This window comes from Amycolatopsis sp. NPDC021455 (genome assembly GCF_040640995.1).
Taxonomy (GTDB): Bacteria; Actinomycetota; Actinomycetes; order Mycobacteriales; family Pseudonocardiaceae; genus Amycolatopsis.
Window position 1 is genome coordinate 1 of sequence record NZ_JBFACT010000016.1, and the last position, 111,596, is coordinate 111,596.

General features: G+C 70.8%; 107 protein-coding genes and 1 pseudogene (1 of these 108 running past the window's edge). 66 read left to right on the plus strand and 42 right to left on the minus strand.

Annotated elements, in window-relative coordinates:
* Positions 1-79: 79 nt before the first annotated feature.
* The 3 genes from AB0G28_RS20365 to AB0G28_RS20375 are packed head-to-tail and all read right to left on the minus strand — an operon-like array spanning position 80 to position 2,858.
* Positions 80-844 carry an ATP-binding cassette domain-containing protein gene (locus AB0G28_RS20365; RefSeq protein WP_361090778.1) on the minus strand — a complete coding sequence of 255 codons (765 nt, stop codon included), beginning with the start codon at positions 842-844 and terminating at the stop codon, positions 80-82.
* Positions 841-1,878 carry a class I mannose-6-phosphate isomerase gene (locus AB0G28_RS20370; RefSeq protein WP_361090781.1) on the minus strand — a complete coding sequence of 346 codons (1,038 nt, stop codon included), beginning with the start codon at positions 1,876-1,878 and terminating at the stop codon, positions 841-843. Before AB0G28_RS20370 ends, AB0G28_RS20365 begins: the two co-directional genes overlap by 4 nt.
* Positions 1,875-2,858 (minus strand): LacI family DNA-binding transcriptional regulator, encoded by a 984-nt coding sequence (locus AB0G28_RS20375; RefSeq protein ID WP_361090784.1) that lies wholly within the window; start codon positions 2,856-2,858, stop codon positions 1,875-1,877. Before AB0G28_RS20375 ends, AB0G28_RS20370 begins: the two co-directional genes overlap by 4 nt.
* Positions 2,859-3,160: 302 nt before the next feature.
* On the opposite strand from AB0G28_RS20375, the gene AB0G28_RS20380 reads away from it, so the two are divergent.
* The 3 genes from AB0G28_RS20380 (at position 3,161) to AB0G28_RS20390 (ending at position 9,430) form a co-directional block, all read left to right on the plus strand.
* Positions 3,161-6,385 (plus strand): GH92 family glycosyl hydrolase, encoded by a 3,225-nt coding sequence (locus tag AB0G28_RS20380; protein WP_361091154.1) that lies wholly within the window; start codon positions 3,161-3,163, stop codon positions 6,383-6,385.
* Between the two features lie 76 nt (positions 6,386-6,461).
* Positions 6,462-8,846 carry a GH92 family glycosyl hydrolase gene (locus AB0G28_RS20385; protein ID WP_361090787.1) on the plus strand — a complete coding sequence of 795 codons (2,385 nt, stop codon included), beginning with the start codon at positions 6,462-6,464 and terminating at the stop codon, positions 8,844-8,846.
* A gap of 218 nt (positions 8,847-9,064) precedes the next feature.
* Complete coding sequence (locus tag AB0G28_RS20390) at positions 9,065-9,430, plus strand: DUF3817 domain-containing protein (protein WP_361090790.1); 366 nt, start codon at positions 9,065-9,067, stop codon at positions 9,428-9,430.
* A 60-nt stretch (positions 9,431-9,490) separates the two neighbouring features.
* Here AB0G28_RS20390 and AB0G28_RS20395 read toward each other — a convergent pair whose 3' ends face one another.
* Positions 9,491-9,991, minus strand: a complete 501-nt coding sequence (locus AB0G28_RS20395; RefSeq protein ID WP_361090793.1) for a MarR family transcriptional regulator — start codon at positions 9,989-9,991, stop codon at positions 9,491-9,493.
* Between the two features lie 78 nt (positions 9,992-10,069).
* On the opposite strand from AB0G28_RS20395, the gene AB0G28_RS20400 reads away from it, so the two are divergent.
* On the plus strand, positions 10,070-10,372 hold the full coding sequence (locus AB0G28_RS20400) for a thiamine-binding protein (protein ID WP_361090796.1): 303 nt from the start codon (positions 10,070-10,072) through the stop codon (positions 10,370-10,372).
* Between the two features lie 67 nt (positions 10,373-10,439).
* On the opposite strand, the gene AB0G28_RS20405 is transcribed toward AB0G28_RS20400, so the two are convergent.
* Positions 10,440-10,847, minus strand: coding sequence for a hypothetical protein (locus AB0G28_RS20405; protein ID WP_361090799.1), 408 nt, complete (start codon positions 10,845-10,847; stop codon positions 10,440-10,442).
* A 92-nt stretch (positions 10,848-10,939) separates the two neighbouring features.
* Between AB0G28_RS20405 and AB0G28_RS20410 the strand changes: the two genes are divergently transcribed.
* Together AB0G28_RS20410 and AB0G28_RS20415 are read left to right on the plus strand one after the other, a co-directional pair.
* On the plus strand, positions 10,940-11,911 hold the full coding sequence (locus tag AB0G28_RS20410; RefSeq protein ID WP_361090802.1) for a tetratricopeptide repeat protein: 972 nt from the start codon (positions 10,940-10,942) through the stop codon (positions 11,909-11,911).
* Positions 11,912-12,053: 142 nt separating this feature from the next.
* Positions 12,054-12,719, plus strand: coding sequence for a DUF4097 family beta strand repeat-containing protein (locus AB0G28_RS20415; RefSeq protein WP_361090805.1), 666 nt, complete (start codon positions 12,054-12,056; stop codon positions 12,717-12,719).
* 43 nt (positions 12,720-12,762) lie between these two features.
* Here AB0G28_RS20415 and AB0G28_RS20420 read toward each other — a convergent pair whose 3' ends face one another.
* Positions 12,763-14,190, minus strand: coding sequence for a neutral zinc metallopeptidase (locus AB0G28_RS20420; protein WP_361091157.1), 1,428 nt, complete (start codon positions 14,188-14,190; stop codon positions 12,763-12,765).
* A gap of 131 nt (positions 14,191-14,321) precedes the next feature.
* Here AB0G28_RS20420 and glgP point away from each other — a divergent pair, with 131 nt between their 5' ends.
* Positions 14,322-16,850, plus strand: coding sequence for an alpha-glucan family phosphorylase (gene glgP, locus AB0G28_RS20425; protein WP_361090808.1), 2,529 nt, complete (start codon positions 14,322-14,324; stop codon positions 16,848-16,850).
* 12 nt (positions 16,851-16,862) lie between these two features.
* Here glgP and AB0G28_RS20430 read toward each other — a convergent pair whose 3' ends face one another.
* A complete protein-coding gene (locus AB0G28_RS20430) occupies positions 16,863-17,030 on the minus strand; it encodes a hypothetical protein (RefSeq protein ID WP_361090811.1) in 168 nt (55 codons plus the stop codon).
* Positions 17,031-17,339: 309 nt separating this feature from the next.
* Here AB0G28_RS20430 and AB0G28_RS20435 point away from each other — a divergent pair, with 309 nt between their 5' ends.
* The 3 genes from AB0G28_RS20435 to AB0G28_RS20445 are packed head-to-tail and all read left to right on the plus strand — an operon-like array spanning position 17,340 to position 19,054.
* Entirely contained in the window at positions 17,340-18,191 is an 852-nt protein-coding gene (locus AB0G28_RS20435) for a hypothetical protein (protein WP_361090814.1), read from the plus strand.
* 19 nt (positions 18,192-18,210) lie between these two features.
* Positions 18,211-18,522, plus strand: coding sequence for a hypothetical protein (locus AB0G28_RS20440; RefSeq protein ID WP_361090817.1), 312 nt, complete (start codon positions 18,211-18,213; stop codon positions 18,520-18,522).
* A 10-nt stretch (positions 18,523-18,532) separates the two neighbouring features.
* Entirely contained in the window at positions 18,533-19,054 is a 522-nt protein-coding gene (locus tag AB0G28_RS20445; protein WP_361090820.1) for a hypothetical protein, read from the plus strand.
* 10 nt (positions 19,055-19,064) lie between these two features.
* On the opposite strand, the gene AB0G28_RS20450 is transcribed toward AB0G28_RS20445, so the two are convergent.
* Entirely contained in the window at positions 19,065-19,259 is a 195-nt protein-coding gene (locus tag AB0G28_RS20450; protein ID WP_361090823.1) for a hypothetical protein, read from the minus strand.
* Positions 19,260-19,424: 165 nt separating this feature from the next.
* Here AB0G28_RS20450 and AB0G28_RS20455 point away from each other — a divergent pair, with 165 nt between their 5' ends.
* The gene (locus AB0G28_RS20455; protein WP_361090826.1) at positions 19,425-20,411 is read left to right on the plus strand and encodes an LLM class F420-dependent oxidoreductase; all 987 of its coding nucleotides are present in this window, start codon (positions 19,425-19,427) and stop codon (positions 20,409-20,411) included.
* A gap of 579 nt (positions 20,412-20,990) precedes the next feature.
* Here the strand turns inward: AB0G28_RS20455 and AB0G28_RS20460 are convergent.
* Positions 20,991-21,386 (minus strand): rhodanese-like domain-containing protein, encoded by a 396-nt coding sequence (locus tag AB0G28_RS20460; protein ID WP_361090830.1) that lies wholly within the window; start codon positions 21,384-21,386, stop codon positions 20,991-20,993.
* Positions 21,383-21,928 (minus strand): cysteine dioxygenase family protein, encoded by a 546-nt coding sequence (locus AB0G28_RS20465; protein WP_361090833.1) that lies wholly within the window; start codon positions 21,926-21,928, stop codon positions 21,383-21,385. Before AB0G28_RS20465 ends, AB0G28_RS20460 begins: the two co-directional genes overlap by 4 nt.
* 313 nt (positions 21,929-22,241) lie before the next feature.
* Here AB0G28_RS20465 and AB0G28_RS20470 point away from each other — a divergent pair, with 313 nt between their 5' ends.
* The 7 genes from AB0G28_RS20470 to AB0G28_RS20500 all read left to right on the plus strand — a co-directional run bounded on the left by AB0G28_RS20470 (position 22,242) and on the right by AB0G28_RS20500 (position 28,169).
* On the plus strand, positions 22,242-23,063 hold the full coding sequence (locus AB0G28_RS20470) for an ABC transporter ATP-binding protein (RefSeq protein ID WP_361090836.1): 822 nt from the start codon (positions 22,242-22,244) through the stop codon (positions 23,061-23,063).
* A 55-nt stretch (positions 23,064-23,118) separates the two neighbouring features.
* Complete coding sequence (locus AB0G28_RS20475) at positions 23,119-23,898, plus strand: enoyl-CoA hydratase-related protein (protein WP_361090839.1); 780 nt, start codon at positions 23,119-23,121, stop codon at positions 23,896-23,898.
* 4 nt (positions 23,899-23,902) lie between these two features.
* Positions 23,903-24,868 (plus strand): class I SAM-dependent methyltransferase, encoded by a 966-nt coding sequence (locus AB0G28_RS20480; protein ID WP_361090842.1) that lies wholly within the window; start codon positions 23,903-23,905, stop codon positions 24,866-24,868.
* Position 24,869: 1 nt separating this feature from the next.
* Positions 24,870-26,036, plus strand: a complete 1,167-nt coding sequence (locus tag AB0G28_RS20485) for a class I SAM-dependent methyltransferase (protein ID WP_361090845.1) — start codon at positions 24,870-24,872, stop codon at positions 26,034-26,036.
* 81 nt (positions 26,037-26,117) lie between these two features.
* Entirely contained in the window at positions 26,118-26,882 is a 765-nt protein-coding gene (locus AB0G28_RS20490; protein ID WP_361090848.1) for an HAD family acid phosphatase, read from the plus strand.
* Positions 26,883-26,944: 62 nt separating this feature from the next.
* Positions 26,945-27,322 (plus strand): DUF427 domain-containing protein, encoded by a 378-nt coding sequence (locus AB0G28_RS20495; protein ID WP_361090851.1) that lies wholly within the window; start codon positions 26,945-26,947, stop codon positions 27,320-27,322.
* A gap of 16 nt (positions 27,323-27,338) precedes the next feature.
* Positions 27,339-28,169: a LysR family transcriptional regulator gene (locus AB0G28_RS20500; protein WP_361091160.1), complete on the plus strand. Its 831-nt coding sequence runs from the start codon at positions 27,339-27,341 to the stop codon at positions 28,167-28,169.
* Position 28,170: 1 nt separating this feature from the next.
* On the opposite strand, the gene AB0G28_RS20505 is transcribed toward AB0G28_RS20500, so the two are convergent.
* Both AB0G28_RS20505 and AB0G28_RS20510 read right to left on the minus strand, forming a co-directional pair.
* Entirely contained in the window at positions 28,171-29,136 is a 966-nt protein-coding gene (locus AB0G28_RS20505) for a chitinase (RefSeq protein WP_361090854.1), read from the minus strand.
* Between the two features lie 104 nt (positions 29,137-29,240).
* A complete protein-coding gene (locus AB0G28_RS20510) occupies positions 29,241-29,903 on the minus strand; it encodes a DUF2306 domain-containing protein (protein WP_361090857.1) in 663 nt (220 codons plus the stop codon).
* Between the two features lie 140 nt (positions 29,904-30,043).
* Between AB0G28_RS20510 and AB0G28_RS20515 the strand changes: the two genes are divergently transcribed.
* Both AB0G28_RS20515 and AB0G28_RS20520 read left to right on the plus strand, forming a co-directional pair.
* Positions 30,044-30,931, plus strand: coding sequence for a TetR/AcrR family transcriptional regulator C-terminal domain-containing protein (locus AB0G28_RS20515; protein ID WP_361090860.1), 888 nt, complete (start codon positions 30,044-30,046; stop codon positions 30,929-30,931).
* Positions 30,932-30,941: 10 nt separating this feature from the next.
* Positions 30,942-31,460, plus strand: a complete 519-nt coding sequence (locus AB0G28_RS20520) for a GNAT family N-acetyltransferase (RefSeq protein WP_361090863.1) — start codon at positions 30,942-30,944, stop codon at positions 31,458-31,460.
* A gap of 7 nt (positions 31,461-31,467) precedes the next feature.
* Here the strand turns inward: AB0G28_RS20520 and AB0G28_RS20525 are convergent, their stop codons facing one another.
* Genes AB0G28_RS20525 through AB0G28_RS20535 form a run of 3 tightly spaced genes read right to left on the minus strand, consistent with a single transcriptional unit; the run spans position 31,468 to position 33,943 of the window.
* A complete protein-coding gene (locus AB0G28_RS20525; protein ID WP_361090866.1) occupies positions 31,468-32,889 on the minus strand; it encodes an FAD-dependent monooxygenase in 1,422 nt (473 codons plus the stop codon).
* Positions 32,890-32,900: 11 nt separating this feature from the next.
* On the minus strand, positions 32,901-33,473 hold the full coding sequence (locus AB0G28_RS20530; protein ID WP_361090869.1) for a PadR family transcriptional regulator: 573 nt from the start codon (positions 33,471-33,473) through the stop codon (positions 32,901-32,903).
* Positions 33,474-33,514: 41 nt separating this feature from the next.
* Positions 33,515-33,943 (minus strand): MarR family transcriptional regulator, encoded by a 429-nt coding sequence (locus AB0G28_RS20535; protein WP_361090872.1) that lies wholly within the window; start codon positions 33,941-33,943, stop codon positions 33,515-33,517.
* A 117-nt stretch (positions 33,944-34,060) separates the two neighbouring features.
* On the opposite strand from AB0G28_RS20535, the gene AB0G28_RS20540 reads away from it, so the two are divergent.
* From AB0G28_RS20540 to AB0G28_RS20550, 3 genes are all read left to right on the plus strand, one after another.
* Positions 34,061-35,233 (plus strand): MFS transporter, encoded by a 1,173-nt coding sequence (locus tag AB0G28_RS20540; RefSeq protein ID WP_361090875.1) that lies wholly within the window; start codon positions 34,061-34,063, stop codon positions 35,231-35,233.
* A gap of 2 nt (positions 35,234-35,235) precedes the next feature.
* Positions 35,236-35,895: a Clp protease N-terminal domain-containing protein gene (locus tag AB0G28_RS20545; protein ID WP_361090878.1), complete on the plus strand. Its 660-nt coding sequence runs from the start codon at positions 35,236-35,238 to the stop codon at positions 35,893-35,895.
* A gap of 131 nt (positions 35,896-36,026) precedes the next feature.
* A complete protein-coding gene (locus AB0G28_RS20550; protein WP_361090881.1) occupies positions 36,027-36,926 on the plus strand; it encodes an oxidoreductase in 900 nt (299 codons plus the stop codon).
* A 7-nt stretch (positions 36,927-36,933) separates the two neighbouring features.
* On the opposite strand, the gene AB0G28_RS20555 is transcribed toward AB0G28_RS20550, so the two are convergent.
* Both AB0G28_RS20555 and AB0G28_RS20560 read right to left on the minus strand, forming a co-directional pair.
* On the minus strand, positions 36,934-38,019 hold the full coding sequence (locus AB0G28_RS20555; protein ID WP_361091163.1) for a C40 family peptidase: 1,086 nt from the start codon (positions 38,017-38,019) through the stop codon (positions 36,934-36,936).
* Between the two features lie 74 nt (positions 38,020-38,093).
* The gene (locus AB0G28_RS20560) at positions 38,094-39,056 is read right to left on the minus strand and encodes a nucleoside hydrolase (protein ID WP_361090884.1); all 963 of its coding nucleotides are present in this window, start codon (positions 39,054-39,056) and stop codon (positions 38,094-38,096) included.
* A 52-nt stretch (positions 39,057-39,108) separates the two neighbouring features.
* Between AB0G28_RS20560 and AB0G28_RS20565 the strand changes: the two genes are divergently transcribed.
* Entirely contained in the window at positions 39,109-39,864 is a 756-nt protein-coding gene (locus tag AB0G28_RS20565) for an acyltransferase (protein WP_361090887.1), read from the plus strand.
* 90 nt (positions 39,865-39,954) lie between these two features.
* Here AB0G28_RS20565 and AB0G28_RS20570 read toward each other — a convergent pair whose 3' ends face one another.
* Together AB0G28_RS20570 and ilvA are read right to left on the minus strand one after the other, a co-directional pair.
* Positions 39,955-40,524, minus strand: a complete 570-nt coding sequence (locus tag AB0G28_RS20570) for an NADAR family protein (protein WP_361090890.1) — start codon at positions 40,522-40,524, stop codon at positions 39,955-39,957.
* A 20-nt stretch (positions 40,525-40,544) separates the two neighbouring features.
* Positions 40,545-41,801, minus strand: a complete 1,257-nt coding sequence (gene ilvA, locus AB0G28_RS20575; RefSeq protein ID WP_361090893.1) for a threonine ammonia-lyase IlvA — start codon at positions 41,799-41,801, stop codon at positions 40,545-40,547.
* Positions 41,802-41,864: 63 nt separating this feature from the next.
* Between ilvA and AB0G28_RS20580 the strand changes: the two genes are divergently transcribed.
* A complete protein-coding gene (locus AB0G28_RS20580) occupies positions 41,865-42,386 on the plus strand; it encodes a SigE family RNA polymerase sigma factor (protein WP_361090896.1) in 522 nt (173 codons plus the stop codon).
* Positions 42,383-43,369 carry a hypothetical protein gene (locus tag AB0G28_RS20585; protein ID WP_361090899.1) on the plus strand — a complete coding sequence of 329 codons (987 nt, stop codon included), beginning with the start codon at positions 42,383-42,385 and terminating at the stop codon, positions 43,367-43,369. The genes AB0G28_RS20580 and AB0G28_RS20585 overlap by 4 nt, the downstream gene beginning before the upstream one ends.
* On the opposite strand, the gene AB0G28_RS20590 is transcribed toward AB0G28_RS20585, so the two are convergent.
* Complete coding sequence (locus tag AB0G28_RS20590; RefSeq protein WP_361090902.1) at positions 43,370-44,794, minus strand: short-chain fatty acyl-CoA regulator family protein; 1,425 nt, start codon at positions 44,792-44,794, stop codon at positions 43,370-43,372. It abuts the gene before it with no gap.
* Between the two features lie 228 nt (positions 44,795-45,022).
* Here AB0G28_RS20590 and aceA point away from each other — a divergent pair, with 228 nt between their 5' ends.
* Positions 45,023-46,324, plus strand: a complete 1,302-nt coding sequence (gene aceA / locus AB0G28_RS20595; protein WP_361090905.1) for an isocitrate lyase — start codon at positions 45,023-45,025, stop codon at positions 46,322-46,324.
* Positions 46,325-46,419: 95 nt separating this feature from the next.
* Positions 46,420-48,027: a malate synthase A gene (aceB, locus tag AB0G28_RS20600; RefSeq protein WP_361090907.1), complete on the plus strand. Its 1,608-nt coding sequence runs from the start codon at positions 46,420-46,422 to the stop codon at positions 48,025-48,027.
* Positions 48,028-48,140: 113 nt separating this feature from the next.
* On the opposite strand, the gene AB0G28_RS20605 is transcribed toward aceB, so the two are convergent.
* Entirely contained in the window at positions 48,141-50,804 is a 2,664-nt protein-coding gene (locus AB0G28_RS20605) for a S8 family serine peptidase (RefSeq protein WP_361090910.1), read from the minus strand.
* Between the two features lie 141 nt (positions 50,805-50,945).
* Between AB0G28_RS20605 and AB0G28_RS20610 the strand changes: the two genes are divergently transcribed.
* Both AB0G28_RS20610 and AB0G28_RS20615 read left to right on the plus strand, forming a co-directional pair.
* Complete coding sequence (locus tag AB0G28_RS20610) at positions 50,946-51,437, plus strand: SigE family RNA polymerase sigma factor (RefSeq protein ID WP_093950698.1); 492 nt, start codon at positions 50,946-50,948, stop codon at positions 51,435-51,437.
* Positions 51,438-51,447: 10 nt separating this feature from the next.
* Complete coding sequence (locus AB0G28_RS20615; RefSeq protein WP_361090914.1) at positions 51,448-52,305, plus strand: hypothetical protein; 858 nt, start codon at positions 51,448-51,450, stop codon at positions 52,303-52,305.
* On the opposite strand, the gene AB0G28_RS20620 is transcribed toward AB0G28_RS20615, so the two are convergent.
* Positions 52,296-52,829, minus strand: coding sequence for a TetR/AcrR family transcriptional regulator (locus tag AB0G28_RS20620; protein ID WP_361090917.1), 534 nt, complete (start codon positions 52,827-52,829; stop codon positions 52,296-52,298). The genes AB0G28_RS20615 and AB0G28_RS20620 overlap by 10 nt on opposite strands.
* Positions 52,830-52,920: 91 nt before the next feature.
* Between AB0G28_RS20620 and AB0G28_RS20625 the strand changes: the two genes are divergently transcribed.
* From AB0G28_RS20625 to AB0G28_RS20635, 3 genes are all read left to right on the plus strand, one after another.
* Positions 52,921-53,379 (plus strand): nuclear transport factor 2 family protein, encoded by a 459-nt coding sequence (locus AB0G28_RS20625; RefSeq protein WP_361090920.1) that lies wholly within the window; start codon positions 52,921-52,923, stop codon positions 53,377-53,379.
* Positions 53,380-53,435: 56 nt separating this feature from the next.
* On the plus strand, positions 53,436-54,215 hold the full coding sequence (locus AB0G28_RS20630; RefSeq protein ID WP_361090923.1) for a class I SAM-dependent methyltransferase: 780 nt from the start codon (positions 53,436-53,438) through the stop codon (positions 54,213-54,215).
* A 113-nt stretch (positions 54,216-54,328) separates the two neighbouring features.
* Entirely contained in the window at positions 54,329-54,457 is a 129-nt protein-coding gene (locus AB0G28_RS20635; RefSeq protein WP_361090926.1) for a hypothetical protein, read from the plus strand.
* Between the two features lie 11 nt (positions 54,458-54,468).
* Here the strand turns inward: AB0G28_RS20635 and AB0G28_RS20640 are convergent, their stop codons facing one another.
* The 4 genes from AB0G28_RS20640 to AB0G28_RS20655 form a co-directional block, all read right to left on the minus strand.
* Positions 54,469-55,746 carry a glycosyltransferase family 4 protein gene (locus AB0G28_RS20640; protein WP_361090929.1) on the minus strand — a complete coding sequence of 426 codons (1,278 nt, stop codon included), beginning with the start codon at positions 55,744-55,746 and terminating at the stop codon, positions 54,469-54,471.
* A gap of 105 nt (positions 55,747-55,851) precedes the next feature.
* A complete protein-coding gene (locus AB0G28_RS20645) occupies positions 55,852-56,340 on the minus strand; it encodes a glutathione peroxidase (RefSeq protein ID WP_361090932.1) in 489 nt (162 codons plus the stop codon).
* A gap of 16 nt (positions 56,341-56,356) precedes the next feature.
* Positions 56,357-57,868: a glycoside hydrolase family 57 protein gene (locus tag AB0G28_RS20650; protein WP_361090935.1), complete on the minus strand. Its 1,512-nt coding sequence runs from the start codon at positions 57,866-57,868 to the stop codon at positions 56,357-56,359.
* Positions 57,865-58,638 carry a class I SAM-dependent methyltransferase gene (locus AB0G28_RS20655; RefSeq protein ID WP_361090938.1) on the minus strand — a complete coding sequence of 258 codons (774 nt, stop codon included), beginning with the start codon at positions 58,636-58,638 and terminating at the stop codon, positions 57,865-57,867. Before AB0G28_RS20655 ends, AB0G28_RS20650 begins: the two co-directional genes overlap by 4 nt.
* A 53-nt stretch (positions 58,639-58,691) precedes the next feature.
* Between AB0G28_RS20655 and AB0G28_RS20660 the strand changes: the two genes are divergently transcribed.
* Positions 58,692-59,117 (plus strand): hypothetical protein, encoded by a 426-nt coding sequence (locus AB0G28_RS20660; RefSeq protein WP_361090941.1) that lies wholly within the window; start codon positions 58,692-58,694, stop codon positions 59,115-59,117.
* Here AB0G28_RS20660 and AB0G28_RS20665 read toward each other — a convergent pair.
* The gene (locus AB0G28_RS20665; protein WP_361090944.1) at positions 59,095-59,940 is read right to left on the minus strand and encodes a DegV family protein; all 846 of its coding nucleotides are present in this window, start codon (positions 59,938-59,940) and stop codon (positions 59,095-59,097) included. The genes AB0G28_RS20660 and AB0G28_RS20665 overlap by 23 nt on opposite strands.
* Before the next feature lie 244 nt (positions 59,941-60,184).
* On the opposite strand from AB0G28_RS20665, the gene AB0G28_RS20670 reads away from it, so the two are divergent.
* From AB0G28_RS20670 to AB0G28_RS20685, 4 genes are all read left to right on the plus strand, one after another.
* Positions 60,185-60,970, plus strand: coding sequence for an electron transfer flavoprotein subunit beta/FixA family protein (locus AB0G28_RS20670; RefSeq protein WP_361090946.1), 786 nt, complete (start codon positions 60,185-60,187; stop codon positions 60,968-60,970).
* 29 nt (positions 60,971-60,999) lie between these two features.
* Positions 61,000-61,959, plus strand: a complete 960-nt coding sequence (locus AB0G28_RS20675) for an electron transfer flavoprotein subunit alpha/FixB family protein (RefSeq protein WP_361090949.1) — start codon at positions 61,000-61,002, stop codon at positions 61,957-61,959.
* A 148-nt stretch (positions 61,960-62,107) separates the two neighbouring features.
* The gene (locus AB0G28_RS20680) at positions 62,108-62,890 is read left to right on the plus strand and encodes a GNAT family N-acyltransferase (RefSeq protein ID WP_361090952.1); all 783 of its coding nucleotides are present in this window, start codon (positions 62,108-62,110) and stop codon (positions 62,888-62,890) included.
* The gene (locus AB0G28_RS20685) at positions 62,887-63,771 is read left to right on the plus strand and encodes a lysophospholipid acyltransferase family protein (RefSeq protein WP_361090955.1); all 885 of its coding nucleotides are present in this window, start codon (positions 62,887-62,889) and stop codon (positions 63,769-63,771) included. The genes AB0G28_RS20680 and AB0G28_RS20685 overlap by 4 nt, the downstream gene beginning before the upstream one ends.
* A gap of 191 nt (positions 63,772-63,962) precedes the next feature.
* On the opposite strand, the gene AB0G28_RS20690 is transcribed toward AB0G28_RS20685, so the two are convergent.
* Positions 63,963-64,865, minus strand: coding sequence for an NADP-dependent oxidoreductase (locus tag AB0G28_RS20690; RefSeq protein WP_361090958.1), 903 nt, complete (start codon positions 64,863-64,865; stop codon positions 63,963-63,965).
* A 180-nt stretch (positions 64,866-65,045) separates the two neighbouring features.
* Here AB0G28_RS20690 and AB0G28_RS20695 point away from each other — a divergent pair.
* The 4 genes and pseudogenes from AB0G28_RS20695 to mnmA all read left to right on the plus strand — a co-directional run.
* A pseudogene (locus tag AB0G28_RS20695) lies at positions 65,046-65,381 on the plus strand (helix-turn-helix transcriptional regulator); the annotation flags it as partial.
* Positions 65,382-65,424: 43 nt separating this feature from the next.
* Positions 65,425-66,792 carry an MFS transporter gene (locus AB0G28_RS20700; protein ID WP_361090961.1) on the plus strand — a complete coding sequence of 456 codons (1,368 nt, stop codon included), beginning with the start codon at positions 65,425-65,427 and terminating at the stop codon, positions 66,790-66,792.
* Positions 66,793-66,856: 64 nt separating this feature from the next.
* On the plus strand, positions 66,857-68,053 hold the full coding sequence (locus AB0G28_RS20705; protein WP_361090964.1) for a cysteine desulfurase family protein: 1,197 nt from the start codon (positions 66,857-66,859) through the stop codon (positions 68,051-68,053).
* Between the two features lie 4 nt (positions 68,054-68,057).
* The gene (mnmA, locus tag AB0G28_RS20710) at positions 68,058-69,149 is read left to right on the plus strand and encodes a tRNA 2-thiouridine(34) synthase MnmA (protein WP_361090967.1); all 1,092 of its coding nucleotides are present in this window, start codon (positions 68,058-68,060) and stop codon (positions 69,147-69,149) included.
* A gap of 7 nt (positions 69,150-69,156) precedes the next feature.
* Here the strand turns inward: mnmA and AB0G28_RS20715 are convergent, their stop codons facing one another.
* The 5 genes from AB0G28_RS20715 to AB0G28_RS20735 all read right to left on the minus strand — a co-directional run bounded on the left by AB0G28_RS20715 (position 69,157) and on the right by AB0G28_RS20735 (position 73,574).
* Positions 69,157-70,356 carry a DUF222 domain-containing protein gene (locus tag AB0G28_RS20715; RefSeq protein ID WP_361090970.1) on the minus strand — a complete coding sequence of 400 codons (1,200 nt, stop codon included), beginning with the start codon at positions 70,354-70,356 and terminating at the stop codon, positions 69,157-69,159.
* Between the two features lie 303 nt (positions 70,357-70,659).
* Positions 70,660-71,112, minus strand: coding sequence for a GNAT family N-acetyltransferase (locus tag AB0G28_RS20720; RefSeq protein WP_361090973.1), 453 nt, complete (start codon positions 71,110-71,112; stop codon positions 70,660-70,662).
* 10 nt (positions 71,113-71,122) lie between these two features.
* Positions 71,123-71,524, minus strand: a complete 402-nt coding sequence (locus AB0G28_RS20725) for a GNAT family N-acetyltransferase (RefSeq protein ID WP_361090976.1) — start codon at positions 71,522-71,524, stop codon at positions 71,123-71,125.
* A 77-nt stretch (positions 71,525-71,601) separates the two neighbouring features.
* A complete protein-coding gene (locus AB0G28_RS20730; RefSeq protein ID WP_361090979.1) occupies positions 71,602-72,645 on the minus strand; it encodes an MBL fold metallo-hydrolase in 1,044 nt (347 codons plus the stop codon).
* Positions 72,646-72,749: 104 nt separating this feature from the next.
* Positions 72,750-73,574: a phospholipid scramblase-related protein gene (locus tag AB0G28_RS20735; protein WP_361090982.1), complete on the minus strand. Its 825-nt coding sequence runs from the start codon at positions 73,572-73,574 to the stop codon at positions 72,750-72,752.
* 134 nt (positions 73,575-73,708) lie between these two features.
* Here AB0G28_RS20735 and AB0G28_RS20740 point away from each other — a divergent pair, with 134 nt between their 5' ends.
* The 4 genes from AB0G28_RS20740 to AB0G28_RS20755 all read left to right on the plus strand — a co-directional run bounded on the left by AB0G28_RS20740 (position 73,709) and on the right by AB0G28_RS20755 (position 78,214).
* The gene (locus tag AB0G28_RS20740) at positions 73,709-74,746 is read left to right on the plus strand and encodes a methionine synthase (RefSeq protein ID WP_361090985.1); all 1,038 of its coding nucleotides are present in this window, start codon (positions 73,709-73,711) and stop codon (positions 74,744-74,746) included.
* A gap of 84 nt (positions 74,747-74,830) precedes the next feature.
* Positions 74,831-75,535 (plus strand): hypothetical protein, encoded by a 705-nt coding sequence (locus AB0G28_RS20745; protein WP_361090988.1) that lies wholly within the window; start codon positions 74,831-74,833, stop codon positions 75,533-75,535.
* Between the two features lie 11 nt (positions 75,536-75,546).
* Complete coding sequence (gene ligA / locus AB0G28_RS20750; protein WP_361090991.1) at positions 75,547-77,727, plus strand: NAD-dependent DNA ligase LigA; 2,181 nt, start codon at positions 75,547-75,549, stop codon at positions 77,725-77,727.
* On the plus strand, positions 77,720-78,214 hold the full coding sequence (locus tag AB0G28_RS20755; protein WP_361090994.1) for a GNAT family N-acetyltransferase: 495 nt from the start codon (positions 77,720-77,722) through the stop codon (positions 78,212-78,214). The genes ligA and AB0G28_RS20755 overlap by 8 nt, the downstream gene beginning before the upstream one ends.
* Positions 78,215-78,254: 40 nt before the next feature.
* Here AB0G28_RS20755 and AB0G28_RS20760 read toward each other — a convergent pair whose 3' ends face one another.
* On the minus strand, positions 78,255-78,908 hold the full coding sequence (locus AB0G28_RS20760) for an amino acid-binding protein (protein WP_167441593.1): 654 nt from the start codon (positions 78,906-78,908) through the stop codon (positions 78,255-78,257).
* 236 nt (positions 78,909-79,144) lie between these two features.
* On the opposite strand from AB0G28_RS20760, the gene gatC reads away from it, so the two are divergent.
* The 8 genes from gatC to AB0G28_RS20800 all read left to right on the plus strand — a co-directional run bounded on the left by gatC (position 79,145) and on the right by AB0G28_RS20800 (position 87,191).
* The gene (gatC, locus tag AB0G28_RS20765; protein ID WP_361090998.1) at positions 79,145-79,444 is read left to right on the plus strand and encodes an Asp-tRNA(Asn)/Glu-tRNA(Gln) amidotransferase subunit GatC; all 300 of its coding nucleotides are present in this window, start codon (positions 79,145-79,147) and stop codon (positions 79,442-79,444) included.
* Positions 79,441-80,958, plus strand: coding sequence for an Asp-tRNA(Asn)/Glu-tRNA(Gln) amidotransferase subunit GatA (gatA, locus tag AB0G28_RS20770; protein ID WP_361091001.1), 1,518 nt, complete (start codon positions 79,441-79,443; stop codon positions 80,956-80,958). Before gatC ends, gatA begins: the two co-directional genes overlap by 4 nt.
* Positions 80,955-82,460 (plus strand): Asp-tRNA(Asn)/Glu-tRNA(Gln) amidotransferase subunit GatB, encoded by a 1,506-nt coding sequence (gatB, locus tag AB0G28_RS20775; protein ID WP_361091003.1) that lies wholly within the window; start codon positions 80,955-80,957, stop codon positions 82,458-82,460. The genes gatA and gatB overlap by 4 nt, the downstream gene beginning before the upstream one ends.
* Before the next feature lie 3 nt (positions 82,461-82,463).
* Positions 82,464-82,994, plus strand: a complete 531-nt coding sequence (locus AB0G28_RS20780) for a hypothetical protein (RefSeq protein ID WP_361091006.1) — start codon at positions 82,464-82,466, stop codon at positions 82,992-82,994.
* Between the two features lie 315 nt (positions 82,995-83,309).
* A complete protein-coding gene (locus AB0G28_RS20785; RefSeq protein WP_361091009.1) occupies positions 83,310-84,404 on the plus strand; it encodes a Gfo/Idh/MocA family oxidoreductase in 1,095 nt (364 codons plus the stop codon).
* Positions 84,401-85,321 carry a PmoA family protein gene (locus tag AB0G28_RS20790; RefSeq protein ID WP_361091012.1) on the plus strand — a complete coding sequence of 307 codons (921 nt, stop codon included), beginning with the start codon at positions 84,401-84,403 and terminating at the stop codon, positions 85,319-85,321. The genes AB0G28_RS20785 and AB0G28_RS20790 overlap by 4 nt, the downstream gene beginning before the upstream one ends.
* Entirely contained in the window at positions 85,318-86,052 is a 735-nt protein-coding gene (locus AB0G28_RS20795) for a cupin (RefSeq protein ID WP_361091015.1), read from the plus strand. The genes AB0G28_RS20790 and AB0G28_RS20795 overlap by 4 nt, the downstream gene beginning before the upstream one ends.
* Positions 86,049-87,191, plus strand: a complete 1,143-nt coding sequence (locus tag AB0G28_RS20800; protein ID WP_361091018.1) for a Gfo/Idh/MocA family oxidoreductase — start codon at positions 86,049-86,051, stop codon at positions 87,189-87,191. The genes AB0G28_RS20795 and AB0G28_RS20800 overlap by 4 nt, the downstream gene beginning before the upstream one ends.
* Positions 87,192-87,248: 57 nt before the next feature.
* On the opposite strand, the gene AB0G28_RS20805 is transcribed toward AB0G28_RS20800, so the two are convergent.
* Positions 87,249-88,457: a PQQ-dependent sugar dehydrogenase gene (locus AB0G28_RS20805; RefSeq protein WP_361091021.1), complete on the minus strand. Its 1,209-nt coding sequence runs from the start codon at positions 88,455-88,457 to the stop codon at positions 87,249-87,251.
* Positions 88,458-88,521: 64 nt separating this feature from the next.
* Here AB0G28_RS20805 and AB0G28_RS20810 point away from each other — a divergent pair, with 64 nt between their 5' ends.
* On the plus strand, positions 88,522-89,430 hold the full coding sequence (locus AB0G28_RS20810) for an NAD(P)-dependent oxidoreductase (protein ID WP_361091024.1): 909 nt from the start codon (positions 88,522-88,524) through the stop codon (positions 89,428-89,430).
* A gap of 44 nt (positions 89,431-89,474) precedes the next feature.
* Complete coding sequence (locus AB0G28_RS20815; protein WP_361091027.1) at positions 89,475-90,050, plus strand: DoxX family protein; 576 nt, start codon at positions 89,475-89,477, stop codon at positions 90,048-90,050.
* 153 nt (positions 90,051-90,203) lie between these two features.
* On the opposite strand, the gene ilvD is transcribed toward AB0G28_RS20815, so the two are convergent.
* Both ilvD and AB0G28_RS20825 read right to left on the minus strand, forming a co-directional pair.
* Complete coding sequence (gene ilvD, locus AB0G28_RS20820) at positions 90,204-92,048, minus strand: dihydroxy-acid dehydratase (RefSeq protein ID WP_361091030.1); 1,845 nt, start codon at positions 92,046-92,048, stop codon at positions 90,204-90,206.
* 47 nt (positions 92,049-92,095) lie between these two features.
* Entirely contained in the window at positions 92,096-92,545 is a 450-nt protein-coding gene (locus AB0G28_RS20825) for a PH domain-containing protein (RefSeq protein WP_361091033.1), read from the minus strand.
* 323 nt (positions 92,546-92,868) lie between these two features.
* Between AB0G28_RS20825 and AB0G28_RS20830 the strand changes: the two genes are divergently transcribed.
* The 4 genes from AB0G28_RS20830 to AB0G28_RS20845 all read left to right on the plus strand — a co-directional run bounded on the left by AB0G28_RS20830 (position 92,869) and on the right by AB0G28_RS20845 (position 96,689).
* Positions 92,869-94,749: an acetolactate synthase large subunit gene (locus AB0G28_RS20830; RefSeq protein ID WP_361091036.1), complete on the plus strand. Its 1,881-nt coding sequence runs from the start codon at positions 92,869-92,871 to the stop codon at positions 94,747-94,749.
* A gap of 2 nt (positions 94,750-94,751) precedes the next feature.
* Entirely contained in the window at positions 94,752-95,258 is a 507-nt protein-coding gene (gene ilvN, locus AB0G28_RS20835; protein WP_003080760.1) for an acetolactate synthase small subunit, read from the plus strand.
* 31 nt (positions 95,259-95,289) lie between these two features.
* Positions 95,290-96,303: a ketol-acid reductoisomerase gene (ilvC, locus tag AB0G28_RS20840; protein ID WP_361091039.1), complete on the plus strand. Its 1,014-nt coding sequence runs from the start codon at positions 95,290-95,292 to the stop codon at positions 96,301-96,303.
* 116 nt (positions 96,304-96,419) lie between these two features.
* The gene (locus AB0G28_RS20845) at positions 96,420-96,689 is read left to right on the plus strand and encodes a DUF397 domain-containing protein (RefSeq protein ID WP_361091042.1); all 270 of its coding nucleotides are present in this window, start codon (positions 96,420-96,422) and stop codon (positions 96,687-96,689) included.
* Here AB0G28_RS20845 and AB0G28_RS20850 read toward each other — a convergent pair.
* The 4 genes from AB0G28_RS20850 to AB0G28_RS20865 form a co-directional block, all read right to left on the minus strand.
* Positions 96,686-97,567, minus strand: coding sequence for a nuclear transport factor 2 family protein (locus AB0G28_RS20850; RefSeq protein WP_361091045.1), 882 nt, complete (start codon positions 97,565-97,567; stop codon positions 96,686-96,688). The two genes, AB0G28_RS20845 and AB0G28_RS20850, sit on opposite strands and share 4 nt — an antisense overlap.
* Before the next feature lie 70 nt (positions 97,568-97,637).
* The gene (locus AB0G28_RS20855) at positions 97,638-98,960 is read right to left on the minus strand and encodes an ankyrin repeat domain-containing protein (protein ID WP_361091048.1); all 1,323 of its coding nucleotides are present in this window, start codon (positions 98,958-98,960) and stop codon (positions 97,638-97,640) included.
* Between the two features lie 301 nt (positions 98,961-99,261).
* A complete protein-coding gene (locus AB0G28_RS20860) occupies positions 99,262-100,086 on the minus strand; it encodes a TIGR03620 family F420-dependent LLM class oxidoreductase (protein WP_361091050.1) in 825 nt (274 codons plus the stop codon).
* Positions 100,083-100,982, minus strand: a complete 900-nt coding sequence (locus AB0G28_RS20865) for a TIGR03620 family F420-dependent LLM class oxidoreductase (protein ID WP_361091053.1) — start codon at positions 100,980-100,982, stop codon at positions 100,083-100,085. The genes AB0G28_RS20860 and AB0G28_RS20865 overlap by 4 nt, the downstream gene beginning before the upstream one ends.
* A gap of 89 nt (positions 100,983-101,071) precedes the next feature.
* Between AB0G28_RS20865 and AB0G28_RS20870 the strand changes: the two genes are divergently transcribed.
* The 6 genes from AB0G28_RS20870 (at position 101,072) to AB0G28_RS20895 (ending at position 111,306) form a co-directional block, all read left to right on the plus strand.
* Entirely contained in the window at positions 101,072-101,635 is a 564-nt protein-coding gene (locus AB0G28_RS20870) for a helix-turn-helix domain-containing protein (RefSeq protein ID WP_361091056.1), read from the plus strand.
* 125 nt (positions 101,636-101,760) lie between these two features.
* Entirely contained in the window at positions 101,761-103,359 is a 1,599-nt protein-coding gene (gene serA / locus AB0G28_RS20875; protein ID WP_361091059.1) for a phosphoglycerate dehydrogenase, read from the plus strand.
* A 230-nt stretch (positions 103,360-103,589) separates the two neighbouring features.
* The gene (locus AB0G28_RS20880) at positions 103,590-106,943 is read left to right on the plus strand and encodes a S8 family serine peptidase (RefSeq protein WP_361091062.1); all 3,354 of its coding nucleotides are present in this window, start codon (positions 103,590-103,592) and stop codon (positions 106,941-106,943) included.
* A gap of 228 nt (positions 106,944-107,171) precedes the next feature.
* Positions 107,172-108,212, plus strand: a complete 1,041-nt coding sequence (locus AB0G28_RS20885; RefSeq protein ID WP_361091065.1) for a 3-isopropylmalate dehydrogenase — start codon at positions 107,172-107,174, stop codon at positions 108,210-108,212.
* 687 nt (positions 108,213-108,899) lie between these two features.
* Positions 108,900-110,504 carry a citramalate synthase gene (gene cimA / locus AB0G28_RS20890; RefSeq protein WP_361091068.1) on the plus strand — a complete coding sequence of 535 codons (1,605 nt, stop codon included), beginning with the start codon at positions 108,900-108,902 and terminating at the stop codon, positions 110,502-110,504.
* Between the two features lie 31 nt (positions 110,505-110,535).
* Complete coding sequence (locus AB0G28_RS20895; protein ID WP_361091071.1) at positions 110,536-111,306, plus strand: fumarylacetoacetate hydrolase family protein; 771 nt, start codon at positions 110,536-110,538, stop codon at positions 111,304-111,306.
* On the opposite strand, the gene AB0G28_RS20900 is transcribed toward AB0G28_RS20895, so the two are convergent.
* Positions 111,303-111,596 carry the 3' end of an FAD-dependent oxidoreductase gene (locus AB0G28_RS20900; RefSeq protein WP_361091074.1) on the minus strand. Its footprint extends 957 nt past the window's final position, so the window shows 294 of its 1,251 coding nt (coding positions 958-1,251); the start codon falls outside the window, past its right edge; the stop codon is at positions 111,303-111,305. The two genes, AB0G28_RS20895 and AB0G28_RS20900, sit on opposite strands and share 4 nt — an antisense overlap.

Consider the following 111,596-nt stretch of genomic DNA (forward strand, 5'->3'; position numbering starts at 1 on the left):
ACGTCCTGTTCGCGCTCCTGCGGACCCGCCGGCCCTACCAAGCCGACCATGCACAAGTCACAGCTGCTTGACAAAAACATTAGGCAGCCTCCTCCTGCACGAGAGCGCCGGTCATCGCGGCGACGAGGTCTTCGAGCTTCGTGTCCGGGCCGGTGAACCGGGCGACGCGCTTGCCCAGCCGCAGCACCTCGACGCGGTCGGCGACCGACAGCACCTCGGGCATGTTGTGGCTGATCAGCACGACGGCGATGCCCTTGTCGCGCACCTTCTTGACGACGTCGAGCACGCGCTCCCGCTGGACGACGCCCAGGGCCGCCGTCGGCTCGTCCATGAACACGACCTTCGACGCCCACACGACCGAACGCGCGACCGCGACGCTCTGCCGCTGGCCGCCGGACAGCGCGCCGATCGGGACGTCGGTGCTCTGCAGCGTCACGCCGAGCCGCTGGAACTCTTCGATCGCCTGGCGCCGCATCTCGTTCTTGTCGAGCATGCCGAGCTTGCCGAGGATGCCCTTGCGATGGATCTCGCGGCCGAGGAACAGGTTCGCGGCCGGGTCGAGCTCGGGCGCGACGGCGAGGTCCTGGTACACGGTCTCGATGCCCAGGCGCCGCGCGGTGGTCGGCGAGTCGAAGTGCACCTCGGTGCCGTCGAGGAGGATCTTCCCGGACGTCGGCTGCTCCGCGCCGGAGAGGCACTTGACCAAAGTGGACTTCCCGGCGCCGTTGTCGCCGATCAACGCCGTCACTTCGCCGGCGCGGGCCTGGAACGACGCGCCACGCAGGGCTTCCACGGATCCGTAGTGCTTGGTCAGGTCGACCGCGTCGAGGAGGATTTCGCTCATCGGTGCCTCTCTTCCGGCGCCGGCGGTCGGCAGCGGATCACCGTCGCGGTGCCGGACAGCTCGGTCTGGCCGGCGTCGAACGGGACGACGTAGGTGTCGCCCTTCGCCAGCGCGTGTTCGCCGCCGTGCTCGGTGCGCAGGGTGCTTTCGCCGTCGAGAACGACCAGCACCGCGAACGACGGATCCAATGACAACGTTGTCGTCTTGTCCGTACGCAGCTGCTCGGCTCGGAAGAAGCGCTCCGATCCGCCGGCCAGGAGGTCCACCGTGGCGGACGCGTCGCCCGCGGTGCGCTTGATGATGGTCTCGAGCCGTTCGGTGTCCCAGCCGGACGTGTCGAGGGCCTCGATCGCGGTGTCGAAGCCGATCCCGAGGTGGCCCTTCTCCGGCGACGCGAGGAAGTCCCGCCACTCGATCGTGAGCGAGAAGTCCGTCGGTTGCTGCAGCTCGACGACGAACACGCCTTCGCCGATCGCGTGCGGCAGCCCGGCCGGGATGTAGACGGTGTCACCGGGGGCCACCGGGATGCTGTTCAACGCGCCGAGCATCGACGGCACGTCCTGTTCGCGTGTCCACTCGGACACCGTCGCCTTCGACAGCGTCTCCTTGAAGCCGGGGTAGACGCGTGGGTCGCCGCCGTGGGTGCCGACCACGATCCACGCCTCGGTCTTGCCGAAGTGGGAGTCGAAGTGCCGCTTCGCGAACGCGTCGTCCGGGTGGAAGTGCACCGGCAGCCGCTGGCCCGCGTCGAGCAGCTTCACCAGCAGCCCGGTCGACGTCCCGAGGGCCTCGACGTGCTTCGCGCCGAGCCAGCCGTTCGCGTTCGCCTCGACGGCGTCGCGCAGCCAGGCGCCGTCCGGCAGCCGGGTCAGGCCGTTGGTCTCCTGGCCGAACATCGTGGTCGCCGACGCGACCCAGTCCTCCGGGCCGAACTTCTTGTCCGGAGACGCGCCGCGCAGCGCCGCGATGGCGTCGCCCCCGCGATAGAACTGCGGCGGCTGGTTGGCGGGCAGCCGGATCGGTTCGAGGGTCACGGGGCGGCCTCACCGGAACCGCGGGCGACGAGATGCACGGGCAGGACTACCTTTCTGGGCGGGGACTGGTCTCCTTGGACGCGGGCGAAGAGCAGCTCGGCCGCGGCGTGGCCCAGCGCGCTCACGTCGTGCGCGACGACGGTGACCGGGGGGTTCAGCAGGTCCGCCAGCTCGAAGTCGTCGAAGCCCACCACCGCCGGGCGCCGCTCGGCGTGGGCCAGCGAGCGCAGCAGGTGCACGGCGATCCGGTTGTTGCCGGCGATCACCGCGGTGGCCGGGTCCGGGCCGTGCAGCAGCCGTTTGACGGCGTGGCCGATCGACTCCGCCGTCGGCGTCCCCATCGAGACCAGGGATTCGTCGTAGGAGATGCCGTTGCGCACGCAGCCTTCGCGGAACCCGCGCAGGCGCTCGGCCGCGGTGAAGATGTCGGGGCTGTCGCCGAGGAACGCGATCCGCCGGTGCCCGTGCGCCGCCAGGTGCGTGACGGCTTCGATGGTGCCGCCCAGGTTGTCGACCAGGACCGTGTCGGCCACGATGTCGCCGGCCGGGCGGTCGATGAACACCACCGGCGTGCCCGCGCGCATCTCCGGCACGAGGTAACCGTGCTGGAGACCGGCCGGCACGACGAGGATGCCGTCGACGCGCCGCGCGCAGAACTCCAGCACGAGCTCGCGCTCGCGGTCGGAGTTCTCCTCGGACGAGCCGGTGAGCACCTGGCGCCCGAACGACGTCGCGATGCGCTCGACCGCGCGGTTCAGCTCGGAGTAGAAGGGGTTGCCGACGTCCTCGACGATCAGCCCGATGGTGCCGGTGGTGGACCCGCGGCGGAGGTTGCGCGCGCCGAGGTTCCGCCGGAACCCCAGCTGCTCGATGGCCGCCATGACCCGCTCGGCGGTGTCGGGGTGCACGGCCGGTTCGTCGTTGACCACGCGGGACACGGTCTTGATGCTCACGCCCGCCAGCCGGGCCACGTCGCTCATCGTGGCCCGTCTGCTCGCGGTGCGCGTGCTGCCGTCCCGGTCCCGCCCGAGAGGAGACAACGTTGTCATAGTGACGGGGATTGAACGCCACGTCCCCCGTGCTTGTCAACGCCCTCGACGCGGATTGTGCCGATTCGGCTACGGACGTCGTAGCGCAGATGGCTGATCACCCTGTCCTGAAGTGGACAGGTCTTGACCTGTCCCTTGACTGTCTGGTGAGCCGCTGCCCAAGGTGGCCCGGTTCGACGACTGCGCGACAAGGTTGTCATTCGTCGCGCTGATGAGGTGGAGAGGCGATGGCCATGGCGCGAGCGCGCTTCAGAGCCGGTTTAGCTTTCCTGACCCTGGCAGTGACCGCAGCGGTGGCTCCCGCTGTTCCTGCCGCGGCGGCGACGAGCACCGACTACGCGAAGTGGGTCAACCCCTTCGTGGGCACCCGGCCCGGCGGGGCCGACCACGGCACCGGGGGCGGTGCCGGCAACACGTTCCCGGGCGCGGTCGTGCCGTTCGGCATGGTCCAGTGGAGCCCGGACACGGTGAAGTCCCAGCCCGGCGGCTACTTCTACGACGACAACGCCCTGACCGGGTTCAGCCTGACGCACCTTTCCGGCGCGGGCTGCTCGACGTACGAGGACATCCCGTTCATCCCGTACGTCGGCGAAGTGACGACTTCCCCGGCGACCGACCCGTCCCACTACACGTCGAAGTTCTCGCACGCGAACGAACACGCGACGGCGGGCGCCTACGACGTCACCCTCGACAGTGGTGCGAAGGTCGAGTTGAGCGCGACGCAGCGCACCGGCTCGGCGCGCCTGACTTACCCGGCCGGCGCTTCCTCGACGTTGCTGGTCAACACGTCCGGCTCGGTCAACGGCACCGACGACGCGTCGATCACCATCGGCAAGGACACCATCAGCGGCTGGGCCACGAGCGGCCGCTTCTGCGGGGCGCGCAACAGCTACCGCGTCTACTTCTCGGCCAAGTTCGACACGCCGTTCGCTTCGATCGGCACCTGGAAGAACGGCGCCGTGACGCCGAACAAGGCCGCCGAAACCGGTGGCGCCAAGGCGAAGGTCGCGCAGCCCAACGGCGTCGACGCGTCGATCGCGCGCCCGGCCAAGGCCGCACCGCAGAACACCACCGTCAGCGGTCCGGGCAGCGGCGGGTACGTCACCTTCGCGAACCTCAACGGCGCGCAGGTGAACGTCCAGGTCGGACTGTCCTTTGTGTCCGTCGACGGCGCCAAGGCGAACCTCAGGGCGGAGAACACCGGCAAGTCGTTCGACACCGTGGCGGCCAACGCGCGCAAGGCGTGGAACGCGCAGCTCGGCAAGATCGCCGTCACCGGGGGCTCCGACGAGCACCTGACGACGTTCTACACCTCGCTCTACCACTCGCTGATCCAGCCGAACGTCTTCTCCGACGTGGACGGTCAGTACCCCGGCTTCGACGGCCGCATCCACCAGGCCGACAAGGGCCACGCGATGTACACGAACTTCTCCGGCTGGGACATCTACCGTTCCGAGACGCCGCTGCTGGCGACGATCGCGCCGAAGGAGACCTCGGACATCGTCCGGTCGATGATGGCCTACGCCGAACAGGGCGGCTCGTGGGACCGCTGGACGGTCGCGAACGACTACACCGGCGTGATGAACGGCGACCCGTACCACATCATCGTGTCGAGCGCGTACGCGTTCGGCGCGCGGGACTTCGACGCCCAGAAGGCGTTGCTGCTCATGATCAAGGGCGCCACCCAGCCGACGCAGGGCTACACCGAGCGGCCGGGTCTCGAGGACTACCAGAACCTCGGGTACGTCCCCGGCGCCGGTGCGGACACGCTGGAGTACACCAGCGCGGACTTCGCCATCGCGCAGTTCGCCAAGCGGCTCGGCGACTCCGCGACCTACACGACGTTCATGAAGCGCGCCCAGTACTGGCAAAACCTCTACAACCCGGGCACCGGTCACCTGCAGCCGCGCAACGCCGACGGCTCCTTCGCCGGCACCTACAACCCGGCCAGCTCGGAGGGCTGGGTCGAGGGCAACGGCGCCCAGTACGACTGGATGGTGCCCTACGACCTCGGCGGGCTCGTCACGGCGTTCGGCGGCAACACCGCCGTCCAGTCGCGTTTGGACACTTTCTTCACCCAGCTCAACGCGGGCACGCAACTGCCGTACGCGTTCATGGGCAACGAGCCGAACTCGAACGCCCCGTGGGTGTACTCCTACGCGGGTGCGCCGGCCAAGACGCAGTCGATCGTCCGGCGCTCGATGAACGAGCTGTACAACCCGCGTCCCGAAGGCCTGATCGGCAACGACGACCTCGGCCAGATGTCGTCGTGGTACGTCTGGGCCGCGCTCGGCATGTACCCGGAGATCCCGGGCCGCGCCGAGTTCGTTCTCAACACGCCGCTCTTCCCGAAGGCCGTGCTGACCACCGGCTCGGGCAAGAAGGTCACGGTGACCTCCTCGGGTACCGGCGACTACATCGCGGGCCTCAAGGTCAACGGTGGCGACGCGGCCAAGGCGTGGATGCCCGAGGCTCTGGTCTCGACGGGCGGCACCCTGGACTTCGCGCTGTCGGCGACCCCGACCGCGTGGGGCAGCGCGCCGGCCGACGCCCCGCCGTCCTTCCGCGACCAGGAGAAGCCGAGCCTGTCGTTCGTCAACCCGGCGCGGGCGGTGACGCCGTCGGGGTCGACGTCCAAGGTCTCGGTGGGCGTCCAGGACCTCTCCGGCTCGGCTCGGACCTGGACGTACTCCGCGGGCAGTGCCGACGGGATCACGCTGACCCCGGCGTCCGGCGGCATCGCGGTGCCCGCCGCGGGCAAGGCCCAGGTGGAGCTGACGGTCAGCGTCCCGGCCGGGCTGGCCGACGGCCCCCGCCGCATCCCGGTGACGTTCTCCTCGCCCGGCGTGGCCGCTTCGCAGGCCGTGCTCACCGTGCTCGTGGCCCAGCCGAACAGCTGGCTGGCCACGGTGAACAACGCCGGCATCTCGCCCGACTCGAAGCCCGCCGCGGCGAACTTCGACGGCGGCGGCTGGAGCTACTCGGCCGACGCGCTGGCCGCGGCCGGGGCGACTCCGGGCGCGACGATCACCAGTGACGGTCTCAAGTTCACCTGGCCGTCGTTCCCGGCCGGCGACCCCGACAACGTGATCGCTTCGGGCCAGACGGTCAACGTCTCCGGCTCGGGACGGCTCGCGCTGCTCGGCTCGGCGTCGAACGGCAACGCGTCCGGCACGCTGACGATCACCTACACCGACGGCAGCAAGTCCACCGCCACCATCGGGTTCTCCGACTGGACCCTCGGCGGCGGCGGCGCGCAGCCGGCGTTCGGCAACCGGATCGTGCTGTCCACGCCGTACCGCAACGCCTCGGGCGGTGACCCGCAGCAGATCCGCACGATGGTGTTCGGCACCAGCCCGATCACCCTCGACGCGGGCAAGACCGTGGCGAGCGTGACCCTGCCGGGCAACGTCAACGGCGGCGCGCTGCACGTGTTCGCCATCGGCATCGGCGCGTAGTTGTTGTCCGTGAAGGCCTCCTTCCCGGCTCTTATGGCCGGGAAGGAGGCCTTCACGGCTTTCCCAGGGAGGTTCAGTGAAGAGCAAGGTTCTGGTGGGTGCGCTGGCGCTCGCCGTGGTGGCGACGGGGGTGAGTCCCGTCCTGGCGGAAGCGGCCGGCGGCGACGCCCTGGACGCCGTCAACACGTTCATCGGCACGCAGGACGAGGGCAACACCTTCCCGGGCGCCTCGGCGCCGTTCGGGATGACGCAGGTCAGCCCGATCACCTCGCACTACGCCGGCTACCGCTACACCGACACCGCGATCCGCGGCTTCGGGCACTTCTTCCTGTCCGGCGCGGGCTGCTGGGAGCAGGGCGGCCTGGTCTCGACCCTGCCGACGACCGGCGAAGTGGGCCCGGGCAAGGCGTTCGACACCACGAAAGCGTCCACTTTCGACCAGAAGCAGTACGCCTCGCCGTTCACCCACGACGGCGAAGTCGGCAAGCCGGGCTACTACAAGGTCCACCTGACGGGCTACGGCGGCGTCGACGTCGAGACGACGGCCGCCCCACGCGCGGGTGTCGAGCGGTACACCTTCACGAAAGCCGGTGACGCCAACGTCTTCGTCAACGTCGGGCAGGCGAACGACAAGGAACCGGTGACGGGCAGCAGCATCCGCGTCGTCGACGACCGGACCGTCGAAGGAACCGTGGAGTCGCAGGCGTTCTGCGGCGGCAAGCCGTACACGACGTACTTCACGACGAAGTTCGACAAGCCGTTCAAGGCGTTCGGCACGTGGTCGCCGACCGGCGGCACGCCCGGTTCCCGCGCGTCCGAAGGCGGTGCCGGCCTGCGGGGCGCGTGGCTGACCTTCGCGGGTGGCGGCCAGGTCACGGCGACGACCGCGATCTCCCAGGTGGACGCGGCCGGACCCCGCGTCAACCTGGCGGCCGAGCGCATCCGGTCGTTCGACGCGGCGAGGGAAGCCGTGCGACGCAGCTGGCGGCGCGAGCTGTCCACTGTGGACATCAAAGGTGGCACGCCGGACGACCGCACGGTGTTCTACACCTCGCTCTACCACGCGCTGCTCCAGCCACTGACCGCGAACGACGCCGACGGCCGTTACTACGGCTTCGACAGGAAGATCCACCGCGCGGTGGGCTGGACGTACTACGACTTCTTCTCGCTGTGGGACACCTACCGCACGCAGAACCAGCTCCTCGCGCTGCTGCGGCCGGATCGCGCGCGGGACATCGCGAAGAGCATCCTCGCCATCCACGACCAGGGCGGCTGGCTGCCGCGGTGGGCGTACGCGAGCCAGGAGACGAACACGATGACCGGTGACCCGGTCACGCCGTTCCTCGTCGACCTCTGGCGGTTCGGCGCGCTGCCGGGCGAGGAAACGCACGCGTACCAGGCCCTGTTGCAGAACTCGCGCGAGATCCCGCCGGCGTCGTCGCCGTTCCAGGGCCGCTCGGGCAACGCGAGCTACCAGAAGGACGGGTTCGTCCAGTACGACCCCGAGTTCCCGAAGAAGGGTCAGGACACCGATCCGAACCACGGCGCGTCGGCCACCTTGGAGTACGCGCTCGGTGACTGTTCGCTGTCGGTCATGGCGGCCGCGCTCGGCAAGAAGGACGACGCGGCGGCGCTGGCCGCGAAGGGCCGGACCTATCGGACGCTGTGGGACGAAACGCAGACCGACCGCGGCTTCACCGGGTTCTTCCGCCCGAAGGTCCTCGGTGGAGCGTGGTTCAGCCCGGCCGACAAGCCGTACAGCCCGCAGAGCCAGGACGGCTTCCACGAGGGCACGGCCTGGCAGTACCAGTGGCTGGTCCAGCAGGACGTCCCGGGCCTGGTGCGGCGCATGGGCGGCCCGGCGGCCACCGGCGAGCGCCTGGACGACTTCTTCGCCTACGGCGAACTGGTGAAGAACCCGGCGACGGCGGTGCGCGAGAACTGGGTCGTCGGCCCGTACGACTACTACGACCAGTTCCGCTACAACCCCAACAACGAGCCGGACCTGCACTCGCCGTGGATGTACGCGCTCACCGGGCAGCCGGCGAAGACGTCGACGGTCGTGCGGGCGGCGCACACGCTGTTCACCGACGCGCCCAACGGCGTCACCGGGAACGACGACCTCGGCACCATGTCGGCCTGGTACGTCTTCAGCGCGCTCGGCCTCTATCCCGCCGTCCCAGGGACTGGGAACTTCGTGCTCAACGCTCCGCGTTTCGCGAAATCCGTCCTGCACCTGGAGAACGGGCGGGACGTCACGATCCAGGCGCCGGGCGCGGACGGCTCGAAGCTGCAGTACGTGTCGTCCCTTCGAACGGACGGCAAGGCCAGTGACCGCGTGTATGTCAATGTGGACCAGCTGAACCGCGGTACGACGTTGGACTTCGGCCTCACTGCCGACGTGACGGCGAAGTGGGGGACGTCACCCACGCCCGCTCCGCCGTCACCGTGCGCGGGGTAGCTCGAAGCACGCTCACGGCCGTGGTTCAGACCACAGTGGACCACGGCCGTGAGCATCGTCACGGGCCCCGGTGTTCCGGTGAGCGCCGTCACGCCTCACACTGGTATCAGCACGTCCGACAGCGCCGTTGACGTTCGAGGCTTGTCCGCCTTGGACGGTGTATGTCGGGCGTTTTCTTGTGCCAGTACCAACGTGGTGAGACCCCACAGGAGGAAGAAGTGTCCAGCAAGGCCGCTCTAGTGTTCCGCGTGGCCGCGGTAGCCGAAGCCCTCTCCTGGGCCGGGCTGCTGGTCGGGATGTTCCTCAAGTACGTCGTCCACTCCTCTCACGAGGGCGGCGTTCCCGTCCTCGGCATGGTGCACGGCGTGATCTTCGTCCTCTACGTGGTCGTCTCCCTGTCCGTGGCGAAGCCGCTCGGCTGGCGCCCGAAGACGCTGGTCCTCGCGCTGCTGGCCAGCATTCCGCCGCTGTTCACCTGGCTGTTCGAGAAGTGGGCGCTGCGCAACGGCAAGCTCGACGGCCCGCAGCGGCTGTCCCACGGCGGTGTCGGCCTGTTCCAGGCCAAGGAACCCGTCGCCGCCTGATGTCCAGGACGTGAGAAAGGCCCGCACTCCGGTGCGGGCCTTTTCGTTGTACGCGAGCGCTTACTCCGTGAAGTCGCCCGCGGCGCGGCGCACCTTCGTCAGCAGGTCGGTGAGCTGTTCGGTCTGCCGCTCGGTGAGGCCGTTCAGGCCGAAGTCGATCTCCGTCACGGCGGCGGTGGCGGACTCGCGGCGCTTGCGGCCTTCGTCGGTGATCTCGACGAGCGTCGTCCGGCGGTCCGTCGGGTGGGGTACGCGCTTGACGAGCCCGTCGCGCTCCAGCCGGTCGACTATGTTGGTGACACTGGTGGGGTGCAGCTGGAGCCGCTCGCCCATCACCCGCATCGGCAGGCTGGCGCTGCGGGCGAAGGTGAGCAGCACCAGTGCTTCGTACCGGGCGAAGGTCAGGCCGTGCGGCTTGAGCGCGCCGTCCACCGCGGACTGGATGATCTGCTGGACCCGCATCACGCCGGTCACCGCGGCCATGGTCCCGGAGGGCCCGATGCGGTCCTCCCACAGCCGGGCCGCGCGGGCGATCGGGTCGAACGGCAGCGGACGGTTCATGACACGCGAAGTTACCAGCGGGTACCGGCGTGTGTCGCACGACCGGCGGAAAGAACACCGAAGAAGGGACTTCCGAGCATGATCGTCGCGTTCAGCGTCAGCCCGTCCGGCGGGGATCCCGACGGCGGCGTGAGCGAAGCCGTCGCCCGCGCGGTGAAGGTCGTCCGCGAGTCCGGGCTGCCCAACTCGACCAACGCGATGTTCACGAACATCGAAGGCGAGTGGGACGAGGTCATGGACGTCGTCAAGCGCGCGGTCGAGGCGGCGGGCGAAGGCTCGGCCCGCGTCGGCCTGGTCCTGAAGGCGGACATCCGCCCGGGCTTCGAGGGCCAGCTCGAGGCGAAGGTCGAACGGGTCGAGGCCCACCTCCGCGACGCCTGAGTCTCAAACGCCCCAATGTGGCGTTGGGTGCATCCAACGCACCCAACGCCACATTGGGGCGCTCGGGTCAGGGGAGGGGTGGGGTGAGGGCGATCGTCCAGCGGCCGTCTTGGCTCGTCACCGCCAGGGGGTAGCTGAACGGCTTGCCGTCGGCGAGGGTGCCCGTGACCGTCGCGCGGGTCGGGGCGGCCGCGTCCGGGCCCAGCTCGACGTGCACGCCGCGGACGCCGTGATCGGCCAGCACGCCGGCGTAGTCCTTCGCGAAGTCGTCGGCGCCGGAGCCGGGGTAGTCGAGCAGGCCGGCGAGCGCGTCGGAGTCGTGGGCGCCGAGCGCCGCGGTGAGCCGGTCGCTCAGCTCGCCGGGGGAGGCCGCGCCCGGGTCCGGTTCGTGCACGATGAGCAGCGTCACCGCCCCGACCCAGACGGCGGCGGCCGCGATGGACAGGCCGACCTTCACGTCACGCCGGATGTGCACCCGGCCGAGCCTGCCTCAGCGGCGCCGTCCTGCCAAGCGGAAGGCACCGGGCACCCGGTGAAACGCTCCGGCGCGCGTGCCAGGATGGAACCGTGACCCAACCACGCGGATCTGCAGCGAAGTCAGCGGCCCTGTCCGCCGCCCTGTCCGGCGCGGTCGACTTGTCCGCGCTCAAGGCCCGCGCCGAAGCGGCGCGCAAGCAGCCGGCCCCGCCCGCGGGCGCCCCCGCCCCCTCGGGCGACGGACCGCCGCCGTCCGCCGAGGCCGTGATCGACGTCACCGAGGCGACCTTCCAGTCCGAGGTCGTGGAGCGGTCCCTGCACCAGCTGGTGGTCGTCGACCTGTGGGCCGAGTGGTGCGGCCCGTGCAAGCAGCTGTCCCCGGTGCTGGAGCGGATGGCCGGCGAGTCCGGCGGCGCCTGGGTCGTCGCGAAGGTCGACGTCGACGCCAACCCGCGGATCGCGCAGCTGTTCGGCGCCCAGTCCATCCCGACGATCGTCGCGATCGCCGGCGGCCAGCCGGTCGACGCCTTCTCCGGCGCGCTGCCCGAGCCCGAAATCCGCAAGTGGATCAACGCGCTCCTGGACGCCCTGCGCGACAAGCTGCCGGGCATCCGCGACGCGGGGGCGGCCGGTGGCCCGGCGGAGGAGCCGGAGGACCCGCGCTTCACCGAAGCGGAAGAGGCCTTCGAGCGGGGCGACTTCGCCGCCGCGCAGGCCGCGTACGAGCGCATCCTCGACGTCGAACCGGCCAACGAGCTGGCGAAGAACGCGCTGGCCCAGGTGAAGTTCACCGCCCGCGCGGAGAAGGCGGACCCCGAAGCCCGGGCGAAGGCCGACGCCGACCCGTCCGACCTGACGGCCCAGCTCGACGCGGCCGACCTCGAGATCGCGGAGAACCAGGTGGAAGCCGGGTTCAAGCGCCTGATCGACGTGGTCCGCCGCACGGCGGGCGAGGAGCGCAACAAGGTCCGCGAGCACCTGGTGGCGTTGTTCGACCTCTTCGACCCGGCCGACGACCGCGTGATGAAGGCCCGCCGCGACCTGGCCAGCGCCCTCTTCTAGGCGTCGAAGCCGACGGCCCCCGCCCTCGGGCGGGGGCCGTTTCGCGTGTCAGGGGCCGCGTCAGCACGGTGACCGGGCGGTGTCAGCCGGGCGGGCGAAGGTGGTTTCAACAGACCGGCAACCCACTCAGGAGACACCAGCCATGACCACCTTCACCACTCCCGCCCCGATCTCCGCCGTCTTCGCCGTCCCCGCGGGACACATCCACCTCGTCGCCGCCGACCGCGCCGACACGACCGTCGAGGTCGCCCCCGCGGACGCCTCGAAGAGCCGCGACGTGAAGGCCGCGGAGCAGACGACGGCCGAGTACCGCGACGGCGTCCTGCGGATCGAGGCCCCGGCGAAGAACCAGTACTTCGGCCCGTCCGGGACCGTCGACGTGACGGTCCACCTGCCCGCCGGTTCCCGCGTCGAGGTGAAGGCGGCCAGCGCCGAGCTGCGGACCACCGGACGCCTCGGCGACGTCGTCGTCGAGAGCGACCACGGGACGATCACCCTCGACGAGACCGCGGACGCCCGCCTCACCACGTCCGCCGGCGACGTCTCGATCGCCCGCCTGACCGGTCCCGCGGAGATCCGCACCCGCAAGGGCGACATCCGCGTCGCCGAGGCGGTCCGCGGCACGGTCGTGCTGCGCACCGACGCCGGCGAGGTCGAGATCGGTGCCGCCGCGGGAGTCTCGGCGTCGCTGGACGCGGGCACCTCCCACGGCCGGATCCGCAACTCGCTCCGGAACGACGGCGGCACCGCCGAGCTCGCCGTCCACGCGAGCACCAGCGTCGGCGACATCACCGCCCGCAGTCTCTGAACGCGCGAAGGCCCCCACCACCGGTGGGGGCCTTCGCTTCGGTTCAGGCGTACTGCTTGGAACAGACCGACGAGCCTTCGAGGTAACCGCGGCGCAGCGACTCGACCCGGTCGAAACCGCTGTCCGGGCGCTTCCCGTTGACGTCCGCCGACACGAGGCTCTCCGGCTGCAGGAGGTCCGCGATGGCCTCGTCGAGGTCGCCCGCCGACAGGCGCAGGTCGCCGGGGCGGTTGGTGAACGCCGCCCACGCACCCACCAGGCAGGCCGTGCGCAGGCCCGCGTTGGCGTTGTCGATCGACGCGCCGACGCCCTTCTGGATGCCCAGCGCGTACCGCGAAGCGACTTCCGCGAACGCCGCGAAGTCACCCATGCCGCCCGGGTCCTCGCCCTTCATCTCGGCCGCGCGGTCGATCGGCTGGGCGAGCTGGGCCAGCTTGGCCATGTCGATGCTCACGGAGTTGTCGTTCGGGCAGTACGACGCCGGCGGCGTGGTCCGGCAGCTGCCGCCGTCGGTGATCTCCGGCCCGGCCACCCCGGCCCGCTGGAACGCCTCGTCGAGGCTCTTCTTCAGCAGGTCGACGGCCTTGCCGTCGAACTTCGCGTCGCCCTTGCCCTTGTCACCCTTGTCGAACGGGCGCTCGGTGAGCCGCGACTGGACGTTCTGGGTGTTCATGCCCGCGCACTCCTTCGGGCCCTTCTCGAACCCGGCCTGGAACGCGTAGGTGCGGTCGAACGCCGTGCCGTGCGCGCCGCGGTCGGCGCCGCTGGTGCCCGCCTGGTCGCGGATCAGGAACATCGCCGCCATCACCTGGTTCAGGCCCTCGGACGTCGACACCCGGTAGTACTTGCTCTTGTCCTCGGCGACCCAGCGGAAGTAGCCGCCGGCGAAGCAGTCGGCCTGCTGCTCCTTGACGACGGTCGGGGTGCTCTTGGTCAGCCCGGCCTTGTCGCCGAGCCGGTACTGGACGGCGTGGCCGAACTCGTGCGCCAGCACGACGACCACGGACATCGGGCCGAACCGCTGGCGCAGCATCGGCAGCAGCACGCCGCGGTCCCAGGCCACCGAGTCGTCGGCGGCGCAGTAGAACGCGTTGACGAGCTTCTTCACGCTGCCGCAGCCGGTTTCCTCGGTGTCGCTCTGCGAGTCGTAGGACAGCAGCGACTTCACCCGCTCGAACTGCTGCCCGAAGTCGGCGGGCAGCCGCTCGTCCCAATACGTCTGGACGTCGTCGATCGCGGCGGTGGCGAGCTTGTCGTCCTCGGTGCCCGCGGAGTTGCGGACGTCGATCTTCGGCGCCGGCGCGTCCGGCTTGAGGCCGCTCTCGAAGTGCGTCACCGGCAACCCGGCGACGGACCCGGCGCCGGTGTCCTTGACCGGCCCGGAACCACCCTTCCCGCTGCACCCGCTCACGGCCGCAACTGCAACAGCTAGCAACGCGACCAGCGCGCGCCGTCCTCCCCCTGGGATCATCTCGTTCACTCGCTCTCGTACCCACCCGTACCCGACGGCAGGACCCTACCCAGGGCATTCGCGCGGTGTGCGCGTTATCCCCGAACTACTCCCTGCGCAAGCAGCCCGGCGGCCCGATATCGTCGGTTCCCATGCGTGCAGTCCGACGGTTCACCGTCCGCGCCAGCCTCCCGGAGTCGCTGTCCGGCCTGGGCGCGCTGGCCACCAACCTGCGCTGGACGTGGCACCCGCCGACGCGCGACCTGTTCGCGTCGATGGACGCCGAGCTGTTCAACGCCGTGCGCGACCCGCTGCGGATGCTCACCGCGCTGCCGCCCGCCCGGCTGGACGAGCTCGCCGTCGACGACGACTTCCTCGCGCGTGCCCGTGCCGCGGCCGAAGACCTGGACAAGTACCTGTCCGAGCCGCGCTGGTACCAGCAGCGCGACGACGCCGACCTGCCGCCCGCGGTCGCCTACTTCTCGATGGAGTTCGGCGTCACCGAAGCCCTGCCGAACTACTCCGGCGGCCTCGGCGTGCTGGCCGGCGACCACCTCAAGGCCGCGTCCGACCTGGGCGTGCCGATGGTCGGCGTCGGGCTGCTCTACCGCAACGGCTACTTCCGGCAGTCGCTGTCGCTCGACGGCTGGCAGGTCGAGCACTACCCGGTGATCGACCCGAACGCGTTCCCCCTCGAACTGCTGACCGCGGGCGGGCGGCCGGTGCTGATCGGCGTCGCGATGCCGGGCGGGCGCGAGCTGTGCGCCCAGATCTGGCAGGCCCGCGTCGGGCGGGTGCCGCTGCTGCTGCTCGACACCGACACCGAGGCCAACGACGAAGACCTGCGCAGTGTCACCGACCGGCTCTACGGCGGCGACGCCGACCACCGGCTGCGGCAGGAGATCCTGGCCGGCATCGGCGGCTTCCGCGCGGTCCGGAAGTACTGCGAGCTGACCGGCCACCCGCAGCCGATGGTGTTTCACACGAACGAGGGACACGCGGGGTTCCTCGGCCTCGAACGGGCCCGCGAGATCGTCCAGGCCGACGGCCTCGCGTTCGACGAAGCCATGCCCGCGGTCCGCGCCGGGACGCTGTTCACCACGCACACGCCGGTCAGCGCCGGCATCGACCGCTTCCCGGTGGACCTGGTGCAGCGCTACTTCGCCGACGGCAGGCTGGTGCCGGACATCGACCCGCGCCGCGTGCTCGCCCTCGGTGCCGAGGACAACCCCGGCCTGTTCAACATGGCGCACATGGGCCTGCGGCTGGCGCAGCGCGCGAACGGCGTCTCCCAGCTGCACGGGCGCGTCACGCGGAAGATGTTCTCCCGCTTGTGGCCCGGGTTCGACCACGACGAGGTGCCGATCTCGTCGGTGACGAACGGCGTCCACGGCCCGACGTGGGTGGCGCGCGAGCTGAGCACGCTGCTCGGCCGCGAGTGGGGCCTGGACACCGGCGAGGGGCCGCTGCGCGACGGCGTTTCCGATGCCCAGCTGTGGGAGCTGCGGCGCGAGCTGCGCGAAAAGCTGGTCCACGAGGTGCGGCGCCGGGTGCGCGCGGCCTGGCTGCAGCGCGGCGCGTCGCCGCTGGAGCTGGGCTGGGTGGACTCGGTGTTCGACCCGGACGTGCTGACCGTCGGGTTCGCCCGCCGCGTCCCGACGTACAAGCGCCTGACGCTGATGCTGCGCGACCCGGACCGGCTGCGCACGCTGCTGCTGCACGAGGACCGGCCGATCCAGGTCGTCGTCGCCGGCAAGTCCCACCCGGCCGACGAGAACGGCAAGCAGCTGATCCAGCAGATCGTCCGGTTCGTCGACGGCGCGGACGTCCGGCACCGGATCGTCTTCCTGCCGGACTACGACATGTCGATGGCGCGGTACCTCTACCGCGGCTGCGACGTCTGGCTGAACAACCCGGTGCGGCCGCTGGAGGCGTGCGGGACGTCGGGGATGAAGTCGGCGCTGAACGGCGGGCTGAACCTGTCGATCCGCGACGGCTGGTGGGACGAGTGCTACGACGGCAGCAACGGCTGGGCGATCCCGACCGCCGACGGCGTCGCCGATCCGCTGCGCCGCGACGACCTCGAGGCGGCGGCGCTGTACGAGCTGCTGGGCCAGCAGATCGCGCCGCTGTTCTACGACCGTTCGGACGGCGGCGTGCCCACGGGCTGGCTGTCGATGGTGTGGCACACGCTGGAGACGCTGGGCCCGCGCGTGCAGGCGTCCCGGATGGTCCGCGAGTACGTCGACAACGGCTACCTCCCGGCGTCCAGGATGGTCGCGGCGGCGACCGGCGACGGCTACCGCGGCGCCCTGTCGCTGGCGGACTACCGCACCAAGCTCGAGGTGTCGTGGCCGCGGCTGCGGATCTTCGACTCGGAGCTGCTGGTGGAGGCGTCCGAGCGCCTGGTCGTCGGCACCGAGGTGACGATCAGGGCGCGGATCGACCTGGCCGGGCTGGATCCGTCCGAAGTGGACATCCAGGCGGTGGTGGGCCGGGTGGGCGACGACGACGAGCTGCGCGACACGGTGACGGTCCCGATGACCGCCGACGGCATCGGCGCGTTCGCGGCCCGCCTGAAGCTCCCGCGGCCGGGGTCGATCGGCTACACGGTCCGGGTGCTCCCGAAGCACGGCCTGCTGGCGGCGCCGGCGGAGCTCGCCCGCGTCGTCCTGGCCTAGCGCCCGCCCGGCTCACCAGCGCGTCGCGGTGCGGCAGCAGGTGCCCTGATGCGCGCACGCCGGCTCGCGGCGCACCTCGTCGTGGCGGTGCCGGGCCCACCAGGTCGTGACCATCGTGGCGGTCAGGCCGCCCGCCAGGAAGGCGAGTGCGGTGACGAGGACGATCAGGGTGTTCTCCATGGTTTCTCCCGGGTTCGTGGGCCGCTTCCGCCGCGGCCGCCGAAACCCACCGTAGGCACGTTCGGCCATTCCGGGCCCCTGATCAGCGCTTTCGGTCAGGAACAAGTCAAGGAACGGACGTACGGTTTGCCGTGACCGGAAAACCGGTCATGGCGAAAGCCCGCCCGTCGATGTCCGGGAAGTGTCAGGGAATTGGCAAAACCGCAGGTGAAACCGATTTCCGGGGTTGTCCGCAACGCCGAACACGGTTTGCACGAATGGGGGATCAGTCCTTTATGATGCTCACTCCGACCGGGGCAGGGGAGGGCGATGATCGGCGCAGCGCGGCTTGGGAACGGTGGCGGGAAGCCCGCCGCCGCGGTCAGCCGTGCCGTCGACGCCGCCGCCGGCCTGCAGAAGGGTGACGGCGTCCGGCGGCTCGACCTCCACGGCGATCTCGGCCCCGACCTGCGGCGCATCTGGCACGTCGCCGACGACGACCCGCCGCGCCGGGTGGCCGCGATCGTGTTCCTGCGGCTCGAGGCGGTGCTCGACCAGCTGAACCGGCCGAAGCTGGAACCGATCGTCCGGGCCGCGTACAACACGGAGCCCCGGCCGCTGGCCGGCAACAAGGGCGACCGGCTGAAGAACCTGTCCGGCGCTCCTTCGCCGCGGACGTGCGACCGGTGGCTGGAGCCGTTCCAGAAAGCGCTGGCGAAAAGCCTCGGCGGGCCGCAACCGGTGCTCACGCCGGAAGAAGTCCGGCGGGCGGAACACCGCTTCGACCCGCGTCCGGAAGTCCGGGCCCGCGAAAGCGAGCTGGTGCCGGCCGGTGTTTCCCGAGGTGGCGTCGACCATTTCGTCCGCACGTTCGCCGCTCATTCCTGGTGCGCGCCGGCCGGCCCGGACGGCGACGCGGTGGCCGTCGCGCTCGGTTCGCGGGGCTCGTGGGTCTGCGTCTTCGACACCCCGGCCAGGCTGGCCGAATACCGCGCGGTCACCGGGGCGCCGTGGCCCAGGGAGATCGTCCGCAAGGGACGGGAGCTCGTGGGCACCGCGCTCGTCCGGCCGGAGCCCGCCGGCATCCTCGTCAACCCGAGCAGCCGGCGGGGCGTGGGGACCGCCGAGTCGTTCGCCCTGCCGCCTTCCGTGCTCACCGGGCTGATCACCACCGGCCGCTGACGACAAGGACCTGCCACGAATGAACGGCTACGAAGCCGATCCCGTCCTGCTGCGTGCCGCGGCGGGCCGGCTCGACGCGCTGGCGAAGGACTGCGCCGACCGGGCGGCACTGCGGTATTCGGCCCGGCCCGAGCTCGTCGGGGACGTGCTGGTCACGGCGGCGCTGAGCGACTTGCAGCGGGCGTCGTCCGCCGCGACCAGGATCCTGCTGGCCGACGTCGAAGGGCTCGGCGAACGGCTGGAGACGGCGGCCCGCCGTTACGAGGACCACCAGGACGAGGTCCGCGACCGGATCGAGCGGATCGCCCCGGAACCCGGCACGGCGGACTGAGCGAGGGGACATGGGACCGGACCGGACGTGGTCGCCGGGGACGATCAAGCTGCTGCAGGACGAGGTGGTCCGGCTCGCCGACATCGCGGAGATGCTGGACGAGCTGGCGGCGGACCTGCGGTCGGTGGCGCCCGAAGGCTGGGCGGGCCGGGCGGCCGATGCGTACGGCGAGCTGCGCGACGAGGTGGTGAAGCGGTGCCAGACGGGCGCGGCGGCGTACGAAGCGGCAGCGAGTGCCGCGGAGGACTACGTGCGGATCCTGGCCGAGCTGGGCCGCCGCCGTCGCTACGAAACGGCGTCCGACGCCCTCGCCCGGCTGGAACAGCAGCGCGTCGAAGCCGCCGAGCGCCTCGAAACGGCGTGGCGCGAGGCCACGGACGAGTTCGAAGCGATCCGCACGGCGTTGCCTGTCGCCGTGCCTGTCGCCGTGCCGGTGGCCGCCGCGGCTCCGGCTGAGCCCCGGTTCGGCGACCCGCGGTACGTGCAGGATCTCTCCGACGCGGTCTTGGATTTCTTCGCGCGAAGGGCCTGACCGGCGCGGGTCACGCCTGGTCGCGCAGGTGCAGCACGGTCCCCACGATGCCGACGACCACCGCCACCGGGAGCGTGATCGCGAGCAGGCCGCCGGTCAGCGCGGTCAGCGCGGCGGCCACGGCGATCGGCAGGACCCAGACGCCGAGCACCCAGGTGTGGTCGTGGCGGCGGTACTGCCTCGGAACTTCGTGTGGCTCGGTCATGGTGCCCACCTCGTCTCGTGTGGTCCTCGGGCCACGATCGCCCTCGCTTCGGCTGGCCGGCTATGGCCCAAGGTCGTGACCACGAGGGCCGGAAGCCACCTGACCTGGAGTCGCTCCAGCCGGAAATACGGCGCGCGCGGCTGTCGGCGGCGTTAGGTTGAACGCATGCGCTTCGGAATGTTCGTCCCGCAGGGCTGGCGTCTCGACCTCGCCGGCATCGATCCCGCGGACCACTGGAAGACCATGCTCGGCCTCGCGAAACACGCGGAGGCCGGGCCCTTCGAATCGATCTGGGTCTACGACCACTTCCACACGGTGCCGGTCCCGACCGAGGAGGCCACGCACGAGGCGTGGTCGCTGATCTCGGCGTTCGCCGCGGCGACGGAGACGGTGCGGCTCGGCCAGATGTGCACCTGCATGGGCTACCGCAACCCGGCCTACCTGGCGAAGGTGGCCGCGACGGCCGACACGATCTCGGGCGGCCGCGTCGAGATGGGCATCGGCGCGGGCTGGTACGAGCACGAGTGGCGCGCCTACGGCTACGGCTTCCCGACCGCGGGCGATCGGCTCGGGCAGCTCGCCGAAGGCGTCCGGATCATGCGCGACCTCTGGACCACCGGCACGTCCACTTTGGACGGGAAGCACTACAAGACGGACGGCGCCATCCTGCGCCCGCTGCCCCCGCAGGAAGGTGGCCTCCCGCTCTGGATCGCCGGCGGCGGCGAGAAGAAGACGCTCCGGATCGCCGCGCAGTTCGCGAAGTACACGAACTTCGCCGCCGACCCGGCGACGTTCACGCGCAAGTCGGAGATCCTCGCGGCGCACTGCAAGGACGTCGGCACCGACTTCGACGCGATCGTCCGTTCGGCCAACCACAACATGGTGCTGGGCGAGACCGAAAAGGACGTCCAGGACAAACTGGCCTGGCTGAAGTCCCACCTGGAGAAGTACGCCCCGGCGGACGCGGCCGAGCGTTGGCACGGAGTGTTCGTGAACAGCCCGGCGACCGGCACGCCGGAGCAGGTCACGGAAAAGCTCGCGGAGCTGGGCGAGCTGGGAATGTCGTACGCGATCTTCAACTTCCCGGAGGCGGCCTACGACCGCTCGGGCGTCGACCTGTTCGCATCGCAGGTCGCACCGGCGCTGGCCTGACGCTGGAGCCTGGTTGTCCACAGGCGAGCCGCATTGTGGACAACCAGGCCTTGGCCGAGGGATTTTCCCGGGTCTTGCCGGTGGCCGCTGGTAGCGTTGAAATCGGGGGTCCCCCTCACGGCGGGCGCCGGCAAGGTCGCTCTCAGCTGCCTCCCCGTCGTGAACGGCAACGCTGAGGCATGACTGGCACTCCACCCAGTGTCGCGAACCCTCGCGCGGCGGGCCGGTGATGGGCTCAGCGGTGGTCCGATGTCGTGAATGACTCGTTCAAGACGTCGGACGACAGGAAAGAGTCCTTCACGACATCGCGAACCCGTCCCCGGCGGACGACTTTGCCGGAACCCTGCCTCGCGGCGGGGCCAGGATGTCGGCAAAGCCGCAGCGCTCCTCGGAGATGCCGAGCCGGCGTGAACGGCACGCTGAAGACACAACCGGCGCCCCACCCAGACCTCCCCGCAACCCCGATACGAAGCCAGAACACGGCCGGTGGTGCCGGGTCAAGGCACGCTTTCCCGCCTTGACGCGGCACTACCGGCCGTAGTCACAATTCCGGCTTCGGGGTGGTGGGCCACCAAAGCCCTACGGAACCGCAGGACTCCCGCCATCAACAACCGGCAGCCCAGCCCCAGCCCAAGCACGAAACCCGCCCACGAGATCCGTAGCCCCAGCCAGCCCCAACCGCTGCAAGTCCGCCGCGGCCAAGCTCGACGAGTACCCCTCATTGCACAGCACGATCACCGTCGAGTCCGCAGTCACCGACGGAAGCCGCCACTCGCTGTCCGGGGCCAGCCGCCACTCGAGGTGGATCCGCTCGACGATCACCGCTCCCGGGATCTCGCCCTCGGCCTGCCGGTTCGCGAACGGCCGGATGTCGACGAGCAGCGCGCCCGCCTCCTGCAGCTCCCGCGCCCGCGCGGGCTCGACCCGGTCCAGTCCGGACCGCGCCGCGGCCAGGAAAGCATCGATCGCGCTCATCCGTGGACGATAGCGGGCAGCGGAGGGATCTCCGCCGGAACGTCGGCGAGCGAGGTGTACTCCCGAGTCGGCACCAGTGGGGGCGAGTACGCGTGGACGCTCGCCGCCGGCTGGTCGCCGATTCCGGTGACCTGGTGGGCCCGGCCCGCGCCGAAGCCGATGCCCTCGCCGGTCACGTGCGTGCGGCGGCGGATCGGGCCGCCCGGGTAGCGGTACTCCTCGCCGAGCTCGCCCTGCAGGACCGTGAACGAGCCGGACGCGCCGCCGTGGTCGTGCGGCTTCGTGTGCTGGCCCGGCAGCCACGACAGCAGCCACAGCTCGACGCCGTCCGTCAGCGCCAGGCGGGCCCACCAGCGGCGGTCCTCGTCGAACCGCAGGATGCCGCGCAGGCCCGCGGTCAGCTCGGTCGCGACGGTGGTGGTCAGGTCGGCCAGCTCACGCGGGGTCCAGAGCAGCCGCGACGGGTGCAGCAGCTCGGGCAGCAGCGGGTCGGTCAGCCGGGGGTGGATCTCGACGGACGGCCGGACGATGGATGTGGTCAACTCGGGTGCTCCTCGGACGCGAAGGTGATCGGGACACGGGGGCAGCGCGGCCCCACACCCGTGCGGGGTCAGAACCGCGCGCGCGTACACCCGGCCGAAGCGACGAGGAGCAGGTCGATCGCGCGACGGCGCCAGAACGAGCCCCGGGTCACCGGGGGCACGGGCGCGTCGGCGGACATGCGGCGATGGTGCCACACCGCGGCCTTCCGGGCGGCGGTGTTCCAGGTCGTGGAACGGTCGTGGAACGGACGCCGACCTGCGTGTTCACCGTCTCACCCGGGCGGGTGCGCACGCGCGCGCGACGGCAGACAGAATGGGCCTCGTGAGCGAGCCGATCCAGCCCAGCGAACTTGACGACCTCGTGGTCCGGATGGCCGGTGTCGGCGTCCGCCGGGGGACCAACGACCTCCTCGCCGGCCTCGACTGGACCGTCGAACTGGACGAGCGCTGGGTGGTGCTCGGCCCGAACGGCGCGGGCAAGACCACCCTGCTGCGCCTCGCCGCGGCCGAGCTGCACCCGACCACCGGCGAGGTCGACCTGCTCGGCGAGCGGATCGGCAAGGTCAACATCTTCGACCTGCGCCCGCGCATCGGCTTCACCTCGGCCGCGATCGCCCAGCGCGTCCCGGGCGACGAGCTGGTCAAGGACGTCGTGGTCAGCGCCGGCTACGCGGTGCTCGGCCGCTGGCGTGAGGAATACGACACCCTCGACATGGCCCGCGCGACCGAGCTCCTGGACGCGATGGGCATCGGGCACCTCGCCGAGCGCACCTTCGGCACCCTGTCCGAGGGCGAGCGCAAGCGCGCGCTGATCGCCCGCTCGCTGATGACCGACCCCGAGATGCTGCTGCTCGACGAGCCGGCCGCGGGCCTGGACCTGGGCGGCCGCGAGGACCTCGTCGCCCGGCTGTCGGACCTGGCGATGGACCCCGACGCGCCCGCGCTGGTCCTGGTCACCCACCACGTCGAGGAGATCCCGCCGGGCTTCACCCACGCGCTGCTGCTGCGTGACGGCCACGCCGTGGTTTCCGGGCTCGTCGACGACGTCATCACCAGCGAGAACCTGTCGAAGACGTTCGACCAGGACCTCGTGCTCGAACGCTCCGGGGATCGCTTCTTCGCCCGCCGTCGCTAAGCTGACGCTTACCGGCCGGTAGCCTGCTGGCAGTCCGTCAACGAGGAGGAGTGGCGTGGGAGAGTTCGTAACCCTCGAGGTCAAGGACGGGGTCGGTACCCTCCGGCTCGACCGGCCGCCGGTCAACGCCCTGAACGCCCAGGTCACCGCGGAGTTCGCCGAGCTGGCGAAAGAGGTGACCGAGCGCGACGACGTCCGCGCGGTGATCCTCTACGGCGGCGAGAAGACCTTCGCCGGCGGCGCGGACATCAAGGAGATGGCCGCCCGCACGTACCCGGAGATCGCGAAGTTCGGCGCCACCCTCACCGGCACGGTCGCGGCCATCGCGAACATCCCGAAGCCGGTCGTCGCGGCCATCACCGGGTACGCCCTCGGCGGCGGCCTCGAGCTGGCCCTGGCCGCCGACTGGCGGGTCGCCGGCGACAACGTCAAGGTCGGCCAGCCCGAGATCCAGCTCGGCGTCATCCCCGGCGCGGGCGGCACCCAGCGCCTGGCCCGGCTGATCGGCCCGAGCAAGACCAAGGACCTCGTCTTCACCGGCCGGTTCGTCAAGGCCGAAGAGGCGCTGCGGCTGGGCATCCTCGACGAGGTCGTCGCGCCCGACGACGTCTACGCGGCCGCGCACAAGTGGGCCGCGCAGTTCGGAGGAGGTCCGGCGATCGCGCTGCGCGCGGCGAAGGCGGCCATCGACGGCGGTCTCGACCTGGACCTGGAGAACGCGCTCAAGCTCGAGTCGCACCTGTTCGCCGCCCTGTGGGCGACCGAAGACCAGAAGAACGGCATGAAGTCGTTCATCGAAAACGGGCCCGGCAAGGCCACTTTCGAAGGGAAATGACGCCTTGACCGACGTGAACGACCCGGCGCCGAACCCGCACGCCACCGCCGAAGAGGTCCAGGCCGCCTACGCCGACCCCAAGCTGGCGAACGTGCTGTACCACGACTGGGAAGCCGGCACCTACGACGAGAAGTGGTCGATCTCGTACGACGAGCGCTGCATCTCCTACGCCACCGACGTGTTCAACGCCGTCGCGGGCGAGGACGGCCAGCCCTACCAGCACGCGATGGAGCTGGGCAGCGGCACCGGCTTCTTCCTGCTGAACCTGATGCAGGGTGGCGTGGCCAAGAAGGGCTCGGTCACCGACCTCTCGCCCGGCATGGTGCAGGTCGCGCTGCGCAACGCCGAGAAGCTCGGCCTCGACGTCGACGGCCGCGTCGCCGACGCCGAGCGCATCCCGTACGAGGACAACACGTTCGACCTGGTGGTCGGGCACGCGGTGCTGCACCACATCCCGGACGTCCAGGCGGCGTTCCGCGAGGTGCTGCGCGTGCTCAAGCCGGGCGGCCGGTTCGTCTTCGCCGGCGAGCCGACCAAGGTCGGCGACTTCTACGCCCGCAAGCTCGGCCAGTTCACCTGGTTCCTCACGACCCGCGTGACGAAGCTGCCCGCGCTGCGCGGCTGGCGGCGTCCGCAGGAGGAGCTCGACGAGTCCTCGCGCGCCGCCGCGCTCGAAGCCGTGGTCGACATCCACACCTTCGACCCGTCGGAGCTGGAGTCGTGGGCCCGCGGAGCCGGCGCCCAGGATGTCCGTGCCGTCACCGAGGAGTTCGCCGCCGCCTTGGCCGGCTGGCCGATCCGGACGTTCGAGGCCGCGGTGCCTTCGGAGAAGCTGACCGTGCGGTGGCGGATGTTCGCCTACCACCTGTGGCTGCGGCTGTCCGCCGTGGACAAGAAGGTGCTGTCGAAGATCCTGCCGCGCGAGCTGTTCTACAACGTGATGATCACCGGGACCAAGCGGCCGTCCTGAGTTGGGTTATCCGTTCAGCCTCGGCGACGTCGCCTACCTGCGTTCCGACGCGGGTGCGGCGGCGCTCGCCGAGGTCTCGGCGCTGCCGCTGACCGACCCGATCACGTCCGTGGCGGCCGTCCGCCGTCTCGTGGGTGAGGAGCACGCGGCCGCCGTCCTGGAAACCATGCTGCTGCGGCGGAAAGCCGTCGGCAGGCTGTCCGGTGCGGACTGGTTGTTCACCTCCGACGCGCTCCAGCAGGCGAGCGCGTCGATCGTGGCGCGGCACCGGGCCGCGCGCCTGACCGGGCTCGACGTCCACGACGTCACGTGCTCGGTGGGTGCGGACCTCGTCGAAATCGCGCGGGTGGCGCGGCGCACTCTCGGGTCCGATGTGGACCCGGTGCGGCTGGAAATGGCACGCCACAACGGGCTTGCCGCCGGTGTCGCGTTCGGACTCGCTCGGGCCGACGCCCTGCGGCCGGTCAGCCGCTCCGGAGTCGTCGTCGCGGACCCGGCCCGGCGGGACTCGGCCGGGCGGCGGGCGTGGAAACCCGCCGACTTCGCCCCGCCGCTCGACGGCCTGGTCGAGGTGTACCCGGGACGTCCGCTGGCGATCAAGTGCGCGCCCGGTCTGGACTTCGCGCTCACACCGTGGGCGGACGAGGTCGAGCTGGTGTCCCTGGACGGCCAAGTGCGCGAATCCTGCCTCTGGCGCGGCCTCGGCACGGGCGTCACGCGCCGGGCGACGGTCCTGCGTTCGGACGGCACACAGTGGACGGTCACCGACGCCGAGCCCGACGAGCTGCCCGCGCGCGAGCCGGGGGAGTGGATCGTCGACCCGGACGGCGCCGTCGTCCGGGCGGGCCTGGTCCGGCACTACGCGGCACGGCACGGGTTGTGGCAGCTGGACGAGCGCATCGCGTACCTGACCGGGGACACCCCGCCGCCGGGGGTGCGCGCCTTCCGCGTCCTGGAGCAGGGACCCTACAGCGAAAAGGCGCTGAAGGCCGTCCTCAAACGGCACGACGTCGGACGGCTGGAAATCCTGGTCCGCGGCCTGGACGTCGACCCCGACGCGCTGCGGCGCCGGCTGAAACCCCGCGGTGGGACGGAAGCCTCGGTCGTGCTGACGCGGATCGGACGATCACCCGTGGCGTTCCTGTGCCACGCCGAACGCGTCACATGAACAGAAACTTTCGAAGGGTGGAACTCCCGGTGAACGTCACGTAGGTTCCCCGGGTCGTCAAGTTCCACTGGAGGGTTCGCCGTGTCGAAGAAATGGTCAGGTCTCGTCAAGCTCGCCGCCGCCGCGGCCGTCGGCGCCACCGTCGCCTCGGGAGCCACCGCGCTGGCCGGCTCGGACGAATCGACCGCCGCGCGCTCGAAGGAGCCTGCCAACATCGGCCAGGTCAAGCTGGACGTCAAGGCGTACTACGGCGACTACCTCGACGCCGCGGGCAAGCACCACTACTCCGACACGAGCCAGTTCGCGAAGGACACCACCCGGATCGTCTCGGACGCGAAGCGCTTCCTGCAGCAGCAGCTCGGCCGGGTGAAGAACCCCGCGGTCGTGCTGGACGTCGACGACACCTCCGAGGTCACCTACGGCTGGGAAGCCGACAACGACTTCGGCTTCGACCCGGTCAAGCAGCAGCAGGCCATCGACAACGGCACGTTCGTGGCGAACAAGCCGGTGCTGGAGCTGGCCAACTGGGCGGCGCAGCACGGCGTCAAGGTGTACTTCCTGACCGGCCGCAACGAGTTCCAGGGCCCGCAGTCGCTGAAGAACCTGGCCAACGAGGGCTACCCGGCCCCGGCGGGCGCGTTCTTCAAGCCGAAGACGACCGCGCCCGACTACCTGCCGTGCGGGCTGACCTGCAACACCGTCCAGTACAAGTCGGGCACGCGGGCGCACATCGAGGCGACCGGCGCGAAGATCGTCCTCAACCTCGGCGACCAGTTCAGCGACCTCGAAGGCGGCTACGCACTGCGTCCCGTGAAGCTGCCGAACCCGATGTACTACCTGCCCTGACCCGGAATATCCGCCCGCTCCGGCGTGCTGCACCTGAGACACAGGACACTCAGGGAGCTGACATGGCGAAGCAGGTTCTGCAGCCGGGCCCGGACCACCCGATCACCGTCGAGCCGACGAAGGCCCGCGTGGTGGTCAAAGCCGGCGGGCGCGTCGTCGCCGACAGCCGCAACGCGCTCACCCTGCAGGAATCGACGTACCCGGCGGTCCAGTACATCCCGCTGGCCGACGTCGACTCCGCGGTGCTGGAGCGCACCGCCCACGAGACGTACTGCCCGTACAAGGGCGAGGCCGGCTACTACAGCCTGAACGTCGGTGACGTGCAGGCCGAGAACGCGGTCTGGACGTACGAAAAGCCGTACGACGCGGTGGCGCCGATCAAGGACCACGTCGCGTTCTACCCGAACGTCGTGGACTCCATCGAGCTGGTCGAGGACTGAGCTGGACCTCGACCTGCTGAGGACGTTCCTGGCCGTCCACCGGGCGGGTTCGCTGACCGGCGCGGCACCGTCGCTGGGGTTGTCCCAGCCGACGGTGACTGCGCAGGTCAGGGCCCTGGAGGACCAGCTGGGCCGGCAGCTGTTCGTCCGCCGCGCCCGGGGCGTCACGCCGACCCCGGCCGCCGACGAGCTGGCCGCCCGGATCGCTCCGCACGTCGACGCGTTGTCCGAGGTCGCGCCGGGCCCGGCCGACCCGTTCGCGGCACCGGTGCACCTGGCCGGTCCCGCGGAGCTGACGACCGTGCGGGTGCTGCCCGCGGTGGCGGGCCTGGTCGCTTCCGGCCTGAAACTACGGGTGACGTTCGGCCTGGCCGACGACCTGCTCGCGGGGCTCGCGCAGCGGCGGTTCGACCTGGTGGTCTCCACGATCCGTCCCCGCGGCCGCGGGTTCACGGCGACGCCGTTGACCGACGAGGAGTTCGTCCTGGTCGCCCGCCGAGGCTTCGACGGTGACCCCCGGACGGCGCCGCTCGTGGCCTACGCCGAGGACCTGCCGATCATCCGCCGCTACTGGCGAGCAGTGCTCGGCGGGCGTCCGCCGTCCGGCCCCGCGGTCGTCGTCCCGGACCTGCGCGCGGTGCTGACGTGTGTGCTGGCCGGGTTCGGTGTCAGCGTCCTCCCGCGGTACCTCTGCGCGGAGGAGCTGGCGTCGGGTGCGCTGGTCGCGTTGCTGGAGCCGGAGGAGCCGCCGATCAACACGCTGTTCGCGGTGACGCGGACCGAGCCGTGCCGGGCGGGTCCGGCGGCGGTGCGGGACGCACTGCTCGCGGACGCCGCCCGGTGGTGACTCACCCGGTGTAGCCGGCGAAGATCTTCGCGAACTCGTAGGGCGACTGCGGCACGTTGGTGCACTTGTAGAGCGCGCCGGTGCACGCGTTGGCGTCGCGGCCCTGCTCCCAGAACGACAGCATGCCCAGGTGCACGGTCTTGGCGAAGGCGACCAGCGCCTTCGCGTCCTTCTGGTAGAAGATCTCGTTCTGCGAGTCGTTGACGCCGATCATCGGGGTCACGCCGACCTTCTTCCACGCCGCCGAGTCGCTCAGCCCGTACAGCGACTTCAGCTGCGCCTGCGTCGCCTTGGCCGCCGCGATCGCCTTCGCGCCCTGGTCACCGGCGCCCTGGTAGTAGTCCATGGCCATGATGTTCACCAGGTCGAGGTTCACGCCGGCGTCCTTGGCCGCCTTGACGACGTTGAGCCCGTTCGCGTCGAGGCCGTTCGGCAGCACCGGCAGCGTCAGCGAGATCTTCAAGCCGGGGTTGTTGTTTTGAAGCGTCTTCAAGGCCTGGGACCGGCGGGCGATCGACGTCGGATCGGCGACGGCCGCGCCTTCGATGTCGAAGTCGGCGTACTTCAGGCCGTACGCCTTGACGACGGCGTCGTACTCGGCCGCGACCTGCGCGGACGTGCTGCACGCCTGCGCCAGCTCGATGCCGGACGCGCCGCCGAAGGAGATCTTGACGTCGCCGCCGGCGTTGCGGATCTTGGTGATCTCGTCCTTCTGCCACGCCGTGCGCGGGTCGTAGGCGCCGAACCAGCTGGCCTTGCAGCCGTAGGAGTTGACGAACGCGAGCGTGAAGCCCTTGACACCGCTCGCCTTGGACATCGCCGACAGGCTGGGCGTCGGCCAGGCGCCCATGTCGACGTAGGGCCCGACCGGGATCGGCGAGCCGGCCGCGGCGCCCGCGGGGGCGGCGAGCCCGGTGCTCAGCAGGGTGACGCCGGCCAGCGCGGCCAGCAGGGAACGGAGACGCATGGGGAAACCTCCACGACGAAGGAGTTCCGGTCATGATTGGTATAGACCATTAATATGGTCCGGACCATAGGCCGATCGGGGTACCCCGCTGACCGGGAACCCGTTCAGGTCCGGCGCCGCGTCAGCCACCACTCCGCCACCAGGAGCGGGACGACCCAGCCGGTCCACGTGGTGATCCCGGCGATCGCCTGGCCCATCGCCAGTTCGCTGCCGCCGAAGGTGGTGTCCACCTGCGGGGCGAGGACGATCGCCCACACCACGCCCCAGATCCGGTTGCTGATGATCGACAGGCACAGTGCGAAACTGCGGACCATCCAGCGGCGGTGGTCGCCGAACCGGCGTGCCCGCGCCATCCGGTAGCCCTGCACGGTGCAGCCGAACCAGAGTGTCGCGAGCAGGACGTTCGACACGGCGCCGACCGGCCCGAACGGTGCCGCGAGCGCGATGGCGAACCCCGCGACCGACGCCGGGATCGCGCCGGCGAACACGTACACGCGCCCGGTGCGGCGGTGCACCGCCGGGTGCTTCTGCCGCAGCCACGGCCAGATCTGCAGGGCGCAGGTGACCATCGCGATCGTCGCGAAGCCGATGTGCGTGACGAGCACGGGGTAGTACCAGCCGGTGGGAGCCGGGATGCGTGACCGCGCCGGGTCCAGCCCGAGGTACGGCGGGAGTGAATACACCAGGAACACCGTGACGAGCAGCCCCAGCGGGAAGACCCACGGGCGTCGCCACCACGGTTTCGTGTGCTGTTCGATCTTCGTCACGCTTGCCCCCATTTCGTACGGTGTATTCGAACCGTATGAAGAGCGCGCTCGATCGACAATTACTCTTGTGACTAATGGGTGAGTACCCTGAAACCGTTCTAGGTGTGCCCGTGGAGTGTTCTAGTACGGATGGAGTGTTCGTGGCCGAAGCGCCCTACCTGCGGATCGCGGCGGACCTGCGCCGGCGGATCACCGCGGGGGAGTTGCGGCCGGGTGACCGGGTGCCGTCGACCCGCGCGCTGGTCCGCGAGTTCGGCGTCGCGATGGCGACGGCGGCGAAAGCGCTGTCCGCGCTGGGCGAGCAGGGCTGGGTGCGCGCGGTGCCGGGCAGCGGCACCGTCGTCGCCGACCGGACGCCGGTCAAGCCGCCGCTCGGCCGCGACAGCCTGGTCCGCGCGGCCATCACGCTCGCCGACGCCGAAGGCCTCGCCGCGCTGTCGATGCGACGGCTCGCCGCCGAGCTGGGCGTCGGGCCGATGGCGCTGTACCGGCACGTCCCCGACAAGGACGAGCTGCTCCGGCTGATGGCCGACGTGGCGCTGGGCGAGGCGGAGCTGCCGGAACCGGGCCCGGCGCCGTGGCGGCCGCGGCTGGAGCTGGCCGCCCGCGCGCAATGGCGGGCCTACCGGCGTCACCCGTGGCTCGCGCCGATCCTGTTGAACTCGCTGGTCCGGCCGCCGGTGCTGGCGTCCGGGCTGCGGCTGGTCGACTGGTCGCTGCGCGCGCTGGCCGGCACCGGGCTGAAGCGGCGGGTGAAGCTGCAGGTGGTCATGACGCTCAACGGCTGGGTCGGCGGGCTGGCGGTGAGCAACGCGTTCGAGGTGCAGGCCGAACAGGACACCGGCATCACGGGCGACCAGCGGCTGGCGTCGGACATGGCCTTGCTCGCCGGTTACCTGGAATCGGGCCGGTTCCCGGTGCTCGCGGAGGTGCTGACCGGCCTCGAGGACGTCGGCCTCGACGAGGCGTTCGAGTTCGGCCTGCGCCGCCAGCTCGACGGCATCGCCGTGCTGCTGGGCGAACACTAGACTGGACGCGGTGCTGATCACCACGGAACGGCTCACGCTGCACGCGTGGTCCGAAGACTTCTTCGACGAACTGTTCGCGATGGCCCAGATCCCGGAGACGGTCCGGTACGTGGGCACGGGCGAGCCGTGGACCCGCGAGTACACGCTCGCCAAGCACAACGCGACGCTCGCGCACTGGGCTGAGCACGGCTTCGGCTGGTTCGCGGTATCCGCGGCACCGGGTTCCTTCGACGGCGTGGTGTCCTTGGTCCGCCGCAACGCGACGGAGTCGGGCCTCGGCGTCCCGGCGGTGGAGATGGGCTGGTGGATAGCGCCCTCGGGCTGGGGCCGCGGCTACGCGACGGAAGCGACGACAGCGGTGCGGGACAAGGCCTTCGAGGCCGGTTGGGCCGACCGGCTGCTGGCGGTGTACGAGCCGGTGAACAAGGCGTCGGCCCGGGTGGTGGAGAAGCTCGGCTTCACCCCGCACAGCAAGTTCACCCTGGACGGCCGGGTCGAGCAGCGGGCGGTCCTGGACCGCCCGAGCTGACACCGGTTCAGGCGGATGCCGGCACCGGAACGTCGCCGACCCACCGGTGGACCGCCTCCGCCAGTCCCGCGTCACCCGAGGTCCCGACCCAGGCCACGTGACCGTCCGGCCGCAGAAGTACCGCTTCGATGTCCGAACTGGACCAAGACGCGCTGACCACGTCGATCGCCGCCGACCACGACGCGAAGGCGCCCGTCAGGTCCAGCAGTACCGGCCGGCCGGCGTGCAGCAGCGCGGCCAGGTGCGTCCGCGTGCCGGAAACCGTCAACGGCACGTCCGGCGCCAAGCGGCCCAGCCACGGGTGGCCGCCCGGCTCGTAGCAGGCGTCCAGCCCGGTGATGATCTCGGCGAGCGCGCGGTTTCCCGCCGGGTGCGCGGCCAAGCGGCGCATCAGGTCCGCCCACGGCTCCGCGCCGGCCTCCTCGAGTGCCACCTGCGCTCGCGTGTTCGCCAGGATCCGCTCGCCCGCCGCGTGCCGCTCCTCGTGGTAGGTGTCGAGGAGGTCCGCGGGCGCCGTTCCGCGCACCGTCGCCGCGAGCTTCCAGCCGAGGTTGAACGCGTCGTCGAGGGCGACGTTCACGCCGATCGCCCCCGCGGGCGGGTGGATGTGCGCCGCGTCGCCCGCCAGCAGGACCCGTCCGGAGCGGTACCGCTCGGCCAGCCGTGCCGCGTCGCCGAACCGGCTCAGCCAGCGGGGTGCCCGCAGTTCGACGTGCCGGCCCAGCACCGCGTCCACCTGCGCCTGGAGCCGGTCCAGCGTCACCGGCGTGTCCTTGTCGGCGGGCGGGTCGTCCTCCCGGACGACGATCCGGACGTACCCGGGCCGCGGGATGACGAACAAGCTCCGGCCGTCCGGTCCGGACGAAGGGCCGTACGGCAGTTCGCATTCGACGTCGCCGAGCAGCGCGAACCAGCGCGCGTCGACTCCGGGGAAGGCGATGCCCGCCTGCTTGCGCACGGTGCTGCGCCCGCCGTCGCACCCCACGAGGTACCGGCACCGGAAGTGTCCATTGTGGAGCTCCGCGGTGACGCCGTCGTCGTCCTGGGTGAACGTCCGCAGTTCGTGCCCGCGCAGGAGTTCGGCGCCGAGCTCGATGGCTCGCGCCTCCAGGACCTCCTCGACGCGGGTCTGCGGGATGCCCAGGGAGAACGGGTGGTCCGTCGCCGCGTCCGCGAGCAGCAGCGGCCCGGGCAGGCCGGTGACCGGCGCGTGCGGCACCCGGTGCCCCTCGGCGACCAGTCCTTCGGCCAGCCCGCGGCGGGCCAGCAGGTCCAGCGAGCGCGAATTGAGGTTGAACCCGCGGCAGTACGGCGGGCGCTCGGCGTGGCGTTCGACGATCGTGGTGCGGACGCCGGCAAGGGCGAGCTCCGCGGCGAGCAGCAGGCCGGCGGGACCGGCGCCGGCGATGAGGACGTCGGTTTCGGGCATGGCTCTTCCCCTCAGAAGTGTTCGGGCCAGGGCAGGGAGCCGGACCGGATTTCGGCGGCGGTGCGGCGGGCCCAGTCCAGCTCGGCCCGCCAGGCGTGCCGGACGAACTCGACCTCGATCATGAACAGCCGCGGTGCCCCTTTGCCGACGGTCTCGGCCAGTGCCGTGTCCGCGCCGTCGATGCGTTCGGCGAGGTGGCGCGCGCGTTCCTCCAGCGCGTCGGCGGCGCGTTCCGGGCCGAGCGCGCCGAGGTAGCTCACGGCCGCGACGAACTTCGGGTACTCCGCGACCGGCTCGCGGACCAGTTCGTCGAGCCAGGCGATGAACTCCTGGCGGCCGAGTTCGGTGTGCGCGTAGACGGTCCGCTCCGGCCGGTTGCCCTCCCGGACTGTCTCGACGGGCTCGATCCAGCGGTGCTTCGCCAGTGACTCCACCGTGTCGTAGAGCGAGCCGGGGTTGATCTTGAACGTCGAGTCCTTGTACCGCTCGCGCAGCGTGGACGCCATTTCGTACGGGTGCATCGGGCGTTCCAGCAGCAGGCCGAGCAGGGCCAGGGCGAGGGTGTTGCGAATCTTGCGCGGCACTAGTCGCTCCCTATTAGTCGGAACCGACTATACGGCGTCCGTCAAGCGAGGTTGTCGACGCAAGCGCGCAGGAGGTCCGCCAGGTAACGCCGCTGGTCGGCCGAGAGGTCGCCGAGCATTTGTGCCTCGACCTGGGTGACGAGGTCCTCGGCGGTGCGCAGTTTCGCGCGGCCCGGCGGTGTCAGCGCGACCGGGCGCGCGCGGCCGGTGCTCGCCTGCTCGGCGACGGTGACCAATCCGGCCGAGCGCAGGCCACTCAGGACGTCTCGCAGCGACTGCCGCGTGACGAAGGTGATCCGCGCGAGTTCGGCCGACGACGCGCCGGGGTGGTCGTCGAGCGCGCGCAGGACGGCGTACTGCGACATCGACAACTCCAGGGGGCGCAGCCGGTCGGTGCAGGCCTGGTGCAACGCCTGCTGGGCGCGTTTGAGCAGGTAGCCGGGCCGGTCGCCGGTCGTGGCTGGACTCATGACAGGGACCTTACACACCCCTCGGCCGGTCGCGCAGTGTCCACTCGGGACAGACCGGGTCGTGGCTCAAGGACTTCGCCGAGCCGCGGACGGGCGGATCATCCGTAGGGTGGCCGGGTGACTGGGGAGTTGACGCGGGCCCGCGTGGGCGTTTCGGTCGTGTTCGCGGTGTGCGGCGCGGCGTTCGCGACCTGGCTGGCCCGGGTGCCGGCGGTGCAGGAGCAGCTCGGGCTGAGCACGGGAGAACTGGCGACCGGGCTGTTCGGTCTCGCCGCCGGATCGGTGCTGGCGCTGCTCGGCGCCGGGGCGCTGCTCGCCCGGATCGGCAGCCGCGCGGCCGTCGTGCTGGGCGCGGTCGTCCTGTGCGCCGGGCTGCCGCTGGTCGCGTTCGCGTGGGCGGCGCCGGTGTTCGTCGCCGCGCTCGTCGTGCTCGGGGTGGGCAACAGCCTGCTCGACGTCGCCATGAACGCGCACGCGGCCCGCGTCGAAGACGGCTACGGGCGCCCGATCTTCGCCGGCTTCCACGCCTTCTGGAACATCGGCGGCCTCGCGGGATCGGGCGTCGACGCGCTGATGGAGGCCACGGGAGTCCCGGTGTCGGTGCACTTCCCGGTCGCGGGCGCGGTCCTGCTCGCGCTCGCGCTGTGGGCGGCGCGGACCCGGTTCCTCACCGGCGCCGACCGCGGTCAGGGCGACGCGGCGTTCGCGTGGCCGAGCCGGGCGCTGGTGCCGCTGGGCTTGATCGCGTTCTGCGGGTTCGTCGCCGAAGGCGCGGTCAACAGCTGGAGCGCGGTGTACCTCGCCGACGTCACCGGCGCGACGCCCGCGCTCGCCTCGCTCGGCTACTTCGCCTTCTCCGGGACGATGATCGCGGTCCGCCTGGTCGCCGACCGCGTCGTGGCGCGGACGGGCGCGGTGCGGTTCGTCCGCGTGGCGACCATCGTCGCGGTGCTGGGGTTCGCCGTGGTCCTCGCCGCGCCGTGGCCGGTCGCGGGGGTGGCCGGCTTCGCGGTGGTCGGGCTCGGCGTGGCCGGGATCGTGCCGATCGCGTGGAGCGTGGCGAGCCGCAAGGAGGCGGACGCGCCGGGCCTGGCGGTCGCCGCCGTCGCGGCCTGCGGATATCTTGGCTTCCTGGTCGAACCGGTGCTGGTCGGGGCGCTGGCCACCCGCGTCGGCCTGCACTGGGCGCTGTCGTCGGCGGTCGTGGTCACTTTCGGGATTTTCTTCCTCGCGCCTTCGCTGCGCGTGCGGGAATCGGTGGTCAGCGGCCTGAACTCGGAGAAGGGGTGACCGTGCCGGAACAAGCCATCGAGATGAGCTGGGTGCTCCACCGCGCGACGTCCGCCGCGCACGACGCGGGCGGCCCGATCACCGTCGAGCACTTGGCCTTCGGCTTGCTGACCGCGGGGGAGAGCCGGGCCTTGCGGGTGCTGTCGGAGCTGGGCGTGGACCCGGCCGCGTTGGTGGAGCGGTTCCGGCCGGGCACGCGACCCGGCACGGAGTCCGCCGCCATCGAGACTTTCCTGCGTGTGCTGAAGGAGGAACGCCGCGTAGAGCTGACGCCGGAGGCCCAGGCCCTGGTCGACCAAGCCGACACGGACCGGGACTGCTCCTCGCGGCTCCTGCTGGCGCTCGCCGAGTCGGGTGCGCTGCCCGTCTCGCCGGACGACGTCCGGGAGGAACTCGCGCGGGACCCCGTCGAGGAGCCGGAGACCTTGTTCCCGCCGGCCATCCGGAAGCTGAACGCCCTGATCGCCCAGGCGCGGCAGCTGAAGGAGGCGGCCGTCGACGCGCACGACCACGAACGCGCGGCCGTCATCCGGGAGGGCGAGCGGGCGGCGATGCGGCGTCGCGCCGAACTCCTCGCCGAATGGGCGGGCCAAGCCCAGGTCGCGGCCATGGTGGAAGAGATCGAGAAGCTCCGCGCCCTCGTCCGCCACCTCCGTGGCTGATCTTGACCTCCGCCTCGGCCGGGTTTCCAGACCGACGTCATGACCATCCGGATCCGCGGAACCTGCGGGGTCGAGCACCCCGACACCGACCGGCCCGCGGTCGGCGACCGGGCCGGTGCCATCATCCGCTGGTGATCACGAACCTGCCCGGTACCTGGACGCTCGGCGACCTGACGGTCAACCGCATCGGCTTCGGCGCGATGCGGTTGCCGCAAAACGGCCAGGCGTTCGCCGCCGACGCCGTCCCGCGTGACCGGGACCAGGCGATCGCCGTGCTGCGGCGGGCCGTCGAACTCGGCGTGAACCACATCGACACGGCGGCGTTCTACTTCTCGTCGCTGCGTTCGGCCAACGAGCTGATCAACCGGGCGCTCGCGCCCTACCCGGCCGATCTGGTCATCGCGACGAAGGTGGGACCGTCGCGTGATCCCTCCGGCGAGTGGCTGCCCCTGGCCACCCCGCGGCAGCTGCGCGGGCAGGTCGAGGAGAACCTGCGTCAGCTCGGCCGCGACCACCTCGACCTGGTCAACCTCCGGGTCGGCGGGCTCGATTCGATCACCGAGCACTTCGCCGTCCTGGCCGAACTCCGCGAAGCCGGCCTGATCCGGCACCTCGGCATCTCCAACGCGCGGCCCGCGCACCTCGCGCAGGCCCAGGCGGTCGCGCCGGTGGTGTGCGTGCAGAACGCGTACGGCCTGGGCTACCGGAAGAACCAGGACGCCTTCCTCGACAGCTGCGGCGAGCAGGGGGTCGCGTTCGTGCCGTTCTTCGCGATCGCCGGCGCCGGCCGCGAGGCGGGCGCCGGCGGCGACGAGCCCGAGGAGGTCCTCGCCATCGCCCGGGCGCACGGCGCGAGCCCGGTGCGGGTCCGCCTCGCCTGGGCGCTGCAGCGCGGACCGCACGTGCTCGTCATTCCCGGCACCGGGACCCTTGGTCATCTCGAGGACAACATGGCCGCGGGGTCCCTCCGGCTCACGCCGGACGACCTGGCCCGGCTCGACGCCGTCCACCGGGCGGCACCGGAAAGGTGAGCCCGGCTCAAGCCGTCGGGCGGCCCGCTCCCGCGTAGTCGTCGCCGTCCCGGCGGTAGGAGTGGACCTGCACCGCCTGGCCGGTCTGCGGGGCGTCGATCATCTGCTGGTTGCCGATGTAGAGGCCGACGTGGTGGATCTTCGTTGCCGGTTCGCCGTAGAAGATCAGGTCGCCCAGCTGCGGGTCGGTCACGTGCGGCACGCTCCGGAACTGCGTGTCGGCCGTGCGCATCAGCTTGACGCCGGCGCTCGCGTACGCCGCCGTCGTCAAGCCCGAGCAGTCGAAGCCCGGGTCGTTGCCGCCGGTGCCGTTGCCGCCCCAGATGTAGGGGAGGCCGATCTTGTCGATGGCGAAGTTCACCGCGCTCAGCACCGCCGGGTTCGGCGGCGCCGAGCCCTGGCCGACCGTGCCGTAGACGTTCACCGTGGCCAGCGTGCGGTGCAGGAACAGCGGCGCCGGCTGCAGCGTGCTCACCGAGTTCCACCACACCTGGCCCTGCGACAGGTCGTGACCGTCGGCGCAGAGCGCGCGGCCCGTGGTCAGGGCGGCGTCGTCGATGTTCTGGACATCGGGCTTCCCGCCCGACGCGCTCGCCTGGTACTTCCCCCAGATCGCCGGGGACAGCTGCATCGGCCCGGCCGCGTTCGCCGTCGAAACGACCTTGTTGTAGAAGTCGCGCACCTCGACGGTGCCGAGCGGCTTGTCCAGCACGCCGGTGGTGCCGAGCTGCCCACCCTGCACCCGGCCGTGATCCGTGGTCACTTTTCCGACCGCGGCCAGCGTGACCCACGAAAGGTGGCAGCCGGGGACGTCCTTGCCCAGTTTCGTCGTCGCCTTCGCGTAGCCGACCATCGCGCGCAGCGGGACGTCGAGCCACTGGCTGGTCTTGGACGCCCAGGCGTCGAACTCGCTCGCTTCCGGCACCTTCGGCGGCGCCGAGGTCTGCGGGGGCGTGGTCGTTTTCGCGACAGACGGCGTCGGCGTCGGTGTCGGCGAGGCCGTCGCGGCGGCGTTCGTGGTCTCCTCCTGCTTCGGCGCCAGCAGGACGCCGGTCACCAGCGCGGCCGCGACGACGACCACCGCGGCGATCACGACGACGGGCTTGCGACGACGCGGTTCGCCGGCCGTCTCTTCCGCCTCTTCGGGGACGACCTCGGTCTCCTCGCTCACCGGGCGGCCCCGGTCAGCCGGTCGAGGACGAAGCCGCGCAGGCCGTCGAGGTCGGTGTCCATCGCGACTTCGATCGGCCGGCCCGGCACGAACTGCGGATCGTCCTCACCGAGCCGCCGCCGGTCGACCAGGGTCTGCCCGCGGGCCGGCCCCAGGCCGCAGTCGACGTCGACGCGGTAGGTCTCGGTGCGCAGGATGCCCGGCGAGATCGCCTCGGCGACCGCGACCGCGTCGTGCATGACCATCCGGTCTTCGCCGAACACGCGCGTGTAGTGCTGGCGGTAGGTCGACGTCAGGCCTTCGAGCGTGGCGCCGACCGGCCCCGACGCCGCGAGCTTCGCCAGCCACTCGCCGTCGACGGCACAGCGGTGGGTCAGGTCCAGCGGCACCAGCACGACCGGCACGTCCTCCTCGACCAGCACGCGGCGCGCCGCTTCGGGGTCGCTCCAGACGTTGAACTCGGCGGCGGTCGTGCTGTTGCCGAACGTCACCCCGCCGCCCATGATCACCAGCCGCGCGATCTTCGCCGCCGCGCCCGGGTGCGCCGCGAGCAGCGCGGCGATGTTCGTCAGCGGCCCGATCGGGGCGATGGTCACCGGCTCGTCGGACGCTTCCAGCAGGTCGAGCATCAGGCGGACGGCGTCGCGCTCGTCCTGGGGCCGCGTCGCCTCGGGCAGCGTGTAGGAGTGGCCCGACAGGCCGTCACCGCCGTGGACCTCTTTCGCGTCACGCGGCTTCGAGTACACCAGCGGCCGCGCGGCCCCGGCCGCCACGGGCACGTCGGCGCGGCCGAACAGTTCCAGCAGGCGCCGCGCGTTGGCCGTCGTGCGGTCGAGGGGGACGTTGCCGAAAACCGCCGTCACGCCCAGCAGGTCGACGTCCGGGGACAGCGCCGCCAGCGCGATCGCCAGCGCGTCGTCGACGCCCGGGTCGGTGTCGATGATCAGCTTCGTGCCCATCCAGCTCCCCTTGCCTGCGAACCCGTCCCGCACACAGGTTACGGTCACGGGCATGACGTCGATGTGGGGTGCGCCCGCGCTGTCGCGGGTGCGGGCCTGGCGCCGCGCCCGGCAGGACCCGCGGCAGGCCAAGTTCCTGACCGCCGACTCGCTGCGCTGGGTGCTGCGCAACCGCGCGTACACGCCGTGGTACCTGGTGCGGTACTACCGGCTGCTCAAGTTCCGGCTGGCCAACCCGCACATCATCCTGCGGGGGATGCTCTTCCTCGGGAAGGACGTCGAGATCCACTGCCGTCCCGGCTACGGGCGGCTGGAGATCGGCCGCTGGGTCCACATCGGCGACGGCAACGCCATCCGCTGCCACGAGGGCTCGTTGCGGATCGGCGACAAGTCCGTGTTCGGCCGCCAGAACGTGATCAACTGCTACCTCGACATCGAGCTCGGCGCGGCCACGCTGGTCGCCGACTGGGTGTACATCTGTGACTTCGATCACGTCATTGCGGACATCCACGTGCCGATCAAGGACCAGGGCATCGTGAAGTCGCCGGTGCGGATCGGGCCGGACACCTGGCTCGGCACCAAGGTCAGCGTGCTGAAGGGCACCCGCATCGGCCGTGGCAGCGTGCTGGGCGCGCACGCGGTCGTCCGTGGTGACATTCCGGACTACTCGATCGCGGTCGGCGCGCCGGCCCGGGTCGTCCGTAACCGCGAAGACGACTACGCGGCCGACGCCGCGCGTCGCGAGGCCGTCGCCGACATGGCCCGGAAGGCGAACAAGGCGCTGCAGAAGACCCTCGGCGAGCAGTAGCCGGCGTGGGGGCTGCGATGTCTTGAACGAGTCGTTCAGGACCTCCCGCGTCCTGAACGACTCGTTCAAGACATGAGCGGAACCGGCCCGCTACGACCGGTTCCGCAGTTGGTCCCGGACCTCCATCAGCGCGAAGCCGAGCAGGTTCAGCCCGCGCCAGTAGTCCGGCTTCGTCGCGTTCTTCTCCTCGCGCGCGAGCCCGGTGCCCCAGACGAGGTCCTTCTTGGACGCCTCGACGAGCACCTTGTCCTCGGTCCCGAGCAGGAACCGGCGCAGGTCGCGGTGTTGCCGGAACTTGGCCAGGTTGCCGTCGACGACGATGTCGAACCGGTGCCGCTCCCAGGTCGCGGCGTCGAACCCGGCGACTTCGCGGCCGAGCACCTTCGCCGTCTTCGGGTCGGGCGTCGACCGGATCAGCTCGGCCTTCTCGACATCGCCGAACAACAGCGCCTTGCCCGCCATCATGTAGTGCTCGGCGGTCGGGTACTCGACGCCGTCGGCCTCGAACGGGTCCAGCCACCACTGGCTCAGGCAGCTCGCCGTCACCCGGCCCGACTTCGACGGCGTGTGGCCGTAGAACAGCAGGTATTCGGGCTCCGCACCCTCGTGGACTTTTTCGCGCAACGCCTCGACACTGCGGACCCCGTCGACCTTCACCATCCGCCTAGTGGACCACGTCCTCAGAGCAGGAAGTGGAACAGGGGGCTGCCGGGCTCGATCCGCTCGACCTGCAGCGGGCTCGCGTCCATCCGGGCGAGCAGTCCCGGCAGGTCGGCCGACCGGGCGATTTCCACACCGACCAGCGCGGGGCCGGTCTCGCGGTTGTTGCGCTTGACGTACTCGAAGCGGGTGATGTCGTCTTCCGGGCCGAGCACCTGCTCGACGAACAGCCGCAGCGCGCCGGGTTCCTGCGGGAAACTGACCAGGAAGTAGTGCTTGAGCCCTTCGTGCATCAGCGAGCGTTCGAGGATCTCGCTGTAGCGGCTGACGTCGTTGTTGCCCCCGGAGATCAGGCAGACGACGGTCTGACCGGGCGCGACGTCGACGACCGTGCCGAGCGCCGCCGCCGCGAGCGCGCCCGCCGGCTCGGCGATGATCCCGTCGGACTGGTACATCGCCAGCATCTCGGTGCACACCGCGCCCTCGGCGACCGCGGTCAGCTCGGCGCCGCTTTCGCGGATCAGCGGGTAGGTCACCGCGCCGGCCTCGCGCACGGCGGCGCCGTCGACGAACGAGTCGAGCTCCGGCAGCCGCACCGGGTGCCCGGCAGCGAGGGCCGCGGCCAGGCAGGCCGCGCCCGCGGGTTCGACGCCGACGATCCGGACGCCCGGGTGCCGCTCGCGCAGCCAGCTGCCGACCCCCGCGAGCAGCCCGCCGCCGCCGACCGGGACGACCACGACGTCCGGGACGAAGCCCAGCTGCTCGACGACTTCCAGGGCGACGGTGCCCTGGCCGGCGACCGTGCGGACGTCGTCGAACGCGGGCACCAGCGTCGCGCCGGTGCGCTGGGCGTCCTCGTTGGCCGCGGCGAAGGCGTCTTCGTACGTTTCGCCGACGACGATGACCTCGATGTGCGCGCCGCCGAGCGTGGCGATGCGTTCCCGCTTCTGCCGCGGCGTGGTGCCGGGGACGTACACGCGGCCGTTCGCGCCCAGCCGCCGGCACGCGTACGCGACGCCCTGGGCGTGGTTGCCCGCGCTGGCGCAGACGACGCCGAGCTCGCGGGTCGGCTCGTCGAGCTGGACGATGAAGTTGTAGGCACCGCGGATCTTGTACGACCGGACCGTCTGGAGGTCCTCGCGCTTCACCCAGACCTGGGCGTCCACGCGGGCCGACAGCCGGGCGCTCGGCTCCAGCGGGGTCCGGGTCACCACCCCGGCCAGCCGCTCGGCGGCCTTTTCGATCGTCGCCGCGGTCACCGTGTCGATGTCGTGCACCCCGGTGAATCTACGACTCGGGCGTCGCGGGCAACCGGCCGGGCTCCCGGGGGCATCAAAGGGGTGACGACAAGATGGGGGGCGCCGATGGACGGCGGCTTCACCGAGTACGCGACCACGCGGGCGGCTTGGCTGCGCAAGGTCGCGTACTTGCTCTGCGGCGACTGGCACCGGGCCGACGACCTGGTCCAGTCCGCGATCACCCGCCTCTACACGAACTGGCACCGCGCCAGGCGGGCGGACAACCTGGACGGGTACGCCCGCCGCACGCTGGTCAACACGTTCCTGGCCGAACAGCGGACGTCGTGGTGGCGGCGCGTGGATTTGCGCCAAAACGACCAGGACCCACCGGCGCCCGGTTCGGACGTCGAACTGGCCCTGGACCTGCGGGCGGCCTTGGAACGGCTGCCGGCGCGCCAGCGCGCGACCGTCGTCCTGCGCTACTTCTGCGACCTGCCGGTCGCGGACACCGCGAGGGCGCTGGGCTGTTCCGAAGGCACCGTCAAGAGCCAGACGGCGAAGGCCGTCGACACGCTGCGCGAGCTGCTGCGCGAGCCCGTCCGCATCCCGGAGGGACGACCATGACCGACCACGAACTGACCACGATGCTGAAGGACCTGGCCGACGCGCCCGCGCCACGGCCCCGGATCGATCTCGACCGCGCCCGCCGGGTCGGTGGCCGGCGTCGTCGCGTCCGGACCGCCGCGCTGGTCGTGGGCTGTGCCGCGGTGGTGACGGCCGGAGGGCTGACGGCGGTGTCGCTGTTCCGGCCCACGCCGCCGCCCGCGCCGGCGGCGGTGCTGCCCGGACCCGCCCCCGTGCCCGTCGCGCCGGCGCCCACCGACAACCCGCTGGTGGCGAAGGCGAGCTTCGGCTGGCTGCCCGAGGAGATCAAGGGCGTCGAGTACGCCGCGGGCGAGCACGGCGACACCGTCCTGGCCATCGGCCGCGGCGATCTGGCCCCGATGATCTGGCTCTCGGTCTACGACCGCGAACCGGGCCCCCCGCGCGACCTGAGCGGCACGCCGAAGCAGGTCCCGCAGAAGGTCGGCGGCCGTGACGGCCACTGGATCACGGCCGACGCGAACGACCCCCTCAACCACGGCGACAGCTACCTGCGCTGGCCGACCCCGGACGGCCGCTGGGCCCAGCTGCACACCTACTACCTCGCTCGGCCCGACCTGCAGCAGGCGCTGGTGCGGGTGGCGGGCGAGGTGACCTTCGGGCCCCGGGCCGTGCCGTTGCCGCTGCGCATCAGCAGTCTCCCGCCGTCGTTCCGCCTGTCCGACGCCACGACGTCCCGCCGCCCGGATACCGATGGCGTCCCCTGGCAGCTGGTGCTGCAGTACTCGGCGAACGGCGCATTGGCGACGATCAACGTCTCCCCGCCCGGGAACCACCGCACGTACGGCCTCGGCGAGCCGGAGTGCGTGACGAAGAACGGGCTGAAGGCCTGCGTCGGGATCGACCAGCCGAAGGCCGCGGGCATCACGGCGAAGGAACTGCTGAGCCGGATCACGCTGCTGGGACCGGACGAGTCCCAGTGGACTCCGCACGTCATCGGGTGATCAGCTCTTCGGCACCGCCGGGTAGGGGACGAAGGTGCTGGTGTTCTCGTCGACGGTGAGCTGCTTGCCGATCGTCGGGAACGCGCGCTGGGAGCACGCCGGGCGTTCGCAGACCTTGCAGCCCATGCCGATCGGGGTCGCCGCGGCGGGCTCGTCCAGGTCGAGGCCGGTCGAGTAGACGAGCCGCCCGGCGTGCCGCAGCTCGCACCCCAGGCCCACGGTGAACGTCTTGCCCGGGCTGCCGTAGCCGCCGATGTTGCGCGACACCGTGCGCGCGACCCAGAAGTAGCTCTTGCCGTCGGGCAGCGTCGCGATCTGGGTGAGGATCTTGCCCGGCTGGGTGAACGCCTCGTAGATGTTCCACAGTGGACAAGCACCGCCGACGCGGGAGAAGTGGAACCCGGCCGCGGACTGCCGCTTCGACATGTTCCCGGCCCGGTCCACCCGCACGAAGGAGAACGGCACCCCGCGCTGCTTGGGCCGCTGCAGCGTCGACAGCCGGTGGCACACCGTCTCGAAGCCGACGCCGAAGTGGTCGCACAGCCGCTCGATGTCGTAGCGGAACCGCTCGGCCGTGGCGAGGAACGGGCCGTACGGGAGGATCAGCGCCCCGGCGAAGTAGTTCGCCAGGCCGACGCGGGCGAGTGAGCGGGCGGCCGGGCCGGAGAACGCCCACGAGTCGGCGAGCTCGGTGATCAGGTCGTCGTACTCCAGCAGCGCGATCTGGGAGGCCATCCGGAACGCCTGCTGCCCGACCCGCAGGCTCGGCGCCAGCCGCAGCACCCGGGTGACAGGTTCGTAGCGGTGCTGCTGGCCGGCGGATTCGTCGATGCCTTCGCTGGTCACCTCGACGCCGTAGCGCTGGGAAAGGCGTTCCTTCAGCGCGCCCAGCACCTGGCCGCGCTGCAGCGGGATGTCCGCGGCCATCTTCTCGGCGCGTTCGTCCAGTTCGGCGACATAGTTCTCGCGCTCGTAGAAGAAGTCGCGGACCTCCTCGTGCGGCAGCGGCGCGGCGGCGCTGCCGTGCAGGCCCAGGCCGTTTTCGGTGGTCAGCGCGGCGGTGCTCTCGACGGCGTTGCGGTAGCTGCGGTGCAGCTTGACCAGCGCCTGGGCGATGGCCGGCAGGTTGGTGGCCAGCTCGTTGAGCTCGCCGGTCGTGACGTCGATGCCGAGGACCTCGTCGAGCAGCGCTTCCTTGACGTCGGCGACCAGCCGGGACGTGTCGTTGTTGGCGAAGAACTCGGTGTCGACGCCGAACGCCTGCGTGATCCGCAGCAGCACCGGGACGGTCAGCGGGCGCGAGTTGTGCTCGATCTGGTTGAGGTAGCTCGGTGAGATCTCGAGCACACGGGCGAGGTCGGCCTGGCTCATCGACCGGCTTTCGCGGAGGTGCCGCAACCGCGCGCCGGCGAAAGTCTTCTCCATTCGAGCCCTCCTTTCCGGAAGGTTTCCGGTCCTGAACGGTTACGTGAACGGTCAAGAACGCGGATTTTCGATCACTTGCGAACCGGTCGATTCGCAACCTTTGCAAAGAGCGTACGGACCCTTCGCACAAATTGGCAAATTGGACGGCTGGACCGGGTTTTCCCTGGCGTGTCAGGGTCTGAGCAAGCAAGGCGAGCAATCGCAAACTTCGCAACACCGGGAGATCCGATGACGGAACAGGCCAAGCAGGCGGCCGCGGAGCTGGCCGCGCAGTGGGCGAACGACCCCCGCTGGGCGGGCGTGCAGCGCTCCTACTCGGCCGAAGACGTGATCAAGCTGCGCGGCAGCGTCGTCGAGGAGCACACCCTGGCCCGCCGCGGCGCGGAGAAGCTGTGGGACCTGCTGCACACCGAGGACTACGTCCACGCGCTCGGCGCGCTCACCGGCAACCAGGCCGTCCAGCAGGTCCGCGCGGGCCTGCAGGCGATCTACCTGTCCGGCTGGCAGGTCGCGGCCGACGCCAACCTGTCCGGCCAGACCTACCCGGACCAGAGCCTCTACCCGGCCAACTCCGTCCCGGCCGTGGTCCGCCGCATCAACAACGCGCTGGGCCGCGCGGACCAGATCAACTGGGCTGAAGGATTCAACAGCGCCAACACCGGCAGTGATGTTATTGACTGGTACGCCCCGATCGTCGCCGACGCCGAGGCCGGCTTCGGTGGCCCGCTCAACGCGTTCGAGCTGATGAAGGGCATGATCGCCGCCGGTGCCGCGGGCGTGCACTGGGAAGACCAGCTCGCGTCCGAGAAGAAGTGCGGTCACCTCGGCGGCAAGGTCCTGATCCCGACCAAGCAGCACGAGCGCACGCTGAACGCCGCGCGGCTGGCGTCCGACGTGCTGAACGTGCCCACCCTGGTCGTCGCCCGTACCGACGCGCAGGCCGCGACGCTGCTGACCAGCGACGTCGACGAGCGTGACCAGCAGTTCCTGACCGGCGGCCGCACCGCCGAGGGCTTCTACGAGGTCCGCAACGGCATCGAGCCGTGCATCGAGCGCGGCCTGGCCTACGCCCAGTACGCCGACCTGCTCTGGATGGAGACCTCGGAACCCGACCTCGAGGTGGCGCGCAAGTACGCCGAGGCGATCAAGGCGAAGTTCCCGGACCAGATGCTGGCCTACAACTGCTCGCCGTCGTTCAACTGGAAGAAGCACCTGGACGACGCCACGATCGCGAAGTTCCAGCGCGAGCTCGGCCACATGGGCTACAAGTTCCAGTTCATCACCCTCGCCGGCTTCCACGCGCTGAACTACTCGATGTTCGACCTGGCCCACGGCTACGCCCGCGAGGGCATGACCGCCTACGTCGACCTGCAGGAGCGCGAGTTCGCTTCGGAGAGCCGCGGCTACACCGCGACCAAGCACCAGCGCGAGGTCGGCACGGGCTACTTCGACAACGTCGCGACGGCGCTGAACCCGGAGAGCTCGACCACGGCGCTCAAGGGCTCCACCGAGGAAGCCCAGTTCCACTGATCCCGGCCGCGGCCTGACGACGGCACCCCCCACCCTCGTCAGGCCGCGACCTTCCCCTTCTTTCCTTCCCCGCCCACAGCTCGCGGAGGCACCCCATGGTTGATCGGCTGAACTACCGCATCGAGGTCACCGGCCCGGTCGAGGGCCGGTTCGCGGAGATCCTGACCCCGGCGGCACTCGACTTCCTGGCCAAGCTGGACAACACGTTCGCCGGCCGCCGGCGCGAGCTGCTCGACGCCCGCCGCACGCGGCGCGAGGAACTGCAGTCGGGCGAGAAGCCGCTCGGTTTCCTGCCCGAGACCCGCCGGATCCGCGACGACGAGTCGTGGCACGTCGCCCCGACCGCGCCCGGTCTGGAGGACCGCCGCGTCGAGATCACCGGCCCGACCGACCGCAAGATGACAGTCAACGCGCTGAACTCCGGTGCCAAGGTCTGGCTGGCGGACTTCGAGGACGCGACGTCGCCGACGTGGCACAACGTCATCGACGGCCAGCTCAACCTCTACGACGCCATCCGCCGCAACATCGACTTCACCACCGACGCGGGCAAGCGCTACACCATCGGCGACGACCCCGCGACGATCGTCGCGCGTCCCCGCGGCTGGCACCTGGTGGAGAAGCACATCCGCATCGATGGCCGTCCGGTGTCGGCGAGCCTGGTCGACTTCGGGCTGTACTTCTTCCACAACGCGCGTCAGCTGCTCGCCCGCGGCGTCGGCCCGTACTTTTACCTGCCGAAGCTGGAGAACCACCTCGAAGCGCGGCTGTGGAACGACGTCTTCCTGCTGGCGCAGCGCGAGCTGGGCATTCCGCGCGGCACGATCCGTGCCACCGTGCTGATCGAGACGATCACCGCCGCGTTCGAGATGGACGAAATCCTCTACGAGCTGCGCGAGCACGCGGCGGGCCTGAACGCGGGCCGCTGGGACTACATCTTCAGCCTCATCAAGAACTTCGCCGCGCACGGCGCCGACTTCGTCCTTCCGGACCGCGCGCAGGTCACGATGACCGTGCCGTTCATGCGGGCCTACACCGAGCTGCTCGTGCGCACCTGCCACCGGCGCGGCGCGCACGCCATCGGCGGCATGGCCGCGTTCATCCCGAGCCGCGATCCCGAGATCAACGCGACCGCGATCGAGAAGGTCCGCGCGGACAAGGAACGCGAGGCCGGCGACGGTTTCGACGGCTCGTGGGTCGCCCACCCCGGCCTGGTCCCGGTCTGCCGCGAGGTCTTCGACGGCGTGCTCGGCGGCTGGCCGAACCAGCTCGGCAGGCTGCGTGAGGACGTCGACGTCACCGCGGAGGACCTGCTCGACGTGGCCAGCGCCGGCGGCGAGGTCACCGAAGCGGGCGTCCGCGCGAACATCAACGTCGCGCTGCGGTACGTCGACGCCTGGCTGCGCGGCACCGGCGCGGCGGCGATCCACAACCTGATGGAGGACGCGGCCACCGCGGAGATCGCGCGCTGCCAGGTCTGGCAGTGGATCCGCAACGGCACGAAGCTCGAGGACGGCACGGCGCTGACCCGCGAGCTGGCGGTCGAGTTCCTGAACGACGAACTCGCGTCGGTGCGCGCCGAGCTGGGCGCGGGCAACCGCCTCGACGACGCGTACGAGATCTTCACCGAAACCGCGCTGGGCGAGAAGCTGCCGAGCTTCCTCACCACGGGTGCCTACGCGCGGTACCTCACGGACGCCCGGTAGCAGGGGCCCCGGCCGCCCCTACCTGACGAGGGGCGGCCGGATTCCACACCGGTTGGGATGGTGTGGGTCCGGACCGGTCCCGGTGGCGGCGGCTCCCCGCCACCGGGACCGGTTCATTTCCGCGTCAGGAGATCCCGTACGCCCGGATCACCGTCTGCCGCACGGTGTTCCCGTCGTTGTCCGACGCCTTCGCCCGCAGCGAGACGAAACCGCTCGCCGGATTCCGCACCACGACGGTCCAGTGGTCGCCGGTCCGCAGGGTGACCGCGGGTCAGCGCCGGCGCGCCGCCGCCGAGCACCGTGGCCGCGGCCGCGTCGCCCGCCAGGGACACCAGGCCGAGCTTCGCCCCGGCGTGCTCGACGTTGGCGAGCCGTTGGTAGGCCTCGGTGATCTGCGTGCCCAGTGGCAGCCGGATGACCACGAGCTTGCCGTGCGCGTCGATCCCGGCCAGGTCCTCCGGGGTGCCGGCCCCGCCGGACACCACCGGCAGCGTGCTGCGGCCGGCCGGCGCGGCCGAGGCCAGCCACATGCCCCGGACGGCGAACGGCTGTCCGTCGTCCGCGGTCAGTTCCAGGTCGGGTTCGGTGGCCCGGCGCTCCTGGCTGAAGGCGAAGGCGGCCGACGAGGTGCCCGGCACCGTCGCGGCGAAGGCCTCGTGGAAGCGCGGGTCGAGGTCCATGCCGCCTGAGGAGACGCAGGCGCAGGCGTCGATCCGGCTGAGCCGCTCGACACGGTATGTGCCACCGACCGCCGCGGGGTTGTCCGGCTCCAGCGACATCGGCTTGCCGTCGCGGGCGTCGAGGCTCTGCGTGACGTCGTGGTCGAGCGCCAGCTCCGGCAGGCTGATGAAGCTGTACGACGGCTCCTGACCGGGCCGTGGCGTCTCGATGACGCTGTGCACGGCGTACCGGCCGCGCGGCAGCCGGTAGGTGCCCGGCTCGCCGAGGGTCACCGAGCCGGTGCCGAGGTCGAGGATCGCCAACGGCTGGTAACCGGTCGGCGCCCACGGCTTGCCGTCGCGGTCGACCAGGCCGACGGTGAGGTCGTACATCTCGCCCTCCTGCCGGACCGACAACGCGGTCCGGGTGCTGACGCCGTCGCCACGCGCGGTGAGGACGCCGGCGTGGGTGCCCGGGGCACCGTCATGGGCCGCGAAGGTGAGCTCCACGGAGTTGCTTCCGCCCGCGGGGACCGTCAAATTCGGCGGAAAAGTGACCAGGTCGCCGAGGTCGGTGGAGAGCGCCAGGGTGACCGGCGTGGAGCCGGAGTTGTACCAGGTGACCGTGGCTTTCTTGACCGTCCCGTGGTTGGGCCACGGGAGGTACGCCGACGCTCCGCCGGTGGCGGTGACCGCTGTGGTCGTCGCGCGGGCGACGTCGACGCGGCCGGTGCCGACAGCGGCCGGTCCGGCGTCGATGGGCGTGGCGCTGCTGGTCAGGGCCGCCTTGAGCCGTTCCGCCGGCCAGTCGGCGTGCTGCTGGGCGAGGATCGCCGCCGAGCCCGCGACGTGCGGTGTCGCCATCGACGTGCCGTTCAGCGTCTGGTAGCCGTCTCCGACGGGCTCGCCCGCGGGCGGAATGCCGGCCGGGCGCGCCGCGGTGATCGACTCGCCCGGGGCCGCGATGTCCGGCTTGGCCGCGCCGTCGCCGGGCCGGGGACCACGGCTGGAGAACGGGCTCAGGACGTCCTTCTTGGACACGCTGGCCACGGCGAGCGCGGCGTCGGCCGCCGCGGGGCTCTCGACGGTTTCGTCCTGGCCGGAGTTGCCCGCGGCGACGACGAACAGGGTGCCGTGGTCGCGGCTCAGGGTGTTGACGGCTTCGGACACCGGATCGGTCCCGTCCGACGGCCCGCCGCCGAGGCTCATGTTGACGACGCGGGCGTGCGCCTCGGTCACGGCCCACTGCATGCCGGCCAGGACGGCGTCGAAGGTGCCGTGGCCGGAGCTGTCGAGGACCTTGCCGACGGCCAGGGTCGCGTCGGGCGCCACACCCCGGTACTTCCCGCCCGACGCCGCGCCGGAGCCGGCGATCGTCGAGGCCACGTGCGTGCCGTGCCCCTGGTCGTCCTCGACGCTGCCCTTGCCCGTGAAGTCCTTGCTCGGGCCGACGCGGCCGGCGAAGTCCGGGTGGGCGGCGGCGATGCCGGTGTCGAGCACCGCGACGGTCACCCCACGGCCGGTCAGGCCGGCCTGCCACGCCGCGGGCGCGCCGATCTGCGGCACGCTCTGGTCGAGGCTCGCGTTCACCTTCGCGTTGAGCCACACCTTCGCGGGGCCCGCCGCGAGCGTGGCGGGTTCCGTGGTGAGCCGGTTCCAGAACGTGGCGGCGCTGGACTTGGGCTCGTCGAGCGCGGTGTAGCCGAGCGTGGAGCTCCGCGCGGCCACGCCGGTCCTCGCGGCGACCGCCGGGCCCGCCTGCCGGACCAGCAGCGGCACGTGCGGTGTGCGGGCGTCGTCGTAGCCCTGGCGCAGCAGGCCGGTGACGTTGAACAGCTGCTCGTCCAGCCGCCCCGCCCGGACCAGCCCGGCGGCGTCGCCGGGCACGACGTAGTGGTCGCCGCGCCGGACGTACTCCTGGAACGGCACGGGCCGGTCCCGCCGGGCGGGCAGTACCCGCACGTCGGCGCCGGCGACCAGCACCTGGTCGCCGGTGACCAGCGTGATCCGGGCCGGCGTCACCGCCGGTCCGCCCGCCGGGGCGGCCGCCGCGCCGGGCGCGGTGAGCACGCCCGCGGCCAAGGTCACCGCGACGACCGCGGTGATCGGTTTTCTCATGGAATGGTTCCTCCCAGTCGGCTCCCCCGATCCGTGGAACGGGCTCGCCGCGGCGGCGGGTTGCCCGGATTTCGATCTCCGGGCAACCCCCGCGCCCGCGGGCCCCGTTCGACAGGTATCGGGGGCGACGAGGAGGAACTGGTGAAACGGTCGGAAGAGGCGGGGTACCGGGACTACGTCACGACCCGGATGGAGGTCATGCGCCGCACGGCGTACCTCCTGTGCCGGGACTGGCACCTCGCCGACGACCTGGTGTCGATCACGATCGGCAAGCTGTACCGGCACTGGCCGCGGGCCCGGCAGGTGGAGCACCTCGACGCCTACGTCCGCCGGATCCTCGTGCGGACGTGGCTGGACGAGAAGGCCAGGGCGTGGCGGCGGGAGGAGCCCGCGGAGACGCTGCCGGAGCCGGCGGTGCTGCCGGCCGACGACGTCGTCGAACGGCTCGGCCTGCTGGAGCTGCTCGACGCGCTGCCGCCGCGGCGCCGGGCCGCGGTGGTGCTGCGCTACTACTGCGACCTTTCGATCGAGGAGACCGCCGAGATCCTCGAATGTTCACCCGGAACCGTGAAGAGCCAGACCGCGCGCGGGCTCGACTCGCTGCGCGCGCTCGTCGCCGCGAGCCAGAGCTGATGGAGGGAAAATGAGCAGGGAACAGTTCGACGCGGCGATCGGCGTCGTCCCACCGTCCACCGTGGACGTCGACGCGGTGCTGGACCGCGAACGCCGCCGGGCGCGGGTGCGCCGCGTGGCGAACCCGTGGACCGCCGCGTGTGCGGGCGTCGCGGCGGTGGCCGCCGGCGCGGTGCTGGTCCTGGCCCCGGGCGATCCCGGGCCGAGCTTCGTGCAGCCGGGAGCGTCGGCGCCGCCGCCGTCGTCCGATGCGTGCAGGCTCGCCGCGCGGCCGACCACGGCACCGCTCCGCGAGAAAGCGAACGTGGTGGCGGACCGGCTGACGACGGTGCTCACCGACGCCGTCCGGCAGCGCGTCGCCGCGGGCACGACCCTGGGCGTCCACACGCTGGGGCAGTACCCGAAGGGCACCCAGCACGGGCCGCTGGTCTTCTTCCACGTCTTTTCCGCGCTGGTGCCGCAGGACGGCGGCGTGTGCAGCGGCGGCGAGGACTACTTCATGGCCGCGGCGTCGACGACGGAAAAGGCGCACAAGGGCAACGTCTGGGCCGTCGTCGGCCGGCTCGGCGGCAACGCCTCCCCGGCGACCGAGTGCGGCCCGGCGCCCGCGGACACGCAGGGCTCGTGCCACCGCCGGACCGGACCGCACGGCGAGACGATCGTCGAGGAAACGTTCACCATCGCGGACGGGCCCACGGTCAACCGGGTGAACGTCGCCAAGCCCGACGGCACCGGCGTCATCGTCGAGGCCCAGAACACCGCCCGGGACGCGAAGCTGGGGGACGCGCCGGACATGCCGTCCCCGCCGCTGAGCCTCGGCCAGCTGGCGGAGGTCGCACTCGATCCGGGGCTGACGCTTTACCCCTGAGCGGCCAGCAGGACCTTCGCCGCTTCGCAGGCCGTGTCCGCTTCGCCGGGGTCGCCGGTGATCGCGGCGAGCACGGTGGCGCCTTCCACGAGGGAGAACAGCTGGTCGGCGAGGTTCTGGTCGGAAACGAGACCACGCAGGTAGGCCCGGACCTCGTCCTTGTGCTTGCGGATCGCGGCGGCGATCCCCGGCGCGGGCTCGCCGAACTCGCCGAAGGAGTTGACGAACGCGCAGCCGCGGAAGCCCGGCTCGGCGAACCAGCTCTTCAGCCAGTCGAACACGGCGAGGGGGGCGTCGCCGCGGGCGTGGACGAATTCGCGCAACGACCCGCGCCAGCGCTCGTCCCGGCGCAGGAGGTAGGCCTCGACCAGGTCGTTCTTCGCCGGGAAGCACTGGTAGAGCCGCTTGAGCGAGACGCCCGAGCGTGCGCGGACGGCGTCCATCCCGACCGCTTGCACGCCGTGGGCGTAGAAGAGCTCTTCGGCGGCTTCCAGTAGCCGGCCGGTCGCCTCGGTGGAATCCATGTCACCTGTCCCTGGCGCTGAGAATGATCGTTCTCTATTCTAGCGGCAGCAGTGGAGAACGCACGTTCTCCGCGTTCGTAAGGAGCCTGACATGACCCCGCGTCCGCCGTTCCCGCCGTTCGACGAAGACACCGCCCGCCAGAAGGTCCAGGCCGCCGAAGACGCGTGGAACACGCGCGACCCCGAACGCGTCGCGCTCGCGTACACCGAAGACTCGGTCTGGCGCAATCGCGACCGGTACGTCGTCGGACGCGCCCAGATCGTCGAGTTCCTCACCGGGAAGTGGGCGCGCGAGCTGGACTACGCGCTGCGCAAGGAGCTGTGGGGCTTTCGCGGCAACCGCATCGGCGTCCGGTTCCAGTACGAGTCCCGGACCGCGGGCGGGCAGTGGTTCCGCAGCTACGGCAACGAACTGTGGGAGTTCAGCGACGAGGGCCTGATGCGCCGGCGCGAGGCGAGCATCAACGACGTCCCGATCGACGAAGCCGACCGCCGCATCTTCGGCCCGCGCCCGGAGTCCGAACACGGCGTCCTGCTGCCGATCTTCTGAGTCCGCTCCCAGCGGAACCGCCCCCGGCCGCGGCGTGTCGTGGGCAGGCTCGGGGCATGACGGCATCGGCGTTCGGCGGCGAAGTGAGCGAGTACTACCAGAAGTTCCGGCGCGGCTACCCGCCCGAGGTGGCGCGCGAGCTGACCACGGCGTTCGCGCTGACCCGCGACGACGTCGTCCTGGACCTCGGCTGCGGCACCGGCCAGCTCACCCGGGTCCTGGCGCCCCGCGTCCAGGCGGTGCTCGGCATGGACCCGGAACCGGCGATGCTCGCCCAGGCCCGGCTCGCGACCGAGGAGCCGAACGTCAGCTGGCTGCTCGGCGCGGATTCCGACGTCGGCGCGCTGGCGGCGGTCTTGGGGCCCGGCCGGCTGGCCGCGGTGACGGTCGCGCAGGCGTTGCACTGGATGGACCACGAGCGGCTGTTCGTGGCGGTCCGCCCGCTGCTGCGTCCCGGCGGCGGTGTCGCGGTGGTGACCAACGGCGAGCCGCTGTGGTTGCAGGGCAGCGCGTGGTCGGCCGCGCTGCGGGAGGTCCTCGTCGCTTATCTCGGCACCCCGGTGCACAGCACTTGTGGCACAGACGAGGCCAGCCAGCAGCGGTATGCGGACGCCCTGGCCGCCGCCGGGTACGCCGTGGCCGCGCGAGTCGTCGAGTACTCGGCGCCGCTGACCGTCGAGGAGATCGTCGGTGGCGTCTTTTCGGCGATGAGCCCGGACCGGCTGCCCGCGCCGGAGGCGAGGCCCGCATTCACCGAACGCGTCCGGGAGGCGGTGGCCCCGCACGGCCCGCTGCGCGAGCACGTCCGGGTCCGGCTGCTGACCGGTACCCGGTGAACCGGGGTGGCGAATACGTATCACCCCTACTGTTCCGCTTGTTGTTTCCCCGGGAGGCGGCGCGGATGCTCGCTGCAGGCGCCGATCGCGCCACCGGTCCCCGAGGAGTCCCCATGACCAGCAGGTTGAGAGCTGCCGTCGCCACCCTCTTCGTCGCGTTTTCGCTCGCGATCGCCGTGGACGGAATCGCGACCACGACCGTCCCGGCCGGTCCGGACTGCGTCCGGCCCTGCCATTTCTGAGCGGACGCCCGCTACTGTTCCGGGATCTCGGCCGGGACCGGTTCGAAGGCGTTGCCGGTGGCGATCTTGGGCCGGGGCAGTTCGACCGGCTCACCCGGCTTCGCCCGCCGGTAGACCGCGGCGGTCGCTTCGGCGATCCGGCCCCAGTCGAAGTCCGCGGCCAGCCGGGACTGCGCCGCTTTCGCGCGCTTCGCCGCGGCGTCCGCGTCGCTGAGCACCGCCGTCACCGCGTTGGCCAATTCCGCGACATCGCCGGGACTGAAGGCGAGGCCCGTCTCGCCGTGCACCACGACCTCGCCGAGCCCGCCGGCCGTCGACGCCACCAGCGGCGCTTTCGCGGCCGCGGCCTCCAGCGCGACGATCCCGAACGGCTCGTACCGGCTGGGCAGCACGACGGCGTCGGCCGCGGCGAGCGCCGCCCGCAGGTCGCGGTCGGACAGGTGCCCGACGAAGTCGACGGCGCGCCGCACCCGCAGCTTCCGCGACTGCTCGACGAGCTCGTCGAAGTGTCGTCCTTTTCCGGCGACGACCACGCGCGTGCCCGGATGACGGCGCCGGATGCGGGGGAGCGCGGCCAGCAGGTCCTGCACGCCTTTCTCCCACTCGAGTCGTCCGAAATAGAGCAACAGCGGCGCCCCGGCCGGGCTGTAGACCTCGCGGGCGTGCGCGATCTCGTCGGCCGGCACCTGCCAGCCGCGTTCCTCGATGCCGTTGTGGATCACCGTGACGTCGTCGGCGTCGACCTCGAAAAGGTGCGCGACCTCGCGGCGCATGGCCTGCGAGCAGGTGATCAGCGCGTCCGCGCGGTTCGCCAGCCACCACTCGACCGAGTGCACCTGCTGGTTCAGCGGGTGCGACAGCCACCCGGAGTGCCGCCCGGCCTCGGTCGCGTGGATGGTGCCGACCAGCGGCACCCGCGCGGCCTCGGCGATCGCGATGGCCGGGTGGGCGACGAGCCAGTCGTGCGCGTGGACGACGTCGGGCTGCCAGGTGCGCAGCAGGTCCTGCGCGGCGCGGATCATGGCGTGCCCCATGGCCAGCGTCCAGGCGACGAGGTCGCGTTCGAACGTCACGTGCATCGGGTCCTCGGCGACCCGGATGATCCGCACGCCCTCGACGACGCGGTCGGTGCGCGGGTGCGTCCCGGCGTCGGTGCCCGCGGCGTGCCGGCAGAGCACCACGACCTCGTGGCCTTGGCGGGCGAGGTGGGTGGCGAGCGCGTGCACGTGCCGGGCCAGGCCACCGATGGCCACTGGCGGGTACTCCCAGGACAGCATCAGCACACGCATGGGCAGAGGTTACTCGCGAGTCGGAAAAGGGCGACGGGCCCCGGGGGATCCTTTGTGGATGTGACGGTGATCACCGTCACATCCACACTCGGAATCGCGGTTCCGTCAGGCGGGCAGCGCGGCTTCGATGGCCTTGACGACCGCTTCGTCCTCCGGCTCGGTGCGCGGCCGGAACCGCGCCAGGACCTCGCCGTCGGCGCCGACGAGGAACTTCTCGAAGTTCCACTGGACATCGCCCGCGGCGCCCTCGGCGTCGGCGGTCTTGGTCAACTCCGCGTAGAGCGGGTGCCGGTCCTCGCCGTTGACGTCGATCTTTTCGAACAGCGGGAACGTGACGCCGTAGGTCGTCGAGCAGAACGTCTGGATCTCCTCAGCGCTGCCCGGTTCTTGCCCGGCGAACTGGTTGCACGGAAAACCGACCACGGAGAAGCCCTGGCCGCCGAAGCGTTCCTGCAGCCGCTCGAGGCCGGAATACTGCGGGGTCAGGCCGCATTTCGACGCGACATTGACCACGAGCAGCGCCTGGCCGGCCAGCGAGCCGAGCGAGCTGTCCTGCCCGTCGAGCGTCTTGACCGGGATTTCGTGGATCCCCATGAGAGCGCGTCCCCTTTCAGTCGTGCTTCAGCGCCCGGGCGTCGAGGTGCCCGAACGGTCCGTCGTCGGCGCGGTAGGCGGCGGCGAGCTCTTCGGCCCGCGCGCGGTCGCCACGGCGCAGCAGCCCGGCCAGCGCGTCGAACCGCTCGGTGTGCACCTGCGCGCGGCGCCGCGCGTAGTCCGCGGCTGAGTCCTTCGTGACCATGAACGCCCAGTCGCTCTCCAGCGCCAGCATCGCTTCGGCCACGGCCTGGTCGGCGACGGTGTCCCGCGCCGTGGTCGCCAAACCGGCAACGAGGGCGAGCAGTCGTTCCTGCAACGCCGCGTTGGCGTCGACCATGTCCTTGACCTGCTCGCCGTCCCAGACGCGCCAGTCCTTGCCCGAGCCCCACGACGACGAAGGCAGGTCGATCGGCTCGCCGACGTGGCCGGCCTCCATCGCGCCCTTCAGCGTCGTGACCCGCACCCCGGCTTCGGGCAGCGCGCGCAGCACGCCTTCCAGCCAGGCCGGTCCTTCGTGCCACCAGTGCCCGAACAGTTCCGTGTCGTAAGCGGCGACCACGAGGGCCTCGCGGCCGTGTTGCGCCTTCAGCGAACGCAACCGCGTCACGACGGTTTCGACGAAGTCCTTGACGTGCAGCCCCAGCACGTCCGCGGCGAGCGCCGGGTCGTAAGGCGCCTTGTCCCGCGGCTCGACCGTCTTGCCGGTGACCCGCGACGCCTTGAGCCCGACCTCGTGCGCCCAGGTGTGGAAGTCGCGGTACGCGGCGTGACCGGGATAGCCGGCCTTCGGCGACCACACCCGGTAGGTGACCTCGAGGTCTCGTCCGAAAGCGACCACGTCGCTGTCGCCGACCGGCCGCGCGGCCCAGGTCGCCCCGCGCAGCGACGGGCCGTCGACCAGGAACCGCCGCACGCCGGCGGCCGCGTAGCCGTTTTCCATACCAGGCGCGTAGCCGCACTCCGGCGCCCAGATCCCCTCGGGTCGCGACCCGAGCCGCAGCGCCGTGTCGGCGAGCCCCGCGTTGAGCGCGAACTCGCGCACCCGCGGGTGGAGCAGCGGCTGGAACGGGTGCGCCAGCGGACCGCCGAGCAACTCGATCGTCGATTTGTCGACCAAGGACCGCAGGATCGGAGAGAAGCCGTGCCGCCACCGGGTGCCGAGCTCCTCGGCCGCGCGGACCGCGGTCCGGTGTTCGGCCGCGGCGAGTTCGCGCAGGACCGGGTCGCCGCGCCACAGCGTCGACGCGTGCTGGGCGCGCAGCTGCCAGTGGCCGAGCCAGTCGTGGAAGGCGCGGATGCTGTACGGGTCGTCGAGCTGCGCGGCGAGCACCGGCGTCACGCCGAGCGTCAGCACGTCGCGGCGGCCTTCGGCGGCGAACCGTTCGAGGAGCTCGACCATCGGCAGGTAGGAGTGCGCCCACGCCTGGTACAGCCATTCCTCGCCGACCGGCCAGCTGCCGTGGTGCGGCAGCCACGGCAGGTGGCTGTGCAGGACGACGCAGAACGTCCCCTCGTAGTCCGTCATCGGCGCACCGCCACGGCGACCAGGTCGAGGCTCGCGTCGACGTCGTCGCCGTGGATCTCGAACCCCGTGGCCTCGATCGCGGCGACGTCGGCGAGCAGCGCCGCCGGCCAGACGGCCTGCCCGGGCAGCTCGCCCATGACGACGTCGAGCTGGGCGTCGATGATCGAACCGCCGTACCGCTCGTCGAGGGCACGGACGGCCTCGCCGTGGTGCAGCCCGTGGAGCGTCTCGACGTCGAAGCCGGCGTCGGTGAGCAGGTCCTCGAGCTCCGACGGCGCCAGCTCGCGGGTGTGGAACGGGTTCAGCGGCGTGTCGCTGTCGGGGGTGAAGGTCAGCCGGTTCGGCGTCGTGACCAAAATCCGGCCACCCGGCTTCAGCACCCGGTGGCACTCCGCCAGGAAGCCGGCCTGGTCCCACAAGTGCTCGATGACCTGGAAATTGGCCACGACGTCGACCACGCCGTCCCGCACCGGGAGGAACGCCAAGTTCGCCCGCGCGACGTCGACTTCGGGGTAGCGGCGGGCGACGTGCTCGGTGGTCGGGACGTCGTAGTCCAGCGCGAGCACCCGGCGGGCCGTGGTGGCTAGGAGCCCGGCGCCGTAGCCCTCGCCGCAGCCGGCTTCGAGCACCGTCGCGTCCGCGCAGTGGGGGAGCAGGGCGGCGTACGCGGCTTCGTGACGTCGGAACCAGTAATTTTCCTCGGCGATGCCGGGGACGGTTCGTTCGCCGGTCAGGTGCAGCGCCTCGGCCCGGGTGGCTGGGGTGGTCACCTCCGCGACCCTAGCGGGTGTCACGCCCGGCCCCGCCGTCTCGTTCCGTGGTCATGCAACGGACCATCACCCGCGTACTGCTCGTCGTCTTCGGCCTGGTCGAGGCCGTGGTCGGAACTTGGCCACTGGTCTCGCCCACCGGCTTCTACCAGGACTTTCCCGGCTTCCGCACCGGCTGGGTGGCGATGGACGGCGCGTTCAACGAGCACCTCCTGCGCGACTTCGGCGGCCTCAACCTGGCGCTCGCGGCGCTGCTGATCGGAGCCGCCGTGATCGGCACCACAGCTGTCGCGCGGCTCGCCGCCGTCTCGGCTTTGCTGTTCGGCGTGCCGCACTTCCTCTACCACCTTGGCCACGTCGCCCACTTCGCGCGGACCGACCAGGTCCTCATCGTCGCGACGACCGGGCTCGGCGTGGTGGTGCCGCTGGTGCTCCTGCTGCTCCCCGGACGGCGGGTCAGCCCACCGGCGACACCGTGATGCCGAGCGCACCGGGACCGAGGTGCGCGCCGATGACCGTGCTGGCCTCGACGACCATGCTCTCGGCCATGCCGGGCACCCGGCGTTCGATCTGCCTGCCGATCTCGAGCTCGTGGTCGCTGGCGCCGAACCGGGTCACGGCGATGTCGGCGCGGAAGCCACCGGACTTCTTCACCGCGAGGTCCACCATCTTGGCCAGTGCCCGCCGGGTGCCGGGGACGCGGGCCAGCGGCGCGACCTCGCCGTCCTTGACGGTGAGCAGCGGTTTGATCGAAAACGCACTGCCGAGCATCGCCTGCGCGGCGCCGATCCGGCCGCCGCGGCGGAGGTACTCCAGCGTGTCGACGTAGATGAACTCGGTGCTCGTGGTGCACCGCCGTTCGGCGGCTTCGATGACGCGCCCGGCGTCGGCGCCGGCCGCGGCCGCCCGTGCCGCGGACACCGCGGCGAAGCCCAGGCTCATCCCGGTGGTGCGGCTGTCCAGGATGTGCACCGGGATGCGGACCTGCTGGGCGGCCTCCCGGGCCGCGCGGACGGTGTCGGACATGCGGCCGGAGATGTGGATGCTGACGATGGCGGTCGCGCCCGCGGCCGCGGCTTCCTGGTAGGTCCAGAAGAACGCCCCCGGGTCCGGGGGCGCCGTGGTGATCACCCGCCCCGCTCTCATCGCGTCGATCACCTCGCCGCGGTCGAACCGGTTTTCGTCGTCGAAGTGGCTGCCCAGGTTCAGCTGGATCTGGACGACCCCGATCGCCCAGCGGGCGGCGACGGGGCCGGGCAGGCAGGAGCTCGAGTCGGTGATGACGGCGATGCGCGCGGGCATGGTGCCGGAGATTAACCCTTATCGACCTACCGGGAGTAGGCCGTGGTTGGTCCGATCGGACGAACGGTGTTTCGGGAGGGGTAACCGGTCGACTACTGGGACGATCGTCCCGGTAAATTGCGCATCCAGGTGAATGGCGTCACCTCGACGGGTCGCGCGCCCCGAATGGCCCTAATCTACCGGCCAGTAGAGCACTGTCCCGTGGTCGACCGCGGGCCACGAACCGGGAGGTCGAAGCAGACCCATGACCAACATCGTCGTCCTGGTCAAGCAGGTACCGGACACCTACTCGGAGCGGAAGCTCAACGGGTCCGACCACACCCTTGACCGCGAATCCGCCGACGCCGTGCTCGACGAGATCAACGAGAAGGCCGTCGAAGAGGCGCTGAAGATCAAGGAAGCCGGCGAGGGCGAGGTCACCGTGATCTCGGTGGGCCCGGACCGCGCGACCGACGCCATCCGCAAGGCCCTGTCCATGGGCGCCGACAAGGCCATCCACGTCTCCGACGAGGCCCTGCACGGCTCCGACGCGATCGCCACCGCCAAGGTGCTCGCCGCCGCCATCGGCAAGGTCGAGGGCTTCGACCTGGTCATCGCCGGCAACGAGTCGTCCGACGGCCGCGGTGGCGCCGTCCCGGCCATCCTCGCCGAGCTGCTGGGCCTGCCGCAGGTCACCTACGTGCGCGAGCTGACCGTCGAAGGCTCCACGATCAAGGCCACCCGCGAGACCGAGGACGGCCTCACCCACCTCGAGGCGAGCCTGCCCGCGATCGTGAGCGTCGGCGAGAAGATCAACGAGCCGCGCTACCCGTCGTTCAAGGGCATCATGGCCGCGAAGAAGAAGCCGGTCGAGTCGTTCACCATCGCCGACCTCGGCATCGACGCGGGCGAGGTCGGCCTCGCCAACGCGTGGTCCACCGTGACCGAATCCGCGCCGAAGCCGCCGCGCACCGCCGGCGAGAAGGCCGAGGACGAGGGCGACGGCGGCACCAAGATCGCCGAGTACCTGGTCGGCCAGAAGCTCATCTGACAACGGCTCTTCGAGGAGGAAGTAAGAACATGGCTGAAGTACTCGTCCTCGTCGACCACGTCGACGGTGAGGTCAAGAAGGTCACGCTCGAGCTGCTGACCGCCGCCCGCGCGCTCGGTGAGCCGTCGGCCGTCGTCGTCGGCCCGACCGGGACCGCCGCGAAGGCGAAGCAGGCGCTGGCGTCGCACGGCGCCGCCAAGGTGTATGCCGCGGAAGGCGACGACGCCGCCAACTACTTGGTCACGCCCAAGGTGGACGTGCTCGCCGCGCTGGCGCAGCAGGCGTCCCCGGCCGCCGTGCTCGTCACCGCCAGCGGTGAGGGCAAGGAGGTCGCCGCCCGCCTGGCCGTGCGCCTGGGCTCCGGCCTGATCTACGACGCCGTGGGCGTCAACGGCGACGGCGTCATCGACCAGTCCATCTTCGGTGGCGCGTTCTCGGTCAAGTCCAAGTCCGCGAAGGGCGCGCCGGTCGTCTCCATCCGCCCGGGCGCGGTCGAGGCCGAGCCGGCCGAGGGCGCGGCGGCCGAGGAGACCGTCGAAGTCCCCGCCGTCGACGCGGCGAAGGCCACCCGCATCACCGGCGTCGAGCCGGTGACCGGCGGTGACCGTCCCGAGCTGACCGAGGCCTCGATCGTGGTCTCCGGTGGTCGCGGCGTCGGCTCGGCGGAGAAGTTCGATGTCGTCGAGAAGCTGGCCGACTCGCTCGGCGCGGCTGTCGGCGCCTCGCGTGCCGCCGTCGACTCCGGCTACTACCCGGCGCAGTTCCAGGTGGGCCAGACCGGCAAGACCGTGTCGCCGCAGCTGTACATCGCGCTCGGCATCTCCGGCGCGATCCAGCACCGCGCCGGCATGCAGACGTCGAAGACGATCATCGCCGTCAACAAGGACCCGGAGGCGCCGATCTTCGAGATCGCCGACTTCGGCATCGTCGGCGACCTGTTCAACGTCGCGCCGCAGCTGACCGAAGCGGTCGAGAAGCGCAAGGGCTGATCCACGGCCTTCAGAAGGGCCTTCCGGGACCACCCGGAAGGCCCTTCGCGCGTTTTCGGGACACAGAACCCGCCATTAACTGAACGTGCACTAATCGGTCATCGGATGGCACTCTCCGCGGCTTCCTCCGCGCAGGTACACCTTGACCATGACGACGTCACAGCTCCTCGTCAGCACTGATCAGGCGGGTGCCGAGCTCGCCGCGGACGCTCCCCGGTACTCCCTTCTCGTCGCCCACGCGAACGAAGAAGTGGTCGCCGCGCAAAAACTGCGTCACCGGGTTTTCGCCGAGGAGATGGGCGCACGCCTGCACTCCCGCACCCCCGGTCTCGACGTCGACGAGTTCGACGAGTTCTGCGATCACCTCGTCGTCCGCGACGACAACACCGGCGACATCGTCGGCTGCTACCGGATGCTGCCACCGGAGCGGGCCGTCCGGGCCGGGAAGCTGTACGCCGACAGCGAATTCGACCTGACGGCGATCGAGGGCCTGCGCCCGTCGCTGGTCGAAACCGGCCGGTCGTGCGTGCACCCGGACCACCGCAGCGGCGCCGTCGTCAGCCTGGTCTGGGCCGGGATCGCCCGCTACATGCTGCTTTCCGGCCACCGCTACCTCGCCGGCTGCGCGTCCGTCCCGCTGGCGGACGGCGGCTCCTGCGCCGCCGGCGTGTGGGACGTCCTGCGCACCAAGCACTACTCGGACGAGGCCACGCGCGTCTCGCCCCTGATCCCGTGGGACTCGTCCGGCATCGAGCGTCCGGCACGGGCCACGTTGCCGCCGCTGATCAAGGGCTACGTCCGGCTCGGCGCCAAGGCCTACGGGCCGCCCGCGCTCGACGCCGACTTCGGCGTCGCGGACTTCTTCGTCGTGCTGGACCTGCACAACGTCGACGAGCGGTACCTCAAGTTCTTCCTCGGGGTCCAGGTATGAGCCACGCCTGGATGCCGTTCTCGCCGTGCGGCGACGGCTGCCTCACCGCCGACGACCCGGTGGTCGGCCTCCCGCGCCGGATCCTGCGTTTCACCGCGGCGATCTTCGTCGTCCTTTCGGCGCTGCTGTCGACGCCGTTGCTGCTGGTGGCGCCGGGCCGGGAACGGCTGCTCCGCCTGATCTTCCGCGGCATGCTGCGCGCGTTCGGCGTCCGGCTGGACATCCGGGGCGGCGCCGATTTCCTGACGGCCCCGGCCGGCCGTGGTGCCCTGGTGGTCAACAACCACATCTCGTGGCTGGACATCGTGGCGATCAACGCGCTCCGCCCGATGCGCGCGCTGGCGAAGAAGGAGATCGCGGGCTGGCCGGTGCTGGGCGGCCTGGTCCGCCGCGGCGGCAGCATCTTCCTGGACCGGGAGCGCCTGACGACGCTGCCCGCCACGATGACCGAGCTGGCCGCGGCGCTGCGCACGGGTTCGCTGGTGAGCGTGACACCGGAGGGCACGACGTGGTGCGGCCTGGCATCGGGCCGCTTCACGACGGCGACGTTCCAGGCGGCCATCGACGGCGGCGTCCCCGTCCGCCCGATCGCGCTGAGGTACCGCCTCGCCGACGGCCGCGAGACGAGCCGCCCGGCGTTCATCGGCCCGGAGTCGCTGATCGCTTCGCTGCGCCGGGTCGCGGCTGTGCGCGGCCTGGTGCTGGAGGTCCACATCTGCCCGGAGATCGCCCCGGGCCGCGCGGAGACGCGCCGCGAACTGGCCGCCCTCGCCGAGTCGGCCGTCCACTCCGCGCTGGGCACGGTGCAGATCCCGGTCCAGCAACGACGCCGAGCCCCGCGTGGGCAGAAGGCACCCCTGGCTTCGCCTCCCGCGAAGTGATCCGGGCCCTGTCGCCGCGATCCGGCGACAGGCCCGGGTTGACTTCGGCTCGCTCTCGGGCGGCCGGTTCGCCATGCCATCCGATGGGCATCGGCCGGGCCGCTCGGTGCTTGTCAGCCCGCTCGACCTCAGCGCAACCCGCTGTGCTCGCCCGGCCTCAACGGCGCCACGACCCCAGACACTCGTGACGCTCAGCCGACGGCGATCGTCAGCTTCCCGCCGGGATGCCCACCCTCGCTCTCGGTCTGTGCCGCGGCCGCCTCGGCGAGCGGGTAGCTCCTGCCCTGCGCGACGCGCACCCCGCGCTCGGTGACCCAGCCGGCGATTTCGGTCAGCACTTCGCGCGTCTGCTCACCCATGCTGGTGAAGGGGATCCCCAGCTCGAACGCGGCGCCGTCGGCGATGGTGATGATCCGGTCCTTCGTGCCCCGCAGCTCGACCGACGCCGGCAGCACACCGTGACCGGCAGCGTCGAACACGGCGTCGACCGGCCCGGGCGTGACCTCGCGGACGCGGTCCAGCCAGCCGTCGCCGTAGAGGACGGGAACGACGCCCAGCGACTTCAGGTCATCGAGGCTCCGGCTCCCACCGGTGCCGATGACGGTCAGCCCCCGCGCGACGGCGACCTGAGCGGCGAATCGGCCCACCGTGCCGCTGGCGCCGTGGATCAGCAGCGTTTCGCCCTCGCGGACACCGAGCAGCCCGAGAGCGCGAAGGGCCGTCTCCCCGGCGACCGGCACCGCAGCCGCGTCCGCCCAGGAAAGGGCCGCCGGCTTCGGTGCGACCGTCTTCGCCAACGCGTACTCGGCGTAGGCACCGGTCTCGGACCAGCCGAACACTTCGTCGCCCACGGCGAAGTCCGCGCCCTCACCGACGGCGTCGACGACCCCGGCGACCTCGAGCCCGGGGATGTGCGGGAAGGGAACTTGGAAGTTCTGCCGCATGGCGCCGCTGCGGATCTTCCAGTCGATCGGGTTGACCCCGGCGACCCGGACGCTCAGCCGCACCTGCCCAGGGCCGGGCTCCGGTACCGGCACCTCGGACAGCTGCAGGACGTCCGGTCCGCCGTAGGCGGAGAAGGTGATCGCTCGCATGATTTTTCCCTGCGCTCCTTCGTGGGGGACCTTGCACGGTCGAATGTCCTCCTTTGCGAGCCAACTCGCCCGGCGGCCCCGCCGAACCGTCCGCATGAACGGCGTTCACTAGCCGAGCGAGCGACACGTGCTGGAAGCACGGACGCCGGCCAGCGCGCGAAGAGCCCGAGCCCTGGCGTCCTGACCGACCGGCTCACGACACTCGGCGGCCGCTGGGAGGTCGTCGCGGTCCCGGCTTGGGCACGACGATCACCGCGGTCCTCCCGCCCGGCGTGCCGAACCGCCGGAGCTGCGTCCGCTCGACGGCTCGACCCACGAGAACTCGAGGTCCTGTCCGGTATCACCCAAGACCTGCGCACCCGATAGATCGCCGAACATCTGCAGCTCAGCGAGCACACGGTCAAGTTCCATGTCCGCGACATCCTGGGCAAGGTGGACGTGAACTCCCGCGGCGAGGCAGCCGCCGCGCTGGTGCGAGACCTACCGCTCGAGCCGGTGGCACACTGCTCCGCCTGAGCGTCTTGACCTCCAGCGTGCTGGAGATTGCAGGCTGCTGATCATGGCCTCGACGATCGACTCGGCACCTCGTCGCCGAAGCGTGCTCTGGAGCGCGGAACACCGGCTGACCACGATCGCGCTCCTGCTCGTGGTCACGTTGGTCGCGTTCGAGAACATGGGCGTCGCGACGGCGATGCCCACCCTGGTCGCCGACCTCCACGGGCTGTCGCTCTATTCGTGGCCGTTCACGATCTTTCTGATTTCCAGCGTGGTCGCGACGGTGCTGTCCGGCCGGATCGGCGACCGCCGCGGCCCTGCACCGGCGCTGCTCGCGGGGCCCGTGCTGTTCGCCGCCGGCCTGGTGGTCGCCGGGACGGCGGGTGGAATGCCGGTCTTCCTCTTCGGCCGCGCGCTGCAGGGCTTCGGCTCCGGGCTGCTGCTGGTTTCGGTCTCGCTCCTGATCGCATTGACGTTCACCGACCACGAACGCCCGGTGATCTACGCCGCGAACGCCGCTGCCTGGGTCCTGCCCGCGGTCATCGGACCTTCGGTCGCCGGAGTCGTGACGGTCAGCGCCGGCTGGCGTTGGGTCTTCCTCGGCCTGGTCCCGCTCGTGGTTATCGGCGTCATCATGCTGACGGTGGTCGTCCGGCGTTTGCCGGTCCACATACCCGCCACGGGCGGACGCCGCGCGAGCGTCCCCCAAGCGATCATCGCCGCGCTCGGAGTCGCGGCATTGACGTGGGCGGCCCAGCACCAGTCGCTTGTCGCCCTGGTCTACGGCACGGTCGGACTCGTAGCCCTGGGGTACGCCCTCCGGACGCTGCTCCCGGCTCGGACGTTGACCTCCCGCCCCGGCCTGCCGACGGTCGTAGCCGCCCGCGCCCTGATCGCCGGGGCATACGCGGGGATGGAGGCGTACTTGCCTCTGACGATGAGCGCGGTCCACGGCTACGGCCCGGCTCTTGCCGGCCTGCCGCTCACGATCACGGCTTTGGGCTGGTCCGCGGCCTCGGCCGCGCAAGGCCGCTACCTCAGCTGGTCCAGGGAGGCAACGCTGCGCACCGGGTTCTGGCTGGTCGCGGCCGGTCTCGTCTGCTTCGGCCTGGTATCGCAACCGTGGTGCCCCGGCTGGCTGGCGTTCGTGGCCTGCGCCGTGGGCGGCGCGGGCATGGGCATCGCGATGCCTGCGATCTCCGTCCTGCTGCTCCGCTATTCGCCGGAAGGTGAGCGCGGGTTCAACACCGCAGCAGTGCAGCTCGCGGACTGGGTGGGCTCCGCGCTGCTCATCGGCTTGGGCGGGGTCCTGCTCGGTGTGGCCGGCTCGGTTCTCGACCCCTCGCCGGCGATGGCCCTGCTCACGACGGCCTTGGTCGCGCTCGCGATGCTCGGGGTCCGGCTGACCGGGCGGTGGCCGTCAAAGGTGTGAAAGCCCACTTCGACGACCAGGGTGGGCTTCGTCACGCGCCGGAGCGGACTACCCTGAGGAGGCGATGACCTATCTCGACCACGCGGCGACCACTCCGATGTTGCCGGAAGCCATAGCGGCGATGACCGAGGCGCTGTCCACCGTGGGCAACGCCTCCGCCCTGCATTCTTCGGGCCGCCGGGCCCGGCGGATGGTCGAGGAAGCCCGCGAAACCATCGCCGAAGCTCTGGGCGCTCGCCCTTCCGAAGTGATCTTCACCGGTGGTGGCACCGAGAGTGACAATCTCGCGATCAAGGGCATCTACTGGGCCCGCCAGGAGGAGCAGGAGCAGCGTCGTCGCATTCTGTGCGGCGCCGCGGAGCACCACGCTGTGCTTGACACCGTCGAGTGGCTCGAAGCTCACTTCGGCGCCGAGGTCGTTCTCCTCGACGTGGACGGTGCGGGACGGGTTTCGCCCGATGTCCTCCGTGCCGCCATCGCCGCGAATCCCGAAACCGTGGCGCTGGCGACCGTGATGTGGGCGAACAACGAGGTCGGCACGATCAATCCGATCGCTGACTTGGCTGCGGTCTGCGCGGAGTTCGATGTCCCGTTCCACACCGATGCGGTTCAGGCCGTGGGTGCCGCGCCGGTCGACTTCGCGGCCAGCGGTGCCGCGGCGCTGACCCTCACTGGGCACAAGCTCGGTGGCCCCTTCGGCGTGGGTGCACTTTTGCTGGGACGCGATGTGACCTGCGTGCCCCTTCTGCACGGTGGAGGTCAGGAACGCAACGTCCGTTCGGGCACCCTGGACGTCCCGGCGATCGTGGGTTTCGCGGCTGCCGTCCGAGCCAGCGTCGCGGCCCAAGCTGAATATGCGAAGCGCGTCGAGGATCTCCGAGACGAGCTCATCGAGGTTGTCCAGCGTGAAGTACCCGACGCCGTTCTCAACGGTGGAGATGGTGAGCGGCTGCCCAGTCACGCTCACTTCACATTTCCCGGGTGTGCCGGCGACAGCCTGCTGATGCTCCTTGACGCCAAGGGCATCGAGTGCTCGACCGGGTCCGCCTGCACGGCGGGCGTCGCCGAGCCGAGCCACGTACTGCTTGCCATGGGCGCCGACCCAGCAGCGGCCCGTGGTTCCCTCCGTTTCTCTCTCGGCCACACGTCCACCGCCGCGGACATCGCTGCAGTGGCAGCCGAGATCGGCGGCGTCGTCATGCGCGCCCGGCAGGCCGGGCTCGCCGGAATGCGCAAGCAGACCCAGAAGCAAGAGGTGTAAGGCAATGCGGGTTTTGGCCGCTATGAGCGGAGGAGTCGACTCGGCGGTCGCCGCGGCACGTGCGGTCGACGCCGGGCACGACGTCGTCGGCGTGCACCTGGCGCTGTCGGCCAAACCAGGGACCTTGCGGACCGGCTCGCGCGGATGCTGCACGATCGAAGACTCCCACGACGCCCGACGGGCCGCTGACATCCTCGGGATTCCTTTCTACATCTGGGATTTCGCCGAACGCTTCACCGAAGAGGTCGTCGAGACCTTCGTCGGCGAGTATGCCGCCGGGCGCACACCTAATCCGTGCGTCACGTGCAACGAGAAGATCAAGTTCGAAGCACTTCTCGAAAAGGCGATGGCGCTTGGGTTCGATGCCGTCGCGACAGGCCATTATGCGCGCCTCTCCGTGGTAGACGGTGTGCCTGAGTTGCGTCGCAGTGCGGACAGTGGCAAGGACCAGTCATACGTTCTCGCTTCTCTTACGGTGGAACAGCTCAGCCACGCGATGTTCCCCCTTGGCGACTCGTGGAAGACCGACGTGCGGGCCGAAGCAGAGCGACGAGGCCTTTCCGTCGCCAACAAGCCAGACAGTCACGACATCTGCTTCATCCCGGACGGCGACACCAAGAAGTTCCTGGAGAACCGGCTGGGACAGCGTCCCGGCGAGCTCGTGGACGCCGAGACTGGGGCGGTTCTCGGGCGGCACACAGGGGTGCACGGGTTCACGGTCGGTCAGCGCAAGGGACTGGGAATCGACGCTCCGGCGCCCGATGGCCGTCCCCGGTACGTCTTGTCGCTCGAACCGGTGTCGGGCTCGGTGAAGGTCGGCTCGGTGGCCGGGCTCGGCGTCAAGGTGATCGAAGCTGATCGCGCGATCTGGCCCAGCGGTCGCCCTCTGACCGAGCCGACCGAGTGCGTCGTGCAGGTCAGAGCCCACGGCGGCATCGTCGACGCGGTCGCCGACGTGGACTCCGACACCATGACAGTGCACCTGCGCGAGCCGCTGCGAGGCGTCGCCCCGGGCCAGGTCGTCGTGCTCTATCGCCCGGATCCCGAAGATGGGGATGTCGTCTTGGGCAGCGCGAAGATCTCCGGTACCCGCTGACCTGCGGTCAATTCTGTGGCTTCATGCGGATTCGGTTCGGCTGCCGGCGCCCGGGGCTCAGTGATGGTGGCATTGTCGAATGCACCTGTCCGGCAGGTGTCGTGACGTTCACGGTGCCGTTCGGGGTCGCCTCGTAGTCCCAGCCGGGCTGTCCCTTCAGCCTGCGGTGCCGTGAGCAGTAGGTGACTGCCTGATCGCCGGCTCCTTCGGCCTTGCCCTTCGTGCGAGTCGCTTCGATCCCGCAATTCTGCGCGGGCCGCGTGCAGCCGGGTTGCCGGCACTCCTGATCTCGGACCCGGATGAACTCGTCCTCCTCGAGCGGGTAGCGCGTCGGAGAAAGCTCGACCGCCTGGCCGGTCCGTGGGTCGGTGAGAACCCGTCGCAGTGTCGTGTCGGGGCCGCCGATGATGTGGCGGGCGACTGCGGCCGCGATGGGGCCGCGGCCGGCCAAGGCCGCGGGGGACTCGTTGAGGTTGAGATACGTGGCCAGATCGATGTGCAGGAACACCTCGGTGCGCTCGCTCGGTCCGCCCGTCCCGCTGAGCAGCAGATCCATGGCCACGTCCGCCCGGAGCTGATCCAGCGTGCGTGGCTCGTCCGGAGTCTTCAACGCTCGAGCGGCCCGGTCGATGCGAGCGTAGGCGGCGGTCGCCTTCTCGGTGGGCGCGTTGTTGACCGACAGATGCGTCACGCCGGTGTCCTGGTGGTGCAAGACGAATCGCCGCTCGACGAACTTTCGCTCAGTGCGGAGCGCGGCACCTTCCGGATCGACCTTCGCGGCTGCGTAAGCCGCGGCTCGGCGGACCTGGGTGGCGTTCCGGCCGGGAATCCGGTCCTCGAGTGCCTCGTCGACGACGCGGACATGATCTCCTGACAGCCACGACGTCGCATCCGTGACCTTCATGGCGCGATAGAGGTCGAGTCTGCCGTCGTCCATGAGATTGAGCATGCGCGGGAGACGAGCGATCAGCGCATTGGCCGCGGAAACAATCGCACTGGCCCGATGTTCCGTTATCGACAGGGCCAACGCGACTTCCGAGGACGCGCTGGGCGCCCGTCTCCGACGCACGCTCAGGTCGGCGATCGCTCTCAGCTGAAGGGCTTGCAGCTTGGAGATCTCGGCGTCGGTATCGCGGATGAGATCGATGACCTGCTCGTCTTTCATGCGCTGCAACGTGTCTGGCTCGGCCCGGACCGATTTCAGCATGACGGGGAGCTTGTCGTCGGTGTTCCGGGGGTTTGTGGCCGGGACAAGCTTGTGGACTGGTTGCGAAGGTGCCATGAGCTCGACCGTACGACGGCCCACGAGGAAAGTCACCGGGATTCGATGGAAAGGGTGGTAGAAGGGAGCGAACGGTCCGTTCGCGCCCATCGGGACTTGACGTACTCCGATTGTTTGGTAATTGTTCGCGTGCGTGGGCGTCCGCGTCCGTGTCCTGGAAGGAGGTTGAGACGAAGAATGTCCGAAGTGGACATATTTGATCCGGCTGCGAGTCGGCGGTGTCGGTGCTCAAAGCTTGAGCTTGAATCCCGTATGGCTTGGTATGAATCCGAGGCGCTCGTAGAATCGGTGTGCCTCGGCCCGGGAGATGTCCGACGTAAGTTGCACGAGGGAGCACCCGCGTCGCCGCGACTCGTCGATGGCCCACTCGATGATGCCGGTGCCGAGCCCGGAGCCCCGGTGATCGGCGCGGATCCGCACGGCCTCGATTTGCCCGCGAAGCGAGCCACGTCGAGCCAGGCCGGGAATGATCGTCAGCTGCAAGGTTCCGACTGGCTCGTCCTCGGAGACGGCAACCACCAGAAGCTGGTTCGGGTCCGTGTCGATCTCGTCGAACGCACGCAGATACGGATCGAGGTCGCCGGGATCGTCCCGGGTCGCGCCGAGTTGGTCGTCTGCCAGCATGTGCACGATCGCGCCGATGTCGTGACGCCGTGCCCTGCGAATGGTGTAGTCGGTCACGGCGGCAGTATCACAGGGCTCGGGTGAATCCTTGGTAGCTGTGTACGAACCCGAAGCGTGCGTAGAAGTCTCGCAGGTCGCCGCGCGCGAGGCCGGAATCCAGGTGCAGGCGGGTGCAGCCTCGCCGGCGGGCTTCGTCGATACCCCACGTCAGGAGTGCGCTCGTCACGCCGCGCCGGGCGGCGCGGATGCCCTCCAGCAGCCCACGAGTGGCGCCTTCCCATGCGAGGCTTCGCAACACGGTCAGTTGTGCGGTGCCGGCGACGCCGTTGTCGTCCTCGGCTACGACGAGCGTCACGTGAGGGGTGTTCATGAGCTCGTCGAGCGCGGCTGCCAGCGGTTCACCCGGTGCACCGAACAGGCGCACGAGCGCCTCGATGTCCGTTGTCCGGGCACGTCTGATGACATCCATTGCGCCCAGTATGCAGGAAGCGGGGCGACGATCGTAACTGCAGCGAGCTGCTGCCCGCGGTGCTCGCTGCGTGTCCTTCAGGCGATCGTGTAATGCCGGATCTTGTCGACGACCTGGGCGTTCAGTTTGCCTTGGGATACCAGGAGATCGAGGTGCGCTGCGGTTTCGAGCACCGCGAGCATCTGGTTGAACGAGTCCATTTCGGACAGCTTGCGATTGCGGCGGGTCCAGCCGATTCGGTTCGCGACTTCGTACGCGGTGCTGGCACCGGCCGCGATCTGCGAACCCGTCGTCTCGAGACGTTGCCGGTGATGTTCCAGCAACTCGTCGACGCGGGTGTGCACACTTTCGGCCACTGGTCCGTGCGCGGGAAGCAGACGGCGATCCGGCATCGCGCGCACCAAGCGCAGCGAGTCGATGAAGTCATTGAGCGGCAACTCGGCCGGCACGGGTTGGAAGCCGATCGAAGGAGTGATGTGCGGCAGCACGTGGTCACCGGAGAACAACAGGCCGGCGGTGTCGTCGACGAAGACGACATGTCCTGCGGTGTGTCCGGGCGTGGCGACGACCTCGAACTCGCGTCCGGGCAGGATCGGCCGCCGGCCCGATGTCAGCCATTCGTCAGGCGCTTCCCAGAGGTCGGCTTCCGTGTGCCGCCGGTTGGTGCCGAACTCGCGAGCCAGCGCTTCGACGACTTCGCCGGCGCCGGCCTGGAACAAAAGATCGACCTGTGCCTCCATGGGCAGGCGGTCGGGATTGCCCGAGGCTTTGAGCGACGGCTCTTCGTCCTGGCCGAGAGCGATCTTCGAGCCGAATTCGCGACGGAGGACGACAGCCTGCGAATAGTGGTCACGGTGCACGTGGGTGACCAGGAACTCGGTGACGTCGGCGAGCTCCGCGCCGATCCCTCCGAGGGCGTTCGCGAGCTGCTGCCGTGCCACGGCCAGTGCCCAGCCGGAGTCGACCAAGACCAGCTTCTCGCCGTCGGTGACTGCGTAGACGTTGACCGCCCGCAGGCCGTCGTTGGGCAACGGCAACGGAATCCGGTAGACACCGGCGGAGACCTCGTAGATCCCGGGCTCGGTCCAGTTCCTGTCGCTGCTTTCCGGCAACGGTTCCACGGTGACCTCCGTCCCGGCGAGACTGCGGCGTCCCGGCCTTTCTTCACCCTGAGCCGTGCCGGGCCCGCTGTCCACCTGGAGAAGATGAGACGCCGGTCACTCGATCAGTCGGTGTCCTGCTTCAGGGCGGTGTCGATCGTGAGGGCTGAGGCGACCACCATGCTGGCGAGCGGATCCGGAAGCGGGTTGGGGATCTCCACGACGTAGTTGTCGGCCGTGGTGAAGGCGGCCTTGAGGAACCCACCCCACGTCTTGGTCACCCGGGCGACCTCGGTGCCGGCGTGGTCGCGAATGGAGAAGTTCCAGGCACGCCAGTTCTCGGCGAAGATCCCGCCGACCGACCGGCCGTCGACGACGAAGCCGAAGCGGATCTTGCCGAAGACGTTCTCCTGGACGATTTCGCCGATCGGGGTCTCGTCGGCCCTCGTGACGAGGAACCGCGACTTGAACACCTTCGCGGGCCGGGTGACCTTGAGCACCGTGCTGTGGTTGGCGTCGCGGACCTCGAACTTGTGGGTCAGGAACTGGTCGTAGTTGGTGAGAAGCCGGATCGCCTTCTTCAATGTGCTCTGGCCGACCTCGACGACCCCGCCCAGCCGGTTGCCGTGCTGGTCGAAGACGCCGAACTCGTTGGCCATCTCGATCAGCTTGGCGCGCTGGTTGACCACCAGGACCGGCTCGGTGAACAGAGTTCCGCCGCCGTTGCGAGCACCGCCGCGGCCGCGCGTCGCGCGGGTGACCTGGTCCTGGATCCGGGCCGGGTCGTGGGGACGCTCGATGTCCAGCTCGATCGGCTCGGAGTCGCTCGGCGGCGGGGACTGGTAGGTCGGCCGGGTGTTGGCGGTCCAGGCCTGGCCGTCCCACCAGCGGTGCAGACGGGGATCCCGTGCGTCGGGATACCAGCCCGGTTGCGGTGGCGAACTCGTCATGGCCGATCAGCCTATCCGCGGAGACCTCTTCGTGGTGCCACTGAACGGAAATGCGGTGAATGTCCGCATCGCGGCGGCCTGGTGCGGCAGCCCGGTCACCGTCGTCGGTGGCCGGTCGACCAGAATCGGGGGTCGTGAGTGAGCGACTTTGGCCCAGCGGTGCCGCGACGGCGATCGGCTCGATGCCGGGTACCGATCCCGCGGAGGCGGCGGCGATCGTGTTCGGTGAGCTGCCCGACTTTCCCCATCTGCCCGAGCTGCCGGCTCGCGGCGTCGGAGCGGACATGCTCGGCCGGACCGCCGCGCTGCTGGTCGACCTGGCCGTCGACGTCGTACCCAGCGGTTATCGCGTCGCGGACAGGCCCGGCCACGAGCACCGCCGGGCCGTCGACCTGCTTCGCTGGGATCTCGACGCGGTGCAGGAGGCGCGGGAAAAGGCCGGCGTCGCCCCTCCGGTCTTCAAGGTTCAACTGGCGGGGCCGTGGACGCTGGGAGCCGGCATCGAGCTGCCCCGCGGCCATCGGGTGCTGACCGATCGCGGGGCGTTGCGAGACTTCACGTCGTCTCTGTTGGACGGCCTCGTCGGGCACGTCGCTGAAGTGCAGGCGCGGACCGGAGCGCCGGTGGTCATCCAGTTCGACGAGCCGTCGTTGCCCGCGGTGCTGGCCGGCGGGCTGCCGACGCCGTCCGGTTATGGGAACGTCCCGGCGGTTCCGGCGCCTGAGGCCCGGCACCTGCTCACCACGATGATCGAGGGTGCCCGGCGGATCACCGGCCGGCCGGTGATCCTGCACTGTTGCGCCGCGAAACCGCCGCTCGGTCTGCTGCGCGAGGCCGGTGCGGATGCCCTGGCGTTCGATCTCGCCGCGCTCGGTGGTGCGTCCGCCGCATTCCTCGACGAGATCGGCGAAGTCTGGGACGGCGGGGCGACGCTGTTCCTCGGCGCGGTGCCGGCAACGGCTCCCGGGTCTCCGCCGAGCTTGCAGGACGTGGGCGAGCCGGCGTTCCGGCTGGCCGACCGGCTCGGCTTCAACCGCAGCGTCCTCGCCGAACGGGCGGTGCCCACCCCCGCCTGCGGCCTCGCCGGCGCGACGCCGGAATGGATGCGCCGTGCGCTCGCGCTGACCCGCGATCTCGGCAAAGCCTTCGTGGAGCCGCCGGAAGGCTGGTGACCGAAATCCGGCAACGGGCCGACGTCCGTCCCGGCCGGCCAGTAGCGTGTCGGATAGCCGACCGAATGAGGACCTTTCCTGACCATGCGCCTGTTCCGACGCAAGAACACCGTCGCCGATCCGCCCGACCCGCGGACCGCGTGGCCCGAGCAGCACGTGCCGGAGGACCCGGCGGCCGCCGCGGAAGCGTTCTGGCATGGCTGGTTCGACCTGCTGCCGATGGTCAGTGCGGCGCTGGGCGAGGGCGAGCCGCATCGTGTCGAGCATGAGCTCTGCCAGCTCGTCGAGGCGCTGCACCCGCGGCTGCACTTCTCGCTCGAGCGTGGCCGCCAGGCGATCTACGCCCTCGTCGTGACCGGTCAGGAGGATCCGGCCCTGCGGCCGTTCACCGACGCGTGGCGGGCTGCCGCTCCGCCGGACGACGCCATTTGGGAGTACCACGACTCGGTTCCGGCCGTGCCCGATCCGACCGGGGTCACGGTGAACCTCGGCGAGCACCGGATCGCGCTGGCCGATGTCCGGGTCGCCGTCCAGGTGGACGACGACGAGCACGTGGTCGACGTCGCCGTCTTCCACCCCGGATTCGGCGACCTCGACGAAGCCACCCGGCAGACCATGACGTTCTTGCCTCTCGATGCGACATTGGGTGAACGGCTCGCCGCCGAACGGTTACGGCGTGTGGAGACCGCGGAGGCCGAGCCCGCCGGTGCGATCACCCTTCTGGAGTTCCGTGAACTGGTCCGCGGGCTGGCCGGTGGACCGGACGAAAATGTCGGTACCTCCGGCTAGGGTTACCACCCGTGAGCAGCACCGAACTTCCCCAGGACCAGGTTGCGGCGGTCGACGCCCCGGTGGCCGCGGAGGACGTCACCGACGTCCCGGCCGACGTTCGCGAGCGGCACAATGCCCTCGCCGAGGAAGTGCGCGATCACCAGTACCGCTACTACGTCCTGGACTCGCCGATCATCTCCGACGGGCAGTTCGACGAGCTCCTGGGCGAACTGCAGCGGCTCGAGGACGAGCACCCCGCACTGGTGACGCCCGAGTCGCCGACTCAGCAGGTCGGCGGCACGTTCTCGACCGACTTCACCCCGCACGACCACCTCGAGCGCATGCTCAGCCTGGACAACGTGTTCGACCAGGACGAATTCCTGGCCTGGCTGGATCGCGTCGAGAAGGAGGTCGGGCGCACCGAGTTCCTCGCCGAGCTGAAGATCGACGGCCTGGCGATCAACCTCCTGTACGAAAACGGCCACCTGACGCGGGGGCTCACGCGCGGCGACGGCCGGACCGGTGACGACGTCACGCTCAACGTCCGCGCCCTCGACCAGGTGCCGCAGACGCTGACCGGCACCGACCAGTTCCCGGTGCCCGCCCTGGTCGAGGTGCGTGGCGAGGTCTACTTCCGCGTCGAGGACTTCCTCGAGCTGAACGCGAAGATGGTCGAAGCCGGCAAGCCGCCGTATGCGAACCCGCGCAACACCGCGGCCGGGTCCCTGCGGCAGAAGGATCCCAAGATCACTCGCGAGCGTCGTCTGCGGCTGATCTGCCACGGCCTCGGCAAACGCGAAGGCTTCGAGCCCCAGCGTCAGTCGGAGGCCTATGACGCGCTGGCCGCGTGGGGGCTTCCGGTGTCGCCGTACAGCAAGGTCCTCACTTCGGCCGAGGAGCTCACCGCGCACATCGCCTACTGGGGCGAGCACCGGCACGACGCCGAGCACGAAATCGACGGCGTGGTCATCAAGGTCGACCAGGTGGCGCTGCAGCGGCGGCTGGGCACGACGTCGCGCGCGCCGCGGTGGGCGATCGCGTACAAGTACCCGCCGGAAGAGGCGATCACCACGCTGCTGGACATCCAGGTCGGCGTCGGGCGCACCGGGCGGGTGACCCCCTTCGCGGTCACCGAGCCGGTCACGGTCGCGGGATCGACCGTGGCCAGGGCCACCCTCCACAACCAGGAGGAGGTCAAGCGCAAGGGCGTGCTCATCGGCGACCGGATCGTCATCCGGAAGGCCGGCGACGTCATCCCCGAGGTCCTCGGACCGGTGGTCGACGCGCGCACCGGCGACGAACGCGAGTTCGTCATGCCCACCCACTGCCCGGAATGCGGCACCGAGCTCGCCTATCAGAAAGAAGGCGACAAGGACATCCGCTGTCCGAACACCCGGTTCTGCCCCGCGCAGCTGCGGGAGCGGCTCTTCCACCTGGCCGGGCGTGGCGCCTTCGACATCGAGGTCCTCGGGTACGAGGCGGCCGTCGCACTGCTCGACGCGCGAGTGGTCGCCGACGAGGGCGACGTCTTCGACCTGAACGAGGACAGCCTCGCCGAGGTCGAGCTGTTCCGCACCAAGGCGGGCGAGCTGTCGGCGAACGCGCGGAAGCTGCTCGCCAACCTCGACACGGCCAAGGATCGGCCGTTGTGGAAGGTGCTGGTCGCCCTGTCGATCCGGCACGTCGGGCCGACCGCGGCGCAGGCGCTGGCCAGGGAGTTCGGCTCGATCGAGCGGATCGAGCAGGCCACCGAGGAGGAGCTGGCCGACGTCGACGGCGTCGGCCCGACCATCGCCCGCGCGACGCGCGAGTGGTTCGAGGTGGGCTGGCACCGCGAGATCGTCGAAAAGTGGCGACGCGCCGGCGTGCGGATGGAAGAGGAGCGCGACGACTCGATCCCGCGCAACCTCGAAGGCCTGTCGATCGTGGTGACGGGCTCGCTCGACGGGTTCTCCCGCGACGAAGCCAAGGAGGTCATCATGGCCCGCGGCGGTAAGGCCGCGGGGTCGGTCTCGAAGAAGACCGCGTTCGTCGTCGTCGGCGATTCGCCTGGTTCGAAATACGACAAGGCGGTGCAGCTCAAGGTGCCGGTGCTCGACGAAGGCGGTTTTCGCGTCCTGCTGGAGCAGGGTCCCGAGGCGGCGCGGGAGGTGGCGCTGCCGACCGGCGACGAGACTGCCGAAGAGGAGTCCGGGGGAACGGATGAGTGACGTCGAGATCCGGCCGCCCCGGCCGGAGGAGTACGCCGCGGCGGGCGAGGTCACGGTGCGGGCCTACGCCGTCGACGGTCACTTGGTCGCCGGCATCGGATACGACGTGGAGCTGCGCGATGTCGCGCGGCGGGTCCGGCAGGCCGAGGTGCTCGTCGCCGTCGACGAGACGGGGGAAGTGCTGGGCACCGTGACCGTCGTGCGTCCGGAATCCGACTACGCCGAGGTATCACGGCCCGGCGAGCTGGAGTTCCGGATGCTCGCGGTGGCGCCGTCGGCGCGTGGCCGTGGCATCGGTGAGGCCTTGACCAGGGCCGTGCTCGATCGCGCACGGGCGCTCGGCGCGCACAGGGTCGTACTGAGCAGCCAGGAAGGGATGCGCAGCGCGCACCGGCTCTACGAGCGGCTCGGCTTCACGCGCCTGGCCGAGCGGGACTGGCAGGTGCTTCCGCACGTCACCCTGATCGCCTATCAAATCGACGTCTGACCTGGGATCGGTCGGCGCTTGTCCCGTTTCCGACCACGCGTCAGCCGTCGAGGACGACCGCGACGATCCCGGCCAGGTGGGCGAGCCGGGCGACCTCGGCCGCGCGGAAGGCCGGGCCGCCGGGGCGCGCCACCAGGAGCGCTTTGCCCGGTTTGCCGAGCGGGGTCGCGGCCAGCTCCGTGCCGAGCTCTTTCCACGTTTCCGGGATCCAGGCTTCCTCGCCGTCGAGGACCGTCGCGCGTTCGAGCGGCAGCCAGGGCAGGTCGGTGATCGGCGTCTCAGGCGCCGCGCTGGACGAGGCCAGCCGGACCGCGCCGGTTTCGGAGTGTTCGACGATCATCGCCCAACCGGCCCGGACGATCCGCGGGACGCCCTCCGCCAGGATGTCGAGGCCGCTTTTGGGCTGCGCGGCGATCTCCTCGACGAGCTCGAGTTCACGGTGCGTGTCGAGCACGCCCGCGTAGGGACGGACCGCGTCCACTTCGACGCCTTCGACGCTCTCCGCCGCCGTGATGAGCGCGTCGGGCAGGCGGCCCGACGGCAGCTCGACCACCAGGTCGTCGACGGCGACGCCCGTGCCGCGCTCGACGACGTCCACGCTGAGGATGTCGGCGCCTACCGTGCCGAGGGCCGTGGCGACCGCGCCGAGGGTCCCCGGGCTGTCCGGAAGGATGACCCGGATCAGGAACGACACCACGCGCCCCTCTCACCTCTGGCGTCCCAGCCTTGCCGTGGGACGCTCGATGCCGGTCGCCGATTGTGACAGACCCACCCGGCTCGCGGGACCCGCTGTCCGCCGGGCGGGATGTGAGCGTCGCCGGACGGCAGCCGGCCTGCGCCGGGCGTAACCCAGTCGAGTCCGCCCGCGTCGCCACCATAGACTTGCAGCTTCCGAGACAACCCGCACAGCACAACCCGGGAGTCACCCGCGTGCCCAACATTTCCCGAGACGAGGTCGCGCACCTCGCGAAGCTGGCCAGGCTGGCCGTGACCGACGACGAGCTCGACGTCTTCGCCGGCCAGCTCGACCAGATCCTGGACTCGGTGGCCAAGGTGAGCGAGGTCGCCGCCGAAGACGTGCCGCCGACGTCGCACGCCGTGCCGCTGACGAACGTCTTCCGACAGGACGTCGTCGTCCCCGGGCTCTCGCAGCAGCAGGCGCTGGCCGGGGCGCCGGCCGCCGAAGACGGCCGGTTCCGGGTGCCGCGGATTCTGGGGGAAGAGCAGTGACCGAGCTCATCAAGCTGACCGCCGCGGAGCTGGCGGGGAAGATCCACGCGCGCGAGGTGTCCGCGGTCGAGGTCGCGCAGGCCCACCTGGACCGGATCGCCGAGGTCGACGACCACATCCACGCGTTCCTGCACGTCGACACCGAGGGCGCGCTGGCCGCGGCCAAGAAGGTCGACGAGGGGATCGCGGAGGGCAAGGCGCCCGCGTCGCCGCTGGCCGGCGTGCCGCTCGCGCTCAAGGACGTCCTGACCACCGAGGGCGTGCCGACGACCTGTGGTTCGAAAACGCTCGAAGGCTGGATCCCGCCGTACGACGCGACGGTGACGCGCAAGCTGCGCGAGGCCGGTGTCGTCATCCTCGGCAAGACGAACATGGACGAGTTCGCCATGGGCTCGTCGACCGAGAACTCGGCGTACGGCCCGACGCACAACCCGTGGGACCACGCCCGCATCCCGGGCGGGTCGGGCGGTGGCTCGTCGGCGTCGATCGCGGCGTTCGAAGCCGCCATCGCCATCGGCACCGACACCGGCGGGTCGATCCGGCAGCCGGGTGCCGTCACCGGCACCGTCGGCGTCAAGCCGACCTACGGCGGTGTGTCGCGCTACGGCCTTGTCGCTTTTTCGTCCTCGCTCGACCAGGCCGGGCCCTGTGCGCGGACGGTGTTCGACGCCGCCCTGCTGCACGAGGTCATCGCCGGGTACGACCCGCGCGACTCGACCTCCATCGACGCGCCGGTGCCGCCGGTCGTCGCCGCTGCCCGGCAGGGCATGACGGGTGACCTGAAGGGCGTCAAGGTCGGCGTCGTGAAGGAGTTCGGCGGCGAGGGCTACCAGCCGGGTGTCGAGCGGTCGTTCCAGGCAGCGGTCGAGCAGCTGCGGGCACTGGGCGCCGAGGTCGTCGAGGTCTCTTGTCCGCATTTCGTCTACGCGCTGCCCGCGTACTACCTGATCGCGCCGAGCGAGTGCTCGTCGAACCTCGCCCGGTTCGACGCCATGCGCTACGGCCTGCGCGTCGCCGACGACGGTACGCACAGCGCCGAAGAGGTCATGTCGCTGACGCGTGAGAAGGGCTTCGGCGCCGAGGTCAAGCGGCGGATCATGCTCGGCACCTACGCGTTGTCGTCCGGCTACTACGACGCCTACTACGGCTCGGCGCAGAAGGTTCGCACGCTAATCACGCGTGACTTCGACGCCGCCTTCGAGAAGGTCGATGTCCTCGTTTCGCCCACGACGCCGACCACGGCGTTCAAGATCGGCGAGCGCGTCGACGACCCGATGGCGATGTACCTCGCCGACCTGTGCACGATCCCGTCGAACCTCGCCGGCAACGCCGCGATGAGCGTGCCGAGCGGGCTGTCCGACGAGGATGGGCTGCCGGTCGGCCTGCAGATCATGGCCCCGGCGCTCGCCGACGACCGGCTCTACCGGGTCGGCGCCGCCTACGAGGCCGCCCGCGACGCCGCCGCCGGCGGGGCGCTCATCCACAAGGTCCCGGAGCTGGGAGGAACGAAGTGACTGCCGTGGCCGAGTTGATGGACTACGCCGACGTCGTCGAGCGGTTCGACCCGGTGCTCGGGCTCGAGGTGCACGTCGAGCTGAACACGAACACGAAGATGTTCTGCGGCTGCCCGAACGAGTTCGGTGGCGAGCCGAACACGAAGGTCTGCCCGACCTGCCTGGGGCTGCCCGGCGCGCTGCCGGCGGTCAACGGCAAAGCCGTCGAGGGGGCCATCCGGATCGGTCTCGCGCTGAACTGCGAGATCGCCGAGTGGTGCCGGTTCGCCCGGAAGAACTACTTCTACCCGGACATGCCGAAGAACTTCCAGACTTCGCAGTACGACGAGCCGATCGCCTTCAACGGCTACCTCGACGTCACGCTCGACGACGGCGAGGTCGTGCGCGTGGAGATCGAGCGCGCGCACATGGAGGAGGACACCGGCAAGTCGCTGCACGTCGGCGGCGCCACCGGCCGGATCCACGGCGCCGAGCACTCGCTGCTCGACTACAACCGGGCCGGCGTGCCGTTGATCGAAATCGTGACGAAGCCGATCACCGGGACCGGCAAGCGGGCGCCCGAGGTCGCGCGGGCTTACGTGAGCGCGTTGCGGGACCTGCTGCGAGCGCTCGACGTGTCCGACGTCCGGATGGACCAGGGCTCGCTGCGGTGCGACGCGAACGTCTCGCTGATGGCGAAGGACGCGACCGAGTTCGGCACCCGAACCGAGACGAAGAACGTCAACTCGCTGCGCAGCGTCGAGCGCGCGGTCCGTTACGAGATGACGCGGCAGGCGGCGATCCTCGCCGAGGGCGGCTCGATCAAGCAGGAGACGCGGCACTTCCAGGAGGCCGACGGCACCACGTCGTCCGGCCGGACGAAAGAGACCGCCGAGGACTACCGGTACTTCCCGGAACCCGACCTGGTCCCGATCGCGCCGTCGCGCGAATGGGTCGAGGAGCTGCGCGGCACGCTGCCCGAGATGCCGTCGGAGCGGCGGAAGCGGATTCAGAAGGAGTGGTCGCTTTCCGACGAAGCCCTGCGTGACCTGCTGAACGTCGGCGCTGTCGACCTCGTCGCGGCCACGGTCGACGCCGGCGCGTCGCCGGACGAGGCCCGCGGCTGGTGGGTCAACACCCTCGCCCAGGAGGCCAACGCCCGCGAGGTCGAGCTGGCCGAGCTGACGATCACCCCGGCCCAGGTGGCCGAGGTGATCGGGCTGGTCACCTCCGGCGAGCTGACGAACAAGCTGGCGAAGGAAGTCGTCCAGGGTGTGCTCGCCGGCGAGGGCGAGCCGCGCGAGGTCGTCGAGAAGCGGGGGCTGAAGGTCGTCTCGGACGACTCGGCGCTGCTCGCGGCGATCGACGAGGCCCTGGCGGCGCAGCCGGACGTCGCGGACAAGATCCGCGGCGGCAAGGTCGCCGCGGCCGGCGCCATCGTGGGCGCGGTCATGAAGGCGACCAAGGGGCAGGCCGATGCCAAGCGGGTCCGCGAGCTGATCATCGAGCGCGTCGGTTCCTGACCGTTGTCTTTCTCTGTCAAAAGCGTCACCTGGCGCGAGTGGCTCGGGCTGGCGGCCGGGCTGCTCGCGCTGGGTTCGACGTTCCTCCCGTGGACCACGCTCAGCACCAACAAACCGGACATCGAGGTCGTCCTCTCGCAGCTGCCGCACAGTGACGTCGTCCGCGACGCGTGGCACTCGAGCTTCTTCGCGTGGTGCCCGCCGCTGCCGTTGTTGCTGGCCGGGCTGGTCGTGGTCGTCTTCGGGCGAATCCGGAACCTGCGGGTCAGCGGCCTGCCGCACCTGTGGCTGGTGGTCGCCGCGGCGGCGCTGCTGCTGATGGTGCTGGGCTGGGTCACCCTCGACTGGGAGTTCGACGCCGACCAGCGGGGCATCTTCGACGCCGCCGGGATCGCCATCGAGCCCGGGTTCGGCCGGTTCCTCGGATTGCTCGCCGCCCTCGCGTCGGGCGTTGTCGCTTTCTTGGACGTGCGGGCGATGCGCGCCGAGAGCCGGCAGCCGCGGAAACGGGCACCGCGCAGCAAGAGCCGCTGACCGCCCGCGCTCGTCGCTTGGAGCGCTTGGCGGGTTCGTCAAGGGGCTTGCCGTTCGTGAATTCATGGCGCCGGTACGGGCCGCGTCGCGCAGGGATGGTGACTCCCCGTTGTGTCCGTCACCGGGACGGCTGGGTCGTCCGTCCGGTTGATCGGCGCTGCTGACAACGTTGACATCGCGGTCGGCCGTTGCGTGAGAAAGCGCTTTCTGGAACGGTCGGAGGGGCGCAGCTCGTCGCGCGGATCGCCGTCGTGCGAGGTGGAAGAGGTGTCGGTCGCCGCTGCGGGGGCGCTGTCGCGAGGAAGGAGAGCCGGGTTGGCTCAGGGAAAGCGCTTACGGGTTGCCGTCGTCGGAACCGGGGCTATCGCGGACAGTCACCGGGCCGCCTACCAGGCCCACCACGAGGATGTCGACATCGTGGCCGCCGTGGATGTCGACGAGAGCCGCGTGCGGGCGTTCTGTGCCGAGACCGGGCAGGCCAAGCCGTACCTCGACCTCGACGCACTGCTCGCCGAGCAGGAGCCGGACCTCGTCTCGATCTGCACGCCGCCGGGCCTGCACGTCGAGCAGACCAAGAAGGCGCTCGAGAGCGGGGCCTGGGTCTGGTGCGAGAAGCCGCCGTGCCGGTCGCTCGCCGAATACGACGAGATGGCCGCCGCCGAACGGGAGGGCGGGCCGTATGTGTCCTTCGTGTTCCAGCAGCGGTTCGGGTCCGCCGCCACGCACTTCCGGACGCTGCTCGCGGATGGGGAACTCGGCCGTCCGCTCGTCGCCCACTGTCAGACCACCTGGTACCGCGATGCCGCCTACTACGCGGTCCCGTGGCGGGGGCGGTGGGAAACCGAGGGCGGCGGGCCGGCCATGGGCCACGGCATCCACCAGATGGATCTGCTGCTCCACCTGATCGGCGACTGGGCCGAGGTGCGCGCGATGACCGCGCGGCTGGTGCACGACGTCGAGACCGAGGACGTCTCCACCGCGGTCGTCCGGTTCGAGTCGGGCGCGCTCGCGACCGTCGTCAACAGTGTCCTGTCGCCGGACGAGGTGAGCCGGATCCGGATCGACTGCGAACACGCCACCGCCGAGCTGACCCACCTCTACGGGTACGGCGTCAAAGACTGGCGGTACACCCCCGCGCCGCACGTCGCCGAAGAGGCGGCGGCGCGCTGGCACACCCCGTCGGACGACGTCCCCAGCTCGCACGCTGCCGCGTTCACACCGGTCCTCGCCGCCTACCGGGCCGGGCGGCGGCCGCCGTGCAGCGGGGACGACGGGCGGCGCGTGCTCGAGTTCGTCGCCGCGCTCTACAAGTCCGCGTTCACCGGGGCCGGCGTGCGCCGCGGGGAGATCGGCCCCGGCGATGCCTTCTACCGGTCCATGGCCGGTGCCGAGACGGGAGCAGGAGCGTGAGCGCGGAGATCACGGTGACCCACCGGCACGGCGAGCACGTGGCCGTCGAGGCGGACGGCGTCCGGCTGATGTCCTATGTGTACAAGCCCGATCCGGTGGCCTACGAGTCCCGCAAGCCCTACGTCCACCCGATCCGGACCCTCGGCGGCCGGAACGTCAGCGGCTACCGCCCGTCCGACCACCGGTGGCACAAGGGCCTGCAGATGACGGCGAGCCACCTGTCGGGCCAGAACTTCTGGGGCGGCCACACCTACGTCCCCGGCGACTGGTACCGGGAGCTGCCCGACCGCATCGGCTCGATGCGGCACGACGAGTTCGCCGACTTCACCGTCGGCCGCGACCGGCTGGCCTTCACCGAACAGCTGACCTGGGTCGCCAACGGCGGCGACGAGTGGGCGCGGGAGCGGCGTGACATCGCCGTCCACTCGGTCGAGCCGGACAACGGGGCGTGGACGCTCGACTGGGGGATCGAGCTGACCAACATCCGCGACACCCCGCTCGAGTTCGGCAGCCCGACCACCGCCGGCCGCGAGCTGGCCGGGTACACCGGCCTGCACTGGCGTGGGCCCCGGGACTTCGGCGGCGGCCGGGTGCTCGGGCCCGGCGATCTCGAGGGCGAGGAGATGATGGGCGCGCAGGCGCCGTGGCTGGCCTTCGTCGGCGAGCACGACGACGTCGACGCGCATTCGACGCTCGTCTTCGCCCACGCGCCCGAGAACGACAAGGCGATCCACGAGTCGCACTGGTTCGTCCGGTCCGGGGATCAGCCCATGGTCGCTTTCTCGTGGGCGTTTTTCGAGGAATTCGAACTGCCGCCGGGGGAGAGCTTCACCTACCGCTACCGGATCGTCGTCGCCGACGGCGCCTGGGACCGCGACCGGGTGACCCGCTACCTCGATGGGCACGGATGGTCATGAACGAGTTCCCGCTTCCGGGTGGCATCGGCGTCTCGCACCTGCGCGCCTACGATTGGGCGGCGGAGGACGGCGTCTGCGGCGGCAGCCCGCACGTCCACCTCGCCTGCACCGAGGCCTACGTCGTGACCGGCGGCCGGGGTGCCGTCCAGACGCTGAGCGCCGGCGGCTACGCGGAGACGCCCCTGGAAGCCGGGGTGATCGCGTGGTTCGCGCCCGGCACCGTGCACCGGATGGTGCAGGACGACGGCCTGCGCGTCACCGTCCTCATGCAGAACAGCGGGCTGCCGGAGGCCGGGGACGCCGTCTTCACGTTCCCGCCCGACGTCCTCGCCGACCCGGCCGCCTACGCCGAGGCCGCGGCGTTGCCGAAAACCGACGACGCCGCGCGGCAGCGCCGTGACCTGGCCGTTCGTGGTTACCTGCCGTTGCGCGACGCCCTGCGTGACGGCGATCCCGAACCGTTGCGGGCCTTCCACCGTGCGGCCGTCGCGCTGGTCGCGCCGAAGGTCGCAGAGTGGGTACCGCGCTGGCAGGCCGGGGCGCTGAAGGCCGCGGAGCTCACCGGCGCGCACCTCAAGGCACTCGCCGACGGCGACGGCAGCCATCTCGAGCAGTCCGGCCTCCGGGTCGCGACGCCGTCGAACCCGGACGGCTACGGCATGTGCGGACGCCGCGCCGAATACGACATCCCGTGGGACGGATCCCCAAACCAGGAAGGCTTGCAGAGATGAACCAGTCCAGCATCGGAGTGTTGCTCAACGGGGTGACGGGCCGGATGGGCTACCGGCAGCACCTGCTCCGGTCGGTCCTGGCGATCCGCGAGGAGGGCGGCGTCCTCCTCCCGGACGGCAGCCGCGTGCAGCTCGAACCGGTCCTCGCCGGCCGCAACGCCGCGAAGCTCAAGGACCTCGCCGACCGGCACGGCCTGACGGCGTGGACGACCGACGCCGACTCCGCGCTCTCCGACGTCCAGATCTACTTCGACGCGCAGCTGACGTCGGCGCGCGAGCCGTCGGTGCGGGCGGCCATCGCCGCGGGCAAGCACGTCTACGCCGAAAAGCCGCTCGCCGAGACGTTGCCGGCGGCGCTGGAGCTGGCCGGGCTCGCGCGCGACGCCGGGATCTGCCACGGCGTCGTGCACGACAAGCTGTTCCTGCCCGGGCTGCGGAAGCTGCGGCGCCTGGTCGACGGCGGGTTCTTCGGCAGGATCCTGTCGGTGCGCGGCGAGTTCGGCTACTGGGTGTTCGAGGGCGACTGGCAGGAGGCGCAGCGCCCGAGCTGGAACTACCGCGCCGAGGACGGCGGCGGGATCGTGCTCGACATGTTCTGCCACTGGAACTACGTGCTCGAGAACCTCTTCGGCCGCGTTTCGGCGGTGACGGCGAAGGCGGTGACGCACATCCCGCGCCGCTGGGACGAACAGGGCGAGGCGTACGCGGCGACGGCGGACGACGCCGCGTACGGCATCTTCGAACTGGAGTCGGGGGTGATCGCGCAGATCAACTCGTCGTGGTCGACGCGCGTCTTCCGCGACGAGCTGGTCGAGTTCCAGGTCGACGGCACCGAGGGCAGCGCGGTCGCCGGCCTGCGGCGCTGCCGGGTCCAGCACCGCTCCGCGACGCCGAAGCCGGTGTGGAACCCGGACCTGCCGGCGACCGAGCCGTTCCGCGACCAGTGGCAGGAAGTCCCGGACAACACCGAGTTCGACAACGGCTTCAAGGCGCAGTGGGAGGAGTTCGTGCGGGACGTGGTCGCCGGACGGCAACACCGCTACGACTTCTACTCGGCCGCTCGGGGTCTGCAGCTCGCGGAGGCCGGGCTGACGTCGTCGGCGGAAGGGCGTCGGGTGGAGCTGAAGCCGCTGAGCTGACCGGCTGGGCTGACCTGGGGATGGTCGATTCCGGACCATCCCCAGGTCAGGCCCGGGTCAGTCCTTGCCGTTGCCGCCGCCGGACGTGGCCGGGGTGATCAGCACCACCCGGTCGTCGCTCGAGATCGGGTGGCCGCCGTCCTTGTTGACCGTGCCGGCCACCGCGACCTGCGGGTTGATCATGCTCATCCCGGCGAGCCGCCCGAACGTCGCCGGGGGCTTGCCGGTCTTGCCGTCGAGGCTGACCGTCGGCTTGCCGCTGATCGCGCCCTCCGCCGTCACCGGCAGGTTCTGCAGGTTCCCGGCCAGCGACGTGCCGATCGAGAGGGAGCCGTTCGCGTCGACGAAGTCGGCGCAGCCCGCGACGCCCGGTTTGTCCGGCCACGTCCACGCGGGCGTCGTCAGCGGCCGGCCCGCCTGCACCCGGTAGAGGGCGTCCTTGTCGGCGAGCCGGTCGGTGACCCAGACGCGGCCGCCGTCGGCCGACGCGCACAGCCCGCCCGGGGCGTGCAGCCCGGCCGCCACCGCCAGCGCGCCGTTCGGGTTGCCCGCCGCGGCCTTGCCGGACGTGTCGATCCGCAGCACCTTCCCGGCGAGCGAGTTGGGGTCGGCGGCGGCGTTCGGGTTGCCCGCGTCGCCGGTCGCGACGAGCAGCGCGCCGCGGTTGTCGGTGCTGATCACGCCGCGGTTGCCGGTCGCGCCCTTCGGGATGCCGGTGAGCACCGGCTTCGCGGGCTGGCCCTTGGCGAACCGCACGACCCGGTTGTCCGTCGCCGTCGTCACGTAGGCGAACACCAGCTGGTCCTCGACGTACGACGGCGAAAGCGCGAGTCCGGTCAGGCCGCCGTCGCCGGCCGCCTGGACGTCGAGCTTCGCGAAGTCCGTCGCGTCCTTGCCCGCGGTCGCGAGCAGGACCCGGCCGCTCTTGCGCTCGCCGGCCAACGCGCTCGGCGCCGAGCCGTCGCCCGGCAGGCCGGCCACCGCCGCGACGGTGTCCAGGCAGGTCGCGATCACCGACTGGTTGAAGTCCTTGCAGCCCTGGGGCGGCGGTATCGGCGCGCCCTGGGTCCCGGGCTGCATCTGCCTGCCGTCGCCGCCGGAGTCCTCGCCGGGACCGCGGACCTCGGGTGGCGACTCGGGGCTCGGCACGGGGGCGGGGCTGAACGTCTGGCCCGCCGCGGTGTCGTCGAACCGCGCGCACCCCGCGGGCAGCAGGACGCCGCAGGCCAAGATCGCCAGCAGGGTCGAGCGGTACCGGGTGCGCATGATCCCCCAGCCTAGGGGCCGGTGCGTGAACCATGGGTGAGTACTCCTCGATTACGTTGGGATCATGACGCTGACCGTGCTGGTGCCCGACGACGAGGGCCTGACCGTGCTCGCCGAGGTCCCGCGGGTCCTGCCGGTGCGCTACCAGTGGGGCGAGCCGGTGCCGGGGGAGGCTTCGAAGGCCGAGGTGCTCATCCCGGGCAAGCACCCGCCGGGCGAAGAGCTGTGGCGCACGCTGCCGAACCTCAAGCTGATCCAGCTGCTGTCCGCCGGCGCCGACGACTGGGTCGGCAAGGTGCCCGACGGCGTCCTGCTGTCCACCTGCCGGGGCGCGCAGGGCGGCAGCACCGCCGAGTGGGTCGTCGCGGTGCTGCTGGCGATGTACCGGAAGCTGGACGTCTTCGCCGCGGCGCAGCGCGAAGGCCGGTGGGAGCGGCAGACGGCGGACACGCTGCAGGGCAAACGGGTGCTCGTCATCGGCGCCGGCGACCTCGGGCAGCACCTGCGGCGCCGGCTGGAACCGTTCGAGGCGCGGTGCACGATGGTGGCCATGAACGCGCGGGAAGGCGTGCACGGCGTGCGCGAGCTGCCCGGGCTGCTCGGCCTGCACGACGTCGTGGTGCTGATGGTGCCGCTGACCTCGCGCACCCGCGGGATGGTCGACGCGGCGTTCCTGGCCGAGATGCGCGACGGCGCTGTCCTGGTCAACGCTTCGCGTGGCGCCGTCGTGGTCACGGACGCTTTGGTCGCCGAACTGACCACGGGCCGGCTGCGCGCCGCCCTCGACGTCACCGATCCTGAACCACCGCCGCCCGGGCACCCGCTGTGGACGGTGCCAGGTCTGGCCATGACGCCGCACGTCGGCGGGGCGGTGCGTGGGTCGCGAAGCCGTTCGTACGCGGTCGCGGCGGCGGAAATCGCCCGGTACGCCGGCGGCGAGCTGCCGGACAACCTGGTGCACGGGGAGTACTAGCGCGGCGGCTCGCCAGGTCAGCCCGCATCCCCTAACCTTCGCCCGTGAGCAGTGCAGACGACGTTTCGCAGCAGCCCACCAGCCTCCTGTCGGGTGTCGAGGACGATCGGCCGGACGACTCCCCGCGCCAGGGCGGGCTCGGCCTGGGCCTGCTGATCCTGCGACTGGCGCTCGGCGCGACCATGGGCGCACACGGTCTCCAGCACCTGTTCGGCCTGTTCGGCGGGCCGGGCATCGGCGGGTTCGCGCGGATGCTGGAGACGTTCGGCTACCACAAACAGACGACGCTGCTGTCGTGGATCACGGGCATCACGGAGCTTGGCGGCGGGGTCTTGGTGATCGTCGGGCTGTTCACGCCGCTGGCAGCGGCGGGCCTGCTCGGGGTCGCCGCCAACGCCGTGTACGCGAAGTTCCACGGCGGGTTCTTCGAGGGACAGGGCCAGGGTTTCGAGTTCGAGCTGCTGCTCGCGGCTTCGGCGCTGAGCCTGCTGTTCACCGGCGCCGGGCCGATCTCGCTGGAGCGGAACACGCCGTGGCGGAAGCGGCCGCTGCCGCTCGGGCTGGTCTCACTGCTGCTGGCCGCCGCGGCCGCTGTGGTGGTCATCGTCCTGACGCGGTAGGCCTTCGGCGGCCTGTGGACAACTCGGCTTCGCGGCGCCGGAATTGTCGGTGGCTGCCGGTAACGTTGAAATCGGGGGTCCCCCTCACGGCCGGGGCCCGAAAGCCTCGAAGGCCGCCCCGATCACCGAGGCGGCCTTCGGACGTTTCCTGGCTTACTTGTTCACGTCGCGGACCGCGCCAGTGTCCGCCGAGGTCGCCATCCGGGCGTACGCCCGCAGCGCCGCCGTCACCGGGCGCTGGCGGTCCTTCGGCTGCCATGGCCGCTCGGACGCCTCCATCTTCGCGCGGCGCTCGGCCAACACTGACTCGTCGACCAGCAGCTCCAACCGGCGCTCGTGGACGTCCAGCAGGATGCGGTCGCCGTTCTCCACCAGGCCGATCAGGCCGCCCGCTGCCGCCTCGGGGGAGATGTGACCCACCGAAATGCCCGATGATCCGCCCGAAAAGCGGCCGTCCGTGATCAACGCGCACTTCTTGCCCAGGCCCGAGCCCTTCAAGAACGCCGTCGGGTGCAGCATCTCCTGCATGCCCGGGCCGCCCGCCGGGCCCTCGTAGCGGATCACCAGCACCTCGCCCGGCTGGATCTCCTTCTTGAGGATCGCCGACACCGCCTCCTCCTGGCTCTCCAGCACCCGCGCCGGGCCCTCGAAGTGCCACAGGTCCTCGTCGATGCCCGCCGCCTTGATCACCGCGCCGTTCTCCGCGAGGTTGCCGCGCAGGATCGCCAGGCCGCCGTCCTTCGTGTACGCGTGCTCGACGTCGCGGATGCAGCCTCCCGCCGCGTCCGTGTCCAAAGAGGACCAGCGGTTCGACGTCGAGAACGCCTCCGTCGTGCGGACGCCGCCCGGCGCCGCGTGGAACAGCTCGACAGCCGCCGCGGAAGGCGACGAAGCCCGGATGTCCCACGCCGCCAGCCACGACTCCAGGTCGGGCGAGTGCACCGACCACACGTCGGTGTTCAGCAGCCCGCCGCGGTGCAGCTCGCCGAGGATCGCCGGGATGCCGCCGGCGCGGTGGACGTCCTCCATGTGGTAGTCGGAGTTCGGCGCCACCTTCGACAGGCACGGCACACGGCGGCCGATCGCGTCGATGTCCGCGATCGTGAAGTCGACCTCACCCTCCTGCGCCGCGGCGAGGATGTGCAGCACCGTGTTCGTCGAACCGCCCATCGCCATGTCCAGCGCCATCGCGTTCTCGAACGCCGCCTTCGACGCGATCGAGCGCGGCAGGACCGACGCGTCGTCCTGCTCGTACCAGCGGCGGCACAGCTCGACGACCGTCCGCCCGGCCTCCTCGAACAGCGCCCGGCGAGCCGCGTGCGTCGCCAGCGTCGAGCCATTGCCCGGCAGCGACAACCCCAGCGCCTCGGTGAGGCAGTTCATCGAGTTCGCGGTGAACATCCCCGAGCAGGAACCGCAGGTCGGGCAGGCCGAGCGCTCGACGATCGCGAGTCCGTCCTCGTCGACCTCCGGGCTCGCCGACGCCGCGATCGCGGTGATCAGGTCGGTCGGGGCCTGCGCGACGCCGCCCACCACCACGGCCTTGCCGGCCTCCATCGGGCCGCCCGAGACGAACACCACCGGGATGTTCAGGCGCATCGCCGCGTTCAGCATGCCCGGGGTGATCTTGTCGCAGTTGGAGATGCACACCAGCGCGTCGGCCTGGTGCGCGTTGACCATGTACTCCACCGAGTCGGCGATGATCTCGCGCGAAGGCAGCGAGTAGAGCATGCCGGAGTGACCCATCGCGATGCCGTCGTCGACGGCGATCGTGTGGAACTCGCGCGCGACGCCGCCCGCTTCCTTGACCGCGTCCGCGACGATCTCGCCGAGGTCCTTCAGGTGCACGTGACCCGGCACGAACTGCGTGTAGGAGTTGGCGATCGCCACGATCGGCTTGCCGAAGTCGCTGTCGGTCATGCCGGTGGCGCGCCAGAGCGAGCGCGCGCCCGCCGCGTTGCGGCCGTGGGTGGTGGTCCGGGAACGGAGAGCGGGCACGGGAACTCCCAGGTCAAAGGGTGGCCGGCGAATTTGGTAGGACCAATTTACTCGCTGGCTGAAGTCTCCGAAGCCCCGGGCTTGATGTCCTCCGCGCTCAGCTGCCCGCTGGGATCCGCGATCAAGCCCTCGCTCACCAGCGACAGCACCGGCAGGTGCCGGGTCCGCACGGTCGGCAGCGGCACCTTCGTGTCGTCCTTCAGCACCGCCTGCACCCGCGCCTTCTTGGTGATCGCGAGCCCCTTCAGTGCCGACCACGGCACGTCCCGCTTGCCGAACATCGTGCGGATCGCCAGGCCTTCGCGGGTGGCGACGGTCCGGGTGCGGACCACGAACACCGTCAGCGCGATCGGGAAGAGGTAGAGCCACTCGAGGTACGGGATCTCCCCGAGCGCGATCGGCGTCACGCAGATCGTCAGGAGGGCGATCGCCATGAACGACGTGCGGGGGATGCGGAAGACGGCCTTCCGGCCTTCGTCCTGCTGTTTTTCGGCCACCCGGAAATGGTGCACCGCCCCGCTGACCGGCCCGGACCCGGGTCGGGACGACGTGACGTGCGTCCAGCATGCGGACGCGCCGTCCCGCAGAGTTGACACCCGAGCGGCGTTCGGTCTAGCGTCATCGCCGTGACACCGCTGACCGGCCTCGTACTTCCCAAGCGCGTCGACGCTTAGGGAAGACTTTCCGCTGCGTCGACGCGCGACCCTCGTGCGACCTTACGGTCGGCGAGGGTTTTTTGTTGCCCTAGGGAAGAGATTCCCCGCCCCACCGCACAAAACCGACCCGAACGAGTGACACCGAGACCCACGAGGCAGATCCGATGACCAGTGCCACGTCGCGCAGCGACGCGAAACCCGGGCCGACGCCCGGAACGCCCGGAGCACGTCCGAAGCCGGCGCCACCGGCGGGAACCCCGGTGCGCGTCACCGGCGCGCAGTCCCTCGTGCGCTCGCTCGAGGCGGTCGGCGCCGAGGTGGTCTTCGGCATTCCGGGCGGCACCATCCTGCCCGCCTACGACCCCCTCCTCGACTCGACGAAGGTCCGTCACGTCCTGGTCCGCCACGAGCAGGGCGCCGGCCACGCGGCCACCGGGTACGCCCAGGCCACCGGCAAGGTCGGCGTCTGCATGGCCACCTCGGGCCCGGGCGCGACCAACCTGGTCACCCCGCTCGCCGACGCCAACATGGACTCCGTCCCGGTCGTGGCCATCACTGGCCAGCAGACCCGGGCGCTGATCGGCACCGACGCGTTCCAGGAAGCCGACATCTGCGGCATCACCATGCCGATCACCAAGCACAACTTCCTCGTCACGGACCCGGCGGACATCCCGCGGACCATCGCCGAGGCGTTCCACCTGGCCGCGACGGGCCGACCCGGCCCCGTCCTGGTGGACATCCCCAAGGACGTGCTGCAGGAGATGACCTCGTTCTCCTGGCCGACCGAGCTGCGGCTGCCGGGCTACCGCCCCACGCTGCGCCCGCACGGCAAGCAGGTCCGCGAAGCCGCGAAGCTGATCGCGAAGTCGCGGCGCCCGGTGCTCTACGTCGGCGGCGGCGTCATCAAGGCCGAGGCGCACGAGCAGCTGAAGCAGCTCGCCGAGCTGACGAACATCCCGGTCGTCACCACGCTGATGGCGCGCGGCGCGTTCCCCGACTCGCACCCGCAGCACCTCGGCATGCCGGGCATGCACGGCTCGGTCGCCGCGGTCGCCGCCATGCAGCGCGCCGACCTGCTGGTCGCGCTCGGCGCCCGGTTCGACGACCGGGTCACCGGGCAGCTGTCGTCCTTCGCGCCGGACGCCGCGATCGTGCACGCCGACATCGACCCGGCCGAGATCTCCAAGAACCGCAAGGCCGACGTCCCGATCGTGGGCGACTGCAAGGAGATCATCGGCGAGCTCATCACCGCCGTGCAGACGGAGTTCGACCACAACGGCAAGCCCGACCTGGCGGACTGGTGGACCCAGGCCGACGGCTGGCGCAAGACCTACCCGGCCGGCTACGAGTGGCCCGACGACGGTTCGCTGTCGCCGCAGTACGTCATCGAGCGGATCGGCGAGATCGTCGGCCCGGACGCCGTCTACGCCGCCGGTGTCGGCCAGCACCAGATGTGGGCCGCGCAGTTCGTCAAGTACGAGAACCCGCGCACCTGGATCAACTCCGGCGGCCTCGGCACCATGGGCTTCGCGGTGCCCGCCGCGATGGGCGCGCAGTTCGGCGTCCCGGACAAGCAGGTCTGGGCCATCGACGGCGACGGCTGCTTCCAGATGACCAACCAGGAGCTGGCCACCTGCGCCATCGAGGGCGCGCCGATCAAGGTCGCCGTCATCAACAACGGCAACCTGGGCATGGTCCGGCAGTGGCAGAACCTGTTCTACTCGGAGCGGTACTCCAACACCGACCTCGGCACGCACAAGCACCGGATCCCGGACTTCGTCCTGCTGGCCGAGGCGCTGGGCTGCGCCGGCCTGCGGTGCGAGACGAAGGAAGACGTCGACGCCACCATCCGCCGCGCGATGGAAATCAACGACCGCCCCGTCGTGATCGACTTCGTCGTGGGGAAGGATGCCCAGGTGTGGCCGATGGTCGCGGCCGGCACCGGCAACGACGAGATCATGGCGGTCCGGGGCATCCGGCCGCTGTTCGACGACGACGAGGTTTCGGCCGAGCAGGCCGACGCCGCCGCGGAAGGTGAGCGCTGACGATGAGCGTCCACACGCTGAGTGTCCTGGTCGAGAACAAGCCCGGCGTGCTCGCGCGCGTGTCGGGGCTGTTCTCCCGCCGCGGGTTCAACATCGAGTCCCTCGCCGTCGGGCCCACGGAAAACCCCGAGGTGTCCCGCATGACGATCGTGGTCGCCGTGGAAGAGCTACCGCTCGAACAGGTGACGAAGCAGCTCAACAAGCTGGTCAACGTGATCAAGATCGTCGAGCTGGAGCAGTCGACCGCCGTGCAGCGTGAACTGCTGCTGGTGAAGGTTCGCGCCGACAACACCGTGCGCAGCCAGGTCCTCGAAACCGTCCAGCTCTTCCGTGCGAAGGTGGTGGACGTGTCCCCGGAGGCGCTCACCGTCGAGGCGACCGGGACGTCGGACAAGATCGGCGCCCTGCTGCGGATGCTGGAGCCCTATGGCATCCGCGAGCTGGTCCAGTCCGGCATGGTCGCGGTGGGACGCGGCGCCCGCTCGATCACCGCAACATCACCGCGTTAAGACGTAAGTCAGGAAAGGAAGCAGTACCCCCATGGCAGTGGAAATCTTCTACGACGACGACGCCGACCTCTCGATCATCCAGGGGCGCAAGGTCGCTGTCATCGGCTACGGCAGCCAGGGCCACGCCCACTCGCTGAGCCTGCGCGACTCCGGCGTCGACGTCCGCATCGGCCTGCCCGAGGGGTCCAAGTCGCGGGCGAAGGCCGAGGAGCAGGGCCTGCGCGTGCTCACCCCGGCCGAGGCGTCGGCCGAGGCCGACCTGATCATGATCCTGGCGCCGGACACCAAGCAGCGCTTCATCTACGAGCAGGACATCGCGCCGAACCTCAAGGACGGCGACGCCCTCTTCTTCGGGCACGGCTTCAACATCCGCTACGACCTGATCAAGCCGCCGGCAGGAGTCGACGTCGCGATGGTCGCCCCGAAGGGCCCGGGCCACCTGGTCCGCCGCCAGTTCGTCGACGGCAAGGGCGTCCCGGCGCTCATCGCCGTCGAGCAGGACGCCTCCGGCAACGCCCAGGCGCTCGCCCTCTCCTACGCGGCCGCCATCGGTGGCGCCCGCGCGGGTGTCATCAAGACGACGTTCACCGAGGAGACCGAGACCGACCTCTTCGGCGAGCAGGCCGTGCTCTGCGGTGGCGCGTCCGCGCTGGTGCAGACCGGTTTCGAGGTGCTCACCGAGGCCGGCTACGCGCCGGAGATCGCCTACTTCGAGGTGCTGCACGAGCTGAAGCTGATCGTCGACCTCATGTACGAGGGCGGCATCGCGCGCCAGCGCTACTCGATCTCCGACACCGCCGAGTACGGCGACCTGACCCGCGGCCCGCGCGTCATCTCGCCGGCGGTCAAGGAGGAGATGAAGAAGATCCTCGGCGAGATCCAGGACGGCACGTTCGCCCGCGAATGGGTCGCCGAGGACGAGGCCGGCCGGCCGAACTTCACCAAGCTCGAGGAGCAGGGCAACCAGCACCCGATCGAAGCGACCGGCAAGAAGCTGCGCGACCTGATGTCCTGGGTCGACCGGCCGATCACCGAGACCGCCTGATTTTTCCCGGCCGAAGGGGGGACACCCGGTACCGGGTGTCCCCCCTTCGGTGTCTCGTTATCCTGGGGGCGTGTGGGTGCCGGGCGTCCGCTGCGGCGTCTCGTTACGCTGACCGCATGACCGACGACAAGGCGCACATCCGGCACCACCTCGACCTTTCGCAAGCCGAGTGGATCCGGGGCGAACCCGCGGGCGTCACCCTCGAAGAGGTCGTCGAGTACGCCTTCGTGCCGCACACCGACGGCGTCACCTACGTCGCGATGCGGAAGTCGACGGATCCCGACGGCGTGGTCCTGGTCTTCACCCCTTCGGAATGGGACGCCTTCCTCAAGGGCGTCTACGACGGCGAGTTCGATCTGCCCGAGGACCTCGCCGCGGAGGCTTAGAGCTTCGCCGCCAGTTCGGGGATCTTGCCGAGGTCGCCGGCGATGCCGAGGTGGTCGCCGTAGTCGCGGGATTCGACGACCAGGCCATCGCGGATCCGCATGGCGAAGATGTTCGCGATCCGGACCGGACGGCCGCCGTAGCTGCCCTGGTAGGCGAACTCTGCGATCAGGATCTCCGGGTCCGTGCCTTCGTAGGTGACCAGGTCGGCGACTTCGAAGTCGACGCCCATGGCCGCGGCCTGCCCGAAGTGCGTCCGCAGCTCCTCGCGGGTGCGGACGACCGCCGATCCCGGCTGGAACGGGTGGGTGACGTGCGTCGGCTCGCCGTACAGCTCCGCCAGGTCCGGGCCGACCTTGTCGCAGACGCCGTAGACGAGCTGCTCGAACACCCCGCGACGGCTCTTCGGGTCGCTCGACGTCCGTGGTGCGATCGGCGACAACTCGCGGGGCGGCGCCTGGTCGTAGGCCTTGGCCAGGTCGTCGACGCCGTCGCGGATCGCGGCGAGCCGCAGGTAGTCGTGGTAGTCGCGGGAGTGCACGATCAGGCCGTCGCGGACGCGCAGCACCTGGATGTTGGCCGTGGGGATCGTCTTGCCGGTCGCCACCGACTCGGCGTCGTAGTCGTATTCGGCGACGATCACCTCGGGGTCGGTCGTCTCGTGGACGACGACGTTCCGGCGCTTGAGCCGCAGGGTGGTGGCGAGGGCGCTGGTGAACCGCTCGTGCACGGTGGCGCGGCCGGTGATGCGGCCCGGCCGCGGCACGGCTTGGGGGTGTTCGACGACGGCGTCTTCGGCGTAGAGCGCGGAAAGCTCGTCCCACCGTCCTTCGCTGATGCCGTCGGACAGCGCGGCGAACACGTCGCGGGGTGAAGTCATGGATCCTCCCAGTGGGCAAAGCGGAGTCTGTAGTCCGTCTGCGACGATACGGACTACAGACTCCGGTTGTCTACCGGGTTCGCAGCAGGTCCCGCGCGGCCGGCTGTCCGCACACCTCGGCCCACGTCTCCGGGGTGCTGTGGAAGATTTCGTCCCGCGCTTCGCGGTCGGCGCCGTTTTCCAGGAGAGCGCGGATGACGTCGAGGTGCCCGGACTGCGCGGCCAGGTGCAGCGCCGTGACGCCTTCGCCGTGGTTCGGGCCGCCGAACGTGCCGGCGTGGTTCACGTCGGCGCCGAGGTCGACGAGCGTCCGGACGGCGTCGAGCTTGCCTTGGGCGGCCGCCCAGGCCAGCGCGGTGCCTCGATAGACGTCGGCGTTCACGTCGGCGCCCCGGGCGACGAGGGTGCTCAGCGCGTCGACGCGGTCGTTGCGTGCCGCCCAGGACAGGGCTTCGTTCTTGACTTCGGCGGGGTCGTCCGTCGGCTGCCAATGCGGGAAACCGCTGTGGGGACGGTAGAAACCGCGGTGGGCGCCGCCGCGGGCCGAGGTCAGGAGTTCGTCGATGGCGTCGACGTCGCCGAGCCCGGCCGCGACGCGGAGGTTGCCCGGCGCCCGGCTGTGCTGCGCCAGCTTCTCGGCCGCTTCGCGGTGGCCCCAGAAGAGGGCGACGACCAGGGGAGTGCCGCCGTCGCCCCGGGCGGAGACGTCGACCGGGGCGCCCGCTGCCACGAGCAGGTCGAGCAGGAGCGGCAGGTTGCTGTAGGCGGCCTGGTGCAGGGGCGTCCAGCCGTGGACGTTGCCACGCGACGGGTCGGCGCCGTGGTCGAGCAGGACCCGGCTGAGCCGTTCGTCGCCGGTCGCGCCGGCCATGCCGAGCAGGTCGTTGCCGTTGGTGCCGCGGGCGGTGACCAGCCCGGGGAACTCGTCGAGCAGGGACTCGAGCTTCGCGGGGTCCCGGTCTTCGACGGCCCGGTACGCGCGGGCGAACGGCTCGCCACTGTCCTCAAGGGACTTGACGTGGTCGCGAAGTCCTTTCCAGGAGCCGAAACCGTGCTCCCGGGCGACGACCGCACGGGCGCCGTCCCGGGTGAGCGGCTGTCCCCAGCGGTCGAACGGCTCGCGCGCGCCCGGCGTCTCGTCCTCGGCGGAGGCGAGCAGCCCGAGCGCGCGCTCGGCGTAGTACCCGACGTCCTGGTGGTACGGGTGCTGCAGGGTTTCGCCGTGTTCGGTGACGCGCCGGACGTACGCCTGCAGCTTCGGCCAGCTCGGGAACCCGTGTTCGCGGGCGATCCGGAACTGCGCTTCGGACAGCTTCACGGCTTCGGCGCGCGCGAGGTCCTTCGCGCGCTTGCGCAGCTGGTCCAGGCTGGGTTTCGCGGGCAGCGTGCCCATGGTGCCTCCTTCCCTCGTCGCCCGTGGTCCGCCGGCACCGGGCAGGAAAGAAGGTGCGGAGCTGGTGGTGCGGTGAAGCAGGGGTGGGCTCGGCCCTTTCCGCGGACGGGACGCGGCCCGCACCGCGCCCCGCCACCCTACCCCCGAACCCGGATCCCGCGTGATCGAAGAGCCGACACGCGTGATTGGAGGGTCGACACGCGTGATGGGAAGGTCGACACGGCGGAGGTTCGGACTCCTCGCCGTGTCGTCGCTTCAATCACGCGTGTCGGCTTCCTGATCACGCGAGTCGACCCTTTCGTCACGGGCGGAGGGTGGCCAGGAGGCTGTAGGACTTCGGGGTGCGGGCCAGGACCTGGACGCAGACGTGGTCCGCGCCCGCGTCGAGGTGGGCCCGGATCCGGTCGGCGGCGGCCTGTTCGCCGGTTGCGACGATCGCGTCGACCAGGCGGTCGCTGCCGCCGTCGGCGAGGTCGTCGTCGGTGAAGCCGAGGCGGCGCAGGTTCGCCTGGTGGTGCGGCGCCTGCCGGACGTACAGGCCCACGTGTTCCCGTGCCGCTTCGCGGGCCTCTTGCGGCGAAGCGTCCAGGATCACCGCTTGCTCGACGGCCAGGTACTTGCCCGGGCCGAGCCGCTCCCGCGCGATCGCCGTGTGCTCCGGCGGGACGAAGTACGGGTGCGCGCCGTCCGCTCGTTCGGCCGCCAGGTCCAGTGCGCGAGGACCGAGGGCCGCGATCAGCCGCCGGGGCCGTGGCGACGGCGGTGGCAGGGCGGGCAGTTCGGCCGCGTCCATCCCCTCGAGGTACTCGCGCATCGCCGAAATCGGCCGCGCGCCCGGGGAGTGACCGCCGAGGCCGACGGTGAACCGGCCCGGGTACGCCTCGCCGAGCGCCCGGGTCGCCGCCTCCGCCGTGATCGGCGCGCGGCGGTCGAACCGCGCGATCCCGGTGGCCACGGTGAGCCGGGACGTCGCCGCCAGGATGAGCGCCGCCTGCGTGAACGCGTCCCGGCCGGCGTACTCGCCGAACCAGAGCGCGTCGAAGCCGAGCTCCTCCACCTCCGCGGCCGTTTCGCGCACCACGCCGACGGGTGCGCCGTCGAAGAACCGCCAGACCCCGACGCTCATCGGACCACCTCCGGGGCCAGCTCGAGCAGGATGTCCACAGTGGACTCGAACGACGTCGCGGACGGCGTCAGCAGCACGTGGTCCGCGCCCGCGTCGAGCACCTCGTCCAGGCGCTTGGCGATGGTGCCCGCGTCGCCCCAGAGCACGAGGTCGTCGACGAACCGGTCGCTGGGCCCGTCGATGTCGGCATCGCGGTAGCCGAGCCGTTTCCAGCCCGCGATGTACGCCGTCACCCGGTATTCGCGCGACTGCGCCACCCGGCGCCGGACGCTCTCGCGGGCGTCCTCGCGCGTGCCGAGCAGGACGGTCTGCTGCGGGATCAGCAGCTTGTCCGGCCCGAGGATTTCGCGGGCGTACGGCGTGTGCGAGACCGGCTGGGCGAACGGGTGCGCGCCGTCCGCGTGGTCGCGGGCCAGCTCCAGCATCTTCGGCCCGACGGCGGCCAGTATCCGCGGAAACGCGACCGGCGAGGGGTTTTCCGCTTCCGCGGCGTCCATATCGGACAGATACGCGCGCATCCGGTCGATCGGCCGGTAGGCCTCGCCGAGCTTTTCGGCCTGGAACGCGTGCCCGGCGCCGATGCCGAGCACGAACCGGCCGGGGTGGGCCTGGGCGAGCGTCGCGCCGCCCTTCTGCGCGGTCGCCCCGCGCCGGGCCCACAGGTTCGCGATGCCGGTGCCGAGCACGACGTCCGGCACCGACGCGAGCAGATCGCCGAAGTGGGCGAACACCTCCCGCGAGCCGGGTCCTTCGCCGCTCCAGACCGAGCGGTAGCCGGCGTCGGCGAGCCGTCGCGTCGCCGCGCGTTCGACGTCCGGGGGCGGGGCCAGGGGTGCGCTCGGCAACCAGGCGCCGACCGCGCCGAGCCGTGCCCGGGTGTCTTCGATCAGGGTCATCCTCGAGTTCCCTCCAGTAAGCTGAGGCTGCCTCCGGTTAATATACGGAGGCAGCCTCCGATTGGCTACCCGGTAAGCTCGGAGAGGCGATGACCGATGTGAAGCCGATGCGCGCGGACGCCCGCCGCAACTACGAACGCCTCCTCGAAGAGGCGCAACGCGCCTTCGCCGAACATGGCGTCGAGGCGTCGCTGGAGGACATCGCACGCCGCGCCGGGGTCGGCATCGGCACGCTCTACCGGCACTTCCCGACGCGGGACGCGCTGCTCGAGACGCTCCTGCGCGCCCGGTTCGACGCCCAGGCCGAGCGGGCGCGCGAACTGCTCGCCCACCCCGAACCGCTGAACGCGCTGCAGACCTGGCTGGCCGGGCTCGGCGACGCGACCGGCACGTTCCGCGGCCTGGTGGAACTGACCGCCGACGCGTTGAACGACGAATCGTCCCGTTTGTATGCGTCCTGCCACGCGATGCGCGAGGCTGGTTCCCATCTGGTGGAACGTGCGAAACGGGCGGGCGAGCTGCGCCAGGACGTCACCGCGCAGGAGCTGCTTCTGTTGCTGCACGCGGCATCCTGGGCGGGACGCCACCTGCCGGGGGAAGGGGGCATGCACCGCCTTCTTGCTCTTGTTTTCGAGGGATTACGGGCGAGTTAACACCGGGGGACGCCAACGGGCGCTCCTGCGCGTTAAACTCCGCCACGACCGGGGCACAACGACGTGCAGAGACCGTTCGTCGACACCGAGCGTCGTGGAAATGACCAGATAGTGGGAGCCGCATCGTGAGCAAGCCCAATAAGCCCGTCGTCCTCATCGCGGAGAAGCTCGCCCCCTCCGTGCTGAGTGTCTTCGGTGACGAGGTGGAGGTCCGGCACGTCGACGGCACGGACCGGTCCGCGCTGCTCGAGGCGGTGAAGAGCGCCGACGCGCTCCTGGTCCGCTCCGCCACCCAGGTCGACGCCGAGGTCCTCGGCGCCACCACCCAGCTCAAGGTCGTCGCCCGCGCCGGCGTCGGGCTGGACAACGTCGTGGTGCCCGCCGCCACCGAGCGCGGTGTCCTGGTCGTCAACGCGCCGACGTCGAACATCGTCTCCGCCGCCGAGCACGCCGTCGCCCTGCTGCTGTCGGTCGCGCGCCGCGTCCCGGCCGCCGACCAGAGCCTCCGCGGCGGCGAGTGGAAGCGCAGCTCGTTCTCCGGCGTAGAGCTGCAGGGCAAGACCGTCGGGGTGGTCGGCCTGGGCAAGATCGGGCAGCTGTTCGCCCAGCGCCTCGCCGCCTTCGACACGAAGCTCATCGCGTACGACCCCTACGTCTCGGCCGCCCGCGCCGCGCAGCTGGGCATCGAGCTCGTCACCCTCGACGAGCTGCTGACCCGCGCCGACGCCATCTCCATCCACCTGCCGAAGACGCCGGAGACCAAGGGCCTCATCGACGCCGAGGCGCTGAAGAAGACCAAGCCGGGCGTCATCATCGTGAACGCCGCCCGCGGCGGGCTGATCGTCGAGCAGGACCTGGCCGACGCGCTGCGCTCGGGCCACGTCGGCGGCGCCGGCATCGACGTGTTCGAATCCGAGCCGACGACCTCGAGCCCGCTGTTCGAGCTCGAGAACGTCGTCGTGACGCCGCACCTGGGCGCTTCGACGGCCGAGGCGCAGGACCGCGCGGGCACCGACGTCGCGAGGTCGGTGCTGCTGGCCCTGCGCGGCGACTTCGTGCCGGACGCGGTGAACGTCTCCGGCGGCGGCGCGGTCGGCGAGCACGTCCGCCCGTACCTGTCGCTGGTCCAGAAGCTGGGCCAGCTGCTGACGGCGCTCAACCCGACGTCGCCGACGTCGGTGACGGTGCAGGTCAAGGGCGAGCTGACCAGCGAGGACACCAGCGTGCTGCAGCTGGCGGCGCTGCGCGGGGTGTTCACCGGCGTGGTCGAGGACCAGGTCACGTTCGTCAACGCGCCGCAGCTGGCGGAGAAGCTGGGCGTGCAGGTCGAGCTGGTGACCGAGCCGGAGAGCCCCAAGTTCCGCAACCTGGTCACCGTGCGCGCGGTGCACGCCGACGGCACGACGCTCACCGTGTCGGGCTCGGTCACCGGCAAGGACGAGGTCGAGAAGCTGGTCGAGGTCAACGGCCGCGGGTTCGACCTGCGCGCCGAAGGCACCGTGCTGCTGGTCGAGTACCCGGACCGGCCGGGCGTGATGGGCCGCGTCGGGACGCTGCTCGGCGAAGCGGGCATCAACATCGAGGCCGCGCAGATCAGCCAGACCACCGACGGCTCCGACGCGGTGATGCTGCTGCGCGTCGACCGCCACATCGACGCCCACCTGCTGGAGCCGATCGGCGCGTCGGTCGGGGCGCACACGATCCGTGCGGTGGACTTCAACTGACGTAACCCTTTCGAAGGCCCCCTGTCACCCGGCAGGGGGCCTTCGTGCGCAATCACATTCACATAACGGAGTCCTTTGCCTACGTAAGTAGGTGTTTTGGGGCATTAGGTTCTCTGCGCGAGGTCGAACCACGCGTCGTCGAGGGCACGGCGCTGTGCCGCGCTTCACCGTCGGGGGTGTCAGGAGCGGCAGGCAGGTTCGGGTCCAGACCTCGAGTAAGGGGCCGACTCATGAGCAGATCCCGCCTCCCCGCGCGCGCCACGACGGCGGTCTTCGCCGTCGTTCTGGCGGCCGCGCTCGGGGCGCCGGTCGCGAGCGCAGCGGATGCTCCGCTCGCCGATGGCGTCGCACCGGCCAAGATCGACGACGCGCAGCTGCAGGGCAAGCTGTCGCCGCGTCTGGGGGCCGCGCAGGGCCGGGTCACCGCGTTCGTCGAACTGGCCAAGAAGCCGGCCGTCGACGCGTTCACCGCCGCGGAGCCGCAGGGCAAAGACCAGGCGAAGCGGGCCGCGAAGGCCGCGAAGGCCGACACCGCCGCCGCGGTCGACTCCGTCGTCGGCCAGCTGCGCGCGGCCGACGCCAAGCCGCAGGTCGTCACGCAGACCGCCAACGCCGTCCCCGGCGTGGTCGTCACCGCGGACGCCGCGAAGCTGCGCGAGGTCGCGAAGCGGGCGGACGTCGTCGCGGTGCGCACGGTCGTGCCGAAGACCCGCACCAACGCCAGCGCGGAGCAGCTGACCAACACCCTCGCCGCGTGGCAGCAGACCGGCAAGTTCGGCGACGGCGTCCGCGTCGGCGTCATCGACGACGGCATCGACTACACCCACGCCGACTTCGGCGGCCCCGGCACGCAGGCCGCCTACAAGAGCGTCGATTCCACCAAGCCGACCCCGCTCTTCCCGAGCGCCAAGGTCGTCGGCGGCACCGACCTCGTCGGCAACGACTACGACGCGGCGACGCCCGGCAAGACCACCCCGAAGCCGGACCCGAACCCGCTCGCCTGCGGTGAGCACGGCACGCACGTCGCCGGCACCATCGGCGGCTTCGGCGTCACCGCGGACGGCAAGACCTTCAAGGGCGACTACAAGAAGCTGGACGCCAAGAAGGTCGACGCGATGTCGATCGGCCCGGGCACGGCGCCGAAGTCGCTGCTCTACGCCATCAAGGTGTTCGGCTGCACGGGTTCGACGAACGTCACCTCGCAGGCGCTGGACTGGGCGCTCGACCCGGACGGCGACGGCGACTTCACCGACCACCTCGACATCGTCAACCTCTCGCTCGGCTCCGACTTCGGCGCGCCGGACGACCCGGACTCGCTGTTCGTGCGCAAGCTCGCCGCGAACAACGTGCTGCCGGTGATCTCCGCGGGCAACGGCGGCGACATCAACGACATCGCCGGCTCCCCGGGCAACACTCCCGAGGCGCTGACCGTGGCCAGCACCCGGGACGCGGGCGTCCTGCGTGACGCCGCCGAGGTCAAGGCGCCGTCGACCGTCGCGGGCCAGAAGACCGGCCAGTACAGCCAGAACTACGCCGCGGCCGACACGCTCGACCTGACCGCGCCCGTCGTGAAGCTGTCGGCGGCGAACGCCGCCGGCTGCGCGCCGTACTCCGCCGAGGACAAGGCGAAGGCCACCGGCAAGTTCGTCTGGCTGGAGTGGGACGACAACGACTCGACCCGGGCCTGCGGCTCGGCCGCGCGCGCCAACAACGCGCAGGCCGCCGGGGCGAAGGGCGCGCTGCTGTCGTCCACTTTGGAGCACTTCAGCGCGGGAATCGCGGGCAACGCGGCGATCCCGATGTTCCAGTTCACCGGCGCCGCGACCGCGTCGCTGCGTCCGGCGCTGAACGCGGGCACGCTGCAGGTCCGGCTCTACGGCGCCGGGCGCGCGTCGATCCAGACCTACGACAAGACGATCGTCGACACCCCGAGCTCGTTCACCTCGCGCGGCACCCGCGGCCCGGCCGTCAAGCCGGACGTCGCCGCGCCGGGTGACACGATCACCTCGGCGTTCCGCGGCAGCGGCAACGGCCGGACCGTGCTGTCGGGCACCTCGATGGCCGCTCCGCACACCACGGGCATCACCGCGCTGGTCCGGCAGTCGCACCCGGACTGGTCGGTCGAGGAGGTCAAGGCGTCGGTCATCGACACCGCCGGCCACGACGTCTCCGACGGCAAGGGCCACACCTACGCGCCGCAGCGCGTCGGCAGCGGCCGGATCGACGCGAAGGCCGCGCTGGACAACCAGGTGCTCGCCTACGTCGTCGACGACCCGGGCGCGGTGAGCGTCAGCTTCGGCACGGTCGAGGCGTCCGGTCCGGTGACGCTGTCGAAGACGATCAAGCTGGTCAACAAGGGTGTCACGCCCGCCGAGTACACCGTGGCTTACCAGGCGGTCAACGCGCTGCCGGGTGTCGAGTACACAGTGGACAAGCCGTCGGTGAAGCTGACCCCGCGCGGCACCGCCAAGGTGAAGGTGACGCTGAAGATCACCGACCCGAAGGCGCTGCGCAAGATCATGGACCCGACGATGTCGGCCACCCAGGCCGGCCTGGCCCGGCAGTTCGTCGCGGACGCTTCCGGCCGCGTCGCCTTCACGCCGGTCAGTGGCGCCAAGGTCCCGCTGCGGGTTTCGGTCTACGCCGCACCCAAGCCGGTTTCGACGATTTCGACCCCGGCGTCGGTGAAGTTCGGGCCGGACGCCACCCAGGCCGTGCTGAACCTCGGCGGCAAGGGTGTCGACCAGGGCACCGGCGCGCAGCGGTACCGCTCGCTGATCAGCGTGCTCGAGCTGCAGGCGGAGTCCCCGCAGCTGCCCGAGTGCGACGCGGACGTGGTCACCGACTGCACGCTGAACAAGACGGCCAAGGGCGGCGACCTCCGCTACATCGGTGCGGCGTCGACCGCGCCGCTGGCGAAGGCGCAGGGTGAGCCGGAGAACGCGCTGCTGGCGTTCGGTCTGTCCACCTGGGGCGACTGGGCGAACATCGGCAGCAACACGTCGCCGTTCGTCGACATCGACACCACCGGGGACGGGCTGCCGGACTTCGAGACCTACGTGACCAAGGCGACGTCGACCGACGTGCTCCTGGCCAACACGGTCGCGCTGAAGCCGGGCTTCCCGACCGTCGACGTCCAGGCGGTCAACGGCCAGCTCGGCGACGTCGACACCAACGTGTTCGACACGAACGTGATCACGCTGCCGGTTTCCCTGGCCGCGCTGGGCATCGACGCGAACGCCGACAGCCACCGCATTTCCTACACCGTCGGCGTCAGCGGCTTCTACGTCGCGCCGGGCACGACGAACGGGCTGATCGACTACGTCGGCACGCCGCTTTCGTTCGACGCGCTCGCGCCGGGCTACACGGTGCAGGGTGGCGGCGACGCCGCGCTGGGCTACGTCGCGAAGCCGGGCACGGCGCTGGTCGTCACCCGCAACGCGTTGTCGGCCGCGGCCGACAACGCCCTCGGGCTGCTGGCCATCGAGCACCACAACGCCGCGGGCAACCGGGCGAACGTGGTCAAGGTGGAGGACGCCCGGCCGGGGAACGACCGTCAGCCGATCGGGGCTGGTCACCGCTGACCCGTCGCAAGATCGATTGACGCAGGACCAGGGGCGCTCACCGCGGGTTTCCGCGGGGAGCGCCCCTCTCGCGTTCCCCCGATCGGGTGTCTCACCCTGCGGGAGGATGCGGCATAAGGGTGGTGCGGCTACGGCCGTTTGTCTACGGCCGGTAACCTTCCGGCTGCTGGCGTTTTGTTGCGGTGGGCCATCGGTGCGGTCGGTGGTCCGGTCGACGGAGGTGTGTGGATGCGGCTCGCGGTGATCCCAGGTGACGGGATCGGGCCCGAGGTGGTCTCCGAGGCGCTGAAGGTGCTCGGCGAGGTAGTACCGACGGCGGAGATCACGAACTACGACCTCGGCGCCGCCCGATGGCACTCGACCGGCGAGCTGCTCCCGGAGTCGGTCCTCGGCGAGCTCCGCCAGCACGACGCGATCCTGCTGGGCGCGGTCGGCGACCCGACGGTGCCGAGCGGAATCCTCGAGCGCGGCCTGCTGCTGCGCCTGCGGTTCGAAATGGACCACCACGTCAACCTGCGCCCGGCGCGGTTGTACCCGGGGGTCCGGGGACCGCTGGCCGACGCGGGCGACGTCGACATGGTCGTCGTGCGCGAAGGCACCGAAGGGCCGTATGCGGGCACTGGCGGTCTGATCCGCAAGGACACCGAGCACGAAATCGCGACGGAAGTCAGCGTCAACACGGCGTTCGGCGTCCGGCGCGTGGTGGCGGACGCGTTCAACCGCGCCGAGGGCCGCCCGCGCAAGCACCTGACGCTGGTGCACAAGACGAACGTGCTCTCGTTCGCCGGGTCGCTGTGGTCGCGGATCGTCGAAGAGGTTTCGCTGGAGCACCCGGAGGTGACGGTCGCGTACTCCCACGTGGACGCGGCGACGATCCACCTGGTGACGGACCCGTCCCGGTTCGACGTGATCGTGACGGACAACCTGTTCGGCGACATCATCACCGACCTCGCGGCCGCGGTGACCGGCGGCATCGGCCTGGCGGCCAGCGGCAACCTGGACATGACCCGCCGCAACCCGAGCATGTTCGAGCCGGTCCACGGTTCGGCGCCGGACATCGCGGGCCAGGGGCTCGCGGACCCGACGGCGGCGGTGCTGTCGGTGGCGTTGCTGCTGGACCACCTGGGCCAGAAGGAAGCGGCGCGGCGGATCGAGGCTTCCGTGGCGTTCGACCTCGCGACGCGGGACCAGTCCTCGCCGGGGGCCACCCAGGCGATCGGCGACCGGCTCGCGGCGCTGGTGTCGTCCAACGTGCGGACGGCCGGCTGAGTTTTCGGGGAAGCCCCGCGCCCTTGGTGGGTGCGGGGCTTTTTCGTGTCCGCCGCATGACCTGAACGACTCGTTCACGACGTCCGACGACAGGAACGAGTCGTTCAGGACATCCGGAAAGCTCGCCATGGCGGGGTTGTCCACAGCTCCGCCGCGATGTGGACAACTCGGCGGCCGGCGGGCTTTCCGGCCGGTTCTGTCGGCGGCCGCCGGTAGACTGGACCGGGGTCAGCCCCCAGGGAGCGGTGGGGCATGGTCGGTGGGGGAACCGGCGAATTCGAAGCGCCCCTTGGCGATGCCGAGCCGGCGTGAACGGCAACGCTGAAACACAACTGGCACCCCACCCAGACCCCCGATACGAAGCCAGAACACGGCCGGGAGTGCCGGGTCAAGGCACGCTTTCCCGCCTTGACGCGGTGCTGCCGGCCGTAGTCACAATCGGGCTTCGGGGTGGTGGGCCACTGAGCTGCTGACCACCGGCGGGTTCCCGGATGGTGGGAGCTTGGCCCAGTTCCTGGACTCGCCCGCAATCGTTGTGGCATGATGCGACCGTGACCAGCTTCGCGATCATTATCGCCGAGCGCGCCGGACGATAGCTCCACAAGAGCACCCGGCGCGCAACCTCTCGCACCCTGCGGGAGGTTTTTTTGTTGCCTTGAAACGCCAGGAACACGCTAGGAGAAGACCGTGACCCGCAAGGAGCCCGCCGATACCCCGCTCGGCGACGCCTTCCACCTCTACGACACGACGCTCCGGGACGGGGCGCAGCGGGAGGGCATTTCCTACTCCGTCCAGGACAAGCTCGCCGTCGCGCGGCTGCTGGACGAGCTCGGTGTCGGGTTCATCGAAGGCGGCTGGCCCGGGGCTCTCCCCAAGGACACGGAGTTCTTCGCCCGCGCCGCGAAGGGCGAACTCGACCTGAAGCACGCGGCCCTCGTCGCGTTCGGGGCCACGCGCAAGGCCGGCACCACCGCCGATGCCGATCCGCAGGTGCGGGCGCTGCTCGACAGCGAGGCGCCGGTCGTCACGCTCGTCGCCAAGTCCGATCTGCGGCACATCGAACGCGCCCTGCGGGTCGACGTCGACGAGGCCTGCGCCATGGTCCGGGACACCGTCGAGTTCCTCACGAACGAAGGCCGGCGGGTGTTCCTCGACGCCGAGCACTTCTTCGACGGCTACGCGTTTTCCCCCGACACCTCACTCAAGGTTCTCGACGCGGCCGCCCACGCCGGTGCCGACGTCCTCGTGCTCTGCGACACCAACGGCGGCCAGCTTCCGCTCGGTCTCGCCGAGACCGTCCGGAGCATCAAGGAAAAGACCGGGTTCCGCCTCGGAATCCACTGTCAGGACGACACTTCCTGCGCCGTGGCGAACTCCGTCGCCGCGGTGCAGGCCGGCGCGACGCACGTCCAGTGCACCGCCAACGGTTACGGGGAACGGGCCGGCAACGCCGACCTCTTCGCCGTGACGGGAAATCTGGTGACCAAGCTCGGCATGGACGTCCTCCCGACCGGAGGCGCCGCCGAACTCACCCGGGTCTCCCATGCCCTTGCCGAAATCGCGAACCTCGCCCCCTACACCCACCAGGCCTACGTAGGGGCGTCGGCCTTCGCCCACAAGGCGGGACTGCACGCGAGCGCGATCAAGGTGGATCCGTTGCTGTACAACCACATCGATCCAGCTTCCGTCGGCAACGACATGCGGGTACTGGTCACCGAGATGGCCGGCAGGGCCAGCCTCGAGCTCAAGGGACGTGAGCTCGGGGTCGACCTTGCCGGCCGGCCCGAGGCACTCACCAGCGCCATCACGAAGGTCAAGCGCCTCGAAGCCGAAGGCTGGTCCTTCGAGGCCGCCGACGCCTCCCTGGAACTCCTGCTGCGCCAGGAAGCCGACGTCCCCGTCGAAGCGCCGTTCCAGCTCGAGTCCTACCGCGTGGTGCTCGACCACCGCCCCGACGGCGAGGTCATGGCCGAGGCCACGGTCAAGGTGCACGTCGGCGGGCAGCGCGTCATCGCCACCGCCGAGGGCATCGGCCCGGTGCACGCCCTCGACGCCGCCCTGCGGAAGGCGCTGTCGCCGCACCTGTCCTGGTTGGACAGTGTGGAGCTGGCCGACTACAAGGTGCGCATCCTCCAGGGCCACCCGGGCACCGACGCGGTGACGCGCGTGCTGGTCGAGAGCACCGACGGCGAACGCGAGTGGACCACCGTCGGCGTGCACGGCAACATCGTCGAGGCCAGCTGGCTGGCCCTGTGCGACGCGCTCGTGCACAAGAGCACCACCGTGGCCTGAAGGGGTGGGCGGGCGCACGTAGACTGGCCGCGTGCGCCTAGCCCGAATTGCTCATCCCGGTGGTGTCGCGTTCGCCTCGATCGAAGGCGACGGTGACGACGCCCAGGTCCTCGAAATCGCCGAACACCCCTTCGGCCAGCCGAACTTCACCGGCAAGCGGTGGCCGCTGGCCGACGTCCGGCTGCTCGCGCCGATCCTGCCGTCGAAGGTGATCGCCGTCGGCCGCAACTACGCCAAGCACGCGGCCGAGTTCGGCAACGAGGTGCCCGCCGAGCCCATGCTGTTCATCAAGCCGTCGACCACGGTCATCGGCCCGAACGCGCCCATCCGCCGCCCGTCCGGCGTCGGCCGGGTCGACTTCGAGGGCGAGCTGGCCATCGTCATCGGCCAGCCGGTCAAGAACGTCCCCGCGGCCCGTGCCGCGAGCGCGATCCTCGGCTACACCGTCGCGAACGACGTCAGCGCCCGCGATCTGCAGAAGTCCGACGGCCAGTGGGGCCGCGCGAAGGGCTTCGACTCGTTCTGCCCGCTCGGGCCGTGGATCGAGACGTCGCTCGACGCGTCCGACCTGGCGCTGAAGTCCGAGGTCGACGGCGAGCTCAAGCAGGATGGCCGGACTTCGGACCTCGTCCACAAGATCCCCGAGCTGGTCGAGTTCGTCTCCGGCGTCATGACGCTCCTGCCCGGCGACGTCATCCTCACCGGCACCCCCGAGGGCGTCGGCCCGATCGAGGGTGGCCAGAGCGTCTCGATCACCATCGAAGGCATCGGCACCCTGACCAACCCGGTCGAGAACGTCTAACCCCTCGCCACCGGCTCCATCGGCCGCCGGGCGAACGCCGGAGCGTGCTCCGGCCGCAGCCCGAGGCCGAGGAGCCGGGCCGGGAGGTACGACAGCCGCGGGAACCGCGCGAACGCCTTGATCATCGGCGTCGGCGGGCCGTTGCGCTTGCCGCTCATCACCCCGCGCACGACGGTCCGGTGCATCAGGCGCTGCAGGCCCTGCACCAGCAACGTCGGCGCGAGCCGCCGCGCGCGCACCTTCGCCAGGTCCGCTTCGGTGGGACGGCCCCGGCGCAGCGGCTCGGCCAG

What these genes read in the sequence shown, in the direction of transcription:
- AB0G28_RS20675 (WP_361090949.1), top strand. Translation starts at nt 61,000, where the DNA reads ATGGCTGAAGTACTCGTCCTCGTCGACCACGTCGACGGTGAGGTCAAG.
- AB0G28_RS20615 (WP_361090914.1), top strand. Translation starts at nt 51,448, where the DNA reads ATGAGCAGGGAACAGTTCGACGCGGCGATCGGCGTCGTCCCACCGTCC.
- aceB (WP_361090907.1), top strand. Translation starts at nt 46,420, where the DNA reads ATGGTTGATCGGCTGAACTACCGCATCGAGGTCACCGGCCCGGTCGAG.
- AB0G28_RS20805 (WP_361091021.1), bottom strand. Translation starts at nt 88,457, where the DNA reads ATGCGCACCCGGTACCGCTCGACCCTGCTGGCGATCTTGGCCTGCGGC.
- AB0G28_RS20700 (WP_361090961.1), top strand. Translation starts at nt 65,425, where the DNA reads ATGGCCTCGACGATCGACTCGGCACCTCGTCGCCGAAGCGTGCTCTGG.
- AB0G28_RS20735 (WP_361090982.1), bottom strand. Translation starts at nt 73,574, where the DNA reads ATGACGAGTTCGCCACCGCAACCGGGCTGGTATCCCGACGCACGGGAT.
- aceA (WP_361090905.1), top strand. Translation starts at nt 45,023, where the DNA reads ATGACGGAACAGGCCAAGCAGGCGGCCGCGGAGCTGGCCGCGCAGTGG.
- mnmA (WP_361090967.1), top strand. Translation starts at nt 68,058, where the DNA reads ATGCGGGTTTTGGCCGCTATGAGCGGAGGAGTCGACTCGGCGGTCGCC.
- AB0G28_RS20420 (WP_361091157.1), bottom strand. Translation starts at nt 14,190, where the DNA reads ATGATCCCAGGGGGAGGACGGCGCGCGCTGGTCGCGTTGCTAGCTGTT.
- AB0G28_RS20415 (WP_361090805.1), top strand. Translation starts at nt 12,054, where the DNA reads ATGACCACCTTCACCACTCCCGCCCCGATCTCCGCCGTCTTCGCCGTC.
- AB0G28_RS20380 (WP_361091154.1), top strand. Translation starts at nt 3,161, where the DNA reads ATGGCGCGAGCGCGCTTCAGAGCCGGTTTAGCTTTCCTGACCCTGGCA.
- AB0G28_RS20755 (WP_361090994.1), top strand. Translation starts at nt 77,720, where the DNA reads ATGAGTGACGTCGAGATCCGGCCGCCCCGGCCGGAGGAGTACGCCGCG.
- AB0G28_RS20640 (WP_361090929.1), bottom strand. Translation starts at nt 55,746, where the DNA reads ATGCGTGTGCTGATGCTGTCCTGGGAGTACCCGCCAGTGGCCATCGGT.
- AB0G28_RS20715 (WP_361090970.1), bottom strand. Translation starts at nt 70,356, where the DNA reads ATGCTGAAATCGGTCCGGGCCGAGCCAGACACGTTGCAGCGCATGAAA.
- AB0G28_RS20855 (WP_361091048.1), bottom strand. Translation starts at nt 98,960, where the DNA reads ATGGGCACGCTGCCCGCGAAACCCAGCCTGGACCAGCTGCGCAAGCGC.
- AB0G28_RS20535 (WP_361090872.1), bottom strand. Translation starts at nt 33,943, where the DNA reads ATGAGTCCAGCCACGACCGGCGACCGGCCCGGCTACCTGCTCAAACGC.
- AB0G28_RS20660 (WP_361090941.1), top strand. Translation starts at nt 58,692, where the DNA reads ATGCAACGGACCATCACCCGCGTACTGCTCGTCGTCTTCGGCCTGGTC.
- AB0G28_RS20865 (WP_361091053.1), bottom strand. Translation starts at nt 100,982, where the DNA reads ATGACCCTGATCGAAGACACCCGGGCACGGCTCGGCGCGGTCGGCGCC.
- AB0G28_RS20570 (WP_361090890.1), bottom strand. Translation starts at nt 40,524, where the DNA reads ATGGTGAAGGTCGACGGGGTCCGCAGTGTCGAGGCGTTGCGCGAAAAA.
- AB0G28_RS20630 (WP_361090923.1), top strand. Translation starts at nt 53,436, where the DNA reads ATGACGGCATCGGCGTTCGGCGGCGAAGTGAGCGAGTACTACCAGAAG.
- AB0G28_RS20725 (WP_361090976.1), bottom strand. Translation starts at nt 71,524, where the DNA reads ATGGATGTCATCAGACGTGCCCGGACAACGGACATCGAGGCGCTCGTG.
- AB0G28_RS20505 (WP_361090854.1), bottom strand. Translation starts at nt 29,136, where the DNA reads ATGCGTCTCCGTTCCCTGCTGGCCGCGCTGGCCGGCGTCACCCTGCTG.
- AB0G28_RS20705 (WP_361090964.1), top strand. Translation starts at nt 66,857, where the DNA reads ATGACCTATCTCGACCACGCGGCGACCACTCCGATGTTGCCGGAAGCC.
- AB0G28_RS20375 (WP_361090784.1), bottom strand. Translation starts at nt 2,858, where the DNA reads ATGAGCGACGTGGCCCGGCTGGCGGGCGTGAGCATCAAGACCGTGTCC.
- AB0G28_RS20620 (WP_361090917.1), bottom strand. Translation starts at nt 52,829, where the DNA reads ATGGATTCCACCGAGGCGACCGGCCGGCTACTGGAAGCCGCCGAAGAG.
- AB0G28_RS20460 (WP_361090830.1), bottom strand. Translation starts at nt 21,386, where the DNA reads ATGAGCGCGATCGATGCTTTCCTGGCCGCGGCGCGGTCCGGACTGGAC.
- AB0G28_RS20495 (WP_361090851.1), top strand. Translation starts at nt 26,945, where the DNA reads ATGGCGAAGCAGGTTCTGCAGCCGGGCCCGGACCACCCGATCACCGTC.
- AB0G28_RS20850 (WP_361091045.1), bottom strand. Translation starts at nt 97,567, where the DNA reads ATGACTTCACCCCGCGACGTGTTCGCCGCGCTGTCCGACGGCATCAGC.
- AB0G28_RS20435 (WP_361090814.1), top strand. Translation starts at nt 17,340, where the DNA reads ATGATCGGCGCAGCGCGGCTTGGGAACGGTGGCGGGAAGCCCGCCGCC.
- AB0G28_RS20800 (WP_361091018.1), top strand. Translation starts at nt 86,049, where the DNA reads ATGAACCAGTCCAGCATCGGAGTGTTGCTCAACGGGGTGACGGGCCGG.
- AB0G28_RS20690 (WP_361090958.1), bottom strand. Translation starts at nt 64,865, where the DNA reads ATGCGAGCGATCACCTTCTCCGCCTACGGCGGACCGGACGTCCTGCAG.
- AB0G28_RS20880 (WP_361091062.1), top strand. Translation starts at nt 103,590, where the DNA reads ATGAGCAGATCCCGCCTCCCCGCGCGCGCCACGACGGCGGTCTTCGCC.
- AB0G28_RS20885 (WP_361091065.1), top strand. Translation starts at nt 107,172, where the DNA reads ATGCGGCTCGCGGTGATCCCAGGTGACGGGATCGGGCCCGAGGTGGTC.
- AB0G28_RS20605 (WP_361090910.1), bottom strand. Translation starts at nt 50,804, where the DNA reads ATGAGAAAACCGATCACCGCGGTCGTCGCGGTGACCTTGGCCGCGGGC.
- glgP (WP_361090808.1), top strand. Translation starts at nt 14,322, where the DNA reads ATGCGTGCAGTCCGACGGTTCACCGTCCGCGCCAGCCTCCCGGAGTCG.
- ilvN (WP_003080760.1), top strand. Translation starts at nt 94,752, where the DNA reads ATGAGCGTCCACACGCTGAGTGTCCTGGTCGAGAACAAGCCCGGCGTG.
- AB0G28_RS20585 (WP_361090899.1), top strand. Translation starts at nt 42,383, where the DNA reads ATGACCGACCACGAACTGACCACGATGCTGAAGGACCTGGCCGACGCG.
- AB0G28_RS20430 (WP_361090811.1), bottom strand. Translation starts at nt 17,030, where the DNA reads ATGGAGAACACCCTGATCGTCCTCGTCACCGCACTCGCCTTCCTGGCG.
- AB0G28_RS20665 (WP_361090944.1), bottom strand. Translation starts at nt 59,940, where the DNA reads ATGCCCGCGCGCATCGCCGTCATCACCGACTCGAGCTCCTGCCTGCCC.
- AB0G28_RS20560 (WP_361090884.1), bottom strand. Translation starts at nt 39,056, where the DNA reads ATGGGCACGAAGCTGATCATCGACACCGACCCGGGCGTCGACGACGCG.
- AB0G28_RS20795 (WP_361091015.1), top strand. Translation starts at nt 85,318, where the DNA reads ATGAACGAGTTCCCGCTTCCGGGTGGCATCGGCGTCTCGCACCTGCGC.
- AB0G28_RS20590 (WP_361090902.1), bottom strand. Translation starts at nt 44,794, where the DNA reads ATGGAGAAGACTTTCGCCGGCGCGCGGTTGCGGCACCTCCGCGAAAGC.
- AB0G28_RS20395 (WP_361090793.1), bottom strand. Translation starts at nt 9,991, where the DNA reads ATGAACCGTCCGCTGCCGTTCGACCCGATCGCCCGCGCGGCCCGGCTG.
- AB0G28_RS20830 (WP_361091036.1), top strand. Translation starts at nt 92,869, where the DNA reads ATGACCAGTGCCACGTCGCGCAGCGACGCGAAACCCGGGCCGACGCCC.
- AB0G28_RS20680 (WP_361090952.1), top strand. Translation starts at nt 62,108, where the DNA reads ATGACGACGTCACAGCTCCTCGTCAGCACTGATCAGGCGGGTGCCGAG.
- AB0G28_RS20870 (WP_361091056.1), top strand. Translation starts at nt 101,072, where the DNA reads ATGACCGATGTGAAGCCGATGCGCGCGGACGCCCGCCGCAACTACGAA.
- AB0G28_RS20810 (WP_361091024.1), top strand. Translation starts at nt 88,522, where the DNA reads ATGACGCTGACCGTGCTGGTGCCCGACGACGAGGGCCTGACCGTGCTC.
- AB0G28_RS20440 (WP_361090817.1), top strand. Translation starts at nt 18,211, where the DNA reads ATGAACGGCTACGAAGCCGATCCCGTCCTGCTGCGTGCCGCGGCGGGC.
- AB0G28_RS20445 (WP_361090820.1), top strand. Translation starts at nt 18,533, where the DNA reads ATGGGACCGGACCGGACGTGGTCGCCGGGGACGATCAAGCTGCTGCAG.
- AB0G28_RS20565 (WP_361090887.1), top strand. Translation starts at nt 39,109, where the DNA reads ATGACGTCGATGTGGGGTGCGCCCGCGCTGTCGCGGGTGCGGGCCTGG.
- AB0G28_RS20400 (WP_361090796.1), top strand. Translation starts at nt 10,070, where the DNA reads ATGATCGTCGCGTTCAGCGTCAGCCCGTCCGGCGGGGATCCCGACGGC.
- AB0G28_RS20670 (WP_361090946.1), top strand. Translation starts at nt 60,185, where the DNA reads ATGACCAACATCGTCGTCCTGGTCAAGCAGGTACCGGACACCTACTCG.
- AB0G28_RS20365 (WP_361090778.1), bottom strand. Translation starts at nt 844, where the DNA reads ATGAGCGAAATCCTCCTCGACGCGGTCGACCTGACCAAGCACTACGGA.
- AB0G28_RS20470 (WP_361090836.1), top strand. Translation starts at nt 22,242, where the DNA reads ATGGGCCTCGTGAGCGAGCCGATCCAGCCCAGCGAACTTGACGACCTC.
- AB0G28_RS20635 (WP_361090926.1), top strand. Translation starts at nt 54,329, where the DNA reads ATGACCAGCAGGTTGAGAGCTGCCGTCGCCACCCTCTTCGTCGCGTTT.
- AB0G28_RS20450 (WP_361090823.1), bottom strand. Translation starts at nt 19,259, where the DNA reads ATGACCGAGCCACACGAAGTTCCGAGGCAGTACCGCCGCCACGACCAC.
- AB0G28_RS20645 (WP_361090932.1), bottom strand. Translation starts at nt 56,340, where the DNA reads ATGGGGATCCACGAAATCCCGGTCAAGACGCTCGACGGGCAGGACAGC.
- AB0G28_RS20455 (WP_361090826.1), top strand. Translation starts at nt 19,425, where the DNA reads ATGCGCTTCGGAATGTTCGTCCCGCAGGGCTGGCGTCTCGACCTCGCC.
- AB0G28_RS20860 (WP_361091050.1), bottom strand. Translation starts at nt 100,086, where the DNA reads ATGAGCGTCGGGGTCTGGCGGTTCTTCGACGGCGCACCCGTCGGCGTG.
- ilvC (WP_361091039.1), top strand. Translation starts at nt 95,290, where the DNA reads ATGGCAGTGGAAATCTTCTACGACGACGACGCCGACCTCTCGATCATC.
- AB0G28_RS20625 (WP_361090920.1), top strand. Translation starts at nt 52,921, where the DNA reads ATGACCCCGCGTCCGCCGTTCCCGCCGTTCGACGAAGACACCGCCCGC.
- AB0G28_RS20525 (WP_361090866.1), bottom strand. Translation starts at nt 32,889, where the DNA reads ATGCCCGAAACCGACGTCCTCATCGCCGGCGCCGGTCCCGCCGGCCTG.
- AB0G28_RS20685 (WP_361090955.1), top strand. Translation starts at nt 62,887, where the DNA reads ATGAGCCACGCCTGGATGCCGTTCTCGCCGTGCGGCGACGGCTGCCTC.
- AB0G28_RS20650 (WP_361090935.1), bottom strand. Translation starts at nt 57,868, where the DNA reads ATGACGGACTACGAGGGGACGTTCTGCGTCGTCCTGCACAGCCACCTG.
- AB0G28_RS20745 (WP_361090988.1), top strand. Translation starts at nt 74,831, where the DNA reads ATGCGCCTGTTCCGACGCAAGAACACCGTCGCCGATCCGCCCGACCCG.
- AB0G28_RS20845 (WP_361091042.1), top strand. Translation starts at nt 96,420, where the DNA reads ATGACCGACGACAAGGCGCACATCCGGCACCACCTCGACCTTTCGCAA.